General features: G+C 43.6%; 58 protein-coding genes, 1 tRNA gene and 1 riboswitch (2 of these 60 running past the window's edge). Of the genes, 26 read left to right on the top strand and 33 right to left on the bottom strand.

Annotated elements, in window-relative coordinates; genetic code table 11:
• The 4 genes from DYD21_RS08965 to DYD21_RS08950 all read right to left on the bottom strand — a co-directional run.
• Positions 1-659, bottom strand: the 5' end (the start) of a protein-coding gene (locus tag DYD21_RS08965; protein WP_116035473.1) for an ATP-binding protein. The gene continues 1,207 nt to the left of window position 1, outside the view; 659 of the gene's 1,866 nt are visible here — the first part of the coding sequence; its start codon is at positions 657-659; the stop codon falls past the left edge of the window.
• Complete coding sequence (locus DYD21_RS08960; protein ID WP_116035470.1) at positions 646-885, bottom strand: hypothetical protein; 240 nt, start codon at positions 883-885, stop codon at positions 646-648. The genes DYD21_RS08965 and DYD21_RS08960 overlap by 14 nt, the downstream gene beginning before the upstream one ends.
• Before the next feature lie 14 nt (positions 886-899).
• Positions 900-4,145 carry a type ISP restriction/modification enzyme gene (locus DYD21_RS08955; protein WP_116035467.1) on the bottom strand — a complete coding sequence of 1,082 codons (3,246 nt, stop codon included), beginning with the start codon at positions 4,143-4,145 and terminating at the stop codon, positions 900-902.
• A gap of 82 nt (positions 4,146-4,227) precedes the next feature.
• A complete protein-coding gene (locus DYD21_RS08950) occupies positions 4,228-4,539 on the bottom strand; it encodes a hypothetical protein (RefSeq protein ID WP_147303542.1) in 312 nt (103 codons plus the stop codon).
• A gap of 403 nt (positions 4,540-4,942) precedes the next feature.
• Here DYD21_RS08950 and DYD21_RS08945 point away from each other — a divergent pair, with 403 nt between their 5' ends.
• Positions 4,943-5,251 carry a hypothetical protein gene (locus DYD21_RS08945; protein WP_116035462.1) on the top strand — a complete coding sequence of 103 codons (309 nt, stop codon included), beginning with the start codon at positions 4,943-4,945 and terminating at the stop codon, positions 5,249-5,251.
• A 155-nt stretch (positions 5,252-5,406) separates the two neighbouring features.
• Positions 5,407-5,865 carry a hypothetical protein gene (locus DYD21_RS08940; RefSeq protein ID WP_147303541.1) on the top strand — a complete coding sequence of 153 codons (459 nt, stop codon included), beginning with the start codon at positions 5,407-5,409 and terminating at the stop codon, positions 5,863-5,865.
• Positions 5,866-6,405: 540 nt separating this feature from the next.
• Here DYD21_RS08940 and DYD21_RS08935 read toward each other — a convergent pair.
• The 5 genes from DYD21_RS08935 to DYD21_RS08915 form a co-directional block, all read right to left on the bottom strand.
• Positions 6,406-6,639 carry an addiction module protein gene (locus DYD21_RS08935; protein ID WP_116035457.1) on the bottom strand — a complete coding sequence of 78 codons (234 nt, stop codon included), beginning with the start codon at positions 6,637-6,639 and terminating at the stop codon, positions 6,406-6,408.
• Positions 6,640-6,769: 130 nt separating this feature from the next.
• Positions 6,770-6,955 carry an addiction module protein gene (locus tag DYD21_RS08930; RefSeq protein WP_116035454.1) on the bottom strand — a complete coding sequence of 62 codons (186 nt, stop codon included), beginning with the start codon at positions 6,953-6,955 and terminating at the stop codon, positions 6,770-6,772.
• A 534-nt stretch (positions 6,956-7,489) separates the two neighbouring features.
• Positions 7,490-8,548 carry a calcium/sodium antiporter gene (locus DYD21_RS08925; protein WP_116035452.1) on the bottom strand — a complete coding sequence of 353 codons (1,059 nt, stop codon included), beginning with the start codon at positions 8,546-8,548 and terminating at the stop codon, positions 7,490-7,492.
• Positions 8,549-8,953: 405 nt separating this feature from the next.
• The gene (locus tag DYD21_RS08920; RefSeq protein ID WP_116035450.1) at positions 8,954-9,373 is read right to left on the bottom strand and encodes a hypothetical protein; all 420 of its coding nucleotides are present in this window, start codon (positions 9,371-9,373) and stop codon (positions 8,954-8,956) included.
• Between the two features lie 702 nt (positions 9,374-10,075).
• Complete coding sequence (locus DYD21_RS08915; protein WP_116035447.1) at positions 10,076-10,579, bottom strand: DUF4168 domain-containing protein; 504 nt, start codon at positions 10,577-10,579, stop codon at positions 10,076-10,078.
• 374 nt (positions 10,580-10,953) lie between these two features.
• A riboswitch (cyclic di-AMP (ydaO/yuaA leader) is annotated at positions 10,954-11,091 on the top strand.
• Positions 11,092-11,271: 180 nt separating this feature from the next.
• On the opposite strand from DYD21_RS08915, the gene DYD21_RS08910 reads away from it, so the two are divergent.
• Both DYD21_RS08910 and DYD21_RS08905 read left to right on the top strand, forming a co-directional pair.
• Positions 11,272-13,308 carry a cation:proton antiporter gene (locus tag DYD21_RS08910; RefSeq protein ID WP_116035445.1) on the top strand — a complete coding sequence of 679 codons (2,037 nt, stop codon included), beginning with the start codon at positions 11,272-11,274 and terminating at the stop codon, positions 13,306-13,308.
• A gap of 642 nt (positions 13,309-13,950) precedes the next feature.
• Positions 13,951-14,370, top strand: coding sequence for a fasciclin domain-containing protein (locus DYD21_RS08905; protein WP_116035442.1), 420 nt, complete (start codon positions 13,951-13,953; stop codon positions 14,368-14,370).
• A gap of 30 nt (positions 14,371-14,400) precedes the next feature.
• Here DYD21_RS08905 and DYD21_RS08900 read toward each other — a convergent pair whose 3' ends face one another.
• Positions 14,401-14,619 carry a hypothetical protein gene (locus DYD21_RS08900; RefSeq protein ID WP_116035440.1) on the bottom strand — a complete coding sequence of 73 codons (219 nt, stop codon included), beginning with the start codon at positions 14,617-14,619 and terminating at the stop codon, positions 14,401-14,403.
• A 51-nt stretch (positions 14,620-14,670) separates the two neighbouring features.
• Complete coding sequence (locus tag DYD21_RS08895; protein WP_116035438.1) at positions 14,671-15,258, bottom strand: vWA domain-containing protein; 588 nt, start codon at positions 15,256-15,258, stop codon at positions 14,671-14,673.
• Positions 15,259-15,477: 219 nt separating this feature from the next.
• On the opposite strand from DYD21_RS08895, the gene DYD21_RS21380 reads away from it, so the two are divergent.
• A complete protein-coding gene (locus DYD21_RS21380; protein WP_255415917.1) occupies positions 15,478-15,609 on the top strand; it encodes a hypothetical protein in 132 nt (43 codons plus the stop codon).
• Positions 15,610-15,896: 287 nt separating this feature from the next.
• Here the strand turns inward: DYD21_RS21380 and DYD21_RS08885 are convergent, their stop codons facing one another.
• Together DYD21_RS08885 and DYD21_RS21020 are read right to left on the bottom strand one after the other, a co-directional pair.
• Positions 15,897-16,424, bottom strand: coding sequence for a hypothetical protein (locus DYD21_RS08885; RefSeq protein ID WP_147303540.1), 528 nt, complete (start codon positions 16,422-16,424; stop codon positions 15,897-15,899).
• 48 nt (positions 16,425-16,472) lie between these two features.
• On the bottom strand, positions 16,473-16,742 hold the full coding sequence (locus tag DYD21_RS21020) for a hypothetical protein (protein ID WP_158551470.1): 270 nt from the start codon (positions 16,740-16,742) through the stop codon (positions 16,473-16,475).
• Positions 16,743-17,391: 649 nt separating this feature from the next.
• On the opposite strand from DYD21_RS21020, the gene DYD21_RS08870 reads away from it, so the two are divergent.
• From DYD21_RS08870 to DYD21_RS08860, 3 genes are all read left to right on the top strand, one after another.
• Entirely contained in the window at positions 17,392-18,129 is a 738-nt protein-coding gene (locus DYD21_RS08870) for a DUF932 domain-containing protein (RefSeq protein WP_116035424.1), read from the top strand.
• 159 nt (positions 18,130-18,288) lie between these two features.
• Positions 18,289-19,233, top strand: a complete 945-nt coding sequence (locus DYD21_RS08865) for a YqaJ viral recombinase family protein (RefSeq protein WP_116035422.1) — start codon at positions 18,289-18,291, stop codon at positions 19,231-19,233.
• A complete protein-coding gene (locus DYD21_RS08860; protein ID WP_116035419.1) occupies positions 19,230-19,682 on the top strand; it encodes a phage replication initiation protein, NGO0469 family in 453 nt (150 codons plus the stop codon). The genes DYD21_RS08865 and DYD21_RS08860 overlap by 4 nt, the downstream gene beginning before the upstream one ends.
• Before the next feature lie 558 nt (positions 19,683-20,240).
• On the opposite strand, the gene DYD21_RS08855 is transcribed toward DYD21_RS08860, so the two are convergent.
• Together DYD21_RS08855 and DYD21_RS08850 are read right to left on the bottom strand one after the other, a co-directional pair.
• The gene (locus DYD21_RS08855) at positions 20,241-30,929 is read right to left on the bottom strand and encodes a neuraminidase-like domain-containing protein (protein ID WP_116035417.1); all 10,689 of its coding nucleotides are present in this window, start codon (positions 30,927-30,929) and stop codon (positions 20,241-20,243) included.
• A gap of 362 nt (positions 30,930-31,291) precedes the next feature.
• Complete coding sequence (locus DYD21_RS08850; RefSeq protein WP_116035415.1) at positions 31,292-39,163, bottom strand: SpvB/TcaC N-terminal domain-containing protein; 7,872 nt, start codon at positions 39,161-39,163, stop codon at positions 31,292-31,294.
• A gap of 1,221 nt (positions 39,164-40,384) precedes the next feature.
• On the opposite strand from DYD21_RS08850, the gene DYD21_RS08840 reads away from it, so the two are divergent.
• From DYD21_RS08840 to DYD21_RS08830, 3 genes are all read left to right on the top strand, one after another.
• Positions 40,385-42,307 carry a sensor histidine kinase gene (locus DYD21_RS08840; protein WP_116035410.1) on the top strand — a complete coding sequence of 641 codons (1,923 nt, stop codon included), beginning with the start codon at positions 40,385-40,387 and terminating at the stop codon, positions 42,305-42,307.
• A 107-nt stretch (positions 42,308-42,414) separates the two neighbouring features.
• On the top strand, positions 42,415-43,209 hold the full coding sequence (locus DYD21_RS08835; RefSeq protein WP_116035407.1) for an alpha/beta fold hydrolase: 795 nt from the start codon (positions 42,415-42,417) through the stop codon (positions 43,207-43,209).
• Between the two features lie 3 nt (positions 43,210-43,212).
• On the top strand, positions 43,213-44,319 hold the full coding sequence (locus DYD21_RS08830) for an ATP-binding protein (RefSeq protein WP_116035405.1): 1,107 nt from the start codon (positions 43,213-43,215) through the stop codon (positions 44,317-44,319).
• 455 nt (positions 44,320-44,774) lie between these two features.
• Here DYD21_RS08830 and DYD21_RS08820 read toward each other — a convergent pair whose 3' ends face one another.
• The 4 genes from DYD21_RS08820 to DYD21_RS08805 form a co-directional block, all read right to left on the bottom strand.
• Complete coding sequence (locus tag DYD21_RS08820; protein ID WP_116035402.1) at positions 44,775-48,023, bottom strand: toxin; 3,249 nt, start codon at positions 48,021-48,023, stop codon at positions 44,775-44,777.
• 10 nt (positions 48,024-48,033) lie between these two features.
• A complete protein-coding gene (locus DYD21_RS08815; protein WP_116035400.1) occupies positions 48,034-55,257 on the bottom strand; it encodes a neuraminidase-like domain-containing protein in 7,224 nt (2,407 codons plus the stop codon).
• Positions 55,258-55,673: 416 nt separating this feature from the next.
• Entirely contained in the window at positions 55,674-63,602 is a 7,929-nt protein-coding gene (locus tag DYD21_RS08810; protein WP_116035398.1) for a SpvB/TcaC N-terminal domain-containing protein, read from the bottom strand.
• Between the two features lie 804 nt (positions 63,603-64,406).
• Positions 64,407-64,490 (bottom strand) — tRNA-Leu (locus DYD21_RS08805).
• Positions 64,491-64,717: 227 nt separating this feature from the next.
• Between DYD21_RS08805 and DYD21_RS08800 the strand changes: the two genes are divergently transcribed.
• A complete protein-coding gene (locus DYD21_RS08800) occupies positions 64,718-64,927 on the top strand; it encodes a DUF2892 domain-containing protein (protein ID WP_199535494.1) in 210 nt (69 codons plus the stop codon).
• Between the two features lie 142 nt (positions 64,928-65,069).
• Here the strand turns inward: DYD21_RS08800 and DYD21_RS08795 are convergent, their stop codons facing one another.
• Positions 65,070-65,501 (bottom strand): hotdog fold thioesterase, encoded by a 432-nt coding sequence (locus tag DYD21_RS08795; protein WP_116035396.1) that lies wholly within the window; start codon positions 65,499-65,501, stop codon positions 65,070-65,072.
• A 315-nt stretch (positions 65,502-65,816) separates the two neighbouring features.
• On the opposite strand from DYD21_RS08795, the gene DYD21_RS08790 reads away from it, so the two are divergent.
• From DYD21_RS08790 to DYD21_RS08780, 3 genes are all read left to right on the top strand, one after another.
• Positions 65,817-67,604 carry a long-chain fatty acid--CoA ligase gene (locus tag DYD21_RS08790; protein WP_116035394.1) on the top strand — a complete coding sequence of 596 codons (1,788 nt, stop codon included), beginning with the start codon at positions 65,817-65,819 and terminating at the stop codon, positions 67,602-67,604.
• Between the two features lie 103 nt (positions 67,605-67,707).
• On the top strand, positions 67,708-70,086 hold the full coding sequence (locus tag DYD21_RS08785; RefSeq protein ID WP_116035391.1) for a 3-hydroxyacyl-CoA dehydrogenase/enoyl-CoA hydratase family protein: 2,379 nt from the start codon (positions 67,708-67,710) through the stop codon (positions 70,084-70,086).
• Positions 70,087-70,223: 137 nt separating this feature from the next.
• Positions 70,224-71,414, top strand: a complete 1,191-nt coding sequence (locus DYD21_RS08780; RefSeq protein ID WP_116035388.1) for a sorbosone dehydrogenase family protein — start codon at positions 70,224-70,226, stop codon at positions 71,412-71,414.
• A 263-nt stretch (positions 71,415-71,677) separates the two neighbouring features.
• Here the strand turns inward: DYD21_RS08780 and dnaB are convergent, their stop codons facing one another.
• Positions 71,678-73,195 carry a replicative DNA helicase gene (dnaB, locus tag DYD21_RS08775; RefSeq protein WP_116035386.1) on the bottom strand — a complete coding sequence of 506 codons (1,518 nt, stop codon included), beginning with the start codon at positions 73,193-73,195 and terminating at the stop codon, positions 71,678-71,680.
• Between the two features lie 281 nt (positions 73,196-73,476).
• On the opposite strand from dnaB, the gene DYD21_RS08770 reads away from it, so the two are divergent.
• Together DYD21_RS08770 and DYD21_RS08765 are read left to right on the top strand one after the other, a co-directional pair.
• The gene (locus DYD21_RS08770; RefSeq protein WP_116035383.1) at positions 73,477-74,622 is read left to right on the top strand and encodes a 6-bladed beta-propeller; all 1,146 of its coding nucleotides are present in this window, start codon (positions 73,477-73,479) and stop codon (positions 74,620-74,622) included.
• Positions 74,623-75,577: 955 nt separating this feature from the next.
• A complete protein-coding gene (locus DYD21_RS08765; RefSeq protein WP_116035381.1) occupies positions 75,578-79,033 on the top strand; it encodes a ThuA domain-containing protein in 3,456 nt (1,151 codons plus the stop codon).
• 55 nt (positions 79,034-79,088) lie between these two features.
• Here DYD21_RS08765 and DYD21_RS08760 read toward each other — a convergent pair whose 3' ends face one another.
• Both DYD21_RS08760 and DYD21_RS08755 read right to left on the bottom strand, forming a co-directional pair.
• Positions 79,089-80,582 carry a PQQ-binding-like beta-propeller repeat protein gene (locus DYD21_RS08760; RefSeq protein WP_116035378.1) on the bottom strand — a complete coding sequence of 498 codons (1,494 nt, stop codon included), beginning with the start codon at positions 80,580-80,582 and terminating at the stop codon, positions 79,089-79,091.
• An 80-nt stretch (positions 80,583-80,662) separates the two neighbouring features.
• On the bottom strand, positions 80,663-84,394 hold the full coding sequence (locus DYD21_RS08755; protein ID WP_116035376.1) for an FG-GAP-like repeat-containing protein: 3,732 nt from the start codon (positions 84,392-84,394) through the stop codon (positions 80,663-80,665).
• A 762-nt stretch (positions 84,395-85,156) separates the two neighbouring features.
• Here DYD21_RS08755 and DYD21_RS08750 point away from each other — a divergent pair.
• Positions 85,157-88,480, top strand: coding sequence for a TonB-dependent receptor (locus DYD21_RS08750; RefSeq protein ID WP_116035373.1), 3,324 nt, complete (start codon positions 85,157-85,159; stop codon positions 88,478-88,480).
• A 35-nt stretch (positions 88,481-88,515) separates the two neighbouring features.
• Positions 88,516-90,276 (top strand): RagB/SusD family nutrient uptake outer membrane protein, encoded by a 1,761-nt coding sequence (locus DYD21_RS08745; protein ID WP_116035371.1) that lies wholly within the window; start codon positions 88,516-88,518, stop codon positions 90,274-90,276.
• Positions 90,277-90,846: 570 nt separating this feature from the next.
• Here DYD21_RS08745 and DYD21_RS08740 read toward each other — a convergent pair.
• Positions 90,847-94,218 carry a VCBS repeat-containing protein gene (locus tag DYD21_RS08740; protein WP_116035368.1) on the bottom strand — a complete coding sequence of 1,124 codons (3,372 nt, stop codon included), beginning with the start codon at positions 94,216-94,218 and terminating at the stop codon, positions 90,847-90,849.
• 204 nt (positions 94,219-94,422) lie between these two features.
• Between DYD21_RS08740 and DYD21_RS21015 the strand changes: the two genes are divergently transcribed.
• The gene (locus DYD21_RS21015; RefSeq protein WP_158551468.1) at positions 94,423-94,563 is read left to right on the top strand and encodes a hypothetical protein; all 141 of its coding nucleotides are present in this window, start codon (positions 94,423-94,425) and stop codon (positions 94,561-94,563) included.
• A gap of 316 nt (positions 94,564-94,879) precedes the next feature.
• Here DYD21_RS21015 and DYD21_RS08735 read toward each other — a convergent pair whose 3' ends face one another.
• From DYD21_RS08735 to DYD21_RS08720, 4 genes are all read right to left on the bottom strand, one after another.
• Positions 94,880-95,476: an outer membrane protein gene (locus DYD21_RS08735; protein WP_116035365.1), complete on the bottom strand. Its 597-nt coding sequence runs from the start codon at positions 95,474-95,476 to the stop codon at positions 94,880-94,882.
• A 146-nt stretch (positions 95,477-95,622) separates the two neighbouring features.
• Positions 95,623-97,125, bottom strand: coding sequence for an NAD(P)/FAD-dependent oxidoreductase (locus DYD21_RS08730; RefSeq protein WP_158551466.1), 1,503 nt, complete (start codon positions 97,123-97,125; stop codon positions 95,623-95,625).
• Between the two features lie 267 nt (positions 97,126-97,392).
• On the bottom strand, positions 97,393-98,340 hold the full coding sequence (locus DYD21_RS08725) for a radical SAM protein (RefSeq protein ID WP_116035361.1): 948 nt from the start codon (positions 98,338-98,340) through the stop codon (positions 97,393-97,395).
• Positions 98,333-99,661, bottom strand: coding sequence for an asparagine synthase-related protein (locus DYD21_RS08720; RefSeq protein ID WP_116035358.1), 1,329 nt, complete (start codon positions 99,659-99,661; stop codon positions 98,333-98,335). The genes DYD21_RS08725 and DYD21_RS08720 overlap by 8 nt, the downstream gene beginning before the upstream one ends.
• Positions 99,662-99,930: 269 nt before the next feature.
• Here DYD21_RS08720 and DYD21_RS08715 point away from each other — a divergent pair, with 269 nt between their 5' ends.
• Positions 99,931-100,713 (top strand): hypothetical protein, encoded by a 783-nt coding sequence (locus tag DYD21_RS08715; RefSeq protein ID WP_116035355.1) that lies wholly within the window; start codon positions 99,931-99,933, stop codon positions 100,711-100,713.
• A gap of 42 nt (positions 100,714-100,755) precedes the next feature.
• Here the strand turns inward: DYD21_RS08715 and DYD21_RS08710 are convergent, their stop codons facing one another.
• From DYD21_RS08710 to rsmB, 3 genes are all read right to left on the bottom strand, one after another.
• Entirely contained in the window at positions 100,756-101,655 is a 900-nt protein-coding gene (locus DYD21_RS08710) for an ABC transporter substrate-binding protein (RefSeq protein ID WP_116035353.1), read from the bottom strand.
• A gap of 88 nt (positions 101,656-101,743) precedes the next feature.
• Positions 101,744-104,434: a valine--tRNA ligase gene (locus DYD21_RS08705; protein WP_116035351.1), complete on the bottom strand. Its 2,691-nt coding sequence runs from the start codon at positions 104,432-104,434 to the stop codon at positions 101,744-101,746.
• Between the two features lie 111 nt (positions 104,435-104,545).
• A complete protein-coding gene (rsmB, locus tag DYD21_RS08700) occupies positions 104,546-105,865 on the bottom strand; it encodes a 16S rRNA (cytosine(967)-C(5))-methyltransferase RsmB (protein WP_116035349.1) in 1,320 nt (439 codons plus the stop codon).
• Positions 105,866-106,129: 264 nt separating this feature from the next.
• On the opposite strand from rsmB, the gene DYD21_RS08695 reads away from it, so the two are divergent.
• The 4 genes from DYD21_RS08695 (at position 106,130) to DYD21_RS08680 (ending at position 110,544) form a co-directional block, all read left to right on the top strand.
• Positions 106,130-107,752, top strand: coding sequence for a Na/Pi cotransporter family protein (locus DYD21_RS08695; protein WP_116035346.1), 1,623 nt, complete (start codon positions 106,130-106,132; stop codon positions 107,750-107,752).
• 173 nt (positions 107,753-107,925) lie between these two features.
• A complete protein-coding gene (atpD, locus tag DYD21_RS08690) occupies positions 107,926-109,413 on the top strand; it encodes a F0F1 ATP synthase subunit beta (RefSeq protein ID WP_116035344.1) in 1,488 nt (495 codons plus the stop codon).
• Between the two features lie 4 nt (positions 109,414-109,417).
• Positions 109,418-109,825, top strand: a complete 408-nt coding sequence (gene atpC / locus DYD21_RS08685; protein ID WP_116035342.1) for an ATP synthase F1 subunit epsilon — start codon at positions 109,418-109,420, stop codon at positions 109,823-109,825.
• A 335-nt stretch (positions 109,826-110,160) separates the two neighbouring features.
• Entirely contained in the window at positions 110,161-110,544 is a 384-nt protein-coding gene (locus tag DYD21_RS08680) for a hypothetical protein (protein WP_116035339.1), read from the top strand.
• A gap of 375 nt (positions 110,545-110,919) precedes the next feature.
• Here the strand turns inward: DYD21_RS08680 and DYD21_RS08670 are convergent, their stop codons facing one another.
• Positions 110,920-112,332, bottom strand: coding sequence for an amidohydrolase family protein (locus tag DYD21_RS08670; protein ID WP_116035334.1), 1,413 nt, complete (start codon positions 112,330-112,332; stop codon positions 110,920-110,922).
• A gap of 384 nt (positions 112,333-112,716) precedes the next feature.
• Complete coding sequence (locus DYD21_RS08665; RefSeq protein WP_158551465.1) at positions 112,717-113,772, bottom strand: transporter substrate-binding domain-containing protein; 1,056 nt, start codon at positions 113,770-113,772, stop codon at positions 112,717-112,719.
• A 400-nt stretch (positions 113,773-114,172) separates the two neighbouring features.
• Here DYD21_RS08665 and DYD21_RS08660 point away from each other — a divergent pair, with 400 nt between their 5' ends.
• Positions 114,173-115,343, top strand: the 5' portion of a protein-coding gene (locus tag DYD21_RS08660; protein ID WP_116035329.1) for an acetyl-CoA hydrolase/transferase family protein. 101 nt of this gene lie beyond the right edge of the window; the window shows 1,171 of its 1,272 coding nt (coding positions 1-1,171); the start codon lies at positions 114,173-114,175; its stop codon lies off the right edge, out of view.

Raw genomic sequence — 115,343 nt, 5'->3', positions numbered from 1 at the left:
TTTATTTCATCTTCTCTTTTTTCTTCAATTGGTTTTAAAATTTCAGCAATTAATTTACCAATCGTTGTTGTGCTTTTACTTTTTGAAATATCTTCTGTCGCATCATCCATGGCCGGAATCTGTATAGGTTCTGGAAATAAATAGCTGATTGCATTATCTATACCAGTTGGATTATCATCCCAAGCATCTTCTGATTCATCTTCTTCATCAAAATTACGTAAGAACAAGTCTCTTAGACCTTTTTTCCCGCCAGGTTCACTTTGAGTTCTCTTAAACAAAATTTTACCACCATTTACATATTTCTCAATGCGTTCTTTATGCTTTTTATCCAATCGACCAAGAATCTCTCCACTAATGCCTTCAATCATTCCCTCAATTTCAATTGGTTTTTCACTGTCATTAAAGCAATCAACATCAAGACCGGAAGGATTTAAAAACCAATTAATTGCCTCAAGTATATTTGATTTACCAGCATTATTATACCCAATCATAACAGCATAATTAGGAAATTTAACAGTCGTCTCCTTGCACGACTTATAATTTCTGATAGTTACTTTACTCAGCTTGTGCATTTTTTCTATTTTTTGATTTAGTTTTCTATAAATAAAATGTCTTTTAACGTCATTGATCTTAGAAAAACTACTTCTATTCCTCTGCAATCTCGATTTCAATTAGGTCAACAGAATTCTTACTACGATTGTATTTCAAGGATGGCCTGCCATCATCCAATCTGGTTAACTCCGCTTTGGTTTTGTGAGTGTCAATAATTTCGAATACACGAAACAAGTCTTCTTTTTTTATGATTGATTCACTTTCAGTAGTTACAACTACATGAGTTTTTGGGTCATATTTTTCTAATTGCTTGATCAATTCGCCTACATTCATAATTCTATTTCTTTTTAATTGTTATCTGTTATCTCAAAAACCCCATCAATCTCGCTCATCAACCTATCCGTCTCCAGCAACACCACGATAATCTTCTGGTAATGCTGTATCTCTTCCATACTTAGCGTACGTCCGCGGCGGTCTTTGAGCCATTTTTCGGCGGGCTGGTAGCCACCGATGTAGAAGTTCCAGGCTTTGATGGGGACGGTGCCGAAATACTGCTCATCATTGATCTGAACTTTGCCCAGTTTCTCTCCGGGATAGCGGTGATCGTCCGGGGTGGAGTGATTATCGTGGTCTTTGTCGTAGGGGATGAAACCTGGATCATTTTTGGTGAGGCGGTTGGTAATTTTGTTGCAGCCCGTCTTGGGATAAGTGGTGATGAAGTCGTTCACCACTGGGTGCTCCATCAAATGTACCTGCCGCAGCTTACTGCCCAGTTCCACCAATTTCCAGAAGGTTTTGGGATCATTGGGATAGGGTACGCGCGGAAAGTCGATTTTCAGAAACTCTTTGTAAGTCTTCCGATAGGTTGGTGAATGGAGAATAGCGTAGATGTAATCCAACAGGTCGATCGGAGCGAAGGTGTCTTCTGTATCTTCTTTTTCAGTTGTGAAGGTTAAACCAAGACCGTCCGCAAGCTTTTTGACGGTTTTTGGATTAAGATTGGGGTTTCGCTCGGGAGTACCATCGAGGGTTTGTTGGTTATAATTTTGATAAATATATAAAGGAAATCCAGTAACTCTATCTACTATAGACACTGCATCTTTGCTGTAGATAAAATTGGTAACAAATATACATCCCGATTCTGATGCTCTTGTTTGTCTAAGGGTCAACAATGCAATGTTATCTTGATGAAGATTACTAAGAACCTCAATCTGTGGTCTTCTTAAGATTTTTGAATGATATGTAAATTTGATATTGAAGGGAGAGCTAAGACATGGTTTAATTCGATTTGATTTAAAACCTTCCTGTAGGGATTCTTTACGCAACTCTCCAAAACGCCAACCACTTGTGGTTTTTATCTTATAAGTGGCTTCAATTTCATTATCACTGATTTCATCATTTAGCAATGAATTTTGGATGAATTTCTTTAACTCTACATTACTTATAGATACTAAATGTTCTTTTGAACCGAATTCAATCCCAAGCGAGTTTTGTTTGAAAACATCCTTCAAGCTCATCCATGTGTTATAACTACTTCCCAACTCAAAATCTTTAGGCACAAAAAAATTATAAGGTTTAGTTATAGCTATTTCTTTCCAAGTTATATCGGTAATTTTCGACTCTGAGAGAAATTTATATTTTGATGAACGACTTCCTAAAAGATCTTGATGGTAAAGTTTACTGGTTGAATCTTTTTTTCCATCCTTTATGAAAATATTTATGCTTACTCCCTGTTGAATATCAAAAACATTATCATCTTTTTTCCCAAATTTAGTGGTTTCTTTCTTTTTTGAATCTCCATGAAGATCCAAAATAAAAATCTTGTCAAATGTATTACTGAGTTGTTCTCTCATTTTTCGATGCACTAACCCATCTATAAAACTATTATTTGATATAAATGCTAATATCCCATCTCCGTTTTTCTCAATAAAGTGTTGACCAAATCGAATAAATTTTATGTAATCGTCAGATAGTGAGTTAATACTTTTTTCCTTTAAATCCTTCTTATAATCTTTGATCAAGTTGGTGATCCAATCACCTTTATTGCTACTGCTAACAGAATAAGGTGGATTTCCCATCACAACCATCACCGGCGTATCTCGTTTGATATGGTTGGCTTCATTCGCTTCACTGCTCAGCCAACCGGCAAATAGAGTACCGGTATCGGGGTGGTGCTCTTCTAGGGAGTTGGTTAGGTAAACCCGGAACCGCTGGTCGCTTTCACGGTCGTAGCCGGTCTCTTTCAGCAGCAGGTCCAGCTTCAGGTGAGCCATCGCGTAGCTGGCCATCAGGATCTCAAACCCGTTCAGACGGGGAATCAGATGGTTCTCCACGTAGTCGGGCCAGATGCCCTGCTGCCCCTCAAATTTTCCGTGGATTTGCTTTATCACTTCTGACAAAAACGTACCGGTTCCGGCAGCTGGGTCTAAAATCTGTACTTTGTGGACTTGCCTTTCTTCTTCCACCTCTTTGTTCTTAAATCTTCCATCATGAGTAGGCACCTTCACCTTCACTTTGGTTTTGGATGTGTCGGCCAGGCCGTCTTTCAGCCCAAATTCATCTTTCAGAATATCATCCACAGCACGCACAATGAAGTTCACCACCGGTTCCGGCGTGTACCAAACACCGCGGCTTTTGCGAAGTTTGGGATCGAACTCCGCCAGGAAGGTTTCATAGAAGTGAATGATCGGATCGGTCTGCTGGGTGGACTTCCCGAAATTGGTGAGCAGAGCATTTACATCTGTGGCTTGGAAGATCTCAGCCAGGGCATCCACCACCCAGTCGATTCGTGTATCAAGGTCGTAACCCGCAATGTATTGGAAAAGCTTTCGCAGAAACGGGTTGGTTTTGGGAATCAGACGGGCGGCCTCCTGCCGGGAAAAGGTGTCGAGTGATGTATCATGCAGCCTGGCGGCAAACATTCCGTAGGCAATCGTCTGCGCATAGATATCGGCAAACTCTTTGGCGTTAATGTCGTGAATTAGCACGTTCTGAAAAGCGGCAAGCTGCTCGCGTAGCGTGGTGTTGGCGGGTTCATTCACCCTGTCGGATGCACCTTCATTGGCATTCAGTGCTTTTTCAATAATAGAAGAAAGCAGCCGCGCCTTTCCGGCCATCATTTTTGACAGTTTCGAAGCTGACTTGATGGTCTGCAAGGAGTGTGTGGCAAAATCGTTGATCATCTGCCGGAATTTATCTTCAGCTTCCGACACCGCACGAATGGAACCCCCAGCCAATTCAGCAATTCGGACAGATGTCACATACTCCCCATCCCTGTAGAAATGGAAGTCGAGGTAGTCGGTAAAGATCAGGTTGGGCAGGGACTCCTTATACCGGTTAAACTGCTCTTTGTGTTTGGTGCCTGTCAGCGGTTCACCAATATCCTTTGCCTCCATATAGCCAACTGGAATATCTTTGTGTGTCAGAATAAAATCCGGAGCACCGCAGGCAATCCTTGCCGGTTCGTTGGTCACCAGCACATTTTTCAGCATTCCTTCAAGCAAATTCTGCAAATCCCCGCGGTAGGTATGCTCCCTTGAAATTCCTGTTTTATAGCGCTTATTGATGTTCTTGATGTACTCCGAAATGGTCATGTAGCTGAATGTATTTTATTTAAGCCGTTAGGGAATGTAATAAAAGAAAATCTACACTTCACAGAGAATAGGATTTTTTCAGTCAGTCACATATCTGTTTCACAAACTCCCAAAATGAAACCACCATCCCCGGATTCAAATTCTGATCCGGAAATCCCATTTTTCTCCATTCATCCAATATAAACTCTTCGTTTACATTGGGCTTTCTGCCACCGCCTCCGGCTTTTGGGTAGTCTCTTGACGGAAGATTCAAGTTCACATCTCCACAGTTCACTTTGAATAACACACAGATTTTTTTGCCCTCTCTGCGCCGTGCATTCACCTGGTCTGTAATCCACCGGGCGTCTATATCTCCATCTCTTCGATCTGCGGTACCAATTTTTATAGCAATCATATCCATTCCTCTGATTTTATTTAATGATTACACTTAAAATAGAGTCGATAGTGACTACACTGTGTCAGGGTAAGTAAATTAAGTTCTTCCAGGTCCGGAGATAAGAGAGTTCGATTTATTAATAAAACCGGGTTGAATTGAGTATTACAATTTTCAATGAAACAGCATGGACTATCCCGGAATTAAATGAGTTCTCTGGAAAAATAGCCGAGTACAATTTGTATGCACAAGGATACGATGGGATATAAAGAGATATGGCAGAGAAGTTATGAGCTGTTCCCACTGGGTTAATTTAAGAGGGGTGACCACTTCAAAATCATTCCATTCTTTGTGACATTATGCTGTCAGAGCCTTAGAGTTATTTGAGAGTAAATCCTCAACTAAAAGACCCTCTCAACCAGGAATGCAGAAAATTAACCCTCCATTGAATGTCCTCTCAGTCTTCAAAAGCGTACACTCAGAAAAGCTTCCTTACAAGATTACGCCGTACCGATTTATGATGCAAAATGGTGAATCTTTCAAGATCTCCAAGGTTCGGCACTATCACAGGGATCGGAAGGGCAGGGGAGAGCACTTTCATTTTGTGGTAGAAGCGGGTGACGGCAGGTATTTCAGAATACTATTTGATACCAATACATTTACCTGGAGGTTGATACAGGAGGTGGAAATGGGAAAAAGTGTGGGAGTTAATGAGTTGTCAAAGGAATACTAATTTCAAGAAAACAGATGAACGTTTATATTTTTCAGTAATAACAATTGTGCGTATAAATGTTTGGAATTAAAATTATATTTGATTAGCCATTTTACGGTGCTAAATTCTTGAAATCAATTGTTTGGCGCAAGATTAAATCAACGGAGGTACAATCTGTGGAAAAGGATATCAAGAAAGAATTTCTAAATGATACTACATCTTCAAAAATACCATCAGATAGATCAGAGGAGTTTATTACACCAGGTAAGAATTCGTCTTATGATGACTACATTGATGTGAAATTTCGTAGACTGTCACAGTGGGCATCTGTAGGTGGGACTGGAATTGCAAGCATATTCTTTTTCTCCTTTTTAGTATGGCACGTATTAAATCCAGGCCCTGCAAATGGTTGGTTGGTACGTATCATTCAAGACCAATATGCTGCAACAGTTGGCGTCCCTTTATCAGCCATAACGGCATTTTGTATCGTTACAGTGTTGAATGTAATCAACAAAGGTGATATTGAATTCAGCTTTTTGGGCCTAACCTTTAAGGGTGCTTCAGGGCCGGTTATTCTGTGGGTAATTTGTTTTCTTGCTTTAATTTTGGGTTTCAGTGTCCTTTGGGAAAATTAATGTGTTTTATGTTACAACTTGCGCTGCAAAATGGGTAGATGAAACTGATTCTATAATCCATCATCAATGCTTATTGAACTCGTATTTTGATGGATTGTTGGGGTGCAAGTATCTGGTTCAGGACGATATTTAGAAGATTAAAATCGGTTTCTTATAAAGGGATAGAGTTTTTAGCTTTGGTTTCTTATCATCCTTAAATATCAATTGAACACAGTCTACAATATATCGATCTACTCATGATTATTTATTTGTTATTAATAGAGATGGAGATATACGAACATTCTCAGAATAGCTAAAAATAATCTTCTCCGACTGTCGATTTGAGATAGTAAGTGGTAAGCTCAATAATGAACATCATATCTCACTTACGAGCTTATCCAAGCTTTCAAATTTTTTAAAAGGGTACAGAAAGAAGAGTGGCATTGGGTTTTCCATCACCCTGGATTTATCTGCTCCGGCAGGCAGGGGGGTGAACAGTTTGGTAGAAAATGAATGGGTTTGCTTAAATCGTTTTTTTCACTTCAGGAAGGAAAGAGTAAGTCATTCAGAATAACGTTTTTCCAACTCTTGAACTTCTCTATCAAATTGATCGCCAGGAATTGCTTTTACCTTGCCTTCCTCAAATTCATCAAGACGTCGCCGGGCTTCTTCAGCCCAGGTTTTTTCAATTTCAGGATCGGAGGTGTTCATATCTTGGAGGATTTGATTAAGTATATCTACCCGTTGTTCGACCGGCAGATCGTTGATTTCCGCAATGATATCTTTTGTTGTCATGAGTTTAATTTAATTGATTTCCGATTAGGTACATAAGATAATGGGAAACCATATTTGTGGTACCATATCGATTGCATATAACCCCAACACTTAGTTTCGAGTGATGGATTCGAGGCGCTGCATGGCCTGCTCACCAGGAATCATTTTGACTTCCCCCTGAGTCCACCTCCATTGCACGACGTTCAACTTCATCCATCCAGACTTGTTCTACGTCTGGATCTGGCTGGTGGAGGGTTTGCAATATCTGATCAACGTTCTCTACCTGCTGATTAAACGGTAAGTTGGAGATGATGGATAAAATCTGTTTTGTGTTCATAGACACAAATTTAATAATAATTCTTTCGATTTATGGTGATAACTCATGAAAATTCATAGTAATCAGGCGTTGCTGGATGATGTGCTGAACATCAACCTTTCCAGAATTGAACCGAAATTAGATGAAGCGTTACGGATAGTTTCCAAGCAGAGCATCTCATTCCCAGCCTGCCGTTGCAGATAAATCCACATAGATGCAGTCTCTAATGGAAAAGAAATTGATTGGATCGATGAAAGTTCAATACAGTGAATTGCAGTCAACATGCTCATACTTTCGAATTAGATCTGTTTACAGACTTAGTTATTGGAGCAGATGAATACTCTAATCGAATGGATTGAGACTAGTTTCACTCTTAAAAAGTGACGCAGTGATATTTAATATTTTACTTCTTTGTAATCCTTCTCTCCGGAAAACCTTTACACACAATAAAAACCTCTAACTCTATAAAAGTTAGTGGTATACTTTCGTGTATGAGTCCCCTGAGACAATGGCCCATATCATAAACCGGACCTATTTTATCTCCAATATTTACTTTCACTTTCCTGATTTGAAATGCTGCCAGGCCGTTACAGCTAACGTAAGGACGGTTATCGGTATCACAAACCAGATCATTACCGAACTGAAACCCGGTAGCGCATCGTGGTGAGTCGCGGCCAATATCAGATATAGTGAATATGCGGTATAGTATCCCAAAAAGAGGATGCCTTCACCGCGGCTGATGATTCCGCCGGTAAAAAATATGGGCAGGCAAGCCAGTGCCACGGCAATCATTACCGGAATATCAAACCTAATCATAGATTGTGAAATGTCAAGGCCACCGTAGGCAAACATAGCCGAAATGCCCAGCACACCCAGAATATTAAAAATATTACTACCCACAACATTACCTACAGCGATCTCGCGCTCACCTCGAAGAGCGGCCATAATGGATGTTACCACTTCCGGCATGGATGTACCTGCCGCAACAATCGTTAAACCGATAATGACTTCACTTAGTCCAGCCAAACGTGCAATTTCTACAGCACCATCCAGAAACCAGTTGGAACCCGCCAACAGTAATCCAAGTCCCCCGGCAGCCATGCTACTATTCAGAAGCCACCCCTTCTTTTTGGCAGGAATCTCATCTGCCTCAACAGGTTCAGGTTCAATCTTTCTTCGGCTCTCCCAAATCAAAATTGTTGTGTAGATAATGAGTCCGACTGACAACACAATTCCTTCCACCCGGCTCAGTACTCCATTCAATGATAAAAGCAATAAAACAACCGAAAGAATGATCATAAAGGGTACATCCAGTCGGAGAAGTTTTTTGGAGACAGATAGCGGAAGTATCAAAGCCGAAATACCAAGGATAAACAGGATATTGAAAATGTTGCTGCCGACTACCGTGCCAAATGTAATGCCCTCTTTGCCTGCCAAAGATGACTCTATCCCCACAACGAGTTCGGGAGTACTGGTTCCAAATGCGACAACCGTCAGCCCGACAACCAATGGTGAAATCCGGAAATTGAGGGCAATACCTGATGCCCCTTTCACCAGCAGTTCAGCACCGGCAATTAGTAGTGCAAGGCCTATTATAATAAGGATGATGGTCATTAACGTGAACGTTTAACTAGGGCTTCCTCAAAAAGTCGAAGTTCAAACAGATTAAAAATTCTAGTTTTAATAACAGGGGCTCAGAAACATAAAAATTGACGTTTGTGGGACTTTAAGTCATTGCCATATGATCATATGTTCAACTATCACGTCTATTTCGTCTTAAATTGACTCTCCAATGACAGGAAGTTTGCACATTATGGTGTTTTTCCTTGCATAATTTTATATATATATCCGTAATATCATGGTAGCCAATAAACTAAGACAACCTGATGAAGCCCTTAAATATAGAGTAAAAAATGAAGGGGAAATAGCAGGACAAAATATGGTAATGTCGTCAAAGACACCGAGAATACAGTGGTCAAATTAAAAGAGTTTAATCATCATCGTATTACTAGCAGCTTGTTAAGAATGACAAGTGTATTCCAGTTCTTTCAATACATGCAACATTTGTGATTCCGAGACATAATATCCAGATGTTCCAGACCCGGATATCAGATTCTCAGTTTTAAGTTCAACACAAATTGGCATTAATACTCCTCTTAGGATACCCGTTGTTTTTTTTATCTCAAGTATATCAACTATTTCAGGATACTCGAATTTCATCATTGTGGAGACCTTACGCCCTAAAAGATAGGTGAGAATCTTATTTCTGGCGTTTAATTCATTAAATTTACTGTGAAGAATTAGCAGTCCGTCTTTGGAATATATGCCTATGTAGCACTTCAAAACACAAACCAGTTTATTCATATCTAGTTCAATTTCATCAACTAGCAATTTCCGCAGTGGTTCATCCCAATTATGTTTATTTGATTGCTCTTTCATTTTCTTGGGTTATTTTCTGATAGCATTATTTGAATTTAAATTATTAGAAAACTCTAACGAAATCAATCCGTATAAATACGTAATAATTCAACTGCCGCATACACTTACGAAATTATGCGATCAATTGTCATCTAAAGTAAGTATGAAACTTTTTACAGGGAGGGGTATAACCAATATAAGGGGCAAATTTCTAATCGACTTGATTCAACTAGCGATCGCTAATAAGGATATCAGAATCGGAGGTATGGATTGATTATTTATTGATGGAGATGGAGATGGAGTTTATCATTGAATGAACATTTTGTTAACATTAAAATCCATTATCAAGCTTCTGTAAATATTCTTCTACTCGCCTATTTTAATTTCGTTTAATGATTCGAAACCCACTTCGCTTTTGTTACTTATTACTTACCGATGTGCAAAAATATTTAGTAGAGCTGTTTAAATTTGGGCGTTAAAATGGGAGGTCAGGAAAAGAGTCTGCTCTCATACCTTAGAAGCCCTATTTTAAGCGGGGATATGGTTGTTTTAGACCGCCAGATCAAAGGATTGTACATTGTTAAATTGTAAACTGGTCTTCATTGTTGCAGGCAGTTGCTGGAAGGACTTCATCCGGTAAACTCAATATCTTACCGAAATAAAAAAGCCACTCGTAGAGAGTGGCTTTGATAGATAATCTAATGAATTTTTAGTTCTGCTTAATCAGCCCTGTGTAGCTTCAAGAGCTGTCTGAAGTCTCGTCATCAGTTCCTGATCCTGCTGTGCACCCATCATAATTGCCTGGTACCGCTGAACATTCAGACCATTCTCTTCAATTTTTTCAACTATCTTTTCTTCTGCTTTCATTTGAAGGTCAGTGAGATCGGGTTGAATGTTTTGAATCTGCTCGCGCTCTTCATCAGATATTTCTACCTGATCAGCCATTTGTGGATTCTGCATTGCCATCATCAGTTGTTGGAATCTTTCCATGGAAATATTCTTTTCTTCAACAAGCTTCTGTACATCTGTTTGAAGTTCAATTTGAATAGGCTCAATCTCAGAGATTGTGGTTACAAATTGATTCAGCTCTTCATCACTTACGTCTTCAGATGTGGGGACATCCGGCATTTGAGGTTGCTGTTGTTGACCCATTCCTTGTGCAAACGCGGATGAGAAAGCAAATGTAACTGCTACGAGCAATAGACTCGTTATTTTAAAAATTTTCATTGAACTATTTTTTTAATTGAAATTATGGTTGTGAAAACCCAGGGATTGCAAAGTTATTGCCTTCCGATTACACTTAAAGCAAAATCTCCCTTTTTTGTTCCAATCACAAACAGGAAGCTGTAGTCGAAGATTATTAAAAAAGACTTTACAGAATCATGGATTTTGTTTTCGGCTAAGGTGTGAGGGGGAAGGTTGCATAGTTGATGATAATGTGTACTGCATGACCACTCAAATGTAGAAACTCCAAAGCCATTCGTCTGAGTTTATGACTTTATCTTAAAGCTGCAAAGACACTTCCCAGCTAAGGTGCGTATTTCAGCCGTGTGTAATCCATCCTCGATTTATGTATTTTGTTTTCAAGTTGAAAAGCGCTAACCTTAAGATTGCCTAATCACTCAGTAATGAGTGAGCGGAGGACCCAATTATTTGGGGTGAATTCTGAGCAATCAGTTAGGGCGAGTTCTCTCAGCCCGAACCCGACAGCTAACTTCGCAGGCTTCGAGAGAAGACAAAGGACCTTTCTTTATGTAGCTCCTTTGCCTTCTGAAATATAAACATGTTTTCAGAGGAGCTACGAAGCACGCTCGCACTGCATCAGTTTTTTGCTTTAGTATATATCCCTTGTACAGGAATACTATTTCTACAGATGTAGGTTGGGTATTTGATTCTCTGATTTCAGAAAACTCACATTTATGACATTTTCTGTAATCTCGATTGCAAGTGAACCTATTCTCGCATTTGCAATTCTTTTGCTCATTATTCTATTTGTACCCCTGGTCTTTCAAAAAATAAATCTTCCGGGCATTGTGGGCCTCTTACTGGCAGGTACCATTGTTGGCCCCAAAGGTTTTGGTTTAATTGAAGCCGCCGGTGTGATTGATGTACTGGGGAAAGTGGGCTTGCTCTACCTAATGTTTTTGGCAGGCCTTGAGATTAATCTCGATCAGTTCAAAAAAGAGAAGAAAAACACCTTCGTTTTTGGTGCTTTGACTTTCCTGATACCCCAAACTCTTGGCACCCTTATCTTTTACTGGATGGGATACTCCCTGCCCGCATCACTGTTAATCGCAAGCATGTTTGCTTCTCACACGCTGGTGGCGTATCCGATCATCTCCCGGCTGGGCTTGATGAAAGAGAAAAGTGTATCGGCCGCTGTTGGCGGAACCATCATTACGGATACGGTAGCACTGCTTGTATTGGCAGTAGTTGCACGGTCAGTGGAGGGAGATCTTGATATGATGTTTTGGGTCACATTAACCGGCCTCTTCTCCATCTACCTGGCATTCATGTTTATCGTGCTGCCAAAAGCAAGCTTTCGGTTTTTTCAGTATGTGGGTGAAAAGGGGCGTTTTACCTATGTCTATGTAATTGGCATGATGCTGATTGCCGCATGGCTGGCTGAAGTGATCGGTATTGAAGCGATTGTGGGAGCTTTTCTGGCCGGGCTGTCATTCAACCGCCTGCTTTCAAATAAAGGGCCATTAAAAAATCGCGTTGAGTTTTTTGGTGATGCCTTCTTTATACCACTGTTCCTCATCTTCGTAGGTATGCAGGTAGATATTGCCGTATTAACCGGCAGTACTGATGTATGGATCATTATGGGCGTTATGACGGCCACAGTTGTTATTACTAAATGGATGGCGGCTTTTGCCAGTGCTAAAATTCTTAATTTTTCTAATGACCAGGCCTGGGTAATATTCGGGTTAACCAATTCCCAGGCTGCGGCAACCCTGGCAGCAGTATTTGTTGGGATGGAGGTCGGACTAATCGGAGAAGAAGTGTTAAATGGCGCCATTATGATGATATTGGTTACGTGTATTATTGGCCCGATAGTTGTTGAAAAGTTTGGTCATAAACTTACTGACGACATCAGTGACGGCTCAGATGCAAAGCCAAAAGTCAATCAGCGGATTATGGTACCGATTTCAAACCCGGTTACGTCTGATCGGTTGATTGAGTTTGCGGCTAACTTAAGGATTAAGGGCAGCAATCCGATTTATCCACTTTCCGTGATTAACACATACGTAGATGCGGCTTCCCAAAGAGAAAGAGCACAAAAAATACTGGATACGGCCAGCCATCATATACACGCCGTCAACAGTGCAGCCAACCCGGTCATTGAAACCAATCTTAATATTGCTGAAGGGATTCACCTGGCAGCAGAAAAACATGCGATCACCGATATAGTTATTGGCTGGAATGGTGAAATAACGACTCCCATGAAAGTATTTGGAAGCGTGGTGGATCAATTGATTCAAACATCAAATCAACAAATATTTGTCTGTAAATTCGATCAACCTATTTCAACATTCGAGAAAATTCGTTTGGTCATTCCTCCCAAAAAAGCCGTAGGGAAAACTTTTTTACATCTGTTTGGCAATATTGTGAGGCTGGCAGAAAATCTGAATACTCCTCTTGAGATTTATCACTTATCAGAAGATGAAGATCAGATCAGCCATAATGTAGATCTTCTTTCCCCTTCACTGGATATTAAATTTGAAAAATTTGAAAAATTTGATCTGTTAATGACCCATGTGTTGCAAGATCTACAGAATTCGGACCTGCTTATTGTTACCAACAAAAGGTCGGGCACATACGGCTGGGCATATGGAACAAACCTTGTACCCAGAACCATGGCTTCAGATAAGCCGGGCATAAGTTTTATCATAGTCTATCCCCATTCCGCTGAACCTGTTGACTATAGTACGAACCTAATTTATACCAGCTAATTGAAATCCATTAAAAATAGCTAAGAGATCAGAAATAGAATCACCTCTTGCTCATTTTTGTACTCAGTATATTTATTGGTAACTGAGAAATTCGGAAACATAATTGCAGAACCGTAGACCACGATAGTAAATGCCACAATATTCGAAATATTTGGTGGTCATTCTATCTAAAATTGAACTAAACATTGGCAATCTAATCCTTAATGGGGCACAATCTACCTTATCAATGGAGGCGACAGCTTGCTGAATGGATTAAGATTATTGATTACAACACAAAGGATTCAGTTTTTAAGATTTCGTTGGCCTGAAGGTATTATAGCCTTTTTGTAGTAAGCCTGGCAAAGGCCATCTGATGGATAGAGTATGCCTATGAGCGGCCATACAGTCTCAAATCGGTCGTTAAGTTGCTTTAAAACAGCCATAATCTACAGTAGATAAAAAGAACGAGACTCTAAATAAAAAAATGAGAAATTGAACATATTTCAAAGCCTCTAATATCTGTACTATTTACTGGATACAATTAAATCTAAAAAAATATTTTGGAACAAATTCATCTACAGTAAATATGAGAAATTGGTAAAGATATACAGAATAGAGATAGTTGATATTGTCTCTCGAACCGTAAAACCAAACAAATCCATTATGAAGTCTATGAAGAAGTATTTCTCAGTACTCTCTATTTTCGCGCTTATTTTCACGTTTGCGCTTACTACAAACAGCGCTACTGCACAAGATAAAACCGTAGTAGAAGTTGTTGAAGCCAGCGAAAATCACACAATATTCGCTGAATTACTGAATGAGACTAACCTTGGTGATGCAATTGCCGATCAGGGGCCCTACACCATCATCGCTCCGACAGATCAGGCGTTTGAAAATCTTGGTGATGATCTGGAGCAGATTCGACAAGATAGCGACAGACTGCAAAATCTCGTAGTTGGTCATCTTTTTCAGAGTGAAGTTGAGGCTGCCGATGCTGGGCCCGCACTCGGGATAGAGATTACCGAGGGAGATATACGGGCATCTAACGGTTTGGTTCATATCACAAATGAAGTGATTCAGTAGTTTAAAATCCCCGATCTAAAAGCTGCCTTGTTAACTCTGGGCAGCTTTTTTTATTGAAAGAGGTTTTTCAAGGTCAGGGCCAAAGAGAGATTGAAACCACATCATATATTGAAACCACATCATATAAGTCATTATTTGAAGATTTAATTTAACCGACAACCCCGTGATTGGGCAAAAGCCCAGTTCTGCAAAACCTTCCTCAAATACATGAAAAAAAACATCAAGGTTCATGTTTTTTGTATGACCCATATTATTATAAGGCTTCAAGCTGTTAAGCCTGAAGCCTCTTAAGATGGAATTCTACTTTTTTCTATATGTAGTAATACTGTTGCTCATCTCGCTATAAGCCGTTCTGATTCCATCATCTGTTGCCGCAAAGTTTATGGTGTCTTTTGATTCAATGCCTATTTTTGCCGCTTCTGCAAACGAATCCTGATTGGCTCCCAGGAAAATAAACTCCCATGAGTACTTCTCCTTCTGATGACGTATCATGTCTTTGATCGTTGGTAAATCATAGGACGTACTTGCGTTTTCTTCTCCATCAGTCAAAATAGCGACAATAACTTTTTCAGGTCTGTGCTCTTCTGAAGTACTGGCCAACCGTCGACCTGTTGAATCTATTGCTTTGCCTACTGCGTCCAGCAACGCTGTACTTCCCGTCGGTATGTAGTCTTTGTCTCGGATGGGATTAACCTCACTCAGAGGTTTGTTTTCGTGAATAACGTCGTAATCCGTGTTAAACTGAATGAGCGTCAATGTTGCGTCTCCAGGCAGCTTTTTTTGCTCATCAAGAAACGAGATAAAGCCTCCAATCGCGTCATTTTTTATGAGTTTCATCGAGCCTGAAGCGTCAATGATACAAATGATCTCTGATAAACCTTCTTTCATATTTACTCCTTTTTTTATGTGTTTGATTTAAGAAGCGTAACGTGTATCTGGCGCAGTATAAACAACGCGAGTGACAACATACTGACACGCTTCTGTTATTTGCCGGATTGAGCAATCCTTAAGCTACTACGGCCTTCATACTTCTTATACCCAGAAACTGAGCCTATGTCATATAAAGAGAGAACGACAAGAAGGATTCATGATTTTTTAAAGGGAAATATGAGCTGGGAGAGTGCGCTTGATTTGATAGTGATAGTTGCTAAGTTGGAAGAGTGGATTGATTACTTGTTGAAGGAGATGGAGTCGATAGAAGTCAGTATTCTGATGAGATTTAATGATAACGTTGATTAACGGTGGGGCAACTTTTGGGTCTTGACAAATGAGTTTTTTGAAGAAGTTATACTGCGTTTTATGATTTAGGATTCGAGATTATTTAAACTGTTTGGCTATAAACAGTAGCGTCCTGATGGGCGCTATTGTTTATAGGTATTGTGTGTGCCCAACATGGGTGCCTTGGCTTACAGGAATGTAAGTCATAAATCTTGAGGGTGGAATTCTTAAGGTAAGGGTTGGGGCCCTGTGCGGTGGTTAGTGTGAGGGGCGCACCCGCTCAAACTTGGGCGGAGCCAACTACTTGATTAGGCGATGCCAAAAAGAACAGCCGCAAAAACATAGACTACACACACTGCACCTCCTACAAGTGATGCAACGGAAGCCATCAAACACCTGTGACAAAACCTTAATGTACGGAGCTGTTCTTTGCGCTCTCTGTTAAGCCTTTGTTCACTGGCTTCCAGCTCCTCAGCCGTCCAGTGAGGGTTTTCCAGACGCGTAAGAGTGCGCAGAATAGATATTTGATAAGCAAGACAGCCGGTCGAGAAGAAACGATATGCCAAAGCAAGTGCCATAGCCAACCCTAAGAAAACTATTCCCGCACCTAGCAGAGCAGCTTGTTCAGTAAATGTCTTTAGGTGTTCATCGGATTTAACTACAACGTTAGCTATCAAGAATCCGTAACCTGCAATACCGAACAATGAAAAACGAATCAATTCTGTTGAGAACGCTTGGTACCTATCAGTCAACTGAAAATCAGCATTATAGGTATCATCCGGAAGTGTGATATCGGACAGTTTCCGTGCGGGTATTCGATCAGGCATTTTACTCATAATTATTCCTTTAAAGTGTGTATTGCCTAAATGTTTTCTCATATATGCTTACAGCTCCGTATTCTTCCGAATAGCAATCCAATTATCTTTATTCGTGCAAATAGAGTCAGTAAGAGATCGAACATTTCGTAACCACGATCTCGCTGCTGGCTTATTTGTTCGTTCCATTTCTGCTTTGTAAGCAACCCAATCAATAAAAACACTGCACCAAGCCAATTCGTCAGAATTATAGTTTTGAATACCACTCTCATTTGCATATTGAAGTATTCTTGGATTTGATTCAGGGCCTGGTATTGCTTTTACTCCAACCTCGCCCATCGTAATACTTAAAAGATTTTCATGACTAATGAAATGGGTTTTAAGTGTGGATATCAGACTAATTCTAAAATTTATTTAAATTGCCATTTAGTAATTAATTTCCAGAATCATGTTTGTATTTTTTAAGGGGTTCCCGATACGAGTACAAGATGAAAAAGAAATCTCTTTCAGATACATATTCAAAATATATTAAAATATATTTTGAATTATGCAATACGTTTTTTCTGTTATTTTGCTCCAAATAAATAATATTTTCGTAATTGATTAAAATATTATCAGTATCGAGATTAGTTAAATACACAAGGTTATATAGCGTCCGCCTTATTATTGGTCATGCACAAAAGTATTTCAAAAGTCATTGGTAATTTCTGTATTCTGCACTTAACCGGCAAAACTATACCATATATTCTACACCCGACATGGTTGAAATTTTCCTCAAAATGATATCAGTCCTTCAACTATTACATCTAATATTTTCATTCGGGTTAGTGCAAAAACAATTCGGATTGAATAGCTCTTTCAACCATAAGCTCTCGCACATAATTCTTATACCATTTTCAACTCTATTCTCGCGCTCCAGGCATAATTCTCCTCCTTTTCTTGGTATAAGAAGAGTGTAAACAAAACCTATAACTTACGGAGAATTACAATGCCTGAACTACTCACACAATGTGGATCCGAGCGCTGCAACTTAGAGCAGCTGCTTGCGATCCCTGAACCCGAGCAGACCGAGACCTATACGCCGCTGAATCATTACGACTTTGCCGTCAACGTGAAGACCTTGGCCTCCAATATGCTCCGGGACTTTACATTTGCTAAGGAGGCCTACGCCCTTAGCGCCAGTGGCAACAAAATGTTTGGCGTGCTGTCCTATGCCAGCAAATCAACATCAGATGATGATCCTTTGCGCCTTTCAATCGGTATCAGAAATTCGCTGGATAAATCTTTAGCCGCTGGCGTAGCTGTAGGGACCTCGGTTATCGTCTGTGATAATCTCATGTTCAAAGGTGATGTCACGGTCCTGAGAAAGCACTCGGGAAACATGCATGAAGAGCTAATGGACCAGGTTGTTACAGCGATCTATAAATCTCAGCATCAATACAGCCAGCTTTGTTTCGACGCGGCCAGAATGATGGAGATTACCCTGGATAAGCGCTCGAGCTACGAGTACCTGGGCATTCTGACCGGGGAAGGTATCCTATCGCCAACACAATCCACCAAAGCGTTTAAGGAGCTCGACAATCCATCCCATCCTGAGTTCGAGAAAAGCTCGCTTTGGTCGACGTACAATGCATGTACGGAGGCATTAAAGAGCACACCTCCTCAGTCGATGGTCCGCAACCACAGCAGGCTGCACGCGCTTACTGAAGACCTCTATCTGAATTAGCTATGAAACACGCAGAAAAAATTGGTCGGATTGTAGGAGAGATATGCAAACGAGCCATCACTTATGCCATCATAAAATGGCTTGAAAGCAACCACAAATCAAAGAAAGGCGGCTCCTAAAGGGGCTGCCTTTTTCATATGAACATAAAATCAAAAACTTATGAATAGCATATCAACAAAAGACCTCTCGTTGGGCGAATGGCGCAAATTGAGGGGGAATTTTATCGGAGGAAGTGACTCAGCCAGTGTTTTGGGAAAATCAAAATACAAAAGTCCATATATGGTCTGGCTGGAAAAGACTCAGAACGTCAGCTTCTTCAAGGGGAATGCGTTTTCCAATTTCGGGACACTTTTCGAACCAATCGTAAGGGACCACTTCAGGAAATCGATGAACCTGGAAGTCACAGAACCTGCCGAGATGTTCATCCACCCGGAGTATCCCATGCTGTCTGGCAATGTCGATGGCTTGATCCATGGCGAAGGCAACCTTGGATTGGGAGTCCTTGAGATAAAGTGTTCGACCACAAACAGAATTTCACCTCATGAGTTGGCGCAAAATATACCTATCGAATGGTATACTCAGCTGATGCACTACATGGGCATTCTGGATGTAGGGTACGGCTTCTTGCAGGTCTACTACAGAGACATATGTGAGTTTGCAGACCCTGTGTTTGTCGAGCGAGATGACGAGCTTATTAAGGCAAATAACCGGCGCCTGAGCCAGTGGTGGAAAACATTTGTGGAAGGCAATACGCCCCCTCTACCATCAACGACCGAAGACCTGCTCATTAAGCACCCAGACTCTCATGAGTCACACATAGAAGCGTCCGTGCATATTCGCCAGCGGTATAATATGCTACTGAGTTTGAAAGAGCGCATTGCGGGATTGAACGAAATGAAGACCTCCATCGAGTTCGATCTTAAGCAGTACTGCGGTGATCACCAGGTTATAACTGCGGACGGCAAGCCCATCCTCACGTGGAAGTCCTCCACCCGGCGGAGTTTCAACTCCAAACAGTTCCGAAAAGATTATCCGGAATTGTATGCCAGATATCAAACCGAAACCCAAACCAGAACCTTAAGACTAAAACAGGATAAACTATGACACTAATCATAAATGAAAAATCAACCAAAACCGACCTGGCCCCAAGTGGGCTTCAACCTGCCGTCTGCGTGGATTGTAGGGATTTAGGAATAATCGAGACCAAATTCGGTGATAAGCAGATGGTTCTGCTGGTCTTCGAACTAGCTGCCACTAATGAACATGGCGACCGGTATCTCCTGCAGAAGAGATATACCAAATCGCTTCATGAAAAATCGAACTTAAGAAAGGATCTGGAGCGCTGGCGGGGCCAACCATTCAAAAAAGAAACGTTGTCCCGTGGGTTCAATATACAGAAGGTGGTAGGTGTACCAGCCATGATCTACGTCGAGCACCGGAAAACAGACCGTGGCACCTGGGCTCACGTAGAAAGCCTATTACCGGCGCCGGACCTTCAGCTGGAGCCATCCGGTAGGTACGAGCGGGCCAGTGAATCTCTTCAGGAATCATAAGAGAGGAAAATCATAGTGACCTTTTATAGCCACTGTGATTTTTTAGAGTCGGAATTGAGTTCATCTCGCGCAAGTCCTCCCCTACAAATTATAGGAAAGAGCGTTAGGTCCCAATCATAAAAGAACTGAGAGAGTTTATTTAAGACTACCTCAAATGACGTGGAAAGGTGAATGCAAAGGATTATGTATTTATTTACCAGGGAGGTGCATCCAAAGACAAACCCGTACTCGGTGCCCGCATATATATTGAATTCAAACGGTACGCAAAAGAAGCTGAGATTCCCACTTATCGTAGCTTACATGGTATGGGTAACAAGCTGAGACGATCTGGATAGAGATAGGATTTCATACGGATGAAGCAAGTTGTATGGCTGAATGAATAATGTCTCTCAGCTGCTAACAGACTTACATCAGCAACATGCATCTTAATCAATATATATCAGGGATTCTTTATAAGTCCCTTGATACCTGTAGCTAATCATTATTCAACATTCGCACATTATTATATGAGCCAATAGTAGTTTTAAAGTTTTAATGTTCTCAAATTTTCTACTGAATCTAATCCTCCCACTCATAGCCAAGAATCATGTACATATCCTCCAATTCATTCTCTTCCAGATTATTCCCTGAAGGGGATTCAACCTTTAAATTCCAGATAATGTCAGTAGAAAAATCAAGTTCGATGGCATCACCTGTTGTATCCCTGGTAGTAAAGTGCAAATTTCCATAAGCAGAAACTGGCGTTAAGGTCATTTCATCAGCCCCTGCCGGTGGAGGACTTGACAATGGCGGATTGAAGGTAATATCATAATCCCCACTATCGGAACATCTGGCAAGTATAGTTATAGAATTTATTTTGAGTGTGTGCAATATGTCCCTGTATGGAAACAGGTTCCGTGTTATCATAAATTCAAGAACATTTCCATTTGCCGGGTTATTGGGGTGCAGCAATTTGTGCCATTCAGAAGCAAAGTCATGTTTCAGGTTAATGACCTTCATACCGGGGGCTTTATCATCTCTGCCAAAATATTCCCTGAGATTTGCTATTGCACCATCTTTCAACAGCCCACCTGCTTCTCTGGCCGTATATTGCACATGAATAATTGCATCAGAAATAGTGTTGTAATCAAACTGTCTTAGAGCCTTGCCAAAATCATCATCATTTGGATCATTGAATAAATCAATAGTCCAACCACTAACTACCCCGGCACCTTCAAATGGCAAGTATCTTTCATCCCTGAAATTCAGTTCAAATATCCCACTATCGTTTTGAGCACTACTTGTGGCAATTGCTTTGATGGGTATATTGTTTTGAACAAAGCGACTATCGTTTACCAAAAATCCATCTTCATTGTTATGAACATAGCCATCGGCAAGTCCGGTTTTAACACGGATGCGATTGTTCAACAAACGTAACGAACATGAAATAGTAGTGTACGGTCCTGCTACACAGGGTAAAGAAATGCTAACAGATTTGATCCGCCTGAAATAATGTCCTGGATAGTCCAAATCAAATATTTCTTCCGGTAGAGAGAAGAAGCATTTGCCAGTTTCCCGCAACTTAATCAAAGCTAATGGGTCTAACAATGCCAAGGAAATATGTTTGGTCAATTCCAGTTCTCTCCGGTTTTGCTCCAGGTAAGAGTTTTCCAAACGCCTTAAATCATGCTGAAGGTTATCTCCAGAGAGTAGTCCCTTTTTAAGGCTATCCCAATAACCAAACTTTATGAAGTTAGAATCTTGAATTCCTAATTCAAAACGATAACACCTTTCTGCTCTTTTTGCCAAATCATAAGCCAATTGATAGCTTTTGAAATATACTTGCGAAATTTGTCCAATCATCCACTGATACAGCTCTTTGTTCGTATATTTGGACTTCATAAAGTCTTCAACTTCTTTAGCGTTTTCTGTTTGCAATTCTTGATTTGATAATTCTTTTTCTGCAATATTAATTCTAATATTTGCAGCTTCAATTTGTTCTTCTAATTGTATTTTTTCTTGTTCAGCTATTTCTTTCTGAAAGTCCCATTCCTCCTGCCTTCGTTGGTAACTTGCAATAGTATTTGACATTGCTGCTGATTTATCCAATATAGTAGCTACATTATACAATCCATTTGCCATCCTACCAGTAGATTCTCCTATTTTATTACCTGTAGGTGGTTCGGCTGCAAAATGTGGACTTCCACCAAATCCCGACGCTCCAACCTTAAAATCTGGTATTAAAAACATTACCCCTGCTAAAACATCTGCAATGGTACCAGCAGTATGTGATGCAATTGAAGTGCTGTTAAGAACAGTAGCTACAATTTCACCCGCATTCATAAACTCTTTTGAACCATAATAATCGATTTTGATTTTGGTAAGCTCCAGGTTTTCCTTCAAGCCATCCAAATTTTTCCTGGTTTCTTCAATCTGTAGCTCTCTTACCTCTTTTAAAGCATTTAACAGTTGCAATTCGTGTCCTTGTCTTAACAAGGCCAATTGCTCAGCATCTTTTTTCTCTAAAGCTGATAGTAAAGCATTTCCTAAAGCCTTTACATCATTGCAAACTTCATTTGCTTTTTGGAGAAGGGTGTTAAACCTATAATAAGGTAAAGGTGCATTTAGGTCAGCCAAAGCACTACTAATATCCATGCCCCCGGCTACTGCTTTTACTAAAGCGCCCGGATCTATTTCCGGTTCAAAAAGAGACAGCTGCCTGACAACACCTTCAATGTTCATGCAATTCCTGATTTTGTAGAGCCTGTCAACTACGGTATCCCAATAGCCGAATATTTTATCGTTTGGAGGAATGCAAAAGTATAGTGTGGGAATAGGAGCCACAGTTTCTCCGTCTATTCCATCCTCAGACATAGACGGGATGTGGTTCTCCATTTCGATATATGCATTGCTAAAATCATCAAAGTCTTCTTCCAACTCATTGAAAGTTTCAATCGGCGGAACAACCTGTGGGGAAATATTTTTCGGTCGAGGCCCCAGAAGTTCTGCCGCCAGTATATATAGCTGTGTTGCCTCATTAATAGATTCCATTGAATCCTGCTTGAATAGATGGTCCCCCCAGGCAATCAAGTTGTCGAGGTATTTCATAAAGACCGTCTTCTGATAAGCAACATTCCGATATTGAGCAATACGGTGAGGTTCAAACGGATGATACCGCCAATCTTTCACCTGGGCTTCCAAATCCGCTTTTAACTGACTGGAGAAATTGTCAGTGGTTGTGTCTCCGGCAATCATTCGCAAAATAGTATCAATCCTTTGTTCGTTGTACTTTTCATCTGTTGTTAAAAAGAATGGCTTGGTAATCCAATACTTTTGAGGAGAACCTGCCATTGTACCATCAGCCAGTGTACCTTCAACTCCAATTGGATTGAAAATATAGTGATACCACTCCATTGCTTCTTCAAAACGCTGGTTTTTGCTCAAGCTGTTGGCAATCATCAATGGTGTGTGATAGAATAATTCCCAGTTGTAAGGGGAATAACTTCCATCAGCAGAAAAGTCAACTATTTCTTCAGGATATGCTCCGCCAATGTCATAATCATAAACCTGGTTCGTGGGATCATACATTTTTCCAAAGTTAAACCCGCTATTCTTCATTTGGGTGTTCCTACTCATCAATGCAGGAATACCTTGGGCAGGATTATAAACCAGCTTAATGAAATCACAGACAAAGGGATGATAATAATTTTTGAAGTGATATTTCCTTTCATTGAATAGCCCGGCGGAAATCGCTCCAAAATAGAACCTGTAAATGGTCATATAAAACCTGACTATCAGTTCTATTAGTCCCTCTATCGAAATGCTGGTATATGGATCTTCGTTTAGGAGATTAGCCAGAACATTGGCCATCGCAACTCTTTGAGCATCTGTATAAACTGTAAAATCTGTACTATCTAAAGTAGTTCGTATGTTTCCCTCAAGCGTTAGTAGATAGTTTCTAAAAAACGCTTTTATTTCAGGGTAATAGTACTGTCTTGTTCCGGACTGTTCCCCCAGTACCACGCTGGTCTCTTCCCGATACCTGCCAAAGTCAAGCATTGGAAAAGCCATGAACGTCTTTTTTCTATCAGCATAAAAGAATGGCAACCAGGAGCCGTTTCTGGCATAAGATGATCTGTCCATAAAATTTCTTAATATGACCTCAAAGCCCTCCAAAAGCCTGTCCAGATAAGAGGTTTGCCAGGCAAAGTACGACTTATGAAAAGTCGGTGTTTTTTGCAGAAGAAGTAAACGCTGGTTTATGCTAAACCGGGAATTTTCTTCTAATTCAAAATCGCTTTCCGGATTGGAAACTTGCCCTGCTTCCTTTTCAATATAATCCAGGTTGTTGAGTATTCTTGGAAATGGCCATGTAACCTGCTCTGAGATTCCATTTAATCGTGGATCAGATTTAACCGGAAGGCCTTCGCAACCAAACAACTCAAAAGTATCATAGCTCTGAGTCCACGATTGTCCTTCTAATTCAGGATACGTAAACTTAATACCTAATTTGCCGTTAAGTTCTTTTTTATCTAATACATAAAACTCCATCTTACCGGAGTTAAAATGCCCTGTATAAGCATTCGTTTCAAAGTAGTCATTAGATACTTTCTTTGGCAGCCACTTTCCATTTCTCAATTCAGTAGTTGCCAACCTGATTTGCGTTTTTTTGTATGTGGGTGGAAGGGAGAAATTATCATCATCCCCATCAGGGATTGGAACATTATTATTCATTGCATCATCCGGCTCTTCCCTGAACTCCGGCCAGTATAAGAAAAGTCTCTTATTAACAACCAAAGGAATCAAATGATCACCGACGATATCCACTTCTATTTTTTTCCATGGTGTCCAACGCCTGTAATCATATTGACGGTAATAATAAATATGTGGAACAGCACCAGCTGTACGACCAAACACATGCACAAGTGTTTGCTCTGCATCATCTTCATGGTAAAAAGCTGCTATATCCAAACGAGCTACTTCATTAAGCTTGTCCAGATAGTTGAGATAGGCTTGCTCAACATTCAATTGATTGACCTCGTTTTGCAATAATTCATTTTCCAGATCTTGAAAGAAAGATGATTTATCCGGCCTTAATTCAGGCTCAATCCAGTTTTCGGGATAGAGGAATACTTTACGGTTTGCCTCCCAAACGCGGTATTTCCGCATCCATTTCCACCATCTCCAGGCACTATCGCCATCATCTCCATCTGACTTAACCGGTACTTCAGGTTCTAATCCCATAAAAGACCTTTGAACGAATAATTGTATAGAACCCGAAGCTTGTACCAATCTGGAGGTAAGCATACAAGAGCTCATTTCTATATCCAATAGATAATAAGCATACAGGTCATTGGTGTTTTCCCACTTGCCGGAGGGAGAATCCGCCGGTTGAGGTTGTGCCAGAAGATAAGCAGCCAATGCATCTCGTTTTCTTTCCCTCAATACATCTTGTATTTCCGTGCTGATTGTTAACCAGGATTCGGCTCCATATTTCGATCTTAGTAATTGCTTTAAAGTCAGAGATTCTGACTCTCCCATAGTTGGGTTTGCATAATCAATAGCGATCATGGTTCCCGCATTTAGCTGCTCCAGTATTTTCATAGACTCGTAAAGACGCATCCAATTTTCAGCTAATAAATAATCGGTATGGTAGCTTAAATCAATACTGTTCACCCAGTCGTCCACATCCGTTGCATTCCAATCTGTCAGCATCTCTAATTCACCGGCAAAGTCCTCTATGTCCGCATAGTCCCCTTTATGAAGTTTTCCGATAATACTTAGAATGCTGATTTCCTCATCATTAAACCGGGAATTAAGTTTTAATAAATTTTCGGTTCGCAGAATGTGTACAAGGGAAGCGATAGTGCCTGTATCATCGGCCGGAAGTGATGCAAAATCCATTGTTTGGGTGGGTGTATGGTAAGTGTACAACCACTCCAATTTTTCAAAATCCAATTCCCACTTATTGATGAACAAGCTGACCCGGTGCAACCAGTAAAGGGTATCGAAGGTATCCTTAAATCCTGCATAATCTACCACACCCAGTGATCCGGCAAATGTATCTTTTAAATGATCAAAGATGGTTTCCGTACCAATAAGTTGATAATCATTAATCAGTTTCTTTGTCATATTTTGAGCAATTCCAAACTGGTTACTCAATTGTTGAATGATGGCACTTTCTGTTTCTTTCTCTTTGAAATAATTAAGTAATGAGTTTGAGCTTGTTCCATTTCCTCTAATTGCCAGAGCAAGGTTTTCTGAATAGAAATTATCAGTAGAAATGTTCAAATCAGTTGGGTCTACCCATAGCTCTTTAGGAGAATAGCCACCTGCACTTTGTTGTAAATAAATATTATTGATTGCTGCTAAATATGCCGGGTCCGAGTCAAGAGCATCCAGTAACTCTTTTTCTTTTTGCGATAAAATCCCAATTACTACTAATTGCTTATCCTCTGCATTAAATGAAACTTTTAATGCAGTTTCTCTTGGCAAATCCTTTTCAAAATCAACTGTTACATTCTCAAGTGCAGTTTTAAACTCCGGGTTAAAGAATTTTAAATTCAACAAATCATGTTGAGATTCGTCATATACCTTTTGAATAGCTGCTTGATAATCTGGATTATTCCTTACATCAATTGGTATGGACGTATTTCCAAGCAACTCATCTCTAACAGTATCTGTCATCAATCCGGTAAATATCAATTTCGGGTTTCTTTGATATTGTATTGGGATGTGATGGGGGGCACCTGTAATGGTATCGGGGAATTTGTTATTTGCTAATATTATTTTTGTAGTAACCACATTTGGCAAAAAGTCATTACCACCTTGAGATTGGTCATATAGTTTTTGTATTGCCTTCATATAATCTTCATCACTTCTGATACTTGCCGGTATTGAAGAATCCGTTAATAGAGTATTGCGCATATCATTCGACATTACGCCAGAAAATTCAATTGCTGGATTTTCTTGATACTGTATCGGAATGTTACCAGGATCACCTGTGATGGCCTCAGGAAATTGAAAATCAGGTACCTCAATCAGTGCTTCAGCAACTCTTGGAGTAGAGTTTTTCAAAATTCCGAGGATTAATTCAATTGTTCCTTCGGTTAAATTATTCTTAAGAAGTAAATTCCTTAATAGACTTTCTAAGCTTTCAATATCATTCGGTGAGGGAGTTTGTAAAAACTCATATTTGTCAGGGTCATATTCCTTCGTTATCTCCTGCAAACTGTTTCTAAGCGAAATTAAGAAACGAATTGCTGTAGCTTCTCTATAGGCTGCCTTAGCTGTTAAATCCGCAGCAAGTAAATAATTCAACTCATCCATTTTAAATTCGGATGATTGGATCAGGTTAATATCGTCTATAAAGTCACAAGCAGATTTTGGATCAGTAAATACCTCAACATCGGCATTGTAAATTTTCAGAAACGTGGTCCAGTCGGCCGCTTTAATTTTTAAGGAGTTTGCCAGAAAGGAATGCCTGTATAAAAAGGATAAATGAGGTAAAAGCAAATCGCCATCAACACCATTTGGAATGTATAAACTACCATCAGAACGTTTGGTCAGGTTCAGGTAAATATCCAGGTCGGCTTCTTTCAATTTCAAAGCTGCCTGAACGACTGATTTATGATCTTTGATGAGTGACACATTAGCTGCAACAAAATCAGGATGATTTTGATCTACTAAAGGGATTTCAAATGCCAGATCAGGCGGATTAATCAATTTTTTATTTAGAAATAAATCCTGATAAATGGCATCAGCACTTTTTTCGTGTAGCTCTGTAAACCTGTTTGTGGTGTTTAAATTGCCAAACAAACTGCATACCTGCTCAACGCTTACTTTCTTACCCAATTTATTTTTCAATTCTACCAGGTACATCAAGTTGATAAGAAATGATTCATTCAGGCTACCATTACCAATTTTATCCTGCCGTATCACCAATTCGACTTCCCACATCTTCCAGCCCAATTTTCTCCAAAGTCTCAGAAAGCGATTGATCCTATCCAAGGCAGCCACATCAAGCGGCATTATTTCTTTTTGGTCGGTATCGCAGGTAGGATCGAGATGTGCTATTTGCATTGTCTCGCCCTGATTGATGAATTGAAGGTCTAACAAAGTAAGCAGTTGGTTGTATTCCAGACCGGTGACGCGTAGAAAAGTCTTTACATTCTTCATGTTGTCCAGCAAGGTCGTATTACTGTTTTCTCCCCAATGTTCAAATTGAGTAGCGGGCGAAGCTTGAAGGATAATATCTTTTTCATCTGGAACTGAAATACCAAAATAAACCGCTGCTACTTCCCCTTCCGTTGCATTGTTAGGGGCAGTATTCCCTTTGAACAATTGCATCAATTCCCACCGGTTAATTTTCACCTTATCAAAAGAAGCTTTTACTTCTTCTCCGAATAGGTCAAATGGCAAGGCAAACGGGAATTTAGCAGCACTCAGTTTCTGGTAAGCGACAGGATTTACATACTGAGGGTTTGCCCGAAGCTCATCGGATTTTGCTTTTGTGTTCCTGAGTATTCTTGCAAAATAATTAGAACCCCCTTTCTTCTTCAGCAGATATGTGATGGTGTCGGAATGCAATACCCAGTTGTCTGTACTGCCGATCCTGGCAAGGTGAATGTTTTCTCCAATACTTAATTTCTCGCCTTGCAGTGCGGTAAAGACATCTTCTTTAGCCAGCTCTAAATCAGAATCGTCAATGGTTGTAAATCCTGGCAGTTCCTTATCATTTTCACCATCTGCCACAACAGCCTCCAGCACTTCATTGACCACATCAATGTAGGGAAGGGTAACATTGGCATTTTCACAATTCAATTCTAAATACCCCAGATCCGGACGACGGTTAAAAAGGATATCTTTTACAGGGATACCATTAGGCCTTCTTTCTTTTAAAAACATTAAGAGGTCGGTGAAATAAGCAGCCGGACTATAAACAGAACGACAATGTTTGCATTCACAAACGTCTCCTCCCTTGAACAGGTTATTCCAGTTGGGAAAATCCGAAACCGCATCATTTCCCACATTGAAAGCAGCGATAGCCCCTGCATTTTGTGTTGCTTGTAATTCTGCAATTAACACGGTCGTAGCAGCATGAGTAGCTTCTGCTTTTCGCCAAGTAGTCCGTGCTCTTTCCCTGGTGAACCCGGGTTCATTCTCATATTTTCGGATAAATTCTGATTCCCCCATCTTGTAAATACCGTGGGCAGAATGCAGATTGTCCTTCATCAGTGTGTTGGTCGCCTGAAAATCGGGTGTTAACTTAAACACTCTCTGAACCGCTTTGAACTCCAACTTTAAATTTTCGTCTTTCTTTAAATCATCATTTTTTCGTGCAAATTCATCAATAGGGGTTGTCAAAAATTCAAAGTCCGGGTTTGAATCAATCACTTTTTTCACTTTTCGAGGATTCTTCAAACCTGATACAGTTTGTGATTCCATTGCTCTGTCCAAACTACCGGAAAACGCCATGGTTGGAAAAGCGGTACTGAATTGCTTGTGAAGTGTTTTACCATAAATTTCAGTGAAATCTTTCTTCTGGTCTTTAGGGATGACCAAATCCAAAGGCACCTGCAAGGGATTGGATCCACTTGACTCTTTCACCAGATCAGTCCATTCTTTTTGACTTTTTTTGGCCAGCAAGCGAATATCCCTGGGTTCTCTGACATCGAAATTTCGCTTAATGGACTTAACCATTTCGAAATCGGCATTTGTAAACCCGCTAAGTTCATAGGAAGTTTGCAGATTATTGATTTCAGAAACTTTGAACCTGTCTTTTTTGAGTTCATCGATTAGTTCGGGCGAGAACGTTTTGTATTTATTGAAAGCTTTGGCAAACTTTACCTGCTTTTCCTTTCCATTTATACCAACTTCTTCCAATGCCTTTTTGGTAAAGGTATCTTTAGTCGTTACTTCCAGAGTGGCTACATGATCATTATATAACTGAATCCACCTTTCGACAACTTCTTCCGAAACGGTTTCAATTTTATTGGTTGTAAAGGCAATCCTCAATTCTTTACGGAGGCTTCGCTCATCCAACTGACTAAGCCTTTCGCTGATTTGCCCACGTTGTTCTTCCAGGTTGTTAAATACCACATCTTCATAAAACGAAATGCCTAATACCACATACCAAAACGGAGCATCTATTTTGCTGTCTGCTTCAAAATAATGTGCCTGGACAAAATGCTGAATTTGGTCTTTGGAATATCCTGTTTCCCCACTTAAAAAAGAGATATCCTGATGCTTATCAGATTCATCCAATTTATTAATGGCAATATCTGTTAGCAACGGGGATACAAATAATCGAACCAGTTCAAACTCCGACAATGGTTGAACTTCATCTGCTTTGACCTGAAAATCAACGGTAGCCCTGGCAGGTGCATTAAATAAAATATCAGATACTCCAACGGGTCTATTTTTAGGATCGAATACTTTGATAAAAACATCAGCATTCCCACGCTCAGCTCTGATGAAGGATGTAGAAGAATAGGTAATGGCGTACGTTCCTTTACTATCGGTTATTCCTTCTCCCAATAATTCTTCAGACCGCAAATCTTTATCAAAAGCTTGCACAAAAAATCGCCGGGCTGCTTGTCCGTCCTGCAATTGGATTTTGCCCGATACCATCAATTCTTTTTCTGTCTCAGTAACAGGGGTATAATCCACTTTCATGTTGATCGTGGTATGTTGCGGAGAATTATCATGTCTATTGGACCTTCCCAGCAGTTTACCTTCGGGTGAGAATACCTGAATAATAATATTCGCCCCACCACTTTCCCGGTCTCCAATTCGGAAATCTCCATCTTTATAGGTGATTTTATATCTCCCCTTGTCATCGGTATAGACAGGAATACCCAACAGGTTTTCAGGTGTTTGAGGGTTCAGGCTGAAAGCTTTTACCAGCAAACCTTTGATGGGTTTGTTGTTTTGGTCAGTGATGGTTCCCTGGACAGTGTATTGTTTACCGGGAACGGTAACGGGAATTTTGACACGAACCAGTTGCCGACCTGGACGTAATGCCAGGCTAAAATCTGTCGGCAGGTTCTTGCCGTTTTGATCTTCAACCCGGAAGTTAGCTTTTGTCCCCAGCTGGATAAATTCGTTGTAGAACGACATCCGGAAGAAACCATCCTGTTCAACTTTAGCTTTTGTTTCCTGGATGGTTTGCCCGTTGAATTTAACCGTAAGAGTGACCTGGGCTTTAGTTATCAACTTTCCACTTGTTCTCTCTATTATTTGACCTTCGATTTTATAAGTCGGCATGATAATTTTGATTTATTAGGTTAAACCATTTAAAACTGTTTTTGATAGGAACTTCAAAATGTTCCAGCTTCAGCATATTGGCGGTGGGGCCATCAAAAAGCCGGTAGGCTCCAGACCGTAATCCTGCTAAAAGTTGGAAAGGGACTGCCTGGGTATCCTCCGTAAAGTTGACGGGCTCTAAAATGCTGGAGAGTTATTCCAGCACGTACAAGGATGCGATTTAGCCGCGCTATGAAGGAATCCTACTTCCCGGTACTAAAGCTTATTCTGTGTAAATGGTGATCATATTTTATTTTTTATAGTTTATTTTTGGTTAATGAAATCTTGCTTTTTTTCTTTTTAAAAGAGGTTTGCTATATAAATCAGGGCAAAATACGATCTAAGTTTAATTCTATTCCCACATTAAACTCGTATCGTGATCGGCTTATATCCCGGATGTTGGCACGGGTATTTGTATCAAATAGAAGTTTCACTCCTGATTCTTCACCACCTGGTGTATAAGACACTCCAAGCCCAAACCCAATGACATCTTCTCCTGGTAATTCCGATACTCCAGGAACAGTAACAGCATCCGATCCAGGGAATCTTAATGCCCAATCTCCTATAGGCACTTCTGGCACAATACTGCTCAGAGTATTAAGTGAATCAGTAAGATGAGTGCCATCCACTTCAATACCTGTCCTGAAAGCACCGTAAGTGAGATAACCTACACCCAATATAATCGACAGAGGAAGCCCTTCACCAAGCGCATAATTTTTCAGGTCTTCCACAAAGCCTGCACGTTCAGCAATATCTAAACCTACTCGTCCCAGAGTTTCTCCTAAATCGGGAGTATCAGGTTCCTGGCCTGTAATAGTCCGAAATGCAGCTTCTTCTCGTTGCCGCTCTTGTTCTATAGCTTGTCTAAACTGAGAATCCGTCGTACCGCTTTCTACTGCATATTCTCTGGCTCCTTCCTGGATAGCATCTGATATACGACAAGGGATAGATCCACATGAAGGTGGATTAAAAGGTGGTATTAGTGCGAAAATCTCGTCTCCTTCCGGGGTTAGCACGGGTAAAAAAAGACCTGGAGGTCTCAAAGTCAGCAACTCTGGATCCAAAATCGGAAAATCGAGAGGAGGAACTAACGAATAGGGGTTTCTTCTCCCGAAAAATAACTCCCCGTCCCAATCAAATTCTTCCCGCTCAACTTCATAGCTGCCCAAACCTTCATCAGGTTCCGCAGCAGAGTTCGCTGTTGCTGATTCCGTTTCTGTTTCATCATTCGGTTGTAACCCTGAAGAATCTGTGTACCTGATAGGATTATTATTAGCAATAGTATATACATTTTCGCCTCCTTCTATCCCTATCGGATCCGCACTTCCCCACCTCCCTAACCAGGACAGATAATACCTCGCCGTGTGATAACTCAATCCAGTCTCCTCATCCCGCTCCATACCGGTATAGCGGTAGCGCTTGGCTACGGATTGGACATCGGCTCCTTTTGCACGATACGCTGTGGTGCCATAGGGGTGGTATTCTTCATAGGAAATCAACTGTCCGGCCTGGTTAAGCTCCAGTCCTACCGATCCCAAATGATTGCTGTATTGGTAACGGAATAAAACAGCTTCCGGTAAACCTGACGTGCCGGAAAATTTTACATCTTCCACGATCAGTACCCGCTGGTCGTCTGCAAACAGGTGATGGGTTTCAATTTCTTCTTCAGGACTGCCTCCATTTGTGGTCCTGCGGTATATCTCCATGCCTTCAAGATAGATGCGTTCTTCTATAGTACCGTTCAATCGCTCAATACGCTTTCGGGTCCGTTGCTTGTTGCTGTCATACTGGTAATAGGCTCTTCCACCGCCGCCCAGGTTTACCGTATGGATCATGTCGCGATAATCCCTGCTCATACGGAAATCATCAGGTGAGTTGATCAGATTGAGCATACTGCCGTGGGCATCGTAGTCGTAATTCACTCCAGAAGAATCGCTATTGGTAGAGGTCCTGGTTAACCGGTTGCTGTCAGGTGCATATTCGTAATTTCTCGTCCAGCGTAAGCTGAAACTTCCCGTTCCGGCGCGGTGCCGCATTTCCAGTATATTGCCTGCAACATCATATGTATAAGATTGGACATAGTTGCGGGAAACGGTTGCGTCATTTTCCGGGAAGGTAACATTCGGGATGGCATCCGGTTCCTGCCGGGAAGGCGCTTCATTAAAGCTGCTGTTTTCCCTGCCTCTGGCCTCGATCAGGCGATAGAGGCTGTCGTAGGTGTAACGGCTGCGGGGTTCTATGCGCACGTTATCAAAATAGGTAACCCGATAAGCATCATCCCGTATTTCGGTGATATTGCCTGATGCATCATAGGTATAGTGCAACTCCTGGTGTAGCGTACTGCCGCGGTCCGATGTGGTTCGTAATAATAAGAGCCGGTTGGTCAGCGGGTCATACTCGTAGCGGGTTACCGTGTCATTTCCATACTGAATTCTTGTTCGCTGTCCTTTTTCATTGTATTGGATATCTGCGATTGCCGGTGTGCTTGAGCCATCCAATCCAAAATTTTCACTTTGCAGGACACCTCGGGCATTATATTGTGGGATATAAATACCAGTTTTAGTATTAGCGCTGTGCCAATTTTCCAGCCGCACAATCCGTCCCAGGGCATCATAGCGAGTATTTTTGGTAAATCTTTCGCTATCCAGCAGACTATCCGCAGGATGTTCGGGCCAATCAATGACTTCTGCTTCAGGGTCCGATGCCAGTTGCCGGGTTCCTGTCAGCAGGCCACCTTTAAAATCAAATGTGTCATTTTGCAGCAATCCGCTTGAGTCGTAAAGCCGGTAGGCTTGTCCCCGGAGATTTCTGGCTTTGTCATCGGTTTCCCCTTCACCATAAAATATCCGGGCAATGGTATGGTCCAGGTGCGTTTCTCCATCGCCATCCGAGATATGAGTAGCAAGCGGCCTTTGTAAAATGTCATAAGTGTACCGCAAAATATGCCCCCGCTCATCCCAGCTTTGAATAGGGTTGCCGGCCACATTGTTCAGCATCCAGCGCCTTCCTGTATCCATGCTCTCCTGGTATACCCGGTGCCCGAGAATATCGTACTTCCAGCTCATTACCGTGTTTCCACGCCCATCTACAACAGATCGTGCATTGCCCTCTATATCCAAATGAATAAAAGTGCCGTAGATCTCTTCAAATGATTCTGTAGCTCCGTCCCTATGTATATTCCACCGGTTATGCTCCAGGCTAAGGATTGGCCTCCCCAGGGTATCCAGAAATACCCTGCTGGGTGTGCCGCTGTGAACGGCTGATTTTTCGGCTGCCTGTTGGGCTGCCGCGCCCATGGCGCCCGTTAATCTCGCTTCGTACCAGGTATTCCCGGAAGCAGAAGGGGCATCGGTTTCCAGCACGGTATCACTGGTGTCAAAGGTGGCCTGCTGCCAGGGATCGAATTCGACTCGGGTAAAGGTACCATCCGGCAGTTCTGTTCTTATATTCCGGCCTGCCACATCATAATGGATTATAGGTGTTACCCCACGTTCTACCAGTTCTTTGGCGTCTTCATAAAACGGGCTGACGGAAAAATACGGCTCATATTGCTTAACAGGATTCCCTTTGTTGTTTAAGACGGTTCGTCCGCTGCCGATCCAGCGAAGTTGATCATCAGCGCCGGTGTCAACGGTTTCAATGGTGTAACTGCAGTCGGGCTGTATGTTCAATCGCAGAGCAGGTCCGGGTTCCGCCTGCACTTTTTTCATGGCTACATTGCCCAGGCCGTCTGAATATTCAAAGCTTAGCTGAAGCGGGCTTTCCGTCAGGACAGGATCGTTCAATACATCCTGAACATGACGCTCCCTTAGGATTGAGCCTACAACTATTGGAAGTAATTTTACCTGTTCGCAAGGACCCGCTTCCGGATTATCTCTTTCCTGATCTTCAAGGAGATCCATGGAATTTGCATAGCGATTGAAATCATAAACAAAGCGAGCCGTAGCATTTTGGAGCAGTGCCCGGGCATGGTTTCTCAAATCGGCTGTATCTGACAAGGAAAAATATCCGGTAATTTGGTCCGGTTCATCAACAGTCATAAAATCGGATAACCCATGAAGATTATCCGCCTGTTCTCCTTTTCCGAGCATGGACATAGCTTTTACCAGACCCAGCTCATCCACCAGCACTTCGGAGAGATTATCGTTGATGTCCCGCATTCTTGTGGGGGATAGGGTGCGGAAATTAAACTCTTCCACCGCTATTTCATTACCAATGGCATTCGTCGAAGTATCCATCAAAAGGAAGTAATCCTTATAATAGGATACCCGGGTTTCGGAGCCGAAAGGATCGAGAAAAGTCTGCGGGGTAAAGAAACGATCCTGCATATCAGTAAAAGTCTCAGCGGTATTCTGGTAAAAATGGGTGGTGCCGGAGCGGATCCACCAGTTATCATCCCCCCGGTGTACAAAGCGGCACTGGCTGTAGCTTTGGTCACCGTCTGTATTATCGTCGTTGTCACTGAGCAGGTTTTCCAGGTCAACTGTGGCTGAGGGAAGTTTATCTTCAAAAATTTCCGCCAGCAAATCCGGTGTCCAGGCAAGTTGATATGTCTGAAAGGGAATGCCATGATTCCCGTGTTCCTCCAGACCCAGCTCAGCGGTCAGGTCATTGTTATAATATGTGCTTTGGATATGTTCGATCGGGCGAAGTTGAACCGATAAAGGATCGGGGGAGCCATTATATCCAATAACATTATCTTCACCGATAAGGGTATTAAAATCTTCTATCTGGAAAAGTTGGCCTGTCCGGCTTAAACCCGTAATTTCATAGATTTTGGTTTCACAGGGGAGTCGTAACCTGTACACATCCGCCTCCAGGATATCATCTGTCAGTTTATGTACCGTATATGTTATGAGTGTTTTAGCTTGTTCTATACTTAAATTGTCTACGGCAGCTAAAACAGCCGTTCTTTCCTCTTCTCTTTCATAGGACAAGCTGTTAATGCGCGTTTCAAGTGCGTTTATGGAATGGTTTAAGGCTTCTATTTTCCTGGGATATACCACGGAGGCGGATTCCAGGACGTTCCCCATGTCGTCTATGGATACATTCAGGGTATGTGCGATGCGGGGATCGGCTTCATTTCTTTCATACTGTATGGCGATTGTCTCCTTTTCGGTTACCATAAAAACTGCATGGCGGTTGTTACCTTTTTGCTGCAGCATTTGTATTTGGGAATTATGGGTTGCCACGGAAAAAGGTTTCGCTTGCTTGATTAAAGAATCAGGGTCAGTCTCTTCACCATCCAGGGCGAACACCTCCTGCCGCAGGGTCATGCCCTTGCAGGACCGCAAGGCTTCCCGCCATTCATCCGTATTCAGTACCGTAGTTCCGGCATCATGAAGAAATGCAGAAACTTCTATTGTGGCATCCGAAAGTTCCGGCTCTGCAACTGTTAGAGGAGCATCGGGGAAAGAGCGGTTATATTCTTCAAACCAATATTCTGATTTAAAATGATCCAGAATCCTTTCCCGATCCAGAAAAGCGCCGGTATGAAACCAGGTTTTGGTCAGTACAGGTTTCTGGTACAGTTTTTCATCCTTTTCCAGCTGGTTGCCGGCATTGTTGCTGCTCCATTCCGGATAATATTCCGTATCGATCTGCTCAACCATGCCAAAACCCCGAAACTCCCGCTCCGGATGATCATAATAGCCGTGGTGATAGCGGTACTGACTGGAAAAGCGTACGTCAGTAATTTTTTCTTCTACAATCGACCTGTTCACCACCTGCACCGGGAAAGGAAGTTTGGTGATCCAGGGTTTGCCTGACCGTTTATCCTGCAAATAGAAATAAGTAGAGCTTTTGTACTCCATCCGGGTCTCTTTTCCCAGGTTGTTTCTGTAATGGATCATTACATGCGGCTTTTTACTGTCCATCAGGTCGATGTAACGCATAGGAGTATTGGCATGAGCCGGCAGATCGGAAGACCAAACGATACAGGAGGTACCGGTACCCAGCAGGTCGGTAACCGAAAGTTTGGTATTGCTGTCTACCGATAAGAAGGGTTCGATTTCATGGGCATCACTCCAGGAATTGCCGCATAAGTTAATAAAGGCCCTGAATTTATTCTTTCCCAGGTAAATGATGTCGGTGGCACCCGTTCCGCTTACATCTGCCAGGTGTAAATATTGGGGATTAAACTGGTCCGGGTAATCAAAAACCGGTGCATTGCTCATGCTGACTTTGGCGCTAAATGTTCCATAGCCTTTATTAGCCCAGTAGCACACCTCTCCATTGCGTATTCGGGCAATATCCGTAAGGCCATCCCCGGACATATCGGCCAGAAAAATAGTTTGTTGCGAATCGGCAAAAACAATAGCCGGACCCTCTTCTTCATCAAAGGTTTTGAGAGTTCTTTGTGCGGGATGGTGTCCCTTTTTACCGTCGGCAGCATACCATACAAACACATTTTCTTCCGTTACGACCAGTTCAGCCTGACCATCCCCATTCAGGTCGATCAATCGTGTATTCGGATCTTGCAGGTCTACATTGGCGATCTGTTCAAACTCCTTAAAGGACGTCCAGCCGTTATCATGGGTAAGCTCATAATAACCTTTCAAACCAGGCGTGTTCACCACCACCTGTTTCTCTCCGTTGGCGGCCAGATCCTGAAGAGATAAAACTCCATTGCCCAGGCCGGTAAAGGAAGGTTTGGGAATTACCTTTTGAGCCGGAGTAAATGTGACTTCTCCGTCCTCCTCCACGTCGCCTAAATTACTTTTATAATACCAGCCGCCTCCTTGTTCGGTAAGAATGCCAGAAATTCCTTCTCCATACAGGTCCACCCACTGGTAATTATTGGTAAGCCCCACTGGCGCATTCATGATGTTTTCTTTGCTGACAGTCCTTACTTCCCTATTCCAATTGAGCATTTCGTAGGTGAACTCTATGGGAGGCAGTGCTTTTTTAGAATAGCTGCCATCTGGTTTCCGGATATATCCATTCTGTGTAACAGAACTCAGATAAACCACTTCAGCCGGACTCGTACCATCTATGGAAAAAGATTGCCGGTTTATAATGGCAGGTTCATACTGCAGGTCCAGTGAGCGAACCAGGTAATTGACACCAAAAGGGGATTCTATGGGATTTCCATTTTCTCTATATCCATGCAGCTGCGTTTCCTCTTCAAAATGGTGAAACATCAGGATCCTTTTGCATAAACGGTTTGTTCTGATTTCAAATCCCGAGCGATATGAAGAAAAAGCATCCTGGCGATATTGCCATACTATATCTTCTGAAGGGGTAGGAGTAGTTTCATCGTGTTCACCATAATCCATTACCACTTCAAAAAAATAATCCGCATCCTCGGGAAGGGGAGGATCATAAGGCATTGAAGGATCAGCATAATACGGGTTACGGTTGCCGTAGATGACTTTTTTCAAATAAACATTTGAAAAAGGAGCTAATCCCGATTTCCTGCTTTTTTCATAAAGATGGGCGGGTATGCTTACATCCTCATTTAAACTGCCATCTTCGTTTAAATTGCTGTCCTTTTTATAATGGTAACGTATCCAGTTGCCTTTGTCATCATAGCTGAGCTCGGGCATCCATTGAAAAATGCGGCTATTATCCTCAGGATCTGCTATCCGGGCAGAGGGGTTTCTGCCAAAAATCGTGGCCATATTTTTTTTGGTTGTTACCTTCCAATATACACCATGAGCGTGGTGATTGATCTTTTCTATTCTTGCAAAGCCTCCTTCCACCCGGGGACGATACTGCTTTACCCTATAAGCCTCTCTTGTAAATTCTTTTGCCTCCCATTCGCCACTTTCATTTTTTATTAAATATGGTACCAGGTCTTCAGCCCCGGAAAACATAAAAATATCCTCTTCTTTTCCATCCCGATATCGGGGAAGCTTATTATCCGTTTTCCGCTGGATAGCAGGTAAAGAAAGAGACCATCCTAATCCATAAGGACTATTGCCGGCACCTGAGTTGTAGCTTAGCGTGAGTGAAGGAGCAAACCCGTTACGGCCGGGGGTAACCGGAAGGAGGATACTAAATCCAGCTGTTCCGTTTGCAGCATTAACCTCAAATTTTTCATCGATACCCCTTAATGCACCACCACCTTTGGGTAAGGATATTTGTGGTATTTCTATTGCGTCGGATTGGGTCGGGTTTTCCTTAATAAGTTCTGAAATGCCCGTATTTCCCTCTCTATTTTCTTTCGGATATTTAGAGCTATTATCACGCATCAGAATTATTCAGTTATTGTTAGATAGTGCGTTTTCTCAAGTAATTACTGATATACTCTAATGCTGATGTAAAATATTTACGAAAAGGCTTCTATCTCTTAATTTTGATTACTTCAGTTAACTCTCATTTCTGTTATAATTTATAACAAAAAATTTTATTTAAATCACTACCTAAATTTACTACCGAAATTTTCAATCATCTTCTGCAATTTATTTCCCGACATATGCTTAAACTCCTTTATCGCCGGATACACCTCTCTCAAAATTGATGGTTGAAACGGCTTGGGCATCAGGAAGAGCGCGATGGGATTATGCCAGTTCTTGTTCAGAAATTTTGAGAAGGCTAATGGAGAGTGGAGATTGGCACAATACGCTTGCAATCTCAAGCGCATGGAGTCTTTGGTTACATTTCCTGCCTAACATATACTGATGCTGTGGAAGTTTGGTGCTTAAACGATTTAAGTAATAGTTCAATACATTAAATTCAACAGAAAAAAGTCTGGTTTGTTAAATTATAGTGTGAAATAATAGTTTTATTCTTTTGTAAGGCTCCTGCCTAAATTTGCTCATACTATTACAACCTAAAAGCAGAAATAGGAGTGATTATGTGTAGGAGGTCAGATTAAACAGTAACATCCACAATTTTGTACTGCGGAAAAATGAATTGGGAGGAGTCTTTATGCCTTTTAGATGAGATCGTAGACTCAGAGAAATGGCTTCAATTTTTTATAGATCGATTTGCTTCTTTGTGAAATGATTCGGGGGACTCTTACTGCATGAAATATTTGGACAACGATGGATAAAAGCCATTCACCAGCACTCATGGTCCAACTAACATATATCAAGCGTTTGAGATGGAACATTAGAAGAGGAATGATGTATGTATATATTATATAAAATGTTGAACAGCATGAGATTAAAATAAAACTTAATCTCGGTTCTACATTTTGGCATGACGGCATATTAAGAATATTACTTTTCATGAGCTTCAAGAAAGTGAACGAAGAAGAGCTTATACGTGTTAGGCGTGTATACTAGAGCTATCATTTAGTTTTAATCACTTTTAATAGAGTTTTAAACAAGCTCTGCAATACTTTTTATAGTACTATTCCTTTCGAACTGCATTATTAAAGATGCAAGCGGAAAAAATAACCCCACCTGTGACGTTTCCCAGTTTATAAGCCTGAGCCGATTCAACACCGAATAGAAAGAGATTGAATCATGCCTATACTTATGATTATAGAGAATGAAATAAACACAGATTTCCCATCTCATGATAAGGGTTTGAATGGACTGAAAGGCCGGTTGATGCCGATCCTGAAAATGGCGTCCGATATTTGTGAAACGACCACTTCGCTGATTTACATGCATGAGGATTCTGATATTAGGATACTAGCATCCAATGGAATTAATAAAGAACCTGTCGTTACCGCAGTTAAAAAAATTTCAGGCATGTTGGATCTAGATGAGGGGTTGTCCATCATTCAAAATGTTCGGGACCATAAGAGAGTAACTACTCTGCTGTCTGATCTGGAAATAGATAATGTTCAATTCTACGCTGGTGTCCCTATCAGAAATGAGTCCGGGACTAAAATTGGGGCTCTTTGTATATGTGACTCCAACCCCCGTAATCTATTAGATGTTCAGAAAAATAATCTTGGGGTGATGGCTGGTGCAGCAGAAGCCCATATTATGCTCTTCAAAGAAAAAGAATTGTCGAATAAAAATAGCAGAGAACTGAAAATCAAATCTGCATTCCTAAATAATTCAACAGAACTTACATTCCTCCTGGAGCCTAATTTTGGGAATATCAGGGATGTCAGCTACGATGTGGAGAAGGTGTTAGGTTACTCGCCGGATGTGTTACGGGGGAAATCATTTACCGAAATTGCGGAATTAAATGGGGTTGTAGTTGATACAATAGAACAATGGTTTTTGACTGGAAATCTACAAAAGGGCCACTATTCAACATCGGTTCGGCTTATAGATCATCAGAACCGGAAACGATGGTTTCAGTGTGAATTCTCGGCTGATAAGAACCATTGGTATGTAACAGCCAGAGACATCAATAAGAAGAAAGTAGCACAACAAGGGGTCCGTGACCTTAAAGTTAAACTAAAAAAAGTTGTATCGGTTGCCAAGGATCTCATCTATAAACTGGATTGGGCGTCGGGAAATCTCTCTTGGGGAGATGAGTTAACCGATGTTCTCGGCTATCCACATACGGAAAAATTTGTGGATTATGATTGGTGGATAGATAAAATTCACCCCGAAGATCTTGAACGGGTGATCCGTGATGTGGCCCAAACGGTAGAAGGGGAAAGCCAGAAAGCAAAACTAGTGTACCGAATCAGAACATTCGATGGGCCCTACAAATATGTGATGAATCGCATCTATGTGGATCGACATGAAGATGGTACACCGAAAAATATCATTGGAGCCATTGTGGACGTTACTGAAGTGGTGAAATTAGAAGAGCAATCAAGAAGAAATGAGAAATCGCTGGAAGAGAAAGAAACGTTACTTGCTGAGGTTCATCACCGGGTAAAAAATAACCTTGCTATGGTGTCTGGAATGCTGCAGCTGCAAATATATACTGAAACGGATGAACGGGTACAGCAAAAATTAATTGCCAGTACCGAACGTATTCAGACCATGGCAACCATCCATGAACTGCTTTATAATTCTTCAAGTTTTGAAAATCTAAGAATTGATGAAAATATCGAAAAGATCATCTCTAGTTTAGTGAGTACTTATGAAGAATCTCTTGATATGCATGTCTCGTTTGATATGGAGCCGGTTAAATTGAATATCAACGAAGCGCTTCCGTGCTCACTCATTGTAAACGAAGTCATTACAAATGTGCTTAAATATGCATTTAGTGACGGGGGTACAGGATTATTGGATATTTCTCTAATCGAAGAAGATGAAACAGTAACGCTGAAAATCCGGGATGATGGAAAGGGTCTGCCGGATGATTTCGACCCCGAAGGAAACGGAAGCTCTCTTGGGATGGAGTTGATTCAAACGCTCACAAAACAGCTTAAAGGTGAAAATTTATATACATCCCTGGATCGTGGGGTGGAATTCATGCTTGCCTTCGATAAATCAAATGAGAAAGATGTAGGTTTTATTTTAGAGTAAACCCAGGTTGACAGATTTGAATCAAGGTTGTAAATGAAAAACTATATTGTAAAGTCTACGGAATAAAGAACGTATCATATACATTCTCTTAAACGCATAGGTTACATATGAAGCAAAGTGCTGTTAAAAGAAATAATATTACCCAATTTGGTAAAGGTGAACAGCCGATGATGTTCGCCCACGGGTATGGCTGCGATCAAAACATGTGGCGGTTTATCACACCTGAATTTGAAATTGAATACAAGATTGTACTCTTTGATCATACCGGTTCCGGCCAATCTGATGAATCTGCGTACGACTTCGAAAAATATGACTCTCTTCAGGGATACGCACAGGATATCATTGAAATTTGTGATGAGCTGAAACTCAGAAACGTGATTTTGGTGAGTCATTCAGTGAGCTGTATGATTGGAGTTCTGGCAGCGATTCAACGACCGGATCTATTTGACAAACTTATTTTAATTGGTCCTTCCCCTCGTTATATCAATGATGATAGTTACTACGGCGGATTTTCAGGAGTGGATATTGAGGATATGATCGAAACCCTTGAAAGTAATTATCTTGGCTGGTCGAGCCATATTACACCAATAATTGCCGGCCACCCGGAAAAACCGAAATACTCAGGTGAGCTGTACAACAGTTTTTGCCGGATGAATCCTGACATCGCAAAACACTTTGCAAAAGTTACCTTTTTGGGGGATAACCGGAATGATCTGCCAATGGTGAAAGTACCTGTTCAGATCATTCAAAGTAATCCGGATGTGATTGCTTCGGTTGATGTGGGAAAGTTTGTGCATCAAAAAATACAGAACAGCCTTTTCACTCAGATTGAAGTTCCAGGACACCTTCCTCATCTTACAAATCCGGATGCCACAATCAGTGCAATAAAGCAATTTCTATAATGAATGAAAGGGAGAAAAATGATAACAGATCAGCTTCTCGATAACGCACCCTGCGGGTATTTGCAGATAGACAGAGGTGGTGCAATATTGAGGATAAATAAAACGCTAAGAAGATGGCTCGGTTATGACGGCGATGAAGAGATTGAGGCTCGTTCAATCGAGGATTTGCTCAAAACTGGTAGTAAAATCTACTGTCATACCCATGTATTACCTTTGCTGAATATGCAAGGGGAACTATCGGAAATCAATCTTACGATGAAAGGCAGAAACTCGGTCACATTTCCAGCACTGATAAATGCGAAAAAGGACGCTGCTGATCCGGGTAAAATACACACATTTAGTGTTTTTGTTGTGGACATCACCCAGCGAAAGATGTACGAAAGTGAGCTTTTAAAAGAACGGAAGAAAGCTGAGAATGCTACAGTTAGACTGAAACAGGTAAATAGTGACCTCGAGCAGTTTGCCTACACTGCTTCTCACGACCTGCAGGGTCCGCTTAGGACTATATCCGGAATGATTGAATTACTTGAAAAGAAAAAGATTATAGAACCAGGTTCAGAAGGTTATAAACTATTTTCTCTGATCAAAAGAAATTCAAATCAAATGAAAATGATGGTTCGGGATCTGCTTGAATATTCGAAAGTAAATGATAGTCAGCCAGATTATTCCTCAGTTTCTATTGGAGATGTGTGCCGGCAGTCGATCAATTTGCTTAAAGATGATGTGAAAAATAATGGGGCTGTGTTCCATATTTCCGAAATGCCGGTTATTTCGGGGTCAGAACCGCAACTGATAAGACTATTTCAGAATCTCTTCGAAAATGCAATAAAATATCGGTCAGAAGAGACACCGGTTATTGCGGTAACTCAGAATACAACCCATGATTATTATTACATACGTGTTAGAGATAATGGGATCGGGTTTGAAAAGGAAAACACCGCAAAAATATTTTCTTTTATGAAGCGTCTCCATACCGATGAGGACATCCCTGGCACTGGGATTGGCCTTACGTCCTGTAAACGGATCATGAAACATCATGGGGGTTCGATAAGCGCCGAATCAAAACCTGGCGAAGGATCTGTATTTAAACTACAATTTACCAAAAATTAGCCCTCATGACAGACTGTCCGTATTCGATATCAAACGGATGCAATATCGACTGATGGTGGCTTACAACCGTTTTTGAAGGTTAACCCTGTAGATTATGTCTTCATCTACCAGTGTATTAACCGCAAAGTTCGCTGGCATTCCCACTACCCGTAGCTTACATGGTATGAGGTAACAGGCGGTGACAACCTGGATCGAGAAAGAATTCCATACGGCTGAAGCAAGCTATATGACCGGGCATTCGAGCCAGAAGGTGACTGAGAAGTATACTCACTTGACGGCAAAGAGGTTGAAGGAAAAGATGGATCGGTTAATTTGAGGATCATACATAAATATAGATGTAAGCGCCAGAGCGTTAATATCTAATGCTTTTTTTAATGGAAGGACGGAGCTGGCAGTCCTATAAATCGAAAATCGATCTGGTTGACAGCTTGTTCTCCGAAGATCAAAACTTATTTCTAAACATCAATACTATAATAAACCAGAAAGAACAGATCACCATCTATACCTTTTAAGGTCCCGGCTTCATCATCTGTTATTTCGAGTCCTTTATCACTGTCATCTATAGCTAAATTAATACCAATATTATTTAAAGGAATTGTATTTAAATCCAGATTATCTTGCTTAATCTCGATTAGTTGATAAGGCAGTGAACCACTATCGTCGTCCACATTTATATCACCAATTTGTGTTATGTATGGAAAGTGATCCTTAGTTATAGTGGCTTTGAAGGTTCTATCTTCCGAATTACTAAACTTACGCCATTCTGTGGGGAAGTCATGCTTCAGGCTAAACAAACGGGTAAGCCCATTTTTATTAACATTTCCTACCAATGTTTTGATGTTGGACGAGGCCTCTTTAGCCATTTGGCCGCCACCTTGTCTTGACGTATAGCGAATATGAAGGATCACATCTGAAATCGTATTATAGTCAAATTGGCGAACTTCAGAGGGTAGTTCTATACGCCATGTGCTTTCGGCACCTGCATTCTCAAAAGGCAGAAAACGCTCATCACGTAAATTTACATCGAACATACCACTGTCATTTTGAGCGCTGCTGGTCACAATGGATTCGATCGTTCCATAATAATCTATAAAGCGGGAATCCTCGTTTTCAATATCACGTGCATATTGATCACCAATGATTGGCGATTTTCGAATGGTACTTTTCTGTAGTGAAAGCGTGCAGTTTATACTTGTATATGGACCTGCAACTGCTGGAATTGATACCGCAACATTTTTAATGCGGCGCATGTAATGGCCAGGACAGTCCATATCAAAAAGCCACTCCGGAACCTGAACGTCGCACACGCCTGCAGATTTTAATTGCAGCAGTGCCATTGGATTCAGCTGCTTTATGGAAATATGTTTCGTAATCTCATATTCCCGCTTATTGTATTCGTGGTAAGCCATTTCCATACGCTTGAGATCAAACGTAAGGGCTTCCCCGGCCAGCAGGCCTTTCCTGCCGGCATCCCAGTAGTTGAATTTGATAAAGTCTCGCTCATTTGCTTCCGGGCGCATGAGCTCGTGTTTCATGGTTTGTTCTGCTTTTTTAGCAATGTCAAAAGCAAATTTATAGGACTCATGATAGAGTCTGGAGAGCTCTCCCTGCATCCAGGAATACAGCTCATCGTTTGTGAATTTATCCCTTAGGAAGGTGTCCACTTCTTTGGCATGCTCAATCTGCTGTAGCTGATTATCGTATTCCTTTTTTGTGATTTGTTCCCGTATCAACGATGAAATGATTTGCCGGCCCATTTGAGTAAGCTCTTTGGCAGCAAGGTTGGCTTGTAGCATCCAGTCGTTGGCTCGACGTTCATAGGTAGCAGTTTTGGAGGCACTAGCTCCATAACTATCTTCATTTGATGCTTTAAAACTATAATAATTAGATACTAATCTTTGTACTGCAGCTAACATTTCACCTCCCGAAACCTTACTACGACCACCTATGCCCCAATAATGAAAATCAATTCCCATAGAAGGTATTAAAGCAAGAGTCGAACCAATGTGGCTTGCCGAATTTGAAGTATCTCTAAACTTTCTGGCATCCAACATATGCTGATTTAACTCTTTCGATTCATTCCGATTTAAATGCAGTTCCCCTAGCCCGGTTGCACCGGATTGATTGGAAGGACTGCTGCTATCTGCTTGATCGGTAATCGAATAATCATCTAAGTGAATATCTTCCTCATATTTACCAACCAGCTCTTGATATACCTCATCAAAGTTTTCTTCTGTTAGAGTGGTACGTTCTAAATCTACTTGTTCGAGATCGCTAAAATCGCCTTCTTTGTTTCCTAACAATAGTTTGTAGTAGCGATATCTCTGGTAGGCTGATTCTCTGGATTTTAGTAAAGAGAAGGTAGCCGATTCTGACTCTTTCCACTGTAGATAACGAACATCACGCGACAGCTCCTGGATGCGAATATCCTGCTCTTGTCGCAGGAGAGAAATGGCTTCACCGTCCTTCTTCTCCAGTACAGATAGCAACGAGTTACCCAATGAACGTACCTCGCCACAAATTTCCTGTGCTTTCTGAATTAAGAGTGTTGAACGGACGGGAGATAAAGGTTGATTCAACCCGCTTACCAAACTGCTGATATCGATTCCTCCTGCGGCCGCTTTAACAAGCATGCCCGGATCAATGGGAGGCTGAAACAGTGGCAGCTGCCTAACGATGCCTTCGATGTTCATGCAATGTCGGATTTTAAATAACCGATCGGCAACCAAATCCCAGTAACCCAGTAGTTGATCGTTTATTGGAATGCAGAAGTACAATGTTTGACCAATGCCCAACAGCGTTTCTGTACCTTCGGTGTCTGTTTTTTTTGTTTGCGGAATACTTTGATTGAAAGGAAACCTGTTTTCCAAATCAACCAGCGCATTTCCAAAAGAGTCCAGTTTATTCTTTAGCGATGCAAAAGTTTGGGGTTTGGTGGTTCCTCTGCGGGGAATAGACTGGGGTTTAGGGCCCAGAATATTTGCCGCTAACACGTATAACTGAGTGGCTTCATTTAAGGTTTCAATGGTATCCTGGCGAAACAGGCTGTCTCCCCACGAGATAAGGTTGTCCAGATATTTCATGATCACCTGCAACTGGTAGGCCACAAACCGGGTACGGGCAATAACGTGGGGTTGAAAGGGATGCCGCCTCCAGGCTTCTATACTTTTACTGACTCTCTCTTTGGTTTCACTGTCTTCGGGCCGACTGAGAGTTTTCAACAAGTCGTCCACCATATCTACATCCGACTTTTGTCGAAAAGCCAGGAAGTTCCAGAACCGTTTAGGTGCCGGAACTGAAGTATCGTTATTAGTAGGATCAAAAATATAGTGAAACCAGTGCTGAGCCTCAGCAAAACGCTGATTTTTACTCAAATGAACCGCAATGGTGAAGGGAACATGGAAAAATAGTTCCCAGTTGTAGGGTGAATAAGGACCGTCTACACTGATGTCAATTTCCAGCTCTTGCATTTCTACCTGATACGGATGGCTCTGATTGCTACCAGTTTTGCTTTGAGGCTCATAAATTTCTTTGAGCGTTTTATCTTCATCTTTTCCTAAACTTTCAAGAAAATCGACATCCAAAACTCCGTCTAAAGATCCGTTATTGAGTTTCGTTGTCAGTTCCCCTATGTAAGGATGAAAATGGTTGGAAAATTTGTAAGTGATTTTTCTTTTTTGGTGCTGATGTCCTAAGTAATTCATAGCAATATTTTTATTGGTTGAATGAAGAATTGATTAACCCTCGTATGTCTTTTGGATCACTGCTTCTGGTGGCTCCAATTACCCTACCGCGGAACAATAGTGTATCTTCAGAGAGCAATGCTTTATTGATCCGGCTTTCTATAAATCCTTTTTTAATTGGGGCGGGATCAATCCATCCCGGACCGTCATTGTTTAATATTGGATCTTTAATTAAAACCTTTTCTAAATCCCTCAAGCGTTCAATATCTATCCTTGAAATATCCGAAGCAGGTGTTATAACTACTCCGTTAGCTATATTCACATCAATTTTACCTGACCCGTAATCGGGATTAATTTGGATAGGTTCAAATGTCTGTCTGAGCTGTACAAAGAACACGTGTTCCTCATTTTGAATAAAAAATGGTGTATGGTAAGGTGATGTGAAAAGACCAGGCTGAACAGAGTTGCTGGTATTCGCACTATTAAGAATAGTATGTGTAAGACTATAGTTGTGCCTATTGAGTATTTGATTTTTCTGTTCAACGGTCACATTAACCTTTTCGTTATCTGTATTAATTGACCTTAAATTTTCATAATTTAAATTGCGAGATCCTAATGAGGCTGAATACTTATTCTTTAAATGAAATCCATGACTCCAATTTTTTACGGACTCTATTTCATCATAAATATGAAGATTCAAGACCTTTGAACTTTTACTATTCGATGTAAGCTTAACTTCTTTTCTTTTAAAATCTTCTGCATTGATATTTTTAAAAATTACAGGATCATTAACATCTGACATCCTCCGCGGCTGCCATTCCCCGTTAAAATATTCACTCCAGGACAGGCTTATTTCAACATTTATTTTACTATTCTCTTCAATAGCTGAAGAATCGAATTCAGCTTCAATGAGATTACCATTACCACTGATTGGTGTTTTATCGCTTCTTACTCCTTTCTGAATAATATTCAGCCAGAACAGAAAAAGCCTATCTTTCCATATAACGGGTAAAATGGGTTCTCCCTCGATATCAAGATCAACCTTTTCCCAAGGCGTAAAGTATCCGCCTTCGAAGCGCCGATAGTAATATTTGGCTCCCGTTCCCTGTGTCTTCCCAAAGATGTGAAGTACATCATCCGCATTGTAGTATTTACCTTCTTTCGATATCTGATTTTCCTGTAGGCATACTCCGGCAATGTCCAGCTTGGCAACTTCATCGAGTTTTTCAAGGTAAGTTAGCAATACAGTACGGGCCCGGTCTTCCGTAATGTCGGATTGCAGCAGCTCGCTCTCCAGTTCTTTAAAGAAGGATGATTTATTATCACGAAGTTCTGGTTCCAGCCAGTTTTCAGGATGGAGATATACTTTGCGGTTTGCTTCCCACACACGGTAGCGTTTCATCCACTCCCATTGCTTGCTGTCAATAATGGCCGGATCAACACCTTTATCATTACCGGTTTGCTGTTCCAGGTTTAGTAAGCAACGGTGTATAAAAAGTTGTACCGATGAGATGGCCTGCTTAATGCGAGACGTCTTCATACAAGAATCCATCGCCACATCGATTAAAAAGTACTCGAAGAGCTTATCGACCGTATCAATCATTTCGGTGCCTTCATTCTGTTGTAAAAGCCGTAGAACATACTCCACAAGAGCATCCCGCTGAATATTCCGAAGGTCATCATTAATGGGCTGGATTACGCTAAGCCACGCTCGTTCGTCATATTTTATGCGAATGGCATGCTGAAGTGTGTCAACTGTGTTACCATCGGGCACATTCGTAGTTGATTCGAGCAGTTTTTTAGCTGGCAAACCTGTTGTGTTTACAAGTCGTAATGCTTCCGAAATTCTATAAAAGTTTTTGATGTCCGATAGATCAGCATCAGATAGACCGAATTCTGCTAATAACGCATCAAAACTGTCCTCATCCCACCCTGTAATCTTTAAAAGAAGGCTCTCTTCCTCTCCTTGCGAGTTGGTATAAGTGGCTGAAGGATCAGAAAGCACGGCGACAAAATCCTCACTTTCCGCTTCCAGGTCTTCCTGTATCTGTTTGTATTGCAGCAGGTTGATAATTACTTTCAGCAAGCTTTCGGCATTTGCAGAGTTATAATTGACAGGAATGGCATTTAAAAAGCCCGAATCATCAATCTTAAACGAGTTACTAAAATATCGGATCTCTTTGTCTGTCATATACAGCGTTTCCAGCAACGTAACTGCTTTTAAAAATCTCAGGTAACTCAAATTGAAATGCTGAATAGCCTGCCCGGGATAAAGTGTACTATCTGGAAGCGAGCGATAGTTGGAGGGGCCATTTTCAGAGACCCACTTCAAAATTGCCTTATCGACTACATTCGAGAGAACTATTTTAAAGTGATGCAGTTGGTTTGCTTCCAATTCAATCGCTTCGCTGTTTTCCCAAATGCCGTTGGTGTTAGTGCCATCTACTTTTTCATTATCGAGGGAAAACGAAACATCAGCTCCATCGTCCGTTTCCAATCGAAAATTATAAAAACCTTTTTTAGGTACATCAGTGTAAAATGAATAGGCTACTTCTTCGAGCGGGCTACTGTCGGGCAGCTGATGACTATCTAATGCCGTATTGATATTTGAAAGTGATTGCTCTTCCGTTGAATTATCCTGGAAAGTATAAACAGCCGAAACTCCATTGTTTTCGAGAGCCAAATAATCCTCAATTGCAGGATCATTATTTTCGGTGACGGAATGCAATACGGCAGAATCGTTTAGCAGCGCCTTTGTGCGCTCTGTTTCTATACTCAATGCATCAGCAAGCGTTTGCCTGACCGCCAGATTCTTGACCCGAATTTTAAAGCTCTCAAGTATATCATTGAGTAGCTTTTCAAAGTTATTGTTTGTTTTGAAGCTGTTGTATGGATTCTTTAGTTCGGGATACTGCTCAAAAAATTGTTCTTCAGCATCCTCCCCCTGATCAAACAAGGACTCAATGGCAGCGATAAACGCGGTTCGTGCATTATCAGCTTCCGGAATGTTATTGGCCTCATTCTCTAATTTATCCTTCTCATCGGAGGTCATGATTCCCTTGAACAAAAGCACCTTTTGAAAATCGTTGTAACTGAGTCGATTGGTTACCTCTCGAAGTTCACTCTCCAGCGAGGGTACATGATGGTCATAACCCTCCACTTCAAACGAAATATCGTTATTAACGATGCTGAAAAACTGGTCTACAACGGCTTGATCATAAACCTGGACCATTTTCGATCGGAGTGCCTCTCCGGTTGGGTCACTAATGGATGTGTTCTCATTTTCTATTCGCTGCAGTTCATCTTTAATTTGCTTTGCGACCTCAAGCATGTCTTTTTCGGAAGGCGATGCTTTACCTGATAAATCTTCATGGCGCAGAAAGTAGGTGAGTTGAGGTATTGTAAAATCTGAATTGCTCAGATTTTGAGCCAATTCTATAAACCGAATGATACCCGGTTCTGTACCTTCTAAACCTTCGAAAGGGTCAATTCCGGATAGGTTCTGAAGCAGTAATACTTCTTCGATACTAAGTTTCAACTGACGACTCAGATAGCTATAACGATGAATAAATGTTACGTTATCTAAAGTCAACGGTACATCTTCAATTTTATCTAACGCAAGCTCACCTTTAAGACGACGCAATATGAGTCTCAGCTTATGTGAACTCAGATTGAGAGCAGCTAAGACAGCAGTCTCATGATCTATTACTTTTACATCCGGATCGGACAAGTATTCGCCGCTTGGATTTTCTTGAAAGACGTCATCTATATTCGATATAGTGGCATTTAAAAATAAGGTTTGATAAAGCGATTGTGGATGGTGAATATCGATAGTACCAAAGAGGGCCAGAGTTTTAAGCAAATTACGCCGGGGATTAATATCCAAAAGCTCCATCACTTTTCGCACGTGTGCTACTTTCTGGATTAGTGCAGCAAATCCGTCGTTTAATTTCTCAATAGTATTTGCATCCTCTGCATTACTCCAAAGTGCCATGATGGTCTTGTCGGTCTGCTCAATGGTCCAACCCAATTTTTTCCACAAACGGATAAATCGCATGAATTTGAAATAGTCCAGCTCATCGATAGGTGTGTCATCGGCATACCTTATTTCCAGCTGCTCAAAGCTGCATTCGTCCGCTTTCCCGCTTCGGTCCATGAGTAAAACAAGTCCCTTGATCGTTTCTGATCGTTCCCGAATCCAGCTCTTCACATCGCCGTCAAATAGGTCTGTATTAAGATCATCGTCGAGCAGATTGTCAAAGGCTGCATCACTTATGTTGCCGTCAATCAATCCTACAATTGCGTTCATTGAAACACGCAGTTGTTCGAGCTTTGGGATCAGGTTAGAAGAAGGATTGATAAACTGCGTTTTAACGATTCGGGTAAGTTCTTTGTAAGTGATATCCACAGTACGGCTGAAATCCTTGGCATATGTACCATTGGCCGTCAAGACGGTCTGCAGATTTGCTCCTTCAGACATACCATAATATTCTGCTATTTTTTTCTTATTAGCGGTTAAAATGGCATACTCCTGCTGAGATATACCAAGGAATTCCAAGTGAATGTCTGTCCAGGTTGCCCCGTTGTCATCCGCCCGCAGCTTTGTCATAGCTTGATATAGAGGAACCTCAAGATGCTCAAAAAGGCGCCGTAAAGCAGCCAACGGCTGGTTAAACGGAAGCTGAAATGGATAGATCTGCTGCTTGACTATATCATACGCTTCTGATTGAACAAATTGTGGATTGGCCAGCAGTTCTTCCGTACTGATATTACCCTCGATATTGAATCCGTGAAAATTATCCAGAGAATTATTTACCACGAAGTGTTCCAGGATTTCATTGACCAGGTCAATGTAGGGCAGAACAGTGTTTGTATTTTCGCATGTAAGCTGGATATGCTCTATATCCGGCCGACGTTGATTAAGGATATCCAAGGGGTTTTCGCCAATTACATCCTCAAAGTCTTTAGGATTTTTATTTATAAATTGAAGTAATTCTACCAGATAAGCGGCGGGACTAAGCACGGAGCGACAATGCTTGCAATCGCAGAAATCCATCTCGCCGACCAGTTCTTCTAATGTAGGATATGCAAGTATACCTTCTCTTTCACCGTTGGGCTCCCTATCGTATAGCGGATGCAGGTGGTTTAAGGCATAAATTGGCGGCGTTTGCATGTAAGTGGTATACCCGGTTAACACATTCATTGTAGCACTTTGAACATGCAGTATTTTTTCACTTACCAGGTTGGCTTCTTCTTCGCTGATTCCCGCTAATACGAGCTTATGAACGATGCCTTTCTTGCCAATTCTTGTAGCTGCATGAGCAGAATCAATGTTGTTTTCCAGTAATACCTCAAAACTATCAGGTGAAGCTGAAACCTGGAACACCCGCTCCAGTCGCTTCAATTCCTGTACTTCGCTCTCCCCCAGATCTAACTCTTTCTCTTTGATGTATTGGAGAAAGGGCTTCTGACCAATAGTAAAATCCTTCTGGTGGGTATTTAAGAAATTGGCAACTCCAACACGAACCCCTTCGTCGATCAAAGATAATTCTTCACGTTCGACCTGTTGAGCTAAAACGGCTGTTGGATAGCTCATTTTTAGTTGTCCGGCCATTGCATCTGCATACTGCCGGCGCTTTTCTTCGATAGTTTCGCCCGGCAAATCTTCAGGAACCGGGATATCTCTGTCCTGCATGGCCGTTAGCCAAGCCGATGTCGTGTATAATCCGTTTTGCACTAACTCCACCGGATCTTCTGTAACTATATCCTCATCCCGTAGCATTTTGATCAAGGGCACATTATTAGAAGTTAACACGCCAAGCTTTCCATCAAGCTGCAACTTGCCTTTAAGATCTTGGCCAAACCGAGCTTCAATACCATCCCAAAAACTTTCTTCTTCAGGGTTTTGATTGAGATATCGCTCAGCAAATTCTCTTTTTTGATTGTCATCACTTAAGCTCAGTGAAAGCATTTGGTCCAGTGTAGATACCCCCGGTGATGATTCATCCTGCAACAACGTTTCAGTACTGGATTTTTTAAACAGTTCCATGTGATCGTCCAGTTGCTCTTCAAATGAGGGGTCGATAACATTTTGATCGATTGCCTGTTTCCATATTTTCCTTGCGGTGTGGGCATTTGTACGGTTAAGCTCCAAAGGATCGGTAGATACTCCTGCACGGTATAAAGCATAGTAGAGGGGAGGCGGCAGCTCCGTTTGTTCAGCACCTTCATGGGCCAGTACTGCCATAGCGATCATTCGAGCATCCCAACCGGTCTTATTGGCCAGAAAGCTAATATCTTGATGTTTATCATCTTCCTTCAATTGGTGAAATTTCCGACCATTGGTATACTTTTGGAGGGCCTCATGTAAGCGAATGTATTCCGGGGCAGGTTTGGGATCTTTTTCAGGGGAGAGAATGACGTTCAGTGACTCCTTACTGCTGAAATTGTAGCGAACTGACGATCTGGCTAATTCCATTTCCTCATCATGAGGATCAACCACCTTAATCTGCAGGTCCGGCTGTTTTAATTCTTCCGATAAATCCTCGGTGGAATATTCAATTGTATATCCGCCCTTTTCATCGGTTTTTCCATCACCTAAAATGACATCATCGCCGAGGCTTTTGTGTACAGCAATCGCCTTCAGGCCTGGGACACCGACCCCTCTGCTGGAATAGACGGTACCACTGACGCTGTGTTCTTTAAGGCCATTTCTCTGCTCTGTAGAACGGATCTGCACCAGAAACCTCGTTTCAGGGTAGTTGGAAAAGGTCTGCCAATTAAATGCCTGATGGATGGGTTTGTACGTATTATCATTCTGGACGACCTGTAACCAGAAAGGGGGCAGTTCCTCAAAAAACTCCGTTACGAGATCACTAAAATTTGTTATTGAAACGTTTCCCTCATCATTACTAATAGCCGAATCTATTGCAAGATTAAATTGATCATTCCGGGTATTAATTTGTACGCTGGCCCCGGCAAGAGGCTGCTCGTTCTCATCCAGTAATTGTAAAAGCAAGGGTTTGCCGCGAGGCAGTGTGAAATCGCCGGCAGGCAGTAACATTACCTGCGCCCCGACAGATGTCAGCTCACGCTGTAACCGCTTAGCTTCCCGCTCCTCGAGATTGTGTTGAACCATGTCCAGTTCCTGCACTATTCTTGTAGACTCTTCAGGACTTTTACTGGTGAGTTCAGCGATCTTGTTAATGACGGCTTCTTTGTTAGGCCCGGTAGCTATAAGATGTAGTTGGAACATGGTGGTTTGTTTAAAAGTTGGTTTTAGAAAATTCTCAAAATATATAGTTACTATTCTTCTTCATTAGCCTCCAAACCTGTTATTGTCATCACTTACTTGATAACTTGGAACGTATTATCACAGACATCTTTCATTTTTAGGAAATACTACATCACTTGGCTTCTATAAATTAGACAGTATAAACACTACCATTGCCCTTGAGCTTATCAAATGATTCACTATCTGATCCGCCTAAGTTAAGCGATTGTGTACATTACCATTTTTTATTAATATTTTTCTAGGACTATTGGTAATCTGCCCAAGAATCCTAGTTAAATCAATGAGCACACTTGATTGAATTTTGGTATTTACTTGGTATTTCATATAATTATTGTCTTTTTTAAAATTATTAAGTGAAATAGAATAATGAGCATTTCTTAATCCAGTCCAACTAATTTTCTTCCCAGCCAACCTGTAATTTTATTATTAGCTGCAGCTTCTCCAATTCGACTTGATATGCTTTTCCCAGTAGCACTTCCAACTGCATCATCCACCATTCGTGTGCCACTATATGCTAGAGAACCTACTGCGCCGACAGGTCCTGCATATCCAACTAAATCAGCTCCCAGATCGGATGTCGCTTGAACTTGCGCTTCAGTTGTATCAGCATCGACTAAATTGAGTACCTCTGCTGCTGTACCAATAGGTCCAGCTTTACTTGCAACTTTTTTTAATGGCTCTGCAACTGTCATAACCTCTTTTCCTGTCTTTTTTACAACTTCAACTGCATCACTGGTAATTTTATTTACTTGATTTCCCTTTTTAGGAGACAAAGATTTTTTGGTATTTTCACTATAGTCATTAAGATCATTCTGCGTAACTAAACCTTCATCAATAAGCTCTTTTCCAGTTTCTTTAATAGGTCTATGCAAATTATTCTCAGAATCAATTAATGTTCTATCAACTTCCTGTTTATCAAAATCAACTCCTTCTACTTCAGAATATGCTCTTTGCATACTGTGTTTTATTTCTCCTTCAGATATTGATTCTCCTCTTTTAACTCTGTCTGCTAGCTCCATCTGAGTTCTTTTGACTTGGGTATGTGGCTTTGCTGGTTTTCCTCCTTCAGCTTTTCCAGTTTCTACCATCATTACTTCTTCACCATATCTACTTTTATGATATCTTTCCCCACTTGGAGAAGTCCTTTGTGCATCTCTTAGAGTATGAGGTATTACATGATCCCCTTGAACATTTTCATATGATTTTAGCTGTTCAGGTGTACTACCCCTATAAGGAGCTGAATGATTTAGTTTTTCATTGCCTTTCTTTCTACGTAATTTTTCTTCTGCTTCTACTTGTTTTTTTTGCCTACCTCTTTCTTCTCTCATTTCATCGAGTGACATCCCACCGATATCATAGGGTTGATTACCATTAACATCTTTAAACTTAATAGGATTATTTAGTCCTAATCGATATAGATTGATGCCTCCAATCACTCCGATTGGATCCGCACTTATCCACCTCCCTAACCACGGCATATAATATCGTGCCGAGTGATAATTGAGTCCACTTTCTTTATCCCGCTCCATCCCGGTATAGCGATAGCGCTTGGCCGTTGCTTTAATAGTTGAATTAACTGCCTGATAGGCGACCGTACCGAAAGGGTGATATTCTTCGTATGAAATAATAGCCCCGGTGCCAGTCATCTCCAACCCCACTGAGCCCAGATGGTTACTGTACTGGTAGCGGTCGAGGATGCCGGTGCTCAAATTATTACTGTCGGTTTCAATAATATCTTCCACCATCAGCACTCGCTGGTCATCGACCATTAGGTGGTGGGTTTCAATTTCTTCTGTCAAAGTCGTACCGTTCCAGCGGCGGTAGACCTCCATCCCTCCAAGGTAAAGGCGTTCCTCTGTCATACCATCTCTTCGTTCGACGCGTTTGCGGCTGCGCTCTCGGTTACCGCCATACTGGTAATAGGCTTCCCCACCTCCCCCGAGGTTCAAGTGATGCATACGGTCTCTGTAATCCCAGTTCGGGCGGTATTCTTCCGGCGTATTGTTGTAGTTCAGCATGTTGCCGTGGGCGTCGTTTTGATAAACCACAGCGCTGGCTGTATCACTTTTTTTCCATGTGCGGTCGAGGCGGTTGTTGTTGGTATCGTATTTATAATTGCGCGTCCAGCGCTCTACACTGTTAATGTGTCGCATCTTCAGGATGTTGCCAACGCTGTCGTACTCATATGTTTGGGTGTACTTGCGAAGTGTTTGGTCCGTGATGGGAAAATTGTTGGTTGAGAAAGGATCGGGTTCTTTGGGGCCTGGCGCGTTATCAAAACTAATGTTTTCTCTGCCTTCAGCCCGAATCAGCCTATACAACGGATCGTAGGTATAGCGGCTTTTGGGTTCCACCCGCTGGTTGTCGAAAAAGACCGGTTTATAGGCATCATCTTTAATTTCCGAGATGTTTCCCACCGGGTCATACGTGTAATAGAGGTTTTGAAGCGTATTGGGGTCCGATAAATTCGACGGTCCGGTTGGAAGCGCCTCATTTGTTGGATTTTTGGTTGTTCGCAATTGAATGAGCCGGAACGTTTGAGAGTCATATAAGTAACGGGTGGCCGTCCCGTTTCCGAAGAGCATTCGGGTACGCTGTCCTTTCTCGTTGTATTGAATGCCAGATACAGCAGTGATTCGGCGGCCGTCGGTGTATCCATCGCTTATACGCTGAGCAGCTGTAATATGATCTTCCGCTTCAAGAGTTCCACGATCATTATAGCTTGGTTCATAAACGGCCACACGGTCCACACTTCGGTGCCAATTATAGAGGCGCGTCATTCTGTTCATCGCATCGTATTCAGTAATAGAAGTAAATACCTCCTCGTCCAAGCGATTGGTCGGCGAACCATCTGACCAGTCAATAATTTCTTCATCGTAAGTCGCGGCCAATCGACGCTTCGCCTCCAGCAGGTTGCCTTTATAATCAAATTGCAGGTTGGTCATTCGTCCGCTTGAATCGTAATGCTGGTAAACCTGCCCGCGGAGGTTCTTTAGTTTCGCGTCTGCCTGACTTTCCCCGTAGATAATCTTCTCAATTACATGAACATTTGCATCTTCTGATAGAATTTGGAGTTGTTTTTCCATGGGACGTTGTAATACGTCATAGCTCGTTGTAAAATGGTGGTCCATGTCATCCCAGTTGCGAACAGGATTTCCGGCCACGTTATTCAACGTCCACCGCCGGCCCGCATCCATGCTGTTCTGATACACGCGATGTCCCAGCATATCATACTTATATTCCATGACGGTGTTGTTCCGAGCATCAACCACGCTGCGAACATTGCCTTCAATATCCCGGTTAATGAGTGTGCTGTAGAACTCATCTCTCGTATCAATTACATTGCCGTTGGGATCATTTTCCTCAATCCTATTATGGGCAACACTTACAATAGGTCGCCCTAAAGTGTCAAAGTGCAAGACCGTTGGCGTGTTATGGTGTTTGGCTGCTTTTTCGGCAGCTTTCTTTTCTTTTATAGGATCTTTCCCTGCTTCTGTGAGTTCGGCGTCGATGCGGCGGTTGAAACGGTCATCATACCACTGGCTGTCCATCACAGTGTCGTTTTGGTCATAGCTTGCCTGCTGCCAACTGTCAAACTCTACTTTCGTGAAAGAACCATCGGGCAGCTCGGTCCGAATGTACCGGCCCATGGCATCATAATAGATGATCGGAGTGAAACCCCGCTCTACCAGCTCCTTATTATCTTCGTAAAACGGATTCACCGAAAAGTAGGGCTCATACTGTTTAACGGGATTCCCTTTGTTATTGAGCACAGTTCGTCCATTGCCAATCCAGCGCAGATTATCGCCGGTATCATCCCTTTCAAGCGTGTAGCTGCAATCCTCCTGGATATTCAGCTTTAGCGCTTCACCGGGCTCGGCTTGGGCTTTGGCCATCGCCACGTTGCCCATGCCGTCAGAGTATTCAAAACCCAGTTGAAGCGGGCTGTTGGGATTGTTGCTATGATGCTGCTCGCGGTTGATACTTCCCACAACGGTTGGCAGGAATTTAACCATAGCACATTCCCCGGTTTCTGGATTTTCCGTTAGTTGCTCTTCGAGTAGTTGTACAGATGAGAGGTATCGATGAAAATTATAAACAAACCGGCTGGTTGCTCCCTGCAGCAGATTTCTCGCGGTGGTGCGCAAGTCATTCGTATTTGCGAACGTAAAATAGTTTTCAATATCATTTCGCTCATCCTCGGTAGTGTACTCGGCCAATCCATCCAGGGTATCGGCTTCGTCGCCTTTACCGAGTACAGCCATCGCTTTCACCAGTCCCAGTTCATCAACCAGGATCTCAGAAATATTATCGTTGATATCTTTCATTCTGATCGGTGCCAGTGTGCGAAAGTTGAACCGTTCCACGGCCATACGGTTTTCCAGTGCATCCTCGGTCTCCTTTAGCATCAGGAAATAATCTTTGTAATAAGAAACCGAGGTTACCGAATCGAAAGGAGATAGGTAAGCGATGGGAGAAAAAAAGCGATTTTTAACGGTTGTAATATCCTCTCCCTCTTCAGGTCGGATAAACAGGGGCCTGCCTGAACGAATCCACCAGTTATTTTCGTCCTCGCTATGGACAAATTTACCTTCATCTGATAACAGCGCATCCAAATCGGATGGAAGCCGGTTATTGGTTCCATCTTCGTCCGTGAAAATATTATCAAGCAGATCCGGTGTATAGGCTAACTGATAACTCTCATATGAAATACCATGAGTGCTGAGTTGTCCTAATGGGAGAGCATCTACTAACTGCTCATCATAATAAAGAGAACGAATGTGCTCGATAAGACGATATTGATGCCTTTCAGAACTGGGATCAGGCGATTTGTGATAGTCAATTTCTCCATCTGGATCTTCAAATATTCCAGCAAATTCGTCAACCTCATAAAGCTCATTCAACAAGTCAAGGCTGGTAATTTCATAGGTTTTGGTTTCTGCCGGCTGGCGAAGTCGGTAGATCTCATCTTCAATAATATCGCCTGTAAAAATATTTTTGCTATACGTGATGAGTGTCTTTTCTTGTTCAGTCTTCACAAATTCCAGGCTATCCATATAAGCCTGTTTTTCTTCCGGCCTTTCATAAGTCATAGCCGAGGCGCTGTTTATTACAGTTGCAAGCGAGTCATTAATTCGAATGCGTGGATAGACTACTGAAGCAGATTCCAGAATGTTGCCTAATTCATCAATTTTGGTATTGAGTGTATGAGCTATCCGCGGATCGGTTTCATCCCGTTCATAATGAATGGTGAGGGCTTCGCTTTCAGTTACGATGAAAGAACCGTACCTGTTCTCACCTCTTGGCTGAAGCAGTTGAATGTGACAATTATGAGTGGCTACCGAATAGGGCTTGAGCTCTTTTTGCTGTTCTTCAAGCGAAGGATCTTCAGATGGAGTATCCAGAGCAAAAACTTCCTGGCGAAGCGTCATGCCTTTACAAGCTCGCAGTGCTTCCCGGTATTCCTCTGCACTCAGTTCCGTGATATCAAACCGATCTTCCAGCGTTTGATTGGCAACAATCCGTGCATCTTCAAGCTCCGGTTCCGATACTGTAATAGGAGCATCCGGAAAGACGTTATTGTACTCTTCGAACCAGTACTCTTCCTTAAACTGCGTTAAAATATTCTCACGATCTAAAAACGCACCCGTATGGAACCAGGTTTTGGTCAAGGTCGGAGCCTGATAGAGTTCTTCCGATTTTTCCAGCTGATTTCCTTCATTGTTGGCTTTCCAGTGCTCGTACTCCTCTGTATCCCGTTGTTCTACCATCCCGAATCCACGGAACTCGCGTTCCTGGTGATCGTAGTACCCGTGGTGATAGCAGTATTCTGCCGTAAAACGTACGTCCGTTATCTTATCTTCTGTTATAGATTTGGCAACCACCTGAACCGGGAAGGGCAGCTTGGTAATCCAGGGTCTGCCTTCTTGCTTATCCTTTAGATAAAAGTGTGTAGAGCTTTTATACTCCAGCGAAGTTTCCTTACCAAAATTATTTACATATTTCTTCAGTACATGTGGCTTTTTGCTGTCCATTAGATCCATGTAGCGCATGGGGGCATGGCTTTCAGCCGGCAGGTCGGATGACCAGACGATACAGGACGTACCCGTGCCAAGCAGATCAATAACTGAAAGCTGAGTATTGCTGTCTATAGGGAAGAACGGTTCTATTTGGTGGGCTTCGCTCCAGGCATTTCCTGTTAAATTTATATAAGCCTTAAATTTATTCCTGCCCAGGTAGATGATGTCCGATGCCCCAGTGCCGCTTATATCTGAAAGCTGCAGATACTTTGGATTGAACTGATCAGGGTGGTCAAAATGGGGAGCATTGCCCATATTAATTTTTGCACTAAAGCGCCCATATCCTTTATTAGCCCAGTAGCAAATCTCCCCGTCTCGTACCCTTACTATATCGGTCAATCCGTCTCCACTCATGTCGGCCAGGAAAATGGACTCCTGCTGATCCGTATCTGCAAATACAAAGGCTGGTCCTTTCTCTTCATCAATCGTCTTTGATGAAGATTCCGCCCGTTTATATCCTTTTTTACCATCTGCAGGATGCCAGGTGAAAAGGTTATCCTCGGTCATCACAATTTCGGGCTGACCGTCTCCATTCAGGTCAAGCAGCCGTGTATTGGGATCCTGTAGATTTACGTTTGCTACCTGTTCAAACGGCTCAAACGACTTAAAATCATCACCTTCAGTCAGCTCAAAATAACCTTGCATACCAGGGCTGTTTACCACCACCTGTTTTTGTCCATTTGACTCTAAGTCCTGAATGGATAGCACACCGTTGGATAGTCCAGAAAAGGATGGTTTAGGGATAACCTTATTTGCTTTGGTAAAGCGTACTTGCCGGTCCTCATCGATGTCACCAAGATTAGACTTATAATACCAACCCTCTGCTTGCTCGGTTAGAATTCCATTTATGCCCTCTCCATACAAATCAACCCACTGATAATTGTTGGTCAGCCCCACAGGAGCATTCATGATACTGTCACTATCCACAACCCGTGCTTCCGTATTCCACTGAAGGTTCTGATACTCAAACTCGGTGGGAGGTAGGCTCTTTTCAAAATACGTATCAGCTTTTTGGATAAACCCTTTTTGTGTAACCGATTGTAAGTAGCTTACCTCGGTTTGGCCTGACTCATTAATCGAAGATGGTTGATAGCTTAGAGCTAATGATTTGACCAGGTAATTGCTCCCAAATGGTTCTCCATCAGTTGTACCTTCATCAGTCGTATCTTCAAACTGAACCTCGTCCGGAAAATGATGAAACATCAGAATATTAAAGCAACGCCGGTAAGTGCGTATTTCAAAGCCGGAACGGTAGGAGGAAAATGCATCGGGCCTAGACTCCCAAGGTCGAGACTCTTCATAAGTAGGAGTCTGTTCACTATTCCCAGGGTCTTTGTGGTCCCCGTAATCCATTACGACCTCAAAAAAATATTCAGCATCCGTGTCAGGAAGGGTGGGATTGAAGGGGTCATCGGCATACCAGGGTGTTCGATTGCCGTATTTTACCCGTTTCAGATATCGATTAGTAAACTTTGCTATGCCAGCATGGCGATTTCTCTCATGTACATCGTTTGGGACGTGTGCCAGATTTTCGGCTTTATACTCGTATCGCATCCAATTTCCTTTCCCGTCGTAACTAAATTCGGGCAGCCAGGAATAAATCTTCGATTCATCCTCCGGATCAAAAATGCGGGCGTTGGGACTAAGTCCAAGGAAGGTGGTAACGTTTTCCCGGGTCGTGACCTTCCAGTAAACCTGTCCATCAACCTTTCGCGTGATGCGTTCAATGCGGGTAAATCCTCCTTCAACCCTTGGCCGATACTGATGTACAATAACTGCATCTGTTGAATGCTCTCTCCGTTTCCAGTTTTCCTCACCTTCATTTGGGACCTCAAGATAGGGTACCAAATCCTCCGCTCCAGAAAACATAAACGTATCTTCGTCCGTACTATCCTGGTATTGGGGCAGACGCTTATCCGTCCTGCACTGAATCATTGGGTAGCTAAGCGACCAGCCCACTCCGAACGGACTATTACCTCCTCCTGAGTTATAAGAAAGTGAGAGTGAAGGGGCGAAACCATTTCGGCCGGGTGTGATTGGCAACGGGATGGAAAAAGATGCCGTGCCATTTGCAGCGTTAACTTCAAATTTCTCATCAATGCTTTTTAATGCACCACCACCTTTGGGTAAGGATAGTTCGGGGATCTCAATTGCATTCGAATCAGTAGCCTGCTCTTGAGTGAGGTCAGCAATATCCCCTTTCTTATTATCTTTGATATTTTGCATATCCGATTAAAGTTATTAATCGGGATAGAAGGTGAACCTAAGACTAATGATTAACCAATAAATGTTTTGTTTTCAAGAAATGAAAAAAACAATATTTATCTATCTCGATCTTATTGGTTCTCTCAAATGCTTATTACTTTTTGACGCTTTTTTCTAAATAAAAAATATTTTTTAAAAAATCTAATTTATTTTAGTGAATAGTCTTCCAGATTTAAAAAACTAAAAAATAAAAGGTGGTCTTATTTAATAAAATGTAGCATTGTGAATGCTGAAGTAAGTGCGTAAAGGAGTAGGATCAAATTTATAAATCATTATTAAAGTGTTTAAACGCAATGATTTACCCTGTACAAGGTCATTGATAAGGACTGTAATTTAATTGTGATTTAGATGAATTGTGGATGAGGGGTAGCACAGTTATATACTCGGAAATTGAAGGGAGATTTTGCAGTGCGATGTATCGTTTTCCAGCGAAACAACCCAATCCCTGCCTGCCGGTGCAGATAAATCTGCATAGATGAAATCTCTACTGGCAAAGAAAATGATTAGTAATGTATTGTAAGTTACTATCTGGTTGCTTGTACCTTAGAAGAAGATCTAATTGGTAACGTGGGTATTTGAGTAATTGAATAGTTTATAAGGTTGTGATGAGGTAGATTTCACTCTCAAGAACTGAAACAGTGAAAATCAATATTCTTGCTTCCTGTTAATTCAGATATATGTAAAAACCTTTACCTATACCTTTACCTGTTATAAATAAAAAACCCCTAACTCATATAAAGTTAAGGGTTTATGTGTTTTACTCAGTACCCGGGAGGGGACTCGAACCCCTACAATGTTGCCATCACCGGATTTTGAATCCGGCGCGTCTACCAATTCCGCCACCCGGGCAAAAATTTGACATTAGTAAATATAGGAAGGGTTTTCGCCAAAGGAAACAGCACAGACAAAATGGACGAAAACTTTAACAGGTGAACACTTCGCATGTAGTGGATTCGACTACATCACGATCAGGTGCCGGAGTACAGACAGGAATCAGCGGGTTCAGTATCATATAAGTAACAAAACGTCATGTTAACCATTGATACAACATTAATTAAAAATAAAAGGTGACCGTCATGAAAATTATCAAAAAAAATGTAGGATTCTCAGATGCTCTGTTACGTGTAGTTTTAGGAATGATCATACTATTTGCAGGTCTGTGGTATGACAGCCTGTGGGGATTTTTAGGGCTCATATTTATCGCTTCAGGAGCACTTTCATTCTGCCCGGTTTACAGAGTAATGAATATTGAAACCTGTACCCCAAATCTCGAAAGAGAAAATTAGAGAATGATTCAATTTGGTACGATATAGGGAGAATAAACAAGGGATGTAAAACAATAAAGAGAGTTTAAAACCCGGAGATTCCACAGCGGACTTCGGGTTTTTTGTTTTAGCGTCATCTATATTCACCCTTCATAAAACCGGATTACCTTCGGTTCACAATCGCAAGGGTACAGCGTGAGATGGATACCAGTTTCCCATCTTCGGTTTCAATTCGTGTTTCCCAGACTTGAGTTTGTGAACCCCGGTGGATCGGTTTTGCAATTCCGGTCACCTTGCCGCCCAGCCGAACAGGACGAATGTGATTGGCATTGATCTCCAGGCCTACCGCTGTCTTGTTATCGTCACTCAGGTTCAGCCACGCCCCGATGGAAGCGAGAGTTTCCGCCAGGGCAACCGATGCGCCGCCATGGAGGATGCCGAACGGCTGAACGGTCTGTTCACTCACCGGCATTGTTGCACGCATCTCCGCTCGGCTTATTCTATCAAACTCAATTCCAAGCGCATCACCCATATGTTTTTGGTTTGATGAAAACAGCTGCTCAGCTTTCTTTCGGATTTCCTCTTCAATTTGCATAGTAGTTTTTTTTGATTGGGTTATGGGTCAAAAAATAGGTTCTTTTACCGTGAAATGTGAATGGTATCATGGTATCATGAACAGATAATTAAATAGATGGCACGTTTAGTCGGATTTGTAATGCTCAAAGTATGAATTGGATTGAGAGACACATTTGGGTTTTTGGTTCAATGGTCTAAGTAGATGGTGCCAAAGAGAATTACAGATTTTTGTATCAACAATTTTTAAAAGAAATTTTTAAAAGTCGCGTCAAAGTGTAAATTAAGGGTAACGGTGTTAACCTTTCGTTACAGCCTGTAAACCAAACATTTTGATATGAGATACTCACCTGAAACTCTACCGGATCTTCTTTATAAAGGAATAGATTCCGCCGAAACCGGACTGTTCACTTCTACCAAACGAAATGGAGAGTGGCATGAAACTTCTGCTGAAGATTTTAAAACTAAAGTGGAGCAGTTTGCATACGGCCTGTATGAACTGGGCATCAGGCGCGGAGATAAAGTTTCTTTACACGCGGAAAACAGTACGGAGTGGCTTATCTGTGACCTGGCGATTTTAAGTCTTGGCGCAGCGAATGTGCCTATCTATCCCACGCAGCCGGGAGATCAAATCAAATACATCCTCGAAAATTCCGAGTCTAAGATTCACATTGTATCGAACGACAAGCTTTTTTCTGAAACCAAACCGATCATTAAAGAGGTGACCACTGTAGAGGCGATAATCACTCTGTTCGGCTCTGAGCATCAAAAACTTCGTCCGTTTGAGGCGATTCTTGAACAAGGGGAGCAGTTCAGAAAAGAGAATCCAAAGCTGCTTGCAGAGATCCGGGAGTCGATTGAACCGGATGATCTTGCCACTCTGATTTACACCTCCGGCACTACAGGCGTGCCGAAAGGCGTGATGCTTACCCACAACAATATCGCATTTAACGTAAAGGCATCACTCGAAAAGCTGCCGTTTGAACGAGAACGATTCAACGGTGAGCATGTACTTTCTTATCTGCCTCTCTCACATGTGTTTGAGCGGATGATTAGCTATATGTACATCAGCATGGGGTGCAAAATCCATTACATTGAGGTGATCGATGAAGTTCGCGATGATATGGCTTATGTGAAGCCATTTTTCCTGGCTACTGTCCCGCGGCTGCTTGAAAAAATTCAGACCGGTGTGAAGGTGAAAGGCCAGGAGCTGAGCGGCTTAAAGAAAAATCTATACTACTGGGCGATTTATCGCACGGAAGATTACAATCCTGAAAACCCGCCTTCGGGACTGGACGGCATCAAACATAAACTTGCCGATAAACTGATTTATAGCAAAATCCGGGAGCTGTTTGGCGGTAACTTGTCCGGCGTAGTCAGCGGAGGAGCGGCTCTTTCACCGGAGGTGTTCAAATTTATGAACGCGATCGGGATCATTTGCGTGCAGGGGTACGGACTCACCGAAACGTCTCCGGTGATTACGGTGCAGAGGCCGGGCGAGATGCGGATCGGTTCATCGGGTAAAGCTCTTGAAGATGTGGAGATTAAAATTGCAGATGATAAGGAAATCCTCACTCGCGGCCCTCACGTGATGAAAGGCTATTTCAAACTGCCTGAAAAAACTGAAGAAGTTATTACCGGTGATGGATGGTTTAAAACGGGGGATGTGGGGAAAATCGACGATGATGGTTTTCTATACATCACTGATCGTAAGAAATCGATGTTCAAACTTTCCACCGGTAAGTATGTAGCGCCTCAAAATATCGAGAACCGCCTTATTAACAGCGGTTATATCGACCAGGTGGTTGTGATCGGGTACCAGCGGAAATTCTGCTCCGCTTTGATTGTGCCCGCATATGATAACGTGAAAAAACGGCTGAAACGCGATGGATATTCACCATCGGATCCCATCAACAAAGATGAAAAAGTTCTCAATTTGATCCAGGAAGAAGTAGATAAGGCCAATAAAGAGCTCTCACCGTGGGAGAAGGTGAAAAAATTTGTACTTCTGAAGGAAGCGCTTTCTATTGAAGGCGGAGAGCTTACACCAACCCAAAAGGTGAAACGGCCCGTGATAAACGAGAAGTACGAAAAGGAGATAGAATCGATGTATGAAGATGAGTAGTTCTTAGTTCTGAGTTCTAAGTGATGAATTTTTAGTGATGAGTTATACATTTTGAACATACCACTTCATACCTATTTTTCAATGCAAAAATCCGGAAACTACTATGTCTCAAGAATTTCGATCTAAAGTGAAAAACATCCAAAATGTCATCATTCTCGGTTCCGGTGTGATGGGAAGCCAGATCGCGGCGCACTGTGTGAACGCCGGGCTGAATGTAAAGCTGCTGGATCTGAGATCGGATGATCCGGATCAGCCGAATAAAACATCGGAAGAGAATATTGAGAAGCTCAAGAAAATGAATCCTGCGCCGCTTGCGCTGCCGGAATGGGCGGATCGGATAGAGCCGGGAAATTTTGAAGATCACCTGGGATGGATTGAAGATGCCGACTGGGTTTGCGAAGTAATTGTGGAGAGAATGGACATCAAAAAAGAGATGATGGCCAAAATTGAAAAGGTGCGTAAACAGGGAACCATCGTCAGTTCCAATACATCCGGGCTGCCGATTTCGGAAATCAGCGAGGAACAGTCGGATGAGTTTAAAGCGCATTTTCTGGGGACGCATTTTTTCAACCCGCCGCGCTACATGAAACTACTCGAAATCATCCCGACAAAAAGCACCGATGAGGATGTTACGACGTATATGAGCCGGTTTTGTGAAAAGATTCTTGGAAAAGGTGTGGTTCGCTGTAAGGACACCCCGAATTTTATTGCAAACCGAATCGGGGTTTTTTCGATGGCGGCGATGATGCCCTGGTTTTTTGAAGGAAAATTCCGCGCCGAAGAGATCGATTTTCTCACCGGAACACTGACCGGATACTCCAAAGCCGCTACCTTTCGTACTGCAGATATGGCCGGGCTTGATGTGATTAACCATGTTTCTGAAAATCTCTATCCCGCCATACCTGATGATGAACGGCGTGAGGTCTTCAAACTGCCGGAAGCATTTAAAAAGATGGTGGAAGAGGGTGCTCACGGAAATAAAAAAGGGCGTGGATTTTATAAAAAAGTTAAAGGGGAAAAGGGAAATGAATACCATGTTGTTGATCCCGATACGCTGGAGTATGAGCCTCAAAAAGAGGTATCGTTTGAGTCGGCTGAGAAAGCAAAAAAAGAGTTCAAAACAGCGGGTGAGCGCCTGAAATTTCTTGTAAATCAAGATGACGAGGCGGGAAGGTTTTTGTGGAAAATACATTGCGATCTGCTGCTCTATTCGGCGAATCGAATCCCCGAAATTACAGAATCGGCGGAGTCGATCGACCGGGCGATGCAGTGGGGTTTTAACTGGGAGCTTGGGCCGTTTCAGCGATGGGACGCCATCGGCGTGAGCGAATCCGTAAAACGGATGATTTCGGAAGGAAAAGAGGTCCCGGATTCGGTTAAGAAAATGCTCGACAGCGGGCGAAGATCATTTTATAAGGATGGCACCATTTACAATCTGGCAACCGGAGAGATCGATCAGCTCTCCCCGCCGGCAAAAGGTGCGGTTACGGTTGCAGGCCTGAAAACAGGCCCCAATGAAGTTTGGGGCAACAAAAGTGCCGGGCTGTATGATATGGGTGATGGAGTTGCGCTTTTTGAATTCCGAACCAAACAGCAGACACTTGGATTTGAACTGGTTCAGTCGGTTGAACACGCCTGCGATATCGTGAAGGAACAGTTTCAGTCGATGGTTATCGGTCACGATCACGAAAATTTCAGCTACGGTGCAAACTTAAGTGAAGCCGGAAAAGCGCTGAAAGATGGAGATTTTGATCAAATAAAGGAAGCCGTGGAAAATTTTCAGCGGGTTGCGGTTGGATTGCGATATCAGCCGTTTCCGGTTGTTGCTGCCGTTTCGGGCAGATGTTTCGGCGGTGGAGTGGAGTTTATGATGCACTGCGACAAAGTGGTGGCACATCATGAACTTTATTGCGGGTTGGTGGAACTTGGAGTGGGACTCATTCCGGCCGGAGGCGGTACAAAAGAATTGCTGATTCGGGCGATGGAAAATGTAGAGGAGTCGGAAGATGCCGATCCGCTGCCTTATCTGAAACACGCTTTCAAGACAATCGGCCTGGCAAAAGTGTCAGACAGCGCCCGCAAAGCAAAAGAACTGGGCTATCTTCGCGAATCGGACATGATTCTGATGAACCGCGATCTGCTGTTATCGGTGGCGAAGAACCAGGCTGTTTCACTCGCTGAATCCGGGTACAGGCCTCCGGCAGAGCCAAAAATCAAGGTGATGGGGCAGACCGGTAAAAGCGTCCTCGACGTCACGCTCTATAACATGACTGAAGGAAAATTTGCATCTCCATACGATAAAATTCTGGCCGGTAAAGTAGCCGGGATCATGACCGGAGGAAGCCTGAGTGAGCCGCAGGAACTTTCGGAATCCTACATTCTGAAACTTGAGCGAGAGGCAATTCTGGAGTGTTTTCAGGATGAACGAACGCATAAAAGGATGGAACACATGTTAAAGACCGGTAAGCCGCTGAGAAATTAGGGATTGAGTTTTGATGAGAAATAAGTGCTGAACCTGTAGATTCAACCTTTTATTTGGGTTGATGAAACAATCAATTAGATAAGAAGTAGCATAGGAAAACGTTGATTTAACTGAATTTAGAATTCAAAAAATTTCCGATGCGTTTACTATTGCTTTTCCTTCCCCTGCTTCTGTTTCTTTCCTCTTGCGAAACTACCTCCGAGCCGTTTCCCCCGCCTGGCGAAAATGGTGATGAAAGTGCAATTGTAAATGCTTTTCCTGAACTTTCATTCACACGTCCGCTTGACATCCAAAATGCCGGTGACGGAACCGATCGTCTGTTTGTAGTGGAGCAGGAGGGCGTGATATCAGTGTTTTCAAACGATCCGGAAGCGCAGGATGCAGAAGTTTTTCTGGATATTCGGGAAAGGGTAAACGATGGTGCAAATGAACAAGGCCTGCTTGGCCTGGCTTTTCATCCCGATTTTGAAAGCAATAGGTATGTATATGTGAATTATACTGCATACGGACCAAGCCGTACTGTGATTTCACGATTTGAAGTCTCTTCTAATGATCCAAACCGCGCAGATGCAGGAAGTGAAGTCGAGTTGTTGAGCTACAACCAGCCGCAGGGAAATCATAACGGAGGTCACCTGGCATTTGGGCCGGACGGCTATCTTTATATTGCATCCGGCGATGGCGGAGGCGGGGGTGATCCCGGTAATAATGCTCAGGACAGGACCAATCTTTTAGGAGCAATCTTGCGGATTGATGTGGATAATCCTCAGAACGGAAATCAATACGGCATTCCTGCCGATAACCCATTTGTAAATAATAATGAAGGATTCCGTGAAGAGATTTTTGCTTACGGCCTGCGAAACCCCTGGCGATTTAGCTTTGATGCGGAAACCGAAGTACTATGGGCCGCTGATGTGGGGCAGAGTGACCGCGAGGTGATTCACATCATTGAAAACGGACGGAACTACGGATGGAATATTGTAGAAGGATCGATCTGCTACCCTCCGGGATCAAGTTGCGAAACGGACGGCCTCGAGATGCCGGTATATGAATATGATCACAGCCAGGGCGATCGATCCATCACAGGCGGATTTGTATACCGCGGATCTGCCTATCCCCAGCTTTATGGGTATTATATTTACGGCGATTTCATCTCTGGCAGAATTTGGGCGCTCGATATTTCAGATACGGAAAACCCATCAAACACTGAAATCTACAACGCAAACTTCAATATTCCATCTTTCGGGGTTGATGAACAGAACGAAATCTATATTGCCGGTTTTGATGGAACCATCTACCTCCTGGGAAGCGGAGCGGCAGAAGCGCTTTAGGTTTTTTATGGTTTGATGATAGTATTTAACAGACAAAAATATGTTTGATCTCCTCCTCCGCGGGAGGAGACCGCCTCCAGAGCGTCTGCCACAGGCAGGAAAGCGACGAGACAGAGGTGGGTTCGTAGCAGGGGATTTTGCGTGGCTTCGTGGGACCCACCCCTGACCAGTAAAAGTCTCGCTTTGCGATCTTTTGCTGGTCTGTCCCCTCCGGGGAGGGGAAGGTCTCAAATCTATTATCTCTCATCTCAAATCTCAAATCACTAAAACGGTGCATCGTCGCCGCCGGGGTTGTGCGTGGGTGGCGGTGTGGCGGGGCTATCTTCCGGCAGAAATGGAGTATCGCCGTTATCGGCACCGCCCGGCATTGCTCCATCCGTCTGGGTGAGCTTCTCAAATCGGGCATACTGCTTCACGAAATACATGTTGGAGGATCCAACCGGACCGTTACGCTGTTTTCCGATAATCAATTCGGCGAGGCCGTTGGTTGACTGCCCTTCGGCTGTAGTTGTAATTCCATAATACTCCGGACGATAAAGAAAACAGACCACATCGGCATCCTGCTCGATTGATCCCGATTCCCGAAGGTCACTGAGCTGCGGACGCTTATCGCCGCCGCGCTGTTCTACCTGGCGGCTAAGCTGCGAGAGGGCGATGACCGGAACGTTTAACTCTTTAGCCAATCCTTTCAGTCCACGTGAAATCATGGCGATCTCCTGTTCACGGCTGCCGATATCGCGGGAGTTGGCGGTCATGAGCTGAAGGTAATCAACCACAATCAAACCGATATCATGTTCACTTTTCAGACGGCGGCATTTTGTGCGAAGCTCCATCAGGCTCAGGCCGGGAGTATCATCAATAAAAATTTTGGCTGTAAACAGGCGGCTGGCCGCATCGATCAGGCGTTTAAAATCTTCATCTTTCAACTGACCGGTTCGCGCCTGCTGGGCATCAATCCGGGCTTCCATTGTAAGAAACCGCTGAACGAGCTGCTGGGAGGACATCTCCAGGCTGAAAATCGCCACGTTTTTGCGCATCGACTCGTCGGGATAGAGCACCGCATTACGTGCACAGGTTAGCGTAAAAGCCGTTTTTCCCATCGAAGGCCGGGCTGCGATAATAATCAGATCCCCGTTTTGCCAGCCGGATGTGTATTTATCCACATCAAGCCCGGCAGGGACACCGGTTATGCCTGACGGTTTTCCGCGAAGATCTTCGAGATATTGCAGGGTATCTTTCAGCACATCACCAATCGCCTGTGCACTTGCCCGCGATTTTGTATTGGCAATTTCAAAAATTCGCTGCTCGGCTGAATCGAGCGATTCGTAAGCGTCAGTTGTGGAGTCGTAGGCGTTTTTGATGATTTCGTTGCACTGAAGAATCAGCTTTCGTTTAATCGCTTTTTCGGAGATGATCTGTGCATGGTAGCTCACGTTCGCGGCAGAACTGACAGAGCGGGTGAGGTCGGCCAGATAACCGCCTCCGCCTACCGTTTCGAGAAGCCCATTGTCGCGAAGTTCATTTTCAACGGTAAGAAGATCCAGCGGATTATCGCGTTCGTAGAGGTCGTGAAGCGTTTCAAAAATGTGGCGGTGAGCCGGTTTGTAAAAATCTTCGGATTGAAGCTGCTGCAGCGCAATCGTTGCCGCCTCATGTTCAATCAGCATCGCCCCGAGAACAGCTTCCTCAACTTCAGTTGCCTGCGGCGGAACCCGCCCCCCGTCATTCGGGGTGTGACTGCTGTTACCGTTCTGAAAGTTGGGGCCTCTTTGATCTGCCATAAACACAAAAACGTTCTAAAAATGAGCGATAAGCCGGTTTTGAACCTGGAGCCTTGTACCAGAAATGAACCGAAGATGAAACATCAAATTAACAAAAAAGGAGGTGATTCGAGAACGGAAATCGGAGATTATTTTTAAGATTTCATACATAGCATATCATGCAGCTGTAACTCAAGTTTTGGGAGTATAAAGTGTTTAGTTCAGAGGTTTATCACGTTTGGCTTGAAAAATTCAGTCCGGTAAGATACATTCCTCAAATAACCTGAATTCATCTGAGAAAAATGATCAAAAACTATTCTGTTTTATACTTCTTCAATGTTACAATAGCAGTGTTTCTGCTGATTTCCTGCACACCATCAGAAGATTCCGTGTATGATGACCTGAGCGCACCGGATATTGAGATTTCAGAGCTTTTCCAGATAAGTGAAGATACACTGCCTGACGACCTGGTTTTTGGCCGCATCATGCAGCTATTAGTAGCAGAAAGCGGAGAAATTTTGATTGTGGACAATCAGCAGCATTCTATTCACCTGTTCGATAACGATGGTACCTATCTCTCATCTGAACTCACTGAGGGAGAAGGGCCGGGTGAAGTCCGGCAAATCGGGAGAGTATCCCTGTCAAACCAAAATGATCTTTTGCTTTTCGATTGGGCGCAGGGCCGGTTGAGTCACTATCGGCTACAGAATGATACTCAACCCGAACTACATCACATTAATGATTTGAGCCCCGATTTTAATCCGCGTGAATTTCATATGACGGCTGACGGAATAATTTATGTCTTAGAATATCCATCTCCCGTGGAGCCCGATGTGGATGTAATCAAACTGAATAAAGTAGGGGAGAATGGTGAAGCCGATGGCGATCCGGTCATGGAGTTTCAAAGAGACCAGATCATTGAACTTCGGAATGACAACAATCAGCTTCTGGCAACCACATCATCTCCACATCACAGGAGAACGCTCTTTAATTTTTATGAAGACCGGGTGATGATTGGCAACAGCCTGAGGGTTGGATTTGAAAAATATGATCTGTCAACCGGAGAGAGAACCGATTCTGTTGGATTTGCACAACCTGATATTCCACTCACAGAGGCTGAAAAGAGGGAATTCATTGAAGATATTACAGAACAGATGGGATTAGAAGGTGCCCAGATTTCGAACCTGATCAGTCAGATGCCTGACACAAAAGGGAAAGTTCAGATACTCCATTACGATCCTGACGGAGTGGTTTGGATGTATCTAATTGGGGATGATGAGAACCTCAGTGAGGTGTGGATAGCACTGGATGAAAACGGTGAAATTCTGGGCAGAATTACGGATATGCCCGAAGGAATAATCATGAAGGCTCATTCAGGACGACTCTACCAGCTTGCAGAATCGGACACGGGTGAACAGATGATCAATGTTTATTCGTACAGTTTTTGAGGGTGGTTTTTTCCGGATCGGGGTCCGTGATGAGGAGATAGTACGAATCCAGAAGCATGAACAAACCTATCTCATAGAGACGATATACTTGTAGAAAAAAGAGGATCCCAAATCCGGGGTGTTCCGTAGGGACAAAATGTTACTTAGAACGGGCTTTGAGCCAATTTAAAATCCATAACCCTAAAAAAACATACCGTACCTACGGCACGGCGGATGTATATCACCGCCTAAATTTTCTACAAATATAATGCTCCGATGGAGCATGGAGTCCTGAATGATTATTGGGTTGGATTCAGAAGGCTGTGGATGATGTGGTGGACGTAATCGTTTATCTTCCAAATAAGTCATGACGCATCTGATTCGGTATCACCCATTTGGGTTCGTTCGTCAGATTTGAATCATGTGTCCCACGATTTGCTATGCGAGTGGAGATCGTGGATCGGGGTCTGTAGTCACGGGATGGTTCGAATCAAGGGACCTGAAAAACCCGTCTCGTAGAGACGATATATTTGTAGAAATAAAGGGTCCCGAATCCACGATGTTCCGTAGGAACAATATGTTTCTTTGAAAGGGCTTTGAGGCAATTTATAATCCATAAACCTATCAAAATATGCCGTACCTACGGCACGGCGGATGTATATCACCGTCTTAATTTTCTACAAATATAATGCTCCGATGGAGCATGGAGATCTCCATGAAATTTTACTGTGTGATGATTGGAGATCGCGGAAAAGAGTCCGTGATGACGTTTCAAAATAGTGTGCATCTTTTACACCTTCTGGTCTTTTCGGTTCAGCGAACCGAATTACGTAGAAAATCCAGACTATTAAAATGCGATGAGTACCTACAAACTTTCCTGTAGATCTAAACAATTTTAGTAAAGGCAGGTTTTGAACTATTAAATTATTTGTGTATTAATTAGGGCTAAAAAAATAGAAAAATTTATACATCTGCTATGCCTTTAAATCTCGGAGCTGGACGAATATTTATCATCTTTGCTACACTTTTTATCGTTTTTTCATCTTGTAATAGTTTTGAAGAGCCTCGTGTTCTTGTTTTTTCAAAGACGGCTGGTTTTTATCATGCGTCAATTCCCGACGGTATTCAAGCCATTCAGCAGATGGGGGAAGAGCGTGGTTTTGCAGTTGATACAACCACAAACGCAGGTTTTTTTACGGAAGAGAACCTGCAACAATATGCTGCAGTAGTATTCCTGAATACAACTGGTGATGTGCTGAATCACTACGAGGAAACAGAGTTTGAACGTTTTATCCAGGCTGGCGGAGGATTTGTGGGAATTCACTCTGCGGCAGATACCGAGTATCACTGGGGCTGGTACGGCCGCTTGGTCGGAGGATACTTTTCAGATCATCCCGGAATCAACGATCCTCACCCAAATGTTCAGCAGGGAATTCTGGAGGTTGCAGATCCCAATCACCCGATGACTGAGTTTTTACCTGAACGGTGGGATCGTACGGATGAATGGTACAGCTACCGGGATATGTATGATGAAATTAATGTGTTGCTTACCATTGATGAGGAGAGTTACGAGGGCGGAATTTCGATGGGATACCACCCGATAGCATGGTATCACGAATATGATGGGGGAAGAGCTTTTTACACCGGACTGGGTCATACCCCGGAATCTTATGAAGAGGATCTTTTTTTGGATCACCTCTATAAAGGAATCGAATATGCGATTGGGGATAATCGCCTTGATTATTCAAATGCCAGAACCCAGAGTGCACCCGAAGAAAACAGGTTTACAAAGACGATGCTTTCGGAAGGGGAGTTTTTTGAGCCCACGGAAATGGCGATTCTGCCCAATAAAGATATTCTGATTGCCCAGCGCCGGGGCGAGATCTTATTGTACAAAAATGATAGTGGTTCCCTGGTGCAGGCCGGCATGCTTGATGTGTACCACGAAACGGATGTAGAGAGAGTGAATGCCGAAGAGGGGGTTGTTGGGATGACCGCAGACCCGGACTTTCAGGAGAATAACTTCGTCTATATCTTTTACTCACCGGCCGATACTTCTGTAAACCGTTTGTCGAGGTTTACACTGATCAATGACCGTCTTGAAATGGAGTCTGAAACAACGGTTCTTGAGTTCTACTCGCAGCGGGATATCTGTTGTCATACAGGCGGGTCACTTACATTCGACAGTGACGGACACCTGTTCCTTTCAACCGGAGATAACTCAACACCCTTTAATCAGCCGAATCAGCCCCATCAGCTTGACGGATACGCTCCGCTGGATGAACGCCCCGGTTTTGAGCAGTATGATGCCCGGAGAACATCAGGCAATACCAACGATTTGAGAGGTAAAATTCTTCGAATTATAGTGAATGAAGATGGCAGCTATGATATTCCGGAAGGAAATCTCTATCCTGTGGGTACCGAAAAAACACGTCCTGAGATTTATGTGCAGGGAACTCGGAATCCCTATAGAATTTCGGTGGATCCTAAAACAGGGGATTTGTATTGGGGAGATGTTGGCCCGGATGCCAGGGCAGACAGTATAGGTGTGCGCGGATCCCTTGGATATGATGAAATTAATGTGGCACGAGGGGCTGGACATTTTGGATGGCCTTTTTTCGTAGGGGATAATTTTCCCTACAACGAATACGATTATGCAACCGGTACACCGGGTGAGGTCTTTGATCCGCAAAACCCGGTGAACAATTCACCACATAACACAGGGCTAAGGGAACTGCCACCTGCAAAACCTGCACTCATCTGGTATCCATACACAGCTTCAGAGGAGTTTCCGCTTGTAGAAACCGGCGGCAGAAATTCGATGGCCGGTCCGGTTTACTATTCAGATCTGTATCCCGGGGGAAGTGGTTTACCTGAGTATTATGATGGAAAATTATTTATTTACGATTGGATTCGAGACTGGATCCGTGTGGTAACTCTGCATCCGGATGGAGAGTACTCTAAAATGGAACCTTTTATGGACCAGACTCAATTTAATGCCATCATGGATATGGAACTTGGCCCGGATGGGAACCTGTATATTCTGGAATATGGAAAAGGGTGGTTCTCCAGAAACCCTGATTCCGGCCTATCAAGAATTGATTTTAATCCCGGAAATCGCGCTCCGGTTGTTCATTCGATTCATGCAGACAGAACATCAGGCCTGCTTCCATTCGAAGTGATATTCTCTGTTGAAGCGGAAGATCTGGAGGGAGACCCGATGAGCTATACCTGGGAAATCAGTTCTGGAGAAGTTATTGAGACGGATGAACCTGAACTGCATCATACGTTTGAGCAGATCGGTGATTATACGGCATCTGTTACTGTTCAAGATTCAGAAGGTCTCTCCGCAGAATCCGAATCCATTTCAGTATATGCTGGTAACACAGCCCCGGAAGTTCATATTGATATACACGGCAACCGATCGTTCTATTTTCCCGGCAAGAACGTACAGTATAGTATTCGGGTTCATGACGAAGGCCCTGATGGAATATCAACCACTATTGATCCTGGAAATCTTTTTGTTTCTGCAGATTATATTGAAATGAGCGAAGATATGGATGAAACTTCAGGAACTGAGGGGCACCTGGTATTTACGGAAGTGATGTCTGGTAAAAACCTGGTTTCAACATTGGGATGCAGGGCCTGTCATCATCAGGTAAACCCCTCGGTAGGACCATCATACCAGGAAATAGCGGATCGGTATAAAGATGAAAATGATTCTGCCAGTTTTATTGCAGATCGAATCATCAGCGGCAGTTCGGGAATATGGGGTGACGTTGCCATGCCCGCACATTCCGATATGGCTGAAGAAGATGCCTATAGAATTGTTGCCTGGATTGAATCATTGAGTGAAGAGGAAGATCTGCCTGAATCGCTGCCGGCAGAAGGTTCTCTGGATCCAACACTTGGAGAAGATACTCTTGATAATGGCCTTTTATTGATTACTGCCACCTACTCTGATGGAGGAACAGAACGGGTTAAACCGTTAAGCGGCAACGCTTCAGTTAACTTGAGAAACAGCCGGATGGGAGTTTCATCAGCCCGTAACCTCGATAACTATAATAACATGGAATTTGGTGGTACTCAGCTGCTGCTGGTTCCGAACGGGCCCGGATCATTTAGTCTGAATGGCATCCATTTGGAGAGCATCAATGAAATAGAACTTATTTCCGGTTCGCAGGAAGCAGTGGAGTATGGATACCATTTCGAAATTCGCCTGGGTTCGCCTGAAGGAGAGATTATCGGTGAAGGTACGGCCCGGCCGGATACACGATCTCCAGAGGGATTTTTTGCTGATAATGTTGGTATATCTATCCAAGAAATTTCGGATGATAACTACCATGACATCTATTTTGTAAGCCGCCCGGCTGATGAACGTGAAAGCGGAACCATCATTCTAACCGGTGTGGAATTTAAAGCAGGGAATTAGAAGAATCGTTTAGAAACCAAAAGCTGCAAACAGGTTGAGAATCTACAGGTTTATTCTATCTGTAGATTCCATCAAAATTGCTGCCCATGTAGGAACCCCATGAGGTTTTGGCTTCACTTCGGGTTTGTGCCTGTAAACGGATCAGGCTCAGACTACTAACACCAAAAATATCCTCAAACTCATTTGAGATAGTATATATTATATCCAGCCGGCCATTATTGCTGAGGTCCCCGATCCAGGGAGTAGAGGATAAATTTGCACCCGGACGTATATCGTCGATGGAGAACTGGTGATTATTTTCAAAATCGTTACCAACAAGCAGATGGTTATAGTGGTATCCACCATCAAACTGTTCATAACCGATATTTACACTTAATATAGCATTATCAAGGCCATTTTGAGTTAAATCTGCCGTAACGGGAGATGCGGTTTGAAAAACGCCAAGCGTGTCACGGTTCATAACTTCTCCGGTTCTGCCGTTAATCAATAAATGCAGGTTCTCTCTCAGGTCAGGCCAGGTTCCAATGGCATAACTTGTAAACAGATCGAGCCGTGAAGCGTCTGTAAAGTTCCCGACTGAAAGTGAGCCATAGATTTCTGTATTATTCGTTTCTATGCTCCACATCGGCGAGAAGTCCCTGCCGTAGAATGCAAGAGTTCTTCCATCCACCGCATTTGCAACAATATCCAGGTACCCGTCTCCATTCAAATCAGCTAAAACGGGCGGGGCGATAAACCCTTTTTCATCTCCCCGGGAAAGCAGCAAAGATGATGAAAGATCACCATTCAGGATATCATCAAGAGTAGCAGCATACAGCGCTCCGCCGATTGTTTCTCCTCCGGTGCCGAAAATTACGCTGTAGGTCGTATCATTTTCACTCAGCTGTCCTGCTAAAGCAGACATATAGGTTTCCTTGCCGTCCGGTACGGTGGCTTCGGCAATAACCCGGCCGTTGGCAGATGAAATTACCATGAGTTTTCCAGCCGGGCGGTTTTCATCATATGGAGGTATTGTGTAATCACCACCATTAGCAATCAGAATATCAGGGAGGCCGTCTCCATCCTGGTCCGGGATTATCTGTGGATTGTAGAAATTATAGATGCCCATATTTTTTGCTTCTTCAAAAGTGACATCAGGCAAAAACTCCCATAGAATCGTACCGGTATCTCCCTCAATTGCAAACAGCATTCCAGCTCTTCCATTGATGAGAATATCCTTTTTCCCGTTGCCTGTAATATCCAAAAAGCTGGCTGACCCGAATACCTGATCTCTTGCCGGCAGGGTCCACAGGGTGTTGCCGGTAGCGCCATCAACTGCTAATATACCAGTTGGGGTCGCTTCCATTTCGAGACCGCCGGCTCCTAAAACAACATCATCCGTTCCATTTCCGGTTAAATCCACAGTTCTTGGTGAAGAATGTGTGCCAATTCCCTGAAATTCACGTTCCCAGACAGTCTCAAACTGAATGTAGGTAGTCGTCTGCCCAGATTCACAGGAAACAAAAATAAGAAACAGAAGTGGCAGGGTGTAATGGATAATTTTTTTCACGGCGTTTTTAGCTTCTCAAATAGTTGATAGTAAAAGCATGAACAAAACCAGGAAATTGAAATTTTTCAGACAACGGCCGGTTACCGGTCATAATAAGAGATGATGATTTCAAGTTGATCCTGTTCAATCGGTACGGTTTGAATGATGCCATCAAACCATTTTACCTCAACCGCAGCAGGAGTTTCCCGGAATCCCATCACCTGTGTCAGGCTGTTTTGCGACCAGTATCCGGAACCGGACTGAATGTACCGGGCAGCTCCTTTACTGTCATCTTCATATACGAGCCGGATCGATGAGCCGATTCCTGATACATTTCCGGGCGGGCCATCAGTGAAGGTAACCCTCAGACCCTGTTTTTCAGTTTCATTTCGGAAAAGTCGTGTTTCAGATGCATTCTGTGAAACGACCAGGTCTACGCGCCCATCGCGATTAAAATCGCCCAGTGCTGCTCCGCGCTGATCACCATATACCATAATTCCGGAAATGTGTCCCGGTACGGCTTCAAAATTTCCGGTTCCATCACCCTTCAGCCAGAGTCCCCGGCCGGAATCTGATCGCGGATTGCTATGAGGATTGTAGACCGGGTAGAAATTTTGTGTCATAAAGATATCTTCATTTCCATCGTTATCCATATCAGCCACTCCCACATAAAAACCAGCCGATAACTGGGCCTCAACAGGAAGCGGAACCGGTGTAAATCCCCGGCCTTCGTTATTAATAAGTAATATATGCTGCAGCGTATTAACCGATTTATGCGGAATATTTTCCAGCTCCATGTGGGTCAGTTCCTCAACCGTTGAACTGGCAAACTCATTGTGAGATCCGATGTTCAGTAAAACATTATCGTGCAGAGGTGCAAAATCGAGGTATTTTCTGCGAGGAACATATCCTTCTGTATCATCATCGTAATAGGCATCAATGATATCAAGCTGACGATTTTGATTGAAATCACTGTAAAATAGTTTAAGAGGCTTATTTGGATCATCAACCTGGTACGGACTATTCTCCCCGCGATTGCTTACGACGATATCCGGATATCCGTTGCCGGTAAAATCACCTGCTGCAACTCCCTGCCATAGTCCGTGCAGTTCACCAACATCCCATTGATCTGTTCGTTCAGTAAAAATGCCGCTGTCATTTTCAAAAATACGAATCGGTCCCCATTCAGTGCTTAACACTAAATCCTGGCTGCCATTATTATTGATATCAATGAACATGGCATCTGTAACCAATCCAACCGAATCAAAAAGATCGTTATTCTGATGGTCTGGAGTCCATTCCCCATTTCTGAATTGGAAAAACCGGGAGGATGCATTTTCCGGATACTGCCCGGGCAGAAATCTTCCGCCTATGAACAGATCTACCTCGCCATTACCGCTATAATCTGCGGCGGCAACCGGTCCCGTGGTAGATAATGTGCCGGGCAGATAATTCACAGCCACCATATTTCCATTTTCCAACTGGTAGTGTATGGCAGACGGTACCCTGGCACTGCCTTGCTCGTAATTGGCCATACCAACTACGATGTGCTGTCGTCCATTGGCTGACCATGCTGCGACTCCTGCCTGATCACCGGACACACGGTTTGTTAATTCCACAATGTCTTTTGGAGTAAAAATTTCACCATCACTACTCTGGAAAACCGAAGCATTCCCTCCGCGTCCTGAACCAATAATCAGCTCGTCGCGCCCATCTGATGACAGATCAAACCAGGCCGCACCGGGACCCAGCTGACTCAATTTCTGGGGAAGCAGAGGCTGAATCGTATAATCATCATAAGAATCTTCATGATGAATGTGATCCAGCTGGTCACTGATATCGCGAAATATGGGCTGTTGTTGATCGGTTTCGTTTGAACTGATGGAGTCTTCTGTCGCAAAATTTGCAGGTAAACGTTCATCTGGGATTTTTTCAAGCTCAGATTCCCGAAGCTTATAAATACGATCGGCGTGCAAACCTGTAAGAATACTTTTAGATCCATCGGGCCAGGTTACGAACAGCTGATGATCTCTGTTTTCAGGATCGGCAGCAAAAACAACCAGCGGGTCAGATCCGGATAAATACTCCCCGCTTGTGAAGACTTGTTTTGATTGGCTTTCTACGGGTCCTCCCAGCAGTTCAATTTTTGCACCTACGGCTTGTGTATTGGGAGCTGATCCCTGAAGCCGCACCGCGATTCTTGAACCGGGAGATGTGTTTTGATAGATAACGCCTTTGTTATCCATTCTGCTGACAGCAAGATCAAGAAGCCCGTTGTTATTGAAGTCCGCGACAGCCATTCCAAAAGAGATATCTTCTTCTGTGAATCCCCATTCACTGCTTGTTTCTGAAAAGGATAGATCGCCGTTATTTCTGAAAGCAATATTGGCCTGCCGTAATCCCGGATAGAGAAGGAGGGAAGCTTCTTCTGAGGATCGGTTTGAGATTGCACGACTGACGTAGTTAAGTTGTGCGTCAAGATCCTGAAGATCCAGTTTGAAACCGGTATTTACGAGCACATCTTCATACCCGTTCAGTGTTACATCCATAAAACGGGTGGCCCATGACCATTCACTCGCCTGCAATCCGCTGAAATAGGAGATTTCAGCGAATGTCTGATCCCCGCGGTTTAAAAATAGAGAATTTCGGTTATATTGCGGCCGGTTGCGGTAATCACCCATACGAAGCGGATAGGGGTACTCGGTGTCCATCTGCACCTGTCGTTTCTGATGCTGTGTACTCAACATTTCAACGACGAACATATCCGTATATCCGTTTCGATTGATATCTGAGAAATCAACGGCCATAGATGAAAAGCTGGAATTGCGAATAGCCAGGGTATCCAGGGCGTTAAAAGTGCCGTCTCCCTGGTTGATCCAGATCCGGTCGGGTGTCCAGAAATCGTTCGCTACATAGAGATCAGGAAGGCCATTTCCATTCAGGTCCTGGAAGCGGGCAGTGAGGCCCCAGTCTCTTTTAAGTCCGTAGGGAGAACCGTCACTTTTTTTGAAGTATTCTGCTGTGTCGTCCACCCGGGAAAAAGTACCATCACCATTGTTAATATAAAGTTCATCCTTCTCTGCCAGCTCGCGTGGATCCGGAGGCATACCATCCCTGTTAATTACCGTAAAATGCTCATTGTAGGGAGTGATGAGCGAATCGAGAAAAATCATATTTTCCCTGGCAAGATCTCTGAACGAATAGATGTCGCGGGCCGATTTCTTTTTGTAGTTCACAACATATAGATCCGGATATCCGCTCCCGTTGATATCTGAAACAGCCATGCTCATACTTCCATTTGCAGGTCCTAAACCACTATTGGGCTGCAGGGTAAAATTTCCATTTCCGTCATTGATATAGAGTGAATTATTTTTATCGATGGATGTTACGAGAAGGTCGAGATGCCCATTCCCGTTTACATCCACAAAAAGAGTACCGGTTGATAAATGCCCTTCGTGAGCCACACCCGACTGGTCGGTAATATCTTCGAACTGAAATCCCCCAAGGTTTTTGTAGAGCCTGTTTTCCCCGTATAAATTTGCAAAATAGAGATCTGGAAGCCCATTACCATTTATATCACCGGCTGCCACACCTGATCCGTTTAACAAAACCCGGTTTTCATCGATCTGGGAATCAGTAAGTGTATTATTGATATTGATACCGGTAATAGACGATGATACCTGCGCAAAACCGGGAGAGGTGTTTTTATCGGTTTTCAGTTCGGCCCAGCTGTATCCATCCTCGTCAACCCAGTTGAGTTCAATTTTTTCCGGAGTGCAATTAAGAAGTGCAAGATGAATGAAAGTAATAAGTAGAATGGCTCTGAATTTCAAGATGATATCACTCGTTATGGATTTAATAAAATTGCTTGAAAAGGGTGGTATTTCATTAATTCACTCTACGTTGGTAGTAAAGTGTTTAGATAATTGTCCCAATCATAATAGAAACAAGAGATTTTTCTCAACATATTTCGCTCAGGTATCTCTCCGTTTCAGGATGATATATGTTAGTGATCTTACTGTTAACCCTCAACTGCCCCAAAATTCATTTCCTGTCCGCATTTATGAAATGAGGTAAAAATTTGAATACACTGGTATTAGAAAATGTATGGATATTTATTCTGAACTGAGACTTTTTAATATCCCTTCTGAAATAGAATTGAGCAAGAATTATTTAATGTTGTTCATTTTGCACAACATTATAAATACATGAATAACAATATTTTAAGTTTTTTTCATCACTAATTTTTCGGGATTATTTTACCTGTAGTTTCTTTTATTTGCTTTATTCAGTAAAATGATTTTACTTAGTCTATGAAGTTTTTAAAGTCTTTTAACAATTCGCTAAACAATAATTTGTGTGCGAAATAGGTGACAGTTGCCGGTCATTCTCTGCAAAGAAAATCTTGTTTAATGTGGTAATTACCGGTGATGGTCATTGAGTTCTTTTCTTATTGAATCAGTATGAAAAGAATCGGCTGAATACGGATTGAATAAGAATAAGAGTGTATACAAATTTTGGAAGCGCTTTTAAAAGACTGTGATGTTTGAACGGTTATTTTAAATAAAAAGACAAACTCTAAACAAAGGTCAAATATGGTAAATAGGTTATCACGCTTGCACAAACCTGACAGATTGAATAACGGCTATTCGATTCTTAAGAATACGGTGGCAGGTTTATTCTCTTTGTTGTTGATTTGTGGCTCAGCTCTTGCTCAGGACATTGAAGTCACAGGAAATGTTACTTCAGAAGCAGGTGAAACACTACCCGGTGTTACGATCCTGGTACAAGGGACAGACAGAGGTACCACAACCAACATTTATGGTGAATACACTATTATGGCTCCGCCAGATGGTGTTCTGACATTTTCGTTTATTGGATATATAGGTCAGGAAGTAGCAATTGACGGAAGAACGGAAATAGATGTACAGTTAACTGAGAGAGTTGCTGAACTGGATGAAATGATTGTTACCGGATATTCTGTGCAAAGACGTGCTGATATAACCGGGTCTATTTCAACAGCCAATATGGATAATGTTGCAAGCCAAACCTCATCAAGTGTTCTGCAGCGGCTGGAGGGCTCAGTTGCAGGAGTTACCGTGCAATCAAGTGGTTCGCCGGGAGCAAGAAGTACCGTTCGAATTCGCGGTATCAGTTCTTTTCAAAACAACGATCCCCTTTACATTATTGACGGTACACCCGTGCAGGACGATTTTGCAAACTGGCTGAACCCAAATGATATTGAATCCATACAGGTACTGAAAGATGCTTCAGCAGCTTCTATTTATGGGTCCCGGGCAAACAATGGTGTGATCATTATTGAAACCAAAAAAGGGCAAAGAGGGGCGCCGGAAGTTTCGGTAAATCTGAGAACTGGTGTCTCCACACCGGTGAAGGGATACGATGATTTTCTTATTCTGGATGCCCTGGAGTATCATGAGGTTGTGAGAAGGAGTAATTTAAATGCCGGTGAAAGTGTTCCTACTAACATCTACGGTGACCCTAACAATCCATCCGTTCCGAACTATATCTGGCCAAATGATGGAACAAATCAAACAAATGATTTGGGACAGTTTGGATTCTCTGAAAATGATTATCTGTATGGTGATGCCGGCAACATTAACCAGCAGTTTATGCCTGCAAGTGCCGGAACCAATTGGTGGGATGAAGTTTTTGGAACAGGGATCACATCCGACATGAATATTGCTGTTTCGGGCGGTGGTGATAACAACCGATATAATGTCTCTTTTAATTATTTTGATCAGGAGGGAACAGCCCAGTATAACCGTTTTCAACGCGGAACGATACGGGTGAACACGGAATTTGATATCGGCCGTATCACGATCGGGGAGAACATTACCTTGGCTCGTGATGAAAGTTATGGAGGAATTGATTTGGGCGGTGGAGCAGAAGACACCATAATTGGTAAGAATATATTAACCCAGCCTGTAGTACCTGTAATGGACGTTGGCGGTAATTTCGCATCAGGTAAAGCCGTTGGACTTGGAAACAACTCCAATCCTGTAAAAGTTGCCCACTCCAACAAGGACGATATCAGTTCAAATAACCGGGTATTCGGGAATGCATTTGCAAGAGCTGAACTGATCGAAAATCAGCTTCTCGTAAATACAAGATTCGGTTTTAATCTCGGAAATAATTCTTTTACGTCATTTGCACCGATCTTTCCGGAAAATTCAGAACCCAATTTTGTCAATGGATTTACTGAAGGCCGAAATGAATCCCAGGAATGGACATGGAGTAACACAGTAAACTACCTGAACACTTTTGGTCAGAGTCATAATGTTACGCTTCTTGCCGGACAGGAGGTAACCCAGACGGAAAGCCGCTTTATCTCCAGCTCAATGAGCGATTATATTAATACTTCCCTGAGTTCAAGATACATTCAGGACGCTCTTGCTGATCCGGATACGAAAAATACGAGTACAAGCGGAAGCAATAGTACTCTGTTATCGTGGTTTGGTAAAGCAGATTACAATTTTGATGACCGATACCATGTGAGCCTCACGGTTCGGAGAGATGGTTCATCAAGACTGGGCCCTGATAACCGTTGGGGTACATTTCCCGCCGTGAGTGGTGGATGGAGAGTAAGCAGTGAATCTTTCATGGATAATGCCGACTTCATTTCCAACCTCATGATTCGCGCCGGATGGGGTATTACCGGAAATCAATCGATACCCACAGGGCGGCTCTTTGACCAGTTTGGCGGGTCTACAGGAACTACTTTTTATGATATATCAGGATCAGGAGGGAATATTGTTCCCGGTTTTCGCAATACCGCTATTGGAAATAACGACCTGAAGTGGGAGGAGAACGAATCCTACAACCTCGGTATAGACCTTGAACTTTACAATGGTCGTTTTAACCTGGTATTTGACGTCTTTCAGAGAGAAGTGGATAATCTGCTCTTTGATCCGCCACTGCCGGCATCAGCAGGCCGGGCGGCACCTCCAATTCAAAATGTTGGAATGATGAGAAATACCGGTTTTGATTTCAGTGTAGGTTATCGGGGTGCAATCGGAAATGATCTGGTCTGGAGTGTGAACCTGAATGGAACTCATTATAAGAATGAGATCTTAAGAATAGATGGTGAGCAAGACTTTTTTAGCGGACCTATCAGTGGGCGAGGGGCTACAATCTCCAGGAATTTTGTTGGTCAGCCGATTGGGGCCTTTTTTGGGATGAAAGCAGACGGGATATTCCAGAACTGGGATGAAGTTGATGCCCATGCCAGCCAGGATGGCGCTCGTCCCGGCCGTATTCGTTTTGTGGATACCGATGGCGATGGACAAATTACGGCAGCAGACCGTACTGTAATCGGAAATCCACATCCCGATTTCCTTGGGGGACTGGATATTGGTGTCAGGTGGAGAAACTGGGATTTTAATACAAATTTCATTGGCTCATTTGGCAACGACATTTTTGACGTGCAGAAGGAGTTTTATGTATTCCGGCTCTTTAATACAAACGTTCGGCGCGATGTACTCACTAATTCTGCTGAGCTGAATATCGATGGTCCTGCTGTTGTTGATGGCCAGCGTGTTGCGAATGCGGAAGTGATCAACCCTGGTGCAGATTATCCACGTCTGGATCAAAATGATACGTTTAGTAATGAATTCAGTAGCTTTTATGTCGAAGACGGATCGTATGTACGAATGAGAAGTCTTCAAATTGGATACAGCATCCCTCCAGGTGTGTTACCCGGCGTAAGGAACATGAGAGTATATGTGCAGGGTGAAAACCTGTTTACCCTAACCGGGTACAGCAGCATCGATCCGTCCCTTCCAACCTCGAATGTGGGAGGTCCTGCCGGAAATGTCCGGGACCAAACCATTGGTGTTGATCGCGGTACATACCCAAGTAACAGGACGATCAGCATTGGAGTAAGTGCTACGTTTTAATCCATAACTTTTTTAATTCCAAAAAATCGAAGACAATGAAAGCATTGCAAAACTTGAAGATATTATATGGAACGGCTTTACTTCTGCTGATTGCAGGTTTTTTTTACGGCTGTAAGGATGATTTTCTTGTAGGTGAAGCACAGGGAAGTCTGGATGAACAAACACTTGCTAACCAGAATGGAGTAGAAGGTAACCTGATAGGCACCTACAGAATGCTGGGCGGCTGGGCCGGCTTTGGAGGATGGGGTACCGGGTCAAGTAACTGGATCTTTGGAAGTGTAACGTCCGATGATGCTTATAAAGGTTCGGAGCCGGGTGACCAGGGCCCGATTACTGACGTAGAATTGTACAACTGGAGTACCGGTGGTACGGATGAGTATCTGAACGATAAGTGGGCATCCCTCTATGAAGGTGTAAACAGAGCAAATTCAACATTACGCCTGATGAATCGCCTGCTTGAGGATGATCCCAATGCTATACCTGAAGCGGATGCAAACAGTATTCGGGGGGAGGCGCTTTTTTTAAGAGCGTACTATCATTATGATGCGTGGAGAATGTGGGAAAATATTCCATACTATTTCGAGGAGGATGATGATTTCCGAAAATCGAACGAAAATGTTGATGTTATTGGGAATATTACCAATGATCTACAACAAGCGATCTCATTTCTGCCGGAATCTCCACGCAACGGTCAGGTGGGCAGGGCAACTTCGTGGACTGCACAGGCCTTGCTTGGAAGAGTTCAGGCGGATGCAAGAAACTACGGAGATGCATTAACCACATTACGTGCAGTTCGTACCAGTGGTGTATATGATCTCGAGGAAAACTTCCAGCAGGTTTGGACAGGGTTCAGTGAATATGCAAACGGACCGGAGACAATTATCGCCTACCAGGCTTCAGCCAATGATGGTAATTCTGAGGGAGATAACTCAAATTACCACATCCGCCTGGCCTACCCGCACAGTGGTAGCCCGTTTGGTTGCTGCGGATTTTTTCAACCTTCACAAAACCTGGTAAACTTTTTTGTTGTAGATGATGACGGATTACCGTTAGCGATGACGGATCCTGCATGGGATAACAGAAATGATGCACTTGCTGCCGGTGCCGGAGTACCGGTTGACCCCAGATTAGACTGGACCGTCGGACGTGATGGCGTTCCCTTTAAAGATTGGGGAAATCATGAATCAGGCTGGATTCGTGACCGGGGTTATGGAGGGCCCTACAGCCCTAAGAAACATGTTCATGAAGCTTCCAGTGGAGCTGAAAGTAATGTTGGCTGGAACGCAACGCACCTTAACTCGGTAAACTGGCATCTATATCGTTACGCAGATTTACTTTTGTTGCTTGCAGAAGCCGAAGTTGAAGCCGGTAGTCTTGATAATGCTTTGGAAATCGTGAATGAAATCCGTGCCCGAGCCGGCGTAGCAGCGCAGGGGCCGGGAGATAGTCCTGATAATATTGCAGTTCCAATAGATCATGGTTCAATCACCTGGGCTGATTATAGCATAGGACTTTATGACTCATTTCCTGATCAGGATTTCGCGCGAAGAGCAGTCCGGCATGAGAGAAGACTTGAACTGGCCATGGAAGGACACCGTTTCTTTGATTTGAAGAGATGGGGTGTAGTAGAAGATGTATTAAATGATTACACAAATAGTGAAAACAGCAGGCGGTCTTATTTGTCAGCTGCTTCCAATTTTGAAGACAGACACCAGCGTTTTCCAATTCCTTCTTTCCAGATTGACGTAAGCAGGGTTGATGGCGAAAACAGGCTTATTCAAAATTCTGGCTGGTAAAACACCGGTTATAAGCAATTAAAAAATAATTTAAAAAATCCCGTGGACCGTTGTGGTACACGGGATTTTTTTTGCCTTAGTGTTTTATTGATAATGTTTCAGCCGCTTCATTCCAATTACATCCTTACTGTTGATTTCAACCTAATACTTATCTCGAACTACCGTATATCAGCATCTCCAGTAACAATTACATTCAATATATACCTGAGTTCTATTCGATTTGTAAATTATGATCTCAAAAGTCCCTTTTTGAGAGGCTATGCAAATATTCCCGTAAATTGTTTAGCACTCCTGATATTTTAAAGTTGAAAAACTCATTTCGAAGCTCCCCTCTCTGGCAAGTCCCGCCAGGGCGCGGTAGAGAGGGGACGGGGGTGAGTCAGAAGGACTGGTGGCGATGGAAAAGACAGAAATCTTAACTTATTTAGGTGCGATTTCTTTGGGAGATAGTTTTCTCACAGTCTATAGAAAAAGAGAATAAGGGGGATGTTCCTTAGTGGCTTGGTACTGAATAAATGGAATTGATTATTAATCGAACTGAGGTTACAAATCAAGAAGCAGATCTGCTATCTACTGTCCTCTGCAGGAGTTCACCGGAAGAAACAGATTTGGAGTCGAATTATGGTTTGCCACAAGAAGTACAGGCCCCTCCGGAGTGTTGATTTTAAGAAGTTTCTTAGCATCTTCGGGGGCATGAAAGCCACTTTCAACAAGTGGAACCGGAGAAAAACTGCCACTGCCATCACCCCTCAAAATCAGGCCTTTACCGGCATCAGCTCTTGGAATATTGGGCTCGGTTTCAAAAATATTACCCGCTATAATCAGATCAGGGGTGCCGCTGCAGTCAATATCGTGAAGTATTGAATCATTGATGGGTGAAATCTGGGCTTTTGTGGGGAGTTCTGCATTTGCAAACGTGCCATCCCCATTATTTATCAATACCGTACTGGCAAATGTGTCCACCTGGTAATGAAGCGCCTGGTCAAGTTTTTCCCGGTTAAAAAGTCGATGAATGGGTTCATTTGAAAAATCTTCAAAACGATCGTAACTGTAGCCCAGTTGATTAATTGAATTGCCGAGTTTGGCTAAACCATGAAAGGGGTATTCAATACCATCTATCTCCTGAACAAATATCAGTTCCGTTCTCCAGTTTTCATTGAAATCACCGGCATATACGCCGAATCTGCTTTCAGGAGATGTTTTATAAGTAAAATTCAATCCAAGATTACCGGCAATCAGGTCCGTATGTCCATTGTTGTTGATATCCCCTGAAGTAAGGCTATACCACCAGCCGCGGGAGGGAGGAAGATTCATTGATTCAGTTACATCGTTAAATTGTGCACCATTATTTTCATAAAACCGGATCGGCATCCACTCTCCAACAGTCACAAGGTCAGGAGTATTATTTCCTGTAAAATCAATCCATACCGCATCTGTTACCATGCCGCCCGTATGGATAAGTTCCGGGGCAATTGACTCTGTTACATCAGTAAAACGTCCGCCATCATTCCGCAAAATATAACTGCGTACCGGGTGAGGGTAATTCCTTTGCGACAAACGTCCACCGATAAACAGATCCATCCTGCCGTTGCCGTTAAAATCACCGGGTGTAATTGCAGCTGTTGCTGTATTTATATTTGGCAGCGCATCTTCATCCCGTATAAACCTGCCGCCTCCCTGGTTGATGTAAAGCCGATCCTGAAGCAATTCCGAAACATTCGAGAGCCTGAAACTGCCGCTGCTGACATATAAATCTAAAAGTCCGTTTCCGTTTGCATCAAAGAAATGTGCGTCCCAGTCATCATATCGTTTATCTCTCTCCCATGGCTGGAAGTCATTAAATTCAATAAATTCTCCATCTTCCTGCTGCAGATATAGCTTACCGGCGGTATCGGCAGAACCACCGATATAAATATCATCAAGGCCGTTGCCGGTGATATCTCCAGCTGCAATAGTAATATTCTGGCTTGTTACTTTATAAGGGAGCGTGGTCTGGATATTGAAATCATTTATTCGGCTGCCACCATGAGTTATATCAAACCCATTAATAGGTTGTACCGGCTCCAATAGGGGTTGAATTTTTGGTTTTTGATCAGGGTTTGTATCCGGCTTGGAATCTGCATCAGCCTGGGACAGTGTAAGAACCTGGTTTTTTTCTACGTCAGTCAATAACTGATATCTGTCATCCGGCCAGTAGATTTCAAGAGAATCAACCGTGTCCCCGGCGCTATCGCCCAGGCCAAAATGGATTCGGTGATCTACTGTAGACATATATCCCCTGTAGGGCGTGTGGTAGATGGTTTGCTTCACTCCATTGTGTGTAAGAATAATCCTGGAACCAAGCCCTTGCCTGTTTGAAGAATCACCATCCAGAACAATCTGCAAATAACCGTTTTCATCAGAACCTGCGCCAGTGTTCTCATAAATTTGCGCTGTACTGTTGATATTGCTGATTATGAGGTCAAGCCTTCCATTATTGTTTAAATCAGCGTACGCCGCACCATATGAAAACCGGGGGTGATCTATTCCCCATTGGCTGGTTTTATCTGTAAAAGTTAAATCACCATTATTTTTAAAAATATGGTTCGGGATTTCGTAACTATGCAGGTTCTCAAGAATCTCGAGTTCTCTCTGTTTAATCTGATCCGGGCTGTCAGCAGTTTGCCGAACCCTGTGCATGTCTGAAAGGTAATCGAAATCATTTACTGCTTTTGGATATCCGTTACTGACGAAGAGATCTTTTAAGCCATCGTTATCAAAATCCGCAAATAGCGCTGCCCAGCTCCAGTCGGTGTAGGCCACACCTGCCATTCTTCCAATTTCACTAAAAATGATGTCGCCCTCCGGCGTTGTTCCGCGATTGAACTGCAGTGTATTGGTATTGTAATGTGGAAAATAACCTTGATTTCTCAACTGCTGGAAGGCACTGTATGATGTAGAGCCGCTCATTCGTTTCTGGTCCTCCAGCTCTACAGGCATCATATCTGTTTGCATGATATCAGCCCATCCGTTATTGGAAAAATCGGCAATATCGATTCCCATTCCTGCAAAACTTGTATGTTTCAAATATTCGGCGGCTTTGTCGGTAAATGTTCCGTCACCGTTATTCATATAGAGCACATCGTTCGGGGTGATATCGTTGGATACGTAAATGTCTGGCCAGCCATTGTTGTTCAGGTCCGTAGCCACAACGCCCAATCCATATCCTAGTCTGTTCAATATCCCTGCATCTTCCGAAACATCAGTAAAAGTTCCATCCCCGTTATTCCTGTAAAGCCTGTCTAATCCGTACGGATTGGGCGCTCTCGCACCGCTGAAGCTGCCACCTGTATCACCCCGCCCGAACTCTTCCGGAGAGTTGCCAAGAAGAAACAGGTCCAGGTATCCGCTTTTGTTATAATCCAGAAAGATGGCATGTGTGGTAAAACCAGGATCATCGATGGAGTAGTCGGAAGCAGCTTCTGTAAATGTATTATCACCATTGTTAAGGTATAAAAGGTTTCTTCTGTTTTCAGGTGACGACCAGGGAGCACCGGATACTGACAAATAGATATCCAGGTAGCCATTACCATTCAAATCGACCATAGAAACGCCGGTGACCCTTCGGTCTGTTTGAATTCCGGAATGCTCGGTAATATCCTGGAACTCCATATTGCCCTGATTTAAATAGAGGCGGCTCTGAACAAAGTTGCCTGAAAAAAACAGATCCGTTAAACCATTATTATTGATGTCACCCGCAGCAACACCGGCCCCGTTATAGAGAAAGTGATCTGTTTGAGCGTTTAGCGTATCATTGGAAACAATGGCGTTATTGAATGTGATGGATGTATGATCCGAAGAAAGTTCCCGGAATAAAGGATCAGCTTGATCACCAGGTGTACAGCCCGATAGGCACAGAGCGAAAATAATGAATATAAATATTAACCTGGTATGGATTGCCATCTGCTAAGAATATGATAGAAAATATCGGTGGCGAACGAGTTGAATCAATAGATGATGGATTTTCGAGATCCCCCTGAGTACAATATATAAAAACTCCCTATTTGTAATTCCCTTTGTTTATACACAATACATGCACCTTAATCCTATTATAATTCAGATAATGGAATGAGGATAAAATGAATAAACCGTTATTGATAACCAAGAATGAATATTACACATATCGATACTTTATCAAATCGTGTATCCGACTCCTTTTTCGAAGTTATTTCTGCAAACATACTGTTCCGGTGGAGCATGAAGGCCTTCATGAAATCGCGGGTTGGAGATCGCGGATCGGGTTCTTGATGACGTGGAGATCCAGCATGATGTCTATTACAAATCCGTCTCGGAGAGACGGTACATTTGCAGAAATAAGAGCGGTCCCGAACCTGGGATGTTCCGTAGGAACATTATGTTTCTTTGAACAGGCATTGAGCTAATTCAAAATCCATACACCTTTAAATCAACCCAAAAAAATGCCGCGAACTGATCAAACAGTCCCAAAACGGACAGTCATCTCAATTCCCGGCATTTTGTTGATGTCAACTCTTCAAGGCATAAACGCCCGAGTTGATGCATCATCCCGTCTTGATATCTTATCGAAAACGATTCATTTTCAGAATCAGAAATAGAACATCAGTCCTGCGGAGATCGTATTGCCGCTAAAACTGGCGCCATCGAGCGACTCCTGATTGTCACTTGGATTTAAAAAGAGGTAGCGATAATCGATATTTAAGGCCACATTTTCATTAAATGGTATTTCAGCTCCGAACCCAAGGTGATACCCCAGGTTGAAATCGCTGTCGTCATCAAATCCCAGATCTTCAAGAACTCCGGATGTAGTATAACGCGTATAATACGCTCCAAGACCGGCAACTCCATAGGGAGAAAAGTTTTCGCTAACCGGTGCAAATGCAAGTAAGGATGCCGTTACCGGCACAAAACTTGTTTTCACAGAGTTACCATTAATTCCATACTCTTGTCCGGCACGATATTCCACCGCCGCTTCAATCCCAATAATAGCTCCCGGACGGATACGCATTTGCGCTCCTCCGTAAAAATTACCTTCATCAGCATCCTGTGCTTTGTAATATCCCAGGCGCGGGCCAAATCCAAAGGTGTCGGAAATGGACGCACGTTCTGCAGCTGACTGTGCACTTGCTGTAAAGACAGCGGTTCCCAGCATCAATGATAAAATAACCAATATTCGATGTATCATAATTGTTCTATCTTTTTGACTTATTTAGGGTTACGATGATACTATATCGAATTAATCCAAAGATGTTCCGGGCCAGGAGGGTCAAATTACTTGCCATTCTATTGTCATAAATATTATGACAGATCGTGGTCACTGGTTGATTTTGTCTAAAGCTTAACTGCAGTATGATTATACATATTTCGCTTTTCCGGCATCATCAAACCGGCAATATTGAATGGCTTGATGTTCTCTCTGATCTGTTTGATGAACGCTTCATTCTCATTTCGGGTCGATCCGTTTTCGGTGAGATTTACAAGGCTCCGATATTGATTACGGACAATGGATGAAAGTTCGGGATGGCCTGCGCTCAGAAATCGTCCCGTCCGGTCACCCGACAATCTCTGCTGCTCATACTGAATGGTGCAGGTGAAATAGAGCATCGTCCACGCCGTGAACAGTTCAAAATTGTGGCGGCTTATGTAGCATCCCGTGACCAAAAGATCGATCAGCTCCAGCTCGCTAAAAAACTCTTTCTGATATCGATTCAGTTCTCTCTGGATTGATTTTTGATGAAATTCGTTTGTTTTGATGATATCCAGCAGCTTTTCAACTCCTGACAGTGTGTGCGCAATTCCTGTGCTGTGCAGGGGATCCACAAAACCTGCGGTGTGATGAAGCGCCGCCCATCCATCCCCAAACATGCGATCCAGCCGCCGCTGAAGCCGTCCTGTTTTGATGATTTTTCCCGGATCTTCGCAACGTTTCGAGTCACCAAAGAGATCATAAAGTGTCGGATACTTCTTAATGATGTGGTTCCAGGATTCTGCCCCGGATACTGATTCGAAATCAGATGAATGGTTTTGATCCAGAACCAGTCCGGCACTCAGGCGATCATCGTTAAACCGGAGCATCCAGAGCCACCCTTCCTCCAGGATATGGTGAAGAGCAGAGTGATCGGGATTGTAGGGATAATCATCGGTTTTGAACCCGTTCGATTCAAGATGATTCAGCCAGAGGGGAACCTGTTTAAAGTGGGAGTAGATCGCGCGGCTGTTCGTTTCAAATGGCTCAGAAGTTGAAGCTGTATTGAAGAATTTTTCAGAAAATGCTGAAGATCCGGTTGCGTCGATGATGAATTTTGTTTCGGCCTGAAGAGTGCCATCCGGCCGATGAGCCGAGATCAACCAGTTTCCGGATGGATTACGCTGAACGTGTTGAATCTCAGTTTGGTCATAGTATTCAATACCGTACTCTTTTGCCTGTTTGACGAGAAAGTGATCCAGATCGGATCGCAGCCATTGAGTGTCTGAATTTTCATCATCCACACTTGCTGCAACCAGCAGTTCATTGGAGTGATGGTAATCGGATGAAAATTCTTTTCCCGCTTCATGATTATAATAACTGAATCCCCGTTTGATGCCGCAGGTGAGTTCGGGGTAGTGCTCCTGCCAGCTTCCATAGCGCGAAAGTTTATTAAGCCAGGGGAGATCGTACCGACTGGCGATATCCCGCAATATCATGTCGGCAATCGGAGTGGATGATTCACCGATCGCAAACCGCGGGTGGGAATTTTTTTCAATAATTCCAACCCTATAGCCCGATTGTTTTAGACAGAGTGCCGTAAGCGATCCGGCAAATCCGCTGCCAATACTGAGGAAGTCGTACGTCATAGGGGATAGATTACAGATTATTGATGAAAGATGTTTGAAGATGGTGTGATGGGTAAATCGTATAGCAATGAAACAAGTCATGCCGCACTAGATGCGGCATCACCCATTTGGGTTCGTTGGTCAGTATTGAGTTATGGGTAACGCGTATTGCTATGCGAGGATTGGAGATCGCAGATCGGGGTCCGCGATGACGATTCGTGGTGACGTCAACTGTTATATCAGCATCTACGAGAAAACACCCCTCAGATGAAATGCTGAACGCTTTCATCATCTCCCCTCAAGGGGAGATCTCTTACACGAACATTTTACCGGTTGCAGCACCATCTGCTGCAGATTCATGTTGTGCAGACGATTTTTTCGGGCTTCGATGCAGTAGGGACAATCTGAAAATTTTTCGAGATCCCATGTGTCGGCGAAGACGCGTCCCTGGCCAATTTGAAGCGCTCGGTCAAATACTTCTTCAAGGGCGCCAAGCGTGGGTGGAACAAAATCTTCGTCTTCGAGCAGTTGGTCCATGATTCCGTTGCCCGGACGTGTTGGAATGATGGAACAGGTGCCAATCCCGCAATCAAACGCAAACTCAACGGCTTTTAGACACCATTCGATGTTCTTCCGCGGATCTGTCAGAAATGGCGGGTTCAGCAAGATAAATGCCCGCGTCTGAATTCCGTTTGAAATCAAAAATTCAGATGCTTTCCGGAAATCGGTTTTTGTGATCTGTTTATTGAGCCTGGGCAGCACATCCGGATGGATCGACTCGAGTCCCATCGCCACCTCAAGCTGACCGCAAATCTGCTTCTGAAAATCGGTGACCGATTGGTTGCAAAGCTTCGGATGATTTTCAACCAGTACGGTGCTATATCCATCCAGCAGCCGGGCTATTTTTTCGTGACCACCCGGCGGAATGGCTTTCTTATCAAAGAAATTTCCGTTGTTATAGAGCTTGATCATCTCTGCATCCGGAAGCTGATCAAGCCCGAACCGGACCTGTTCCGGAATGGCACCATCAGGCGTGGGCTCATCAAGCGTATCTTTCCAGAGATCACACATCACACATTTGAACGAGCACTCCTTATTAGTAAGGAAAAGCGTATTCACATCCACCAGGCGTCCATCCGGGCCGGGTTCCTGTTCATGCAGCCAGCCATAAGGCCTGAACGGATCCACGCTTTTTTTGGGTGGACGCAGTTTGGTGATGAGCTGTGAATCAGGCATAAAGTGACCGGAAGTAGTTTCTGTACTCCATCTCGTTTTCGGGAAACAACTCGCTGTATCCCTGTTCATCGATCGCGCCATGCTGAAAACGGCGCTTTGGAAACGCCGGCATATCGTGGCCGGTAACGGCTTTTACTCCACGCTGGACGATATCACCCTTCAGCGCATATAGCTCTTCATGACTCCAGTCGGTGAGCTGAATGAAGGGAATTCCTTCCGACACTTCGATTACGTTCGGCAGTGAGTACGGGCTGAATCCTTTAAAGCCATGTTTTTTAGCCGGCGCATATGTGCGGATATGCCCGCGGCTCTGTCCGCCTGAATAGGTGAGGGAGTGCTTGATTTTATCCACACCCCAGCCTTCGTGGTAGAGCAGCGGATTGTTGAGAACACTTCGGATGGTCAGCTCCGGATTATCTTCGATCGGGTACGATTTCATATTTTCATCCCCACCATCACCATCGGCCAGCCAGGTCCAGTTCGGATATTTTTCGCGGATTTTTTTGCAGAGTGTCAGCGTCATTGTAGCCGCCTCCACATCACGTAATTTGTAATCCTCAATCACCCGGATGGTTTCTTTGTAATCCAGCTCCGACTTATCTGCCTCAATCACTTCCAGGAACATCGACACACCGAGCTGGTTCAGGAAATCGAACGCCTGGTCGGCATCAGCGGCCTGGCCCACGGAGAGCGTAAACGCCTTCAATCGCGAAGGGGAGAGGCCCATCTCCAGCATCTGGTGATAGAGCGTGAGGAATACCGAGCCGCTGTCAATCCCACCGGAAAAGAGCACGCCGATCGGTTCATCTTCGGGAACGGTTTCCAGCCATTTTCGGCACTCATTCCGGAGTGCTTCGATGTAGGTCTTTCCAATCTGATCAAGATCCGCATTCATCGTGTTTCGTTCGGGAGTGAAATATCGGTTGAACTGCGGATTGGGATCCGGGCATCCGATCACATCAAGCCGTACAAGATAGTGAGCAGGAACCATGCGTGTATAGTCGGGGCGGAACTGATCTGCAAATCCAAGCTCTTTCAAATAGTTATAAATTTCATCGATTCGTTCGGCAACGATCAGAAGCGGACCCGAGACCTGTTTTGCCATAAAGTATCGCATCGGCCGGCCGATGGAGCGGGACAAAAACACCTGCTGACCCACTTTCTGAACAATGGCAAAAGAGCCTTCAATTTCCCGGATTTTTTCAGGGTCGCCTGAAGCAATCACACGTTCAGCTTCTTCGGCAGACATATTAAAAATCTGGTTTTCTGCAGGATCGATCAGGCTTACAAAATCATCTAATTTTTTGGCAATATGAGGCATAAGGCAATAGATTTTAAAAAATAATAGTTGATATCAACACGCAGAAGATAGCAAAAAGTTGTGTGCCGGAATAGGGAAATGAGGCAGATCTCGTTATGCAGAGCCCTCCGATAAAGAGTTATGGATTTTAATCTCCAGTTCTTTGAAGCTCATAATGAAACAATCAGGAATGTTTTTCGTGTGAAAATAGAGATGATAACATGAATGAAATTCATTTAAAAAAGTTCATGTTTAATAATCGGATGATTTAAATAAATCACAACATTATTATGTTTTTTCAACTCAGAAATTTTATTCTATCAAAATTAAAAAGATGTTCAGACCAATTCTATAAAGTTAGCGCCTTTGTGCTGGTTGGACTCGTAACCGTTTTTATCATTAGCTGCGATATTACTGATGATACTCTTCCGGTTGAGGAGACTGAAATCTATGAATACAGCTTTGAAGAATCGGATTTCGATTGGGAACCTTTTTTTACGGGATATAATGTGGGCTGGAGTGACAAAATGGAATTAATATCTGATTACAGGCCACTTCCCGAACCTCTTGATACGGAGCAGCAGAGTCTCTTTATCAGTGGGATTAATCACAGTGATGATGTAAAAATGCTCTTCAGAAAACAAATTGAAGGATTGCAGCCGAATACCACATATGATGTTCAAACCACGGTTCGATTTGCAACAAATGCTCCTGAAGGGTGTCCGGGAATTGGCGGACCAATCGGCAACGCAGTGCGGGTAATTACGTCAGCCAGCGCCGAGATGCCTCAGCAAATCGTAGAAGACGACTATTATCTGTTAAATTTGCAATACGAGAGTGGGGATCCGCAGGAGTGGTACCAGAATAGTATAATCGGTCATATCGGGAATACCCGGGATTGCGATGAAGATTATATCTATGAGATGAAAGAAGTGAGCAGCGACTCCGGGCATGATACGGTTACCACAGATGGAGAGGGAAATGCCTGGCTGATGTTCGGAACCCGGTCGGGTTTTGAAGGGCAGACCAGTCTCTTTTACACTTACTTCAGGGCAGAATTGAGTGTGATTTAGCCGGCTTATAATCGATCGGGAAATTATTCCAAGAGTGTGCGGCTACTCCGAAATCTCTTGCCGGTGTGCTTCGATGAGAAGTTCTGTGAGCCGTTCGCCCAGATGTTCTGCCATGATTTCACGGTAACGGGTTGTTAGCAGAAGTCCGCCGTTCTTTTCAAAATATTCATTCAGAACGGGCTCCCAGGTGGAGTTCAGCGGCATGATGTAGCCAAACTGTTCAGCGGCTTCATCGCCGGCTTCATGGCGCTGAATATCTGCTCCGCGATCGACTGCCCTCCAGTAGTTATAAATATCGATGTAGGCGAAATAGGAGTCTGATGCCCCAACGCGTTCGATGATTTCATCGTTAGAAGTTGCAAGTGCAATTTCTGCATCGGGGTGATACTGTTCGGTGAGATTTCTCAGGCGATCTTCATGCAGTGTTCCCTCAAAGGCGAGTGCATCCCGACCCTCAAAAACGCTGCTCATCTCTTCAAACCCGGTGAGTTCATTTGTGTTGATGTGGGAAATCAGCGATGCAATGTTTGTCATGTAGGGAGGGCTGAACGATAGTTCTTCACGACGTTCTTCTGTGATCGTCACATTGCCCATCCCGATCATCCCATCTTCGCCCTCCACAATGTCGTTATAGAAATCGGTCCAGTTTTCGACCTCCACAAAATCGAGTTCCAGCAGTACATCGTGCTCTTCTGCGAGAAACCGGGTAAAATCGATGATAAGCTCAACGGTTAATCCCGTTAGCTCACCCTCTTCGTTTGTATAAGCAAATCCATCAGCCGGCACATAAAGTACTCTCAGAACGCCATGCCCTTCATCCTGCACGGCGGCCCAGGTAACCGGACCATCATACTCCCGTTCAACCTGATCACTCTCGGCCACACAGCCGGAAACCAGAAGAATTAAAATGAGGAAAGCAGAAAGTATAGCAGGATGTTTCATATGTAAAGCCGGTTTAGAATCATACGATCTATATTCATTCAGAATTAAACAGCAATTAGAAAAAATATATATAGACGGGTTAAATTAGTTAAGCCTCAAGGTTTTCAAGTGATTCATTTAGAATTTTTATATCTGATTCAGCATCAGCTTTTTTCTGTCGCTCTTTTTCCACAACAGCGTCAGGTGCGTTTTCTACGAACTTTTCATTCGACAGTTTGCCGTTCACACTTTTCAGAAATCCTTCCATTTTTGCGATCTCTTTTCGGATACGCTCTTTTTCTTTGTCGAGGTCGATCAATCCTTCAAGCGGAATGAACAGCTCGGTTCCGCGAACGAGGGCAGAGGCTGACGCTTTCGGTTTGTCGATGGATGTATCAAACTGAATATCTGAAATCGTGAGAAATTTATGGTAGATCCAGCTTTCGGTTTCCAGCTGCTGAGCCAGCTCACTTCCGGCGGGTTTGATCTTTATCTCCAGTTCAGCTTTCGGCGAGAGCCCCATTTCGGCCTGGATGTTTCGGATGGCCGAAATCTGCTCCTGGATTTGTCTGAATAGTTCGATCGCTTCAGAATCAGCTTCCCCTTCGATATCCGGCCATTCGCTGATGGTGAGTGCCTCGTAAGTCGACCGGTTTTGAATCCGCTGCCAGATCTCTTCGGTTATGAACGGCATAAACGGGTGCAGGAGCTTCATCAGCAGCTCAAACAAACCAAGTGCACGTTCAAGATTCTCCTTTGGCATATTTTCGCCCGGCACATCCGATTTGGATACTTCGATATACCAGTCACAAAAATCATCCCAGACCAGTGAATAGAGTTTTTTCAGTGCTTCATTGAGACGATAGGCTTCGAAATCGTTCTCCACTTCTTTCATTGTGGAGAGAATTCTCGACTTCATCCAGCGGTCGGCCAGGTTGTCGGAATCGAGTTCGAGTGTTGGCGTATATTCCGTGCCCGCCTCTTTATTCATCGAGAGAAACCGGAATGCGTTCCAGATTTTGTTCGAGAAATTTCGGCCCTGTTCGCAAAGTGCTTCATCAAAAAGAAGGTCGTTTCCGGCCGGTGATGCAAACAGCATTCCCACGCGGGTTCCGTCGGCTCCGTACTTTTCTATCAGCTTGAGCGGATCGGGCGAGTTGCCCAGGCTTTTCGACATTTTCTGCCGTTTTTCATCTCGAACTATTCCATGGAAATAGACATTGCTGAACGGCTTTTCATCACGGAAGTAGTACCCGGCCATAATCATTCGTGCCACCCAGAAGAACATGATTTCTGGCGCTGTCACCAGATCTTGTGTCGGGTAATAGTAGTTTACTTCACGGTTATCCGGCTTATTGATTCCGTCAAACACAGAGATGGGCCAGAGCCATGAGGAGAACCAAGTATCGAGTACATCTTCATCCTGGCTGAGCTGATCGGCGGTCAGTGTTTTCCCTGATTTTTCTTGCGCTTTTTCCAGTGCTTCATCCTCAGTGCGGGCGATGACGTATTCATTCTCACCATCCCCAAAATACCAGGCGGGGATCCGGTGCCCCCACCAGAGCTGACGCGAAATGCACCAGTCGCGGATGTTTTCCATCCAGTGCTGGTAACTGTTCTTGAACTTTGCCGGGTGGAATTGAACCTCATCGTTCAATACGTTGTCGAGGGCGGGTTTGCTCAGCTCTTCCATTTTGCAGAACCACTGCAGGGAAAGACGCGGTTCAATGACCACATCAGTCCGCTCGGAATAACCCACCTTATTCGGCATATCTTCAGTTTTAACGAGCAGCTCCTGTTTCTCCAGATCTTTTATGATCAGCTTTCGAGCTTCAAAACGGTCTTTGCCCACGTAATGCTCAGCGGCGTCAGAAAGTGTGCCGTCTGCATTGAGCATATCAATAATTTCCAGTCCGTGCTTTATCCCCAGATCGTAATCGTTCGGATCGTGGGCAGGTGTGATTTTCAGGCAGCCGGTACCAAATTCAGGATCAACATATTCATCGGCGATAATCTCAACTTCACGGTTTACCATCGGGATGATGGCGGTTTTTCCGATCAGTCCTTTGTAGCGCTCATCATCGGGATTCACACAAACGGCCGTATCCGCGAGAATGGTTTCCGGCCGGGTGGTGGCGATCGTTACATATTGATCGCTGTCTTTAATTTTATACCTGACGTGGTAGAGTTTTGACTGAACTTCTTTATGGATGACCTCTTCATCACTGAGTGCCGTTTGTGCAGCTGGATCCCAGTTGATCATCCTCTTGCCGCGGTAGATGTATCCATCCTCATAAAGCTGAATAAAACAGCTGATCACCGCTTCGTACAGTTCCTCTTCGAGCGTAAAGCGTGTGCGTTTCCAGTCGCAGGATGCCCCGATGGTTTTCAGCTGCTGCAGGATGATGCCGCCGTGCTGATCGGTCCACTCCCAGGCGTGTTCCATAAATTTATCGCGGGAGAGGTCGCTTTTTTTGATCCCTTTTTTACGAAGTTTCTGCACCACTTTCGCTTCGGTGGCGATCGATGCATGATCGGTTCCCGGAACCCAGCAGGTGTTTTTGCCCTGCATACGCGCCCGCCGGACCAGCACGTCCTGTATGGTGTTGTTGAGCATGTGCCCCATGTGCAGCACACCGGTAACATTTGGCGGAGGAATCACAACGGTAAACGGTTCCCGGTCATCGGGTTCTGAGTGGAAAAATTGATTCTCTTCCCAGAAATTACTCCATTTTTGTTCGGTGGCGGCGGGGTCGTAATGCTTTGGAATTTCTTCGTTCGTAAGCTCTTCAGTACTCATTTAAAAAGATTTGATACAGGGATGGTGAAATAAAAAACGGGTCTGCACAGAAGCTTACCACGCCTCTGCTTCAACCCATATATATTGATAAATCGTCAGTAAAATAATCGATTACTTCACGCGGTTCAGCCGGACTCCGAAATGGCCGTCGCAGTTGTGAACATGCGGCAGGGTTTGATATGCAAAACCGTCTTCGGCAAGGACTTCCTCAGGCAGAAATTCTTCGAGATTTTCCAGTTCAAAGTTGTCGTAGCGATCGAGGAATTTCTGGATCTGTTCCCAGTTCTCTTCCGGCTCAATGGAGCAGGTGCTGTAGACCAGGCGTCCGCCCCGTTTTACGTGATTTGCGGCTTCATCCAGAAGTTCTTCCTGCAGTTTCACAGAATTTTCGAGCTCCTCTTCGGTCCGTTTCCAGCGAAGGTCGGCTCGTTTACTCAGCACGCCCGTACCGGTGCAGGGGGCATCAAGCAGAACACCATCGGCGAGTTTAAGATCGAGATCACGCACATCGGCACGCCTGATTTTGATATTCTCGGCACGGAAATTCATGGCGTTCTGTGCAAGAAGTTCGAGCCGCTGTGAATTTATATCAACAGAAACGATAGAGCCTTCGGCATTCATCATATCGGCCATTACGATGCTTTTGGTGCCTGGTGCGGCGCACAGGTCGAAAATTTCTTCACCGGGCATCGGTTCCAGGATCGTGGGGGCAAAACCGGCGGCGATATCCTGAACGTGGCAAATTCCTCTCAGAAGCCACTCTTTAGCCAGGAAAGGCTGAACAGAATCCACTTTAAAGTAACCCGGCAGCCAGTCGCTCTCCTCAAATTCTATGCCCGCTTTCTCCATACGGAGCTTGAAATTTGAGGTTTTTGTGCGAAGGTTGTTTACCCGAACATAGTACGAAGGGCGCTGATTATTCGACTGCATAAGCTGAAAAGCTTCTCGTTCACCCATTCGCTGCACCCAGCGCTTAACCATCCATTCGGGATGGGAAAATGTGGTAGCAATGAGTTTGGTACGGTCTTCAAATGCCGGTTTAGGCAGGTCGGGCATATCACGCTGAATGTTTCGCATGATGGCGTTGACCAGATCGCCTGACTTCGATCCGAGCCGTAACTTGGCAATCTCCACCGATTCATTGATAGCGGCATAATCGGGAGTGCTGTCCATAAAAAGCATATCGTACAGGCCGAGCCGGAGGATATTTTTAAGAACCGGTTTCATCTCGTCCATCTGAATACTGGAGTATTCGCCCAGGACAAAGTCTAAATAGCTCCTCTTTCGGAGAATATTCTGAACATATTCGCGTACCTGAGCCCGTTCTCTTGGTTCCAGTTCGTTGGCACCGGTGTATGTGATGGTCTGGCTTTCATCAAATTCAACTAAAATATCAACGCTGACGGATCGTGCAGTAAGTTCGGTTTCCAAAAGTGTACTCGGTTTGTGGTTAAACGTTCAGTTTGTGACAGAGGTTAAAACTCCCAGCAAGTCAAATATTAAACAGCTCTAAAGATAATGTTTTGGTATGCCTTATGCTAACCGGATAGGCGGTGTTTAAAGAATTCCATTCAGAAAATGCCCCGCGCTCGGTGATCCGAATACAAATAGCATGAACAGTTGAGAAGCAGTAAAAACCGAACCGATTTATTCATAACTTATATTGGTCCACACAGATAAAAAACGAAGCTGCAGATGGCGATACTTTCAGAATTTGATCTATGGTTGTTCCTGGCCGGGCTGGGAATTTTTCTTTTTGGGATGCATATGATGGAGGAGTCGATCCGGATATTGAGCGGTGCGGCTTTTAAGCAGCTGATCCGAAAATACACGGCGACACGGTTTAAGTCGATCCTGAGCGGAATGGTGAGCACTGCAATTCTTCAAAGCAGCTCGGCGGTATCGCTGATGGTACTGGCGTTCACAGGAGCGGGAATTATGAACCTGATCCAGGCCATTTCGGTGATGATGGGTGCGAAAATCGGAACTACCGCTACTGCATGGATTGTGGCCGTGTTTGGTTTTGAATTTAATATCGACTCGTTTTCACTTCCACTGATCGGTATTGGCGGGCTGGGGATCATTCTTCTTGCCAAATCCCCGAAATACGTAAATATCAGCCGCTTCCTTGTTGCATTTGGCTTTCTGTTTATGGGACTCGATTTTATGAAATCGAGCGTGGATCAAATTTCCGAAATTATCGATCCCGAAATGTTTGCCGGCTATGGTGTAGTTGTTTTCGCGCTTGTAGGGATGGTGATGACAGCCATCATGCAGAGCAGTTCCGCAACGATTGCCATTGTGCTTACCATGCTGTTTACGGGTGTGATCGATTTCCAGGCGGGCGCAGCGATGGTGGTAGGTGCAAACGTGGGAACGACAGTTACCGTGGTGCTTGGTGCGATCGGAGGTATCCACACCAAAAAGCAGGCGGCGCTCAGTCAGCTTATCTTTACCGTTGGAACCGCTGTGGTCACCCTGCTGATTCTTCCGCTTTTCACCTGGTTTGTGATGGTGATTCTTGGTTTCAGCACAAACATCGTGCTTGGGCTGGCCATGTTTCACACTCTGTTTAATGTTTTAGGTGTGATGATCTACTATCCGTTTATTCCGAAACTGGCCGAAAAAGCGGAAGAGTGGATACCGGAGCGAGTTGTTCAGATGACGCAATTTATCCATAAAACCGACCCCGAAGTATCAGATGCCGCTATTGAAGCGTTTCGGAAAGAGATTATGTGTCAGCTTGACGAAACCCTGAAATTTGCCCGGCAGTCTGTTTCATCAGGTAAACAACCGGGACGGGTGATTTATACCGACCTTGAAAAATATCACGCCGACATATTTGAATATTATACCCGCATTCACGCGCACGCCCTGGATGAGGAGGAATCAAAAGCTGTGGATGAGCTGCTTCGCGCCAGCCGAAACCTGATGAACGCGGCAAAGAATATCCAGGAATCGCAGGGTAATTTGCTCGCGCTCACCAATGAGACAGACCTTGTTCACAAAGAGGCGTTTGCATCCATTCAACAACGATTAAAGAGGATGGTGAAAACCGGCCAAAAGCTTACAGGTACGGAAGATGAAAACGCCAGGAGAGAAGTACGTGAAGAGGTTGAGGATCTCTATTTGAAAATTGAACGCATGGATAAGGAGTTTATCCAGGCGTGCAGCAGTGCGGTGGGTCATGCCGAGATCCGGAAGCTTCAAATCACGCAGCTGTTGATGATAAACCGTGAAATTACACAAACCTGCAGAATGCTGATTTTTGCCATGCGATCGATCCTTAAACATGAAGATATCGCCATCGCAGCATGAGTGGGTGAGAATATTAACCGGTATGTGCTGATTTCCGGTGATAAGTGGTAAAACTCCGATATGTTCGTTGATTTTTGAGAATGAAGTGCCTAACTTTTGAAGCTTTCAAGAATAGAGATTATTAAAGGTCATCCTTTACTCTAAACGAATAAATAAAGCTTCTAAATAACAGAATGAATAAAGGAAAAATAGCCCAGGTAATTGGTCCGGTAGTAGATGTTGACTTCGAACAAGGTCAGCTTCCAAGAATTTTAAATGCACTCTATATCGATCGTGAAGATGGATCGCGCCTCTACCTTGAGGTAGCGCAGCATCTCGGCGAAAACAGAGTCCGAACCATTGCGATGGACTCAACCGACGGCCTGGTTCGTCAGGAAGATGTGGTCGACAGCGGATCCCCGATCTCCATGCCGGTTGGTGAAGATATTCGCGGCCGCCTCTTTAATGTAGTGGGCGAAGCGATTGACGGCATCAAGCAGCCGGAAGGAAAAGAGAGATATCCTATCCATCGGGATGCACCCAAATTTGAAGACCTTGCCACCAGTTCCGAAATTCTGGAGACAGGAATTAAAGTCATTGACCTGCTCTGCCCGTACGCAAAGGGCGGAAAGATCGGCCTCTTTGGTGGTGCCGGTGTGGGTAAAACAGTTCTGATCCAGGAGCTGATCAACAACATCGCAAAGCAGCACGGCGGACTCTCTGTGTTTGCCGGCGTGGGTGAACGTACCCGTGAAGGAAATGACCTGCTTCGTGAGTTTATTGAATCGGGTGTGATTAACTATGGTGATGAATTTAAGCACGCCATGGAAGAAGGAGAGTGGGATCTCTCAAAAGTGGATGAAGATGTGCTGAAAGAGTCGCAGGCCACACTGGTATTTGGCCAGATGAACGAGCCGCCGGGAGCCCGAGCACGTGTTGCACTGTCCGGACTGACCGTCGCTGAATATTTCCGTGATGAAGTTTCTCCCGATATTCTTCTCTTCATTGATAACATTTTTCGATTTACCCAGGCCGGTTCCGAAGTATCGGCGCTGCTGGGACGTATGCCGTCTGCCGTAGGGTATCAGCCAACGCTGGCAACGGAGATGGGGGATCTGCAGGAGCGGATTACTTCTACTAAAAACGGTTCGATTACATCTGTTCAGGCGATTTATGTTCCTGCTGATGACCTTACTGACCCTGCCCCGGCAACGACATTCTCTCACCTTGATGCAACCACGGTATTGAGCCGTGCACTTACGCAGATCGGTATTTATCCCGCTGTGGATCCGCTCGATTCAACATCACGAATCAACGATCCAAAAGTTGTGGGCGATGAGCATTACAAAACAGCCCAGGATGTGAAAGAGCTGCTTCAGAAGTACAAAGATCTGCAGGATATTATCGCAATTCTTGGTATGGATGAGCTTTCTGATGAAGATAAGCTGGTTGTATCGCGGGCACGGCGTGTGCAGCGTTTCCTCAGTCAGCCGTTTTTCGTAGCTGAACAGTTTACGGGTCAGAGCGGTGAATATGTACAGATTGCGGATACCATCAAAGGATTCAAAATGATTATGGAAGGCGAGCTCGATGATCTTCCAGAGAATGCATTTCACCTTGTTGGAACCATTGAGCAGGCGATCGAGAAAGGCAAAAAATTAACCGCAGAAGCTGAGGCGTAAGCAGATGACAGCTGAAAAAACAATACATGCACAAATTCTGACACCGGAAGGGGCGAAGTTTGAAGGGGACATTATCAGCATAACGGTGCCGGGAGCATTGGGATCGTTTCAGATGCTCTACAATCACGCCCCAATCGTATCAGCACTGGATGTAGGAACCGTTCAGATTGAGAAACCGGATGGAACCAAGCTGGTGTATGCTGTCAGCGGCGGATTTGTTGAGATGAACGACAACAAAGTTACGCTTCTCGCCGAGCGGGCCATTGAACCTGAGCTTATTGATGTTGAAAAAGCCCGCTTGGAACTGGCTGGTATCAAAGAGAAAATGCATGATTTCTCTGTTGTGTTTGATGATATTGAACGCGAAAAACGCATTGCGGAAAATCTTATCAAGACAGCGACCAGTTTGTAGGTTACTGATTTTTACAGCTGAATCAATTTCAAACCCGGGTGATGAAAGTCATCAGGGGTTTTTTTATGTTTGTAGTTCATTGCCTCAACCAATCCACGAATGCTGGTGAAACGTGAATAGCGAGGCTGTCTAATAAGGGCTGGAAAGAAGAACATTCGTCCTCAATTTCGTCATGCCGGACTCCGATCCGGCATCCCCGGCCCATTTTTTTTGTCAGATCGTATAGATCATAGAACTGCGGTTAAGAGCACAACCAGCATATTCGGGTTTTATGGAACAACAAAGTCTGCAACTTGTTTTAATGGTACAACTTGTAACAAAAATGGACGTGTACCATGAAAAATCTACTAAAATTTTTGCTGATTGCATTTGTCGCAACATCCTTTTTTGCCTGCGCACAGGATAATGGAGATGGTGATGGTGATACGGAGAGCGAAGAAGAAGTGAGTGAAGGAATTACCCAGGGAATGCAACATTACTGGATGGAACAGCGAGAGGAATTTATCGACCTCGCCGAAAGTCTGCTCGATGAGTGGGAAGAGCGTGTTGATGAGATAGAAGACAGTGAAAAAGCTTCAGACCTGAAAAATAAAATTGACAATATCCGCGATCGGCTCTCCGAACTTGAACAGAGTGATCAGGAAGATTGGGAAGATATGCGTGAAGATATAGCCAGTGATATAAACGATCTGCGTAAAGAGATCGAAGACGCTACGTGAGACAATGGGTTAATCATAAATCTGAATGATTCGTTAGTCCAAGACTATGTAACTCGGTTCGCCGAACCGGGAAGGCCTGAACTATGCAACTCGGGTCGCCGAACCGGGAAGGCTTGAACTATGTAACTCGGTTCGCCGAACCGAGAAGGCTCATAAACCAACCAACGACCAACACCGACCGGAACTGGTATCTCTCAATTTCCGCTATTCGGAGCGAAAAACACGTGACTGAGAATCAGTACGATTCGTTAATCAACAAAACCGAATTCCCATAAAGAATTAAGCGTCTCATCCGGGACGATGTACTGTTCACATAGCCAACGGATCCGATTCGGAAGTAATGTTTCAACGATCTATCCCTTTGAGTCTATTAAATTACGATTTAAACAACATCTCACTTCGGTTCCAGTCAGCTTCTGAATAGATGAACTCCCTGGATTCTTCAGCTTCTTTAAAAACTTCCTCGATCCCATCATGCATCAGCTTTCCCTGCCATTTTTTGATCGAACCGTCGATCATCACCATCTCTACGTTGGCGCGATCCATTCCCATCACAATTGCTCCAAATACATTATTTAGCGGAGCGATGTTAATCGAATCGGCAGAGAGCATAATCAGGTCGGCTTTTTTACCGGGTGTTAGCGATCCGGTGATGTCGTCCAGTCCGTTGTGGCGGGCACCGTTGATCGTGGCAAAAGTGAGCATTTCATCTGCAGTAAGTAGATCAGGAAGATTGTCTTCGCCGTTCCTCTCCCGGGCCAGCACCTGCATTCTTTGAAGTGTGTAGACAGATCTCATTTGAGTGAACATATTGGATGGGACGGTTGTCTCCACGTCTACACTCAGGCTGGGCGCAATTCCATAATCAAGCGTCTGCTGAATAGGAGGGATTCCGTGCCCCATAATCATCTCCACCGGCGATGAAATCGACACCCCGGCACCGCGATCAGCCAAAAGCTGCCACTCCTCATCCAGTAAATTGCAGCAGTGGATGCAGGTTAGATCGGGCCCTATTACATCAGACAACGGAAGCAGATCTCCCGTACCGTTTACATGCACAGAAATTCGCACATCATGCTCCCGTGCCAGCTCCCACTGCCCGCGGTTGATACCTGCCCCGAGAGCGAGTGTGATAAGTGAATCGTCATCAGAAAAAAATTCATCCTGTATTCGGCCGAGATCGTTGGGGAATCGGTTTTCGGGAGTATCTGATCCGGTGCCGTATGCATAAACTCCTCGTATTCCGGACTCCCTGAGGCCGCGAATTGCCGCATCGGTATGAGCGGGACTGTTCCCGATATGCGACCAGTCAAGTACGGTTGTGATACCCGAGTCGATCGCACTCAGGGCAGTAATCAAATTCCCGATTCTTGCATCTTGCGGACGAAAAACGGCGCGACCCTCGCCTGTAACCACCCGCATATAATCGCTCAGTCTGCCGTTTGGTAAAATGTTTCTGAGCGCACCCTGCCACATGTGCCGGTGAGTATCCACAAATCCCGGCATGATGATCTGACCGGATGCGTCCACCACATCCATTCCCGCCTGCTGTTCGATCTGTTCACTGATTTCTGATATATGCCCCTCTTCAATTAGAATATCGGCAGATTCATAATTTCCAAGTTCATTATCCATTGTAACAACAATCGCCCCGGTGATGAGGATACGATCTCCATCAGGCGGACGGGCGGGTTGTTCACGGTTACGAAAAGCCGCAGATGCTAAAAAACCAGCTGTGGCGGCACCACTGTTTCGAATAAAATCTCTTCGTGAAAATTTTGTACTCATGGTTTTAATAGATTTATGGTTTAGTTAGCCGACTTTTCGAGTCGGAATGGAAGAGTCCCCCTCTTGAGAGGCTGTGAGGAAATTGGTTTTCAAAGAAAATGCACTTAAATAAAGTAAGGTTTCTGCCATTCTCATAGCTCCCAGACTTTCTGACCCACCCCCGTCCCCTCCCTATCGCGCCCTAACGGGACTTGATAGGGAGGGGAGCTTCAATACAAGCTTTAATACCTTAAAAAAATAATGAATGCCAACGAATGAGAGTGTAAATTCTCACAGCCTCTTGAAGGGGGACACTCCTTGAAAAACTCATAGCTGTTCAAAAAAGTTATGGTTTTTACGTTGATAATTCGATGGCAGTGCCTCTAATTTAGTTCATTTTTCAAATCAATCCCCCAGATACCGATTTCTCAGTTCTTCCCACTCCTCGCTGGCAATATAATCGAGAATAATCCGGTTCATGTCGTTTCGATACTCGGCCCCGAGCGGCATTGCGATTCCGTAATACTGATCGTTAAATGTATTGGGAAGAACACGAACACTGTTCCTGAAATCGAGCTGCGTGAAGTATTGAATGATCGGCGCATCGTGAACGAAAGCGTCGATTTCGTTTTCTTCCACAGCTCTGAGCCCGGCTTCAACGGTCTCGTATGAATTGGCGCGGATTCGTTCTGTATCCAGATAATCCATGGTTGCCGACTGCTGCAGGGCGCCCACACGCACAAATGGAAGGTCATCCGACCCGCTCACCCGGGTGTCGAGCTGGGTGACGGTGAGACTGGATGCGATCGAAGCCGTGAAAAAAGAGATCACAACAATGCCTGTGAACATCCAGATGAATCCAATAATACGCCCGCCCAGGGTGCGTGGCGATTTGTCCCCATATCCTACGGTGGTCATGGTTACCGCGGCCCACCAGAATCCGCTTCCTACACCTTCCGCCGCAGATCCGCCGAATTCTTCCGTATTCTCTTTGCGTTCAAAAATCCAGACCAGAAATCCCCAAAAGAGGAGCAGCAGAAACAGGAGAAGCAGAACCCAGAGAAAATCAAAAGAAAATATAGCCAGAAACGACTGCCAGGCCCCGGTCGGCTGATAGGAAACTGCAATGCCGAGACCGGTCACGAAAAACGGATGGGTAAAATCCACGCTCTCTTCCCGTTCCGAAGTGATCGTTAGTGCAGATGCCGATGCATAAAGCGAACCGTCAGCCGCACCGTCCAGCAAGCCCTGGATGTCATGCTTAGTATAGCGGAAATCTGTTCCCATCTGATCCGCGATATGTTCCCATAAAGCAATTGTTAGACCGCTGTATGTTCCGTCCTCTTCTTCAATAACAAAAGGCGGAGCCACCCGTATTCCGATGACCGCTTCATCAGCCTGGTCGGGAAGTTCAGAAGCGCTGACCGTGAGGAGAGGTGCAGCGGCCAAAATGATTATCATCAGAAGGACGTGTCGGTGAAGGATCATAAAGAAAGATTATTTCAAGAGTTCGGCTATCGGCTCAATGTATAAAAAATCAACTTAATTCTTCCTCCTGGGATTCCGGCGGTGCGGGAATTAATCTGATCTACACACTAAAGTTGTATATAAAAGAGTACTACGGGAATTCAATGTGGTAATCCTGTTGATGTTTGTACCACTGTGTACATAATAAAAATTATCCCACACCATGCGGTGGAAACTCCATTCAGTGCAAAGAGTTTATCACACAAAAGTATGGGAGATGCCGGATCGGGATTCGGGATGATGTTCAAAAAATGTATTCATAAGTTTTCCTGTAGTATCAGACAAGAAGAATCAGTTGGAGCAGAGACCGAATCCATTCAAAAATAACACTACCATGAATATTGTATCACCCGATAAGGCCGTAAGTTACATCCAGTCAAGACAGCATATTTTTGTTCATACAGCGGCGGCGGCACCTCAGCAGCTGATCCGGGCGCTGACCGAGCGTCACGCAGAACTCCGGAACGTGCAGATTTTTCACCTTCACACGGAAGGGGAGGCTCCTTACACGAATTCCGAATATCGGAACAGTTTTAAAACGCATGTCTTTTTTACGGCTAAAAATGTCCGCGCGGCGATGAAAACGGGCGAGGCAGATTATATCCCGATATTTTTGAGCGAAATTCCGAACCTGTTCAACCGCGGAATTGTAAAGCTGGATGCCGCACTGGTGCAGGTGAGTCCGCCTGATAAACATGGCTACTGTTCGCTTGGAATTTCGGTGGATGCATCCCGCGCCGCGATCATCAACGCGGAAACCGTGATTGCACAGATCAATCCCAACATGCCGCGTACGCATGGTGACGGACTCATTCACATCAGCGAAATCGACTACGCCATTGAGTCGAATGATGAGATACCGGAACATCATCCTGCGGAGCTGTCGGAAGTGGAGCTGAAGATCGGCCGGCATTGTGCAAACCTGGTGGAAGACGGGGCGACGCTGCAGATGGGAATTGGAAGTATACCCGATGCGGTTCTGACTTCCCTCGAAGATCACAAAAATCTTGGCGTTCACACCGAAATGTTTTCTGACGGATTGATGCCGCTCATCGAATCGGGCGTGGTGAATAACACGGAAAAACGAATTCACCCGGGCAAGATAGTCGCCTCGTTCGCGATGGGTACCCGCAAGCTGTACGATTTTATGGACGATAACCCGCTGGTGCAGATGCTCGACTGTTCCTACGTAAACGATACCGCTGTCATTCGCCGAAACCCAAAAGTGACTGCCATCAACAGTGCGATTGAAGTTGACCTGACCGGCCAGGTTTGCGCTGATTCGATTGGGACCTATCAATACTCCGGCGTGGGCGGGCAGATGGATTTTATCCGCGGAGCGTCACTTTCAGAAGGCGGAAAACCTATTATTGCGCTGCCGTCAACCACTGGAAAAGGGGAGTCTAAACTTGTGCCGTTCCTGAAGCAGGGGGCCGGTGTGGTCACCACCCGCGCGCACGTTCACTACATTGTAACGGAGTACGGCGCAGCCAATCTCTACGGAC

It is taken from the genome of Rhodohalobacter sp. SW132 (assembly GCF_003390325.1).
GTDB lineage: Bacteria > Bacteroidota > Rhodothermia > Balneolales > Balneolaceae > SW132.
The sequence above is the reverse complement of the archived record's forward strand: the minus strand, read 5'-3'. Positions and strand labels throughout refer to the sequence as shown.

What these genes read in the sequence shown, in the direction of transcription:
- DYD21_RS08960 (WP_116035470.1), bottom strand. Translation starts at nt 885, where the DNA reads ATGAATGTAGGCGAATTGATCAAGCAATTAGAAAAATATGACCCAAAA.
- DYD21_RS08955 (WP_116035467.1), bottom strand. Translation starts at nt 4,145, where the DNA reads ATGACCATTTCGGAGTACATCAAGAACATCAATAAGCGCTATAAAACA.
- DYD21_RS08950 (WP_147303542.1), bottom strand. Translation starts at nt 4,539, where the DNA reads ATGATTGCTATAAAAATTGGTACCGCAGATCGAAGAGATGGAGATATA.
- DYD21_RS08945 (WP_116035462.1), top strand. Translation starts at nt 4,943, where the DNA reads ATGCAGAAAATTAACCCTCCATTGAATGTCCTCTCAGTCTTCAAAAGC.
- DYD21_RS08935 (WP_116035457.1), bottom strand. Translation starts at nt 6,639, where the DNA reads ATGACAACAAAAGATATCATTGCGGAAATCAACGATCTGCCGGTCGAA.
- DYD21_RS08930 (WP_116035454.1), bottom strand. Translation starts at nt 6,955, where the DNA reads ATGAACACAAAACAGATTTTATCCATCATCTCCAACTTACCGTTTAAT.
- DYD21_RS08925 (WP_116035452.1), bottom strand. Translation starts at nt 8,548, where the DNA reads ATGACCATCATCCTTATTATAATAGGCCTTGCACTACTAATTGCCGGT.
- DYD21_RS08920 (WP_116035450.1), bottom strand. Translation starts at nt 9,373, where the DNA reads ATGAAAGAGCAATCAAATAAACATAATTGGGATGAACCACTGCGGAAA.
- DYD21_RS08915 (WP_116035447.1), bottom strand. Translation starts at nt 10,579, where the DNA reads ATGAAAATTTTTAAAATAACGAGTCTATTGCTCGTAGCAGTTACATTT.
- DYD21_RS08910 (WP_116035445.1), top strand. Translation starts at nt 11,272, where the DNA reads ATGACATTTTCTGTAATCTCGATTGCAAGTGAACCTATTCTCGCATTT.
- DYD21_RS08905 (WP_116035442.1), top strand. Translation starts at nt 13,951, where the DNA reads ATGAAGTCTATGAAGAAGTATTTCTCAGTACTCTCTATTTTCGCGCTT.
- DYD21_RS08900 (WP_116035440.1), bottom strand. Translation starts at nt 14,619, where the DNA reads ATGGGTCATACAAAAAACATGAACCTTGATGTTTTTTTTCATGTATTT.
- DYD21_RS08895 (WP_116035438.1), bottom strand. Translation starts at nt 15,258, where the DNA reads ATGAAAGAAGGTTTATCAGAGATCATTTGTATCATTGACGCTTCAGGC.
- DYD21_RS21380 (WP_255415917.1), top strand. Translation starts at nt 15,478, where the DNA reads ATGAGCTGGGAGAGTGCGCTTGATTTGATAGTGATAGTTGCTAAGTTG.
- DYD21_RS08885 (WP_147303540.1), bottom strand. Translation starts at nt 16,424, where the DNA reads ATGAGTAAAATGCCTGATCGAATACCCGCACGGAAACTGTCCGATATC.
- DYD21_RS21020 (WP_158551470.1), bottom strand. Translation starts at nt 16,742, where the DNA reads ATGGGCGAGGTTGGAGTAAAAGCAATACCAGGCCCTGAATCAAATCCA.
- DYD21_RS08870 (WP_116035424.1), top strand. Translation starts at nt 17,392, where the DNA reads ATGCCTGAACTACTCACACAATGTGGATCCGAGCGCTGCAACTTAGAG.
- DYD21_RS08865 (WP_116035422.1), top strand. Translation starts at nt 18,289, where the DNA reads ATGAATAGCATATCAACAAAAGACCTCTCGTTGGGCGAATGGCGCAAA.
- DYD21_RS08860 (WP_116035419.1), top strand. Translation starts at nt 19,230, where the DNA reads ATGACACTAATCATAAATGAAAAATCAACCAAAACCGACCTGGCCCCA.
- DYD21_RS08855 (WP_116035417.1), bottom strand. Translation starts at nt 30,929, where the DNA reads ATGCCGACTTATAAAATCGAAGGTCAAATAATAGAGAGAACAAGTGGA.
- DYD21_RS08850 (WP_116035415.1), bottom strand. Translation starts at nt 39,163, where the DNA reads ATGCGTGATAATAGCTCTAAATATCCGAAAGAAAATAGAGAGGGAAAT.
- DYD21_RS08840 (WP_116035410.1), top strand. Translation starts at nt 40,385, where the DNA reads ATGCCTATACTTATGATTATAGAGAATGAAATAAACACAGATTTCCCA.
- DYD21_RS08835 (WP_116035407.1), top strand. Translation starts at nt 42,415, where the DNA reads ATGAAGCAAAGTGCTGTTAAAAGAAATAATATTACCCAATTTGGTAAA.
- DYD21_RS08830 (WP_116035405.1), top strand. Translation starts at nt 43,213, where the DNA reads ATGAAAGGGAGAAAAATGATAACAGATCAGCTTCTCGATAACGCACCC.
- DYD21_RS08820 (WP_116035402.1), bottom strand. Translation starts at nt 48,023, where the DNA reads ATGAATTACTTAGGACATCAGCACCAAAAAAGAAAAATCACTTACAAA.
- DYD21_RS08815 (WP_116035400.1), bottom strand. Translation starts at nt 55,257, where the DNA reads ATGTTCCAACTACATCTTATAGCTACCGGGCCTAACAAAGAAGCCGTC.
- DYD21_RS08810 (WP_116035398.1), bottom strand. Translation starts at nt 63,602, where the DNA reads ATGCAAAATATCAAAGATAATAAGAAAGGGGATATTGCTGACCTCACT.
- DYD21_RS08800 (WP_199535494.1), top strand. Translation starts at nt 64,718, where the DNA reads ATGAAAATTATCAAAAAAAATGTAGGATTCTCAGATGCTCTGTTACGT.
- DYD21_RS08795 (WP_116035396.1), bottom strand. Translation starts at nt 65,501, where the DNA reads ATGCAAATTGAAGAGGAAATCCGAAAGAAAGCTGAGCAGCTGTTTTCA.
- DYD21_RS08790 (WP_116035394.1), top strand. Translation starts at nt 65,817, where the DNA reads ATGAGATACTCACCTGAAACTCTACCGGATCTTCTTTATAAAGGAATA.
- DYD21_RS08785 (WP_116035391.1), top strand. Translation starts at nt 67,708, where the DNA reads ATGTCTCAAGAATTTCGATCTAAAGTGAAAAACATCCAAAATGTCATC.
- DYD21_RS08780 (WP_116035388.1), top strand. Translation starts at nt 70,224, where the DNA reads ATGCGTTTACTATTGCTTTTCCTTCCCCTGCTTCTGTTTCTTTCCTCT.
- dnaB (WP_116035386.1), bottom strand. Translation starts at nt 73,195, where the DNA reads ATGGCAGATCAAAGAGGCCCCAACTTTCAGAACGGTAACAGCAGTCAC.
- DYD21_RS08770 (WP_116035383.1), top strand. Translation starts at nt 73,477, where the DNA reads ATGATCAAAAACTATTCTGTTTTATACTTCTTCAATGTTACAATAGCA.
- DYD21_RS08765 (WP_116035381.1), top strand. Translation starts at nt 75,578, where the DNA reads ATGCCTTTAAATCTCGGAGCTGGACGAATATTTATCATCTTTGCTACA.
- DYD21_RS08750 (WP_116035373.1), top strand. Translation starts at nt 85,157, where the DNA reads ATGGTAAATAGGTTATCACGCTTGCACAAACCTGACAGATTGAATAAC.
- DYD21_RS08745 (WP_116035371.1), top strand. Translation starts at nt 88,516, where the DNA reads ATGAAAGCATTGCAAAACTTGAAGATATTATATGGAACGGCTTTACTT.
- DYD21_RS08740 (WP_116035368.1), bottom strand. Translation starts at nt 94,218, where the DNA reads ATGGCAATCCATACCAGGTTAATATTTATATTCATTATTTTCGCTCTG.
- DYD21_RS21015 (WP_158551468.1), top strand. Translation starts at nt 94,423, where the DNA reads ATGAATATTACACATATCGATACTTTATCAAATCGTGTATCCGACTCC.
- DYD21_RS08735 (WP_116035365.1), bottom strand. Translation starts at nt 95,476, where the DNA reads ATGATACATCGAATATTGGTTATTTTATCATTGATGCTGGGAACCGCT.
- DYD21_RS08730 (WP_158551466.1), bottom strand. Translation starts at nt 97,125, where the DNA reads ATGACGTACGACTTCCTCAGTATTGGCAGCGGATTTGCCGGATCGCTT.
- DYD21_RS08725 (WP_116035361.1), bottom strand. Translation starts at nt 98,340, where the DNA reads ATGCCTGATTCACAGCTCATCACCAAACTGCGTCCACCCAAAAAAAGC.
- DYD21_RS08720 (WP_116035358.1), bottom strand. Translation starts at nt 99,661, where the DNA reads ATGCCTCATATTGCCAAAAAATTAGATGATTTTGTAAGCCTGATCGAT.
- DYD21_RS08715 (WP_116035355.1), top strand. Translation starts at nt 99,931, where the DNA reads ATGTTTTTTCAACTCAGAAATTTTATTCTATCAAAATTAAAAAGATGT.
- DYD21_RS08710 (WP_116035353.1), bottom strand. Translation starts at nt 101,655, where the DNA reads ATGAAACATCCTGCTATACTTTCTGCTTTCCTCATTTTAATTCTTCTG.
- DYD21_RS08705 (WP_116035351.1), bottom strand. Translation starts at nt 104,434, where the DNA reads ATGAGTACTGAAGAGCTTACGAACGAAGAAATTCCAAAGCATTACGAC.
- DYD21_RS08695 (WP_116035346.1), top strand. Translation starts at nt 106,130, where the DNA reads ATGGCGATACTTTCAGAATTTGATCTATGGTTGTTCCTGGCCGGGCTG.
- atpD (WP_116035344.1), top strand. Translation starts at nt 107,926, where the DNA reads ATGAATAAAGGAAAAATAGCCCAGGTAATTGGTCCGGTAGTAGATGTT.
- atpC (WP_116035342.1), top strand. Translation starts at nt 109,418, where the DNA reads ATGACAGCTGAAAAAACAATACATGCACAAATTCTGACACCGGAAGGG.
- DYD21_RS08680 (WP_116035339.1), top strand. Translation starts at nt 110,161, where the DNA reads ATGAAAAATCTACTAAAATTTTTGCTGATTGCATTTGTCGCAACATCC.
- DYD21_RS08670 (WP_116035334.1), bottom strand. Translation starts at nt 112,332, where the DNA reads ATGAGTACAAAATTTTCACGAAGAGATTTTATTCGAAACAGTGGTGCC.
- DYD21_RS08665 (WP_158551465.1), bottom strand. Translation starts at nt 113,772, where the DNA reads ATGATAATCATTTTGGCCGCTGCACCTCTCCTCACGGTCAGCGCTTCT.